The following is a 112,613-nucleotide window of genomic DNA, read 5'->3' as shown; positions in this document are numbered from 1 at the left end:
GCCGGCATTTCGGAGACCCGCATCATCATCACCGCCATGATGATCTCGGGCGCGCTCGCCGGCATGATGGCGCTCAATCCGGTGATGGGCGACCAGCACAATGTCGCGATCGACTTCGTTTCCGGCGCCGGCTTCGTCGGCATTGCCGTGGCGCTGATGGGGCGCCTGCATCCGGTCGGCATCGTGCTGGCGGCGATCCTGTTCGGCATGCTCTACCAGGGCGGCGCCGAACTCGCGTTCGAGATGCCTGCGATCAGCCGCGACATGATCGTCATCATCCAGGGGTTGGTGATCCTGTTCGCTGGCGCGCTGGAGCACATGTTCAGGCCATACATCCAGGCGCTGTTCGCCTCGTTCAGTCCGGGATCGGTCGAGATGGAAGCGGTCAAGGGAAAGGGTGCCTGAGATGGATGTCTTTATCGCCATCGTGCAGATACTCGACTCGACCATCCGCCTGTCGGTGCCGCTGCTGCTGGCCTGCCTCGCCGGCCTTTATTCCGAGCGTGCCGGCATCTTCGACATCGGGCTCGAGGGCAAGATGCTGGTCGGCGCTTTCGCCGGCGCCGCCGCCGCTTCCGTGTTCCATTCGGCCCTTCTCGGCCTCGGCATGGCCATCCTGATCTCGGTCGCCTTCGCGCTGGTGCACGGCTTCGCCTCGATTACACACCGCGGCAACCAGATCGTCTCCGGCGTGGCTATCAATTTCATCGCCGCCGGATCGACCATCATCCTCGGCCAGGCCTGGTTCCAGCAAGGCGGGCGCACGCCGGCACTTGGACCTGGCGAGCGGTTCGACGCGATCATCTGGCCCGGCGCCGAGGCGGTTCGCGGCGTGCCGATCATCGGCCCAATCTACGCGGAACTGATCTCCGGCCATTCGATTCTTGTCTATCTTGCCTTCCTGATGGTGCCGTTCACCTGGTGGGTGCTGTTTCGCACCCGTTTTGGCCTCAGGCTGCGCGCGGTCGGCGAAAACCCGGCCGCCGTCGACACCGCCGGCATATCGGTCGCCTGGCTGCGCTACCGCGCGCTGATCTGCACCGGCATCCTCACCGGCGTTGCCGGCGCCTATTTGTCGATGGTGCAGAATGGCGGCTTCGTGAAGGACATGACCGCCGGCAAGGGCTACATCGCGCTGGCCGCGCTGATCTTCGCCAAATGGAAGCCGGTCAACGCCATGTTCGCTTGCCTTTTGTTTGGCTTCCTCGACGCGGCGGCAATCCGCCTGCAGGGATCACCGCTGCCCTTGATCGGCAAGGTGCCGGTACAGTTCATGCAGGCCCTGCCCTATATCCTCACCGTCATCCTGCTTGCCGGCTTCATCGGCAAGGCGATCCCGCCGCGCGCCGGCGGCGTGCCCTATGTCAAGGAACGCTGAGACCGCACCAGCGGGAAATCGCAGCGGTCGAAATCGGCACCAGCTTTTTGAACAAGATCATGGGAGAGAAGTACTAAAATGTCGCATGATCTGTTCGAGGCGGCCAGGGCCGCCATGGCCAAAGCCTATGCGCCCTACTCGAAGTTTCCGGTGGGTGCTGCCTTGCGCACCGAGGACGGGCGTGTCTTCAGCGGCGCCAACATCGAGGTCGCCTCCTATCCCGAAGGCTGGTGCGCCGAGACCACCGCGCTTGGCCACTACATCATGGGCGGCGGCGGCAAGATCGTCGAAATCGCCGTCCTTGCCGAGCGCATGGCCAAATGCTCGCCTTGCGGCGGCTGCCGCCAGCGGCTGGCCGAATTTTGCCGGCCGGAAACCAAGCTCTACCTCTGCGACAATACCGGCGTCGCCGAGACCGTGACCATGGGCGACATGCTGCCCTACGGTTTTCGCGGCGATATTCTCAAGTGAAAGATCGGCTCCAATGAAGGGCAGGCTGGAATGATCGAAAAGGCCGTGGATCGTCTTATCGAAAGGCTGGACGGCTTGGCACCGACCACGGCGCTGGTGCTGGGTTCGGGCCTCGGCGGCTTGGTCGACCGGATCGAGAACCCGATCCGTGTCTCCTATGCCGACCTGCCCGGCTTCCCCAGAAGCGGCGTCAGCGGCCATGCCGGCGAAGTGGTGGCCGGGCTGTTTGCCGGCACGCCGGTGCTGATGCTGTCCGGCCGTGCTCACTATTACGAGCATGGCAATGCCGCGGCGATGCGACCGGTGCTGGAAGTGCTTGCCGGCATCGGCATCACCAAACTGATCCTCACCAACGCCGCCGGCTCGGTCGATCCCGAGATGCTGCCGGGCTCGATCATGCTGATATCGGACCACATCAACTTCTCCGGCACCAATCCTTTGATCGGCGAGCCGAGCGACCGCCGCTTCGTCGGTCTCACTGAAGCCTATGATGCCGGCATCCGCAAAGCGATTGAACAGGCCGCGAAGGCAACCGGCACGGCGCTGCACAAGGGCGTCTATATGTGGTTTTCCGGCCCGTGCTTCGAAACGCCGGCCGAGATCCGCATGGCGCGCATCATGGGCGCCAACGCCGTCGGCATGTCGACCGTGCCGGAGGTCATTCTCGCCCGCTTCCTTGGCCTGCGCGTCGCCGCCTGCTCGGTCATCACCAACCTGGCAGCCGGCATGACCGGAGCCGAGCTTTCGCACCAGGAGACCAAGGACATGGCGCCGGTCGGCGGGTCGCGGCTGGCGACGGTCCTGCAGCGTGTGTTCCGCGACGGACTGCTGGAGACCTGATGCTTCCGCAGGAAATCATCCGCCACAAGCGCGACGGCCAGAGGCTGCCGGCTCGTGAGATCGCTGCCTTCATCGACGGCGTGACGTCGGGCGCCGTCACCGATGGCCAGGTCGCGGCTTTTGCCATGGCGGTGTTCTTCAACGGCATGAGCCGCGACGAGGCCGTGGCGTCGACACTGGCCATGCGCGATTCCGGCGACGTGCTCGACTGGTCGGATCTGCCGGGTCCCGTCACCGACAAGCATTCGACGGGCGGCGTCGGCGACAATGTCTCGCTGATGCTGGCGCCGATCGTTGCCGCCTGCGGCGCCTATGTACCGATGATCTCGGGCCGTGGCCTCGGCCATACAGGCGGCACACTGGACAAGATGGATGCCATCCCCGGCTATGCCAGCCAGCCCGATATCGCGCTGTTTCGCAAGGCGGTGCTGGAAACGGGTTGCGCCATCATCGGCCAGACCGCCGATCTCGCGCCGGCGGACCGCCGGCTTTACGCCATCCGCGACGTCACCGGAACCGTGGAATCGGTGCCGCTGATCACCGCCTCGATCCTGTCGAAGAAGCTGGCCGCCGGCCTCGGCTCGCTGGTGCTCGACGTCAAGGTCGGCAACGGCGCCTTCATGGAGAAGTCGCGCGACGCGACAGCGCTCGCCAACAGTCTGGTCGAGGTCGCCAGCGGCGCGGGATTGAAGGTCTCGGCGTTGATCACCGGCATGAACGAACCGCTGGCGTCCGCCGCCGGCAATGCCGTCGAGGTGCGCAACGCCGTCGATTTCCTGACCGGCCGTTTTCGCGACCGGCGGCTGGAGGATGTGACGCTGGCGCTGGCGGCCGAAATGCTGCAGTCGGCGGGACTGGTATCATCCAACCAGGATGGCATGCGGCGCGCCACGGAGACGCTTGTCAGCGGCCGCGCCGCCGCCACCTTCGCGCGCATGGTTTCGGTGCTCGGCGGCCCCGCCGATTTCATCGAGAGACCGGAAAAATACCTGGCTGAGGCGGCAACCGAATTTGCGGTCAAGGCAACGACCGACGGCTTCGTCACCGGCATCGCCACCCGCGATATCGGCCTGGCGGTGGTTGGCCTGGGCGGCGGGCGCACGCGGCCGGACGACAAGATCGATCCGGCGGTCGGCATCACCAGGCTGCTGCCCATCGGCGCCGAGGTGGGGGCTGGCGAGCCGCTGGCGCTGGTGCATGCCCGCTCGCCATCCGATGCCGAGGCCGCCGCCGCAACCGTGCTTTCCGCCTACACCATTGGGGCTTCGAAACCACCGGCGGATAAAACCGTCATGCGGCGGATTCTGGCGCGCGGTTGACCGGGCCAAACCCTTCCTATTGGGCGAGCAGCAAGGTGCCGTTCTCGGCCTGGTATTTGCCAAGCCTGTTGAGGAAGCTCATGCCGATCAGGTTGGTGTGCAGCGCCTTGTCGTCGAGCACGATGGCCTGCACGTCATTGACGGTGATGCTGCCTATCTGCAGCCGATCGATCATCACCACGGCCGCCTTGATGGTGCCGTTGGCGGTGCTGACCTCACGGCTGAAATCGGACGGATTGAGCGACAGCCCGATCCTGCGCGCCGTCGAGGTATTGACCGCGACCAGTGTCGCGCCGGTGTCGATCATGCCATCGACCTGACGGCCGTTGAGCTTGAAGGTCGATGAAAAGTGTCCGCGCTCGTCCGCCGCGACGACGACCTTGCGGCCGGCCGGCTGCGGCGCCACCGGCTTGTCGGGCACCGATGCCAGGTTGATGTCCGGCTGGGCCTGAGCCTCGGCGTCGGGCTTGGCCGTAACCGCCGATCTCAGAAGGTTTTCGAAGACCTGCGGATTTGACTGGTAGACAACCGGGATCGACGCCGATGTGCCGGCAAAGACACTGAAGATGAGAAGTTTGCGCAGCATGGATCGGCCTTTGTGAGTACCGATCCTTTAGCGCCGGATGGTGTTTGCCGCTTTAACGGGCGCTAAAACCGCGCCGTTGCGTAAACATTTGGTAAATTATTTGGTCCCGTACATGCGGTCGCCGGCGTCGCCGAGGCCGGGCATGATATAGCCCTTCTCGTTGAGCTGGCGGTCGATGGACGCGGTGAAGACCGGAACGTCGGGATGCGCGGTGGTGAAGCGCTCGATGCCTTCGGGTGCCGCCAGCAGGCACAGGAAGCGGATGTTGGTGGCGCCGCGCTCTTTCAATTTGTCGATCGCCGCGATCGCCGAATTGGCTGTCGCCAGCATCGGATCGACGACGATCACCAGCCGGTCGGCCAGATCGCTCGGCGCCTTGAAGAAATACTCGACTGCTTCCAGCGTTTCGTGATCGCGGTAGAGGCCGACATGGGCGACGCGAGCCGCCGGCACCAGGTCGAGCAGGCCTTCCAGCAAGCCGTTGCCGGCGCGCAGCACCGAGGCGAAGACCAGCTTCTTGCCCTCGAGCGTCGGCGCTTCCATGGTCTCCATCGGCGTTTCGATCGTCGTCGTCGTCAGTTCGAGATTGCGGGTGACCTCGTAGCCGAGCAGCAGCGATATTTCGCGCAGCAACCGCCGGAAGCCGGCCGTGGAGGTCTCCTTCTTGCGCATGATGGTCAGCTTGTGCTGGACAAGCGGATGGTCGACGACGGTGACGCCCTTCATGATGTTCTCCTCATGCGTGTCGCCCTATGCGCGCAGGCGCGGCAGGCAGCTCGGACGACCCTAGCGGCTATGCGCCGGCCAAGGAACCGCCTGGGCTCGGTGGACCACAGATTTCGCAGAAATCAGCGCGCCGCCGCGTTCAGCCGGGCAAGAAGCGCGGACTTGGTCTTGCGATCGACGAAAGCGGCCTCGATCGCCGTTTTGGTGACGGCGGCCAGCGCCTTCTCGCTCATCGCGAAATGTTCGGCGGCGATGTCGTATTCGCGCTTCAGCGAGGTCCAGAAATAGGGCGGGTCGTCGGAGTTGAGCGTCACCTTGCAGCCGGCGGCCTTGAGCGCCGGAAACGGATGATCGGCAAAACTGTCGAACACTTTGAGCGCGATGTTGGAACCCGGGCAGCACTCCAAAACGACGCCTTCGTCCGCGATGCGCCGGACAAGATCCGGGTTTTCGATGGCGCGCACGCCATGGCCGATGCGCGAGGGACGGATGTGGTCGAGCGCTGCCTGGACAGTCTCCCAGCCGGTCAGTTCGCCGGCATGGACGGTGATGCCGAGCCCAGCCTCGCGGGCGATCTCGAAAGCCCTGACATAGTCCTCCATGTCGCCGATGCGCTCATCGCCGGCGACACCGAAGCCGGTGACCAGCGGATGCCCGCAGCGCGCCGCAAAGCGCGCCGCCCGCTCGATCGATTCCACGCCGACATGACGCACGCCGGTGACAATCATGCGGCCCTCTATGCCCGTCTTGGCCTTGGCGCGCAGCATGCCTTCGCCGAGCGCGTCGGTATAGGCCTTGGGCGACAGTCCGGCTTTCGCCGCATGGTCCGGCGAGGTGAACACCTCGGAATAGATGGCGCCGTCGCGGGCCAGGCTGGTCAGATAATGGTCGGCCAGCCGCGCATAATCCTCCTCGGTCCGAAACAGATCGGATGAGAAGTCATAGGCCGCGAGAAAGGACGTGAAATCATGCCAGACGAAGGAACCGTTCTGGATATAGGGCGAGGTATCCTTGCCGTATTTCTGCGCCTGGCGGATGACGAGTTCGGGCGCCGCTGCCCCTTCGATGTGGCAGTGCAGTTCCGCTTTCAAAGGCATTCAAACATCCCGTCGGTCAGTCCAGGTCCTTGAAAACCAGCACCTGGAAGCGCGGCTGAACACCGCGCCTTAAACAATAGCGCCCGCACCATCGATCGGCTATGGTCCCGCCGGTTTTATGACGGATCAAAAAAATGTCAGTTGAGAGAACCACGGCCGCGGGCGGCATGGAAACCTCCTATGGTTTCAAGCGTGTAGGGGAAGGCGAAAAGCAGTCCCTAGTCAACGATGTTTTCCACAAGGTCGCCAACCGCTACGACCTGATGAACGATCTGATGTCGGGCGGCCTGCACCGGCTATGGAAGGATGCCATGGTGACGTGGCTGAACCCTCCGAAAAGAGTGGGCTGGAAGGTGCTCGACGTGGCCGGCGGCACCGGCGACATCGCGTTTCGCATCGTCGACGCAAGCCATGGCAACGCACATGCCACCGTGCTCGACATCAATGGCTCGATGCTCGCTGTCGGCCGCGACAGGGCGCAGAAGAAAGGCTTGTCCGGCAACACCGACTTCGTCGAGGCAAATGCCGAGGAACTGCCTTTCGCCGACGCCACTTTCGACGCGTACACCATCGCTTTCGGCATTCGCAACGTGCCGCATATCGACGTCGCTCTGGGTGAAGCGTTCCGCGTGCTGAAGCCGGGCGGCCGTTTCCTGTGCCTGGAATTTTCCGAGGTCGAGATGCCGCTGCTCGACAAAGTCTATGAAGCCTGGTCGTTCAACGCCATTCCCAGGATCGGCAAGATGGTCACCGGCGACGGCGAGCCCTATTCCTATCTGGTCGAATCGATCGCGAAATTCCCCAACCAGGCAAACTTTGCTTCCATGATCACCCACGCGGGCTTCGACCGTGTTTCCTTCCGCAATTATTCCGGCGGCATCGCGGCATTGCATTCGGGCTGGAAGCTTTGAGGCTGCACCGCGTTTCCCATCCTCGATATGGCTCCTGCCTGTTCTTTGAACCGGCCGGATGGATGCAGCCATGAGCAGCGTCGGCGCTGGTTTCAGGCTGGTGCGGGCCGGCTGGGTGCTGGTGCGCGAGGGCGTCGTCGCCGCCTTGCCGGGCGAGGAACTCTCAGGCCTGCCGAAACTCGGCTGGCGACTGGCGCGCCTGTTCACCCGCCGCCGCGCACTGGCCTATGAGCGCAGCGACCGACTGGCCAAGGCGGTGGTCCGGCTCGGACCGTCCTACGTCAAGCTCGGCCAGTTCCTGGCGACAAGGCCCGACGTCGTCGGCAACGACATGGCGCTCGATCTCGCCATGCTGCAAGACAAGATGCACACCTTCCCGAAGGTCGAGGCGGTCACCGCCATCGAGGCTTCTCTCGGGCGCAAGATAGGCGATCTCTACACGCAATTCGGCGATCCGGTCGCCGCTGCCTCGATCGCCCAGGTTCATGCCGCTGAAACCGTCCAGGCTGGCGCCGCGACCAAGGTGGCGGTCAAGGTGATCCGACCGGGCGTGCGCCGCCGCTTCTTCCAGGATCTGGAAAGCTATTTTCTAGCCGCGCGCCTGCAGGAGAAATACATCCCGTCGTCGCGCCGGCTGCGGCCGGTGGAGGTGACTGAGACGCTGGCGCAGACCACCAGGATCGAGATGGATCTGCGCCTCGAGGCGGCGGCCCTCTCGGAACTCGGCGAAAGCACCAGGAATGATCCTGGTTTTCGCGTGCCATCCGTCGACTGGGAGCGCACCGGCCGCGACGTGCTGACCATGGAGTGGGTCGACGGCATCAAGATGAACGATATCGCGAGCCTTCAAGCGGCGGGCCACGATCTCAAGGCGATTGCCACCAACCTCATCCAGTCCTTCCTGCGCCATACGTTGCGCGACGGCTTCTTCCACGCCGACATGCATCCGGGAAACCTGTTCGTCGAGGCAAACGGCACCATCGTCGCCGTCGATCTCGGCATTGCCGGCCGGCTCGGCAAGAAGGAGCGCCGCTTCCTCGCCGAAATCCTCTACGGCTTCATCACGCGCGACTATCTGCGTGTCGCCGAGGTGCATTTCGAGGCCGGCTACGTTCCGCGCCAGCACAATGTCTCGGCTTTCGCGCAGGCGATCCGCGCCATCGGAGAGCCGATCCATGGCCAGCCGGCCGAGACGATTTCGATGGCCAAGCTTCTGACGCTGCTGTTCGAGGTCACCGAACTCTTCGACATGGCGACGCGGCCCGAACTGATCCTGCTGCAGAAGACCATGGTGGTGGTCGAGGGCGTGGCGCGCACGCTCGATCCGGCCTTCAACATGTGGAAGACGGCCGAGCCGGTGGTCGGCGGCTGGATATCAGGCAATCTCGGCCCGCGTGGCCTGATGGCCGATGCGCGCGACGGCGGCAAGGCGATGCTGGCGCTGCTTCGCCAGGTGCCTGAGCTTGCGGTCCGCACCGAGCGGCTGTCGCGCGAGATCGACCTGATGGCCGAGCACGGCCTGCGCTTCGACGAGACCACCGCCCACGCGATCGGCAAGGCCGAAGCGCGCTACAGCCGCTCCGGCCGTGTCGCGCTATGGGTGATCGCGCTGACGCTGGTCTATATCGCCTGGAAGATCTTTTAGGCTCGGCTATCGCCATAGCGCCATAGCTTGCGAGCATTTGATTGCATTGATATCATTGCAATCGATCAATCTCAGCAAAGTGCAATCATATGGCTAGCATCACGATCCGCAATCTCGACCATGAGGTCAAGGAACTGCTGCGCCGACTCGCGGCGGAAAATAGCCGTTCCATGGAAGAACAGGCGCGGGTGATGATCCGGGCCGCTGTCGACCGCCAGATCGTGCCTGAAAAGACCCTGCGCGAGCTGACCAGCGTGCACGGCACGGCGATTCCGGCTGCCGCCCCGGCAGGCAAGATGTCGCCGCGCGGCGCCCTTTCCGGCAAACGCATCCTGCTCATCATCGGCGGTGGCATCGCCGCCTACAAATCGCTCCATCTCATCCGCCGGCTGCGCGAGCGCGGTGCCAAGGTGCGCGTGGTCATGACACTGGCGGCGCAGGAATTCGTCACCACATTGTCGGTCGGCGCGCTCTCGGCCGATCATGTCTTCACCGAACTGTTCGACCGCAATGACGAGCACGATGTCGGCCACATCAGGCTGTCGCGCGAAGCCGACCTTTTGGTGGTCGCTCCCGCCACCGCCGACCTGATGGCCAAGCTCGCCAACGGCCATGCCAACGATCTTGCCTCGACAGTGCTCATCGCCACCGACAAGCCGGTGCTGATGGCGCCGGCCATGAACCCCAGGATGTGGTCACACGCCGCCACCCGCCGCAATCGCGCGACCCTGGGCAAGGATGGCGTCGGCTTCGTCGGCCCGGCCAAAGGCGAGATGGCCGAGAGCAACGAGGCCGGCGAAGGCCGCATGGCCGAACCGCTGGAGATCGTGGCCGCCGTCGAGGCGCTGCTCGATGTCGGCCCCAAGCCGCTGGCGGGGCGCAAGATCATCGTCACCTCCGGCCCGACGCACGAGCCGATCGACCCGGTGCGCTATATCGCCAACCGTTCGTCCGGCAAGCAGGGCCATGCGATCGCCGCCGCATTGGCAAGGCTTGGCGCCGACGTGCGCCTCGTCTCCGGTCCTGTCGGCATCGCCGATCCCGCCGGCGTGAAGACCATCCATGTCGAGCGTGCACAGGAAATGCGTGACGCGGTGGAACAGCTCCTGCCCGCCGACGCGGCGGTGTTCGTCGCCGCCGTCGCCGACTGGCGCACCGAAAATTCAGCCGATGAAAAGATCAAGAAGGTGGCTGGCGAAGGGCCACCGGTACTGCGCATGGTCGAGAACCCCGACATCCTTGCAGGGGTCGGCCATCACAAGCAGCGGCCCCGCCTTGTCGTCGGCTTCGCGGCCGAGACCCAGGATCTCCTGCGCAACGCCGAGGCCAAGCTCAGGAAGAAGGGCGCCGATTTCATCGTCGCCAACGATGTGTCGCAGGAAAGCGGCATCGGCGCTTCGGGCGTGATGGGCGGTGATCGCAACCGGGTGCGGATCGTGTCCGAGGCCGGTGTCGAGGAATGGCCCGAGATGACCAAGGACGAGGTGGCGGCACGGCTCGCCGCCCTCATCGCCGAGCGGCTGAAAACGATCGCCGTCAGAGCAATTCCAGGAAAAGTGTGAACGGTTTTCCCGGGAAAAGCGCGTAGCGCTTTCCCTTGGGAATTGCGTCAAAACAAAGAGTTAGAGCAGTTCACCGGTTCCGTTGACAGTGAACTGCTCCGTCAATTGGACAGGAGTTCCGCGGTTCGAGCCAGCGCCCCACCGAAACCGTTGAGTGGAATGGAGAAACTCACCGCCTGGCCGGTATCGGCGGCGAAGGCGTCGATCTTGAGCGTCGTGCCCGTCTTGAGCAGCGGCGTGGTGTTGGCATCGAACGCCACCGGCACCAGGCAGCCGACCGCCTGACACGTGTTGAATGACAGGCTGCCGTCGAGTTTCTGGTCGTCGATGGTCAGGCTGACGCCCTTGGCGAGCGCCAGTCCGAACGGCAAGGCGAGCGTACCCGTCGCGTCATCGCCGGTCTTGCTCGACAGTTCTATCGCCAGCAGGCGCTGGTTGTTTTGCTTGTTGAACTGTTGATGCGACAGGCTGCAGATCTTGTTCGTGCCCGATATCTGGCAGTTGACGGTCCAGTCGCCATGGGTTTCGGACAGTGCCGATGCCCCGCCGGGCAGTTGTGGCGCATCGGCTGCCGGCGGCGCCGCCACCTTGTCGCCCTTGGTTTGCGCCGCCGCTGCCGGCAGGCCGGCGATGCAGGCGGCACCCAGCATCGCCACGAAATACACGGACTTCCGCATCAAGATCTCTCCCGCCCAGCTCCGCCTCGAGCCAGCCTGGAAACCGACCTTGAGAGACGCGCTGACTGCATTCTGTTTGACCGTTTCCCCGAAAGCGCCGTTGTACCTGACGGACACGCCGACACCATTGACGCCATTCGTTTCGAGACCGGCGCCAACCCGATAGAGCGGCGAATCGATCGCTTCCGTCAAGTGCAATGCTGGGTTGCCGGGCAGATTCTCCGCCGCCGCGAAGGCAATCCAGGGCGATCCATGTGCCGGCCATGGCATCGCCGGATAAACACCCTATATGCAAGGGATGAACAGGATTTTTTGCAGGAACGAGCGAATGTCAGCGCGTCGAACACCGGCGGCCATTGCCGCGGCGCTATTGGCCGCTGTGGTCCTGGCGGGCTTTGGTCAATCTGCTTCCGCGCAGATCATCATTCCCTCGGCCAACGGCAATGCCCAGATCCAGCAGAACGACCTGCAGGCCTTGCAGAACCGGGTTCAGCGCCAGCAATTCCAGCAGCAGCAGCAGCAGTATCGTGCCCAGGACCGCGTGGTCGTCCAGCCGCCGCAGCCGGTCGTGCCGCGGGTCAAGCCGAGCTGTCAGACGCAGATAATTGGCAACACCGCCGTGAGCACCTGCCGCTGACAGGCGGCTACCTTCTTTTATTTAGCCGACTTACATGGTAGGGACCTTCAAGTGCCCCTGCGGCAGTTTGGGTTTTGCAAAGATGCCGCATCACGCTATGGGGCACTGCACCGACTGGATTTTTACGAATGGCAGCCACCAAGAAAAAGGCCGTGCGCAAAGCCAAGAAAGGCGAGAGAATCCGCCAGGTGGCGGCTATCCCCTTTCGGCTGAACGCGCACGGCGGCATCGAGGTGATGCTGGTCACATCGAGAACGACGAGACGCTTCATCGTGCCCAAGGGCTGGCCAATGAAAGGCAAGAGCGGGCGCAAGGCGGCCACCATCGAGGCGCAAGAGGAAGCCGGCGTGCTCGGCAGGACGCTGAAGCAGCCGGCGGGCCTCTATTCCTACTGGAAGCGGCTGGCCAACCGTTTTGTCCGCGTCGACGTCATCGTCTATCTGCTTGAAGTGACCGAAGAGCTTGCCGACTGGCAGGAAGCCAAGCGGCGGCAGCGGGCCTGGCTGGCGCCGGCCGACGCGGCGATGCTCATCGATGAGCCCGATCTCTCGACGCTGGTGAAGACCTTGAAGCTTCCCGAGCCCCTGCCGGTCGACGCTGCCTGAGGCAAGGCCATGGGCAAGCGCACCATCCCGAGGTCGTCGAAAGCGACGGCATCGCAGCCGCCCTGCCGACGATCGGCGTCGATGCCCAGGGCTATGGGATCGCCATGCCGCAGCCCTTCGATGCCTCGGCGGTGCGCTCGGCCCGAGAAGCACTCCAGCCACAGCCGACACCGCCGATCCTTGAGCCGATCAGGCGCGCAAGCTGCGCCGCAAGGCGGGCCAAGGTCTCCAATCCCGGTTTTAAGGCTGCCGCTCCAGCAGGACCATCGGGGCGTCGTGATAGCTTGTCCGAACCACTTCCCGGTAGCCGCACTTCGTCGCGACGTTCAATGAGGCGGTATTCTCCGGATCGATGATGCAGACGGTTTTCGTGCGCCCGAATGTCTCTTCACCCCATGAAAGCACGCGGCCGACGACCTCGGTGGCAAGGCCGGCGCCATGCACCGTCGGCGCCAGCGCCCAGCCAGCCTCCGGGATACCCTCTATCGATGGCTGGATATCGCGCTTCAGGTCATGAAAACCGGCCTCGCCGACGAAGCGGCCCGTCGCCTTCTCCTCGATGGCCCAGAAGCCGTAGCCGAGCAGCGACCATAGGCCGGCGTGGCGCAGGAAGCGGATCCAGCTTTCCTCGCGCGTGCGTGGCTTGCCGCCGATGAAGCGAGTGACGATCGGATCGGCCCACATGGCGACATAAGCATCGAAATCGCCGAGCCGATGCGCCCGCAGGATGGTTCGCTGCGTCTCGATGACCGGAACGCCGTGCGGATTGTTCATGATGATCTGCCTCGCTGGTCGTCAGCGCTTATCAAATCGCCGCTGCGGCGCAAGGGCCAGGGCGACACGCGCCATCGTCCAGGGCGCCGTGGCGCTACACAAGCTCGCTCTGGGAATTTTGTCCGGGAGTGTTATTTTCCCGGCAGGCGGATTCAAGCACCCTTCTGGTGCCGTCATCAAACCCAAGGGAATGAGCATGGACACCACTGACCTTGTGCTTGCCATCGTCCATCATCTGCTGGTGTTTTCCCTTGCGGGCATCATCGGCGCCGAGTTCGTGCTGATCCGCGGCGACCTCGCCGCCGTCACGCTCAAGCGGCTCGCCGGCATCGACCGCCACTATGGCATCATCGCCGTGCTGATCATCATCGTCGGCATCGGCCGTGTCTTCTGGGGCCTCAAGGGTTGGGAATTCTATGTCTACAACTGGATGTTCTGGGCCAAGATGGCGGCTTTTGGCGTTGTCGGCCTGCTGTCGATCATCCCGACCATCCGTTTTATCTCCTGGAACAGGCAGGCCAGCGCCAATCCAGCCTTCGCCGTGCCAGCAAGCGAACTGGCTTCGGTCAAGACCTATATCCGCGCCGAAGCCTTCGTCTTCCTGCTGATCCCGGTCTTCGCGGCGGCGATGGCGCGCGGCTACGGTTACTAACCAGCGGCAACCGTTTCGAGTGGAGCGATCGGCACCAGGGGCGCCGGAATGCTGGTCGTCTTCACCTCCGCCTTGCAGATGTCGGCGATGACGCAGGCCGGGCAATCCGGTTTGCGCGCCTTGCAGACATAGCGGCCATGCAGGATCAGCCAGTGATGCGCATGGCGCATATATTCGTCCGGGATGATCTTCAACAACCCATGCTCGACCTGCTCCGGCGTTTTGCCGGGCGCCAGCCCGAGCCGGTTGCCGATCCGGAAAATATGTGTGTCGACCGCCATCGTATGCTGGCCGAAGGCCATGTTGAGCACGACATTGGCGGTCTTGCGCCCGACCCCGGGCAGTTTGACCAACTCATCGCGGTCGTCAGGCACTGCGCCGCCATGGTCGCGGATCAGCGCTTCGGACAGCGCGATGACGTTCTTGGCCTTGTTGCGCCACAGACCGATGGTTCTGATGTGGTCGCCGACCTTGGCCTCACCCAGCGCCAGCATCTTCTGCGGCGTATCGGCGGCCTTGAACAGGGCTCGTGTCGCCTTGTTGACGCCGGCATCTGTCGCCTGCGCCGACAGCACCACCGCCACCAGCAGCGTGAAGGCGTTGATGTGTTCGAGTTCGCCCTTCGGCTCCGGCCGCTGGACGGAAAAGCGCCGGAATATCTCGTGCACTTCGGCCGGGCTGTAGCGCGACGAACCCCGTGCCGGACGTGGGCGTGGTTTGGCGTTCGAGCCGTCACGCCGGCCGGGAGCGAGTTCTTTTTTGGGCATGGAAGACTCTTTGGACTTGGGGCTCGCCATTCCCTTCCTATAATATCCAGTCATGAGCGACACAAACGCCTCATTCCAGGCCGACGAACCATTCTTCCAGGCACTGCTGACCCCACACCGGTCGCTGGGCAGGACGGGTTTCTTCGTGCTGATGGGAGCGCTGCTGTTCGGCTGGCTGGTGACGGGCGCGTTTTTCCTGTCGCGCGGCGCCTGGCCGGTGTTCGGCTTCTTTGGCCTCGACGTGGTTGCCGTCTACATCGCCTTTCGCGTCAATTATCGGGCTGCCCGCGCCCGCGAGGAGGTGTCGGTCTCCCGCACCAGCCTCGACATCCGCAAGACCGCCCCCTCCGGAAAATCGGAAGCGCATCGCTTCAATCCGTTCTGGGCAAGGTTTTCGGTCGCCCGCCACGCCGAGATCGGGATCACCAAAATGACGGTCGAGGGGCAAGGCCAGAACGTACCAATCGGCGGCTTTCTCGATCCCGAGTCACGCGAGAGTTTTGCGACGGCCTTTTCGCGGGCGCTGGCGACCGCCAAGACGCGCTAGTAGCTCTGCGCAGAGGATTTGACGGGTTGCGCGCGACCTGGTGCCCAGTCCTAATGTCGGTGGGTTCGGCTCCCCTGGATGGGCAGCTTTTTGTGAACCGATCAGTCAGCTTCCGGGCTGACGATGCGAGAAAGCGGACTTCCAATGTTGCAAAAAATCTGTCGCGCAAGTCTGGTTTCTTTAGGTTTTCGTCTGTTCATAGGCCATGAATAGATCGGTTACGAGAACGCCGTTGATCCGCATCCCAGTCAAATCGGCGTCTTTGATATCTGAATTTGCCAATGTGACATCGCGTATGGTCAATCGCGATAGATTTGCGTTCGTGATGGTGGTTCCGGACAGATTGACGTTGTTAAAGCGCGCGTCTGCAAGGCTGATATCGTCAAAAAGCGCTTCGCTTAAATTGGTGTCGGTGAATTTTGCCTTAGTCAAAACTGCGTAAAATCGTGCGTCTGCGAGGTTTACACCATCGAAATGAGCGCCCGACATATCGGCCCGCTCGTAATGCATTCCCTGCATCTGAGGGCCATCAAATGGGTTGTGTTCTTGATGATCGCTCATTGTTCCTCCGGTCAATCATGATTGGGCCTAAAGAATGCCAGATTGCACAGTCATTTGCGACCGTCGAATCTGAAATTGAAAAGAGCCCATGCCAGTTTGGCATCGCGAAATTCCCCAAAACATGCGACAGCTTTGGCCACCTTGGCGCCCGGAATGAGGAACGTCATTCATAACGACCAGCGGCAGAGAAGGGTCGAATGCGGCCCATCGTTCAACCCGGGGAACTACGGCAAACAACGTATTCAGAACCTGTAGCGCAAAAGCCTGCCGATCTTGCGCAATGCGGGAATGTGCTTCCAGAGGCGAACGAACAGCTTGGCGGGCCAGCCCATGCGGGCGGCGTGTTCGGGCTTGTAGGCTGGGATATCCTCGACGAACCGCAGCTTCGGAATCGCCAGTTCCAGCTCGTGCGGATCCTCGATCGCCCAATGGACCTCGGCGCCTGTCGCCCTGACCGCCGGATTGAGGCGAAGCAGCTTCAGGCCGAAACGGCTATAGGCGTCGAATATCAGCTCGCCGCCGGCAAGATGGGAGACAAGCCTCGAAAGCAGGCGTGGCCCTTCTTCGGCCGGGAGATAGGGCGTCAGCCCCTCCGCCACGACGATGGCTGCGCGGTTGCGCGGCATTTCAGCCAGCCAATCGGGATGGGTCAGCGACGAACCGACCAAATGGTAGCGATCGCGTGGCGGGTAAAGTTTGCGCCTGAGTTCGATGGCCTCGGGATAGTCGACGTCGAACCAGTCCACGCCTGATGGTGGATCGACCCGAAAGACACGCGTATCGAGCCCGCAACCCAGATGCAGCACGATGGCGCCGGGATTTCTGGCTAGAAAATCCTGCACGTGGACGTCCAGTGTCTTGGCCCGGATCGCCAGGCCGATGCCAAGATTGACGTCGACCTTGAGCCTGGCAAAATCATAGTCGATCTTGCCAACCGCCTCGTCGGCAAAATGGTCCTCCAGCAGCGAATTGGGCAGCCGGCTCTCCAGCGCCTTGCCGTAGAGCGTCATCAGCAAGGTTTCCCTTTCCCCGGTCAGATGCACTTTCTCGCCAGCCATCGGTGCCTCGTGGTTCGAAATTGGGTGTCTATCTGGGTATGCGCCGCAAGAAGGCAAGTTTCGGGTGGCGATCGGCGCCCCAAGGGGCGATATTCCGGCTCAAGGAGATGCTTCCATGAGCACACACACAGCAGTCCTCGAGAAGGACATCACGCCGCAAGGCAGCGACTACGAGATCGTGCGCCGCGCCATCGAGAAGATCAGCCTCGACTACCGTGACCAGCCATCGCTGGAAGAACTGGCCGAAGAGGTCGGCGAGACACCGACCGGCCTGCAAAAACTCTTCACCCGCTGGGCCGGCCTGTCGCCCAAGGCGTTCCTCCAGGCAGTGACGCTGGACCATGCGCGCAGATTGCTCGATTCCGGCATGCCGCTGCTTGAAACCTCATTCGAACTGGGCATGTCCGGCCCCGGCCGGCTGCATGACCTGTTCGTCACCCATGAGGCGATGTCGCCGGGCGACTACAAGACGCGCGGCGCGGGCCTCACCATCCGCTATGGCTACCACCCCTCGCCGTTCGGCACCGCACTGATCATGGCCACCGACCGCGGGCTTGCCGGCCTTGCCTTCAGCGATCCGGGCGAGGAGCGCACCGCCTTCGCCGACATGTCCAGCCGCTGGCCGAACGCCAACTATGTCGAGGACATGGCCGCGACCGGCCCCTATGCCGCGCGCATCTTCGACCCGACGCTGTGGCGTCCCGATCAGCCGCTGCATGTCGTCATGATTGGTACCGACTTCCAGGTTCGTGTCTGGGAGGCGCTGCTCAAGATCCCGATGGGCAAGGCTCGCACCTATTCCTCGATCGCCGCCAGCATAGGCGCGCCAAGCGCCAGCCGGGCGGTCGGCGCCGCCAACGGCGCCAATCCGCTCTCCTTCGTGGTTCCCTGCCACCGCGCCATCGGCAAGTCCGGCGACCTCACCGGCTATCACTGGGGCCTGACTCGCAAGCGCGCCATCCTTGGATGGGAGGCCGGGCAAGTGTCGACGTGAATGTCGATTTTTCTATTTTCACCGAAAAAATATATAAATGCCGTTCTGATTGAGTATTACTGCGATTGTTGTTCCGAATTTTCCTTTATGCAACCAGCAACAACCTATGGTTATTACGAATGTTATTTTCGTCTATTATTTAAGTTAACGCTAAATTAACCACGGTACCGCGATGATGACCTGTATTAACTCGGGCGAGCCGGCTTGATAGGAGGGTCTCGATGCTGTCGTTTCGCGCCGCCTTCGGCGCCGCTCTGCTGGTTGTCTGTTTTGACCGGGCCGCATTGGCCACAACGCAGAACGTCACTTTCAATGGCACGATCAACCCGACCTGCACGCTTGTCGTTGCCACCAATGGCACGATGATGGTCAGTCCCGATCTCCAGTCCCTCAGTTCCCACAACAGCGGCGGCTCGGCCGGAACGGTCACGCTGACGACAACCGGAGGCGTGTCGCTGAGCGTCGATCCCGTCACCACCACCACGGTGCCGTCCGCCGACACCACCTCGACCACCTGGACGCCGACCTACTTCGCCGCCGGCGCGCATTCCATCGCCGAGACCGGCTCGGCCACCAGCATCGGCACACCCGGCGCCGACCTCGTCTCGGTCCATCTCGCCGGCACCAAGGGCGGCAGCAACCGCTTCGCGAACGGAAACTATCAGGCAACGGTCACGCTGCGCTGCGAATAGCGTCATCGCGAAGGAGGGATCCTTGAAACAAGCTCGAATCCTGATGGCGCTGACTCTCGGCTTGCTGCCGATTGCCGCCGGCGCCCAGTCGATGTCGCCGATGCGCGGCGAGGTCAACAGCTTCACCGACGTCTTCGCGGTTCGCGTTTTCCCGGCCAATCCCTACGATCGGAAGATCAAGGTCGAAATCCATGTCTACGATCAGGATTTTGAGCCGGTGGACGCCAGGATATCTCCGCCTGCCTTTCAACTCGCTTCCCAGGCTTCCCGCCCTGTCCTTGTGGTCGTGCCCTTCGACGGCGCCGCCGAGCGTAAAGTGCGTATCTGTACCGAAAGCATCCCCTTCCCCAATCAACAGACGCAGATAAGGGCACAGATATGCGGAAAGTTTTTTGGGCGCCGCAAGTCCTGACAGCCGCGCTCGCGGCCGCGTCGGCGGGGATCAGTCCGGTGCTGGCCGAGGATGTCTACAACCTCAACCAGAACGAGAGCGGCTTCAACCTGCCCGGCGTCACCTTGCCCCAGGGCCAGGACGAGGTTCATGCCGCTGACGGCACCACCTGCCGCTCGGCGGTTTCGGGAAGCGGCGCCTATCTCGATCTCGGCGTCATCAGAGGCAACAGCCAGTCGAACAATGACGTCGCCACCTACGGCCGCGTGGTGATCCCGATCGGGCGCACGCCCAAGCGTGTCGATTGCAGCCGCCTCTACGAACTTGAGGTCGAGCGCCTGCAGCTGGAGCTGAAACTTCTCAAGATGGGCCTCGGTGCCGACGGCCAGACGGCGAGCGTCGCCGCAGCGCCCACGGCCGCGTCACCTGGGTGGGCCAATGAAGGCTGGAGCATCAGGACCGGAAATGGCGACGGCAGGAAAAAGAAGAAGAAATAACCGCGCGCTGCTGGCGATGGCCGCACTTGCCGGCCTTTGCCTTCCGGCGCAGGCCGCTATCATCGGCACTTGCACCATCATGGTCGGGGGATCGGGGACGATGACCGCCAATCCGGCCATCGGCATACTGAGTTCCAAGCAGGCAGGCGGATCGAGCGCGAGCGCGACCATCGTGGCAAGCTCCCTGCTGTGCTCCCTGTTCAACCTGCTGGACTGCTATTCCGTTTCGGCCCCAGCGCCTGCCGCATTCTCGTCCGCGCCGAGCGGCGGCGGCACCAACGTGACCTTTGCCTCGGTCTTCCGCCTGGATGGTGCCGGGGTCGACAACACCGGCAGCGTGGCGCAGAAGATCGTCAACGGAACGCACAGCATGCAGGTCGACCTCATCGCCACCAAATCGAGCGGAATCTTTCCTGCCGGCAGCTATCAGGGCACGGTCACCGTGCGCTGCGAATAGGCTCCGGCAGGACAAATCCGGCTGGACCACTCGCGTGGTCTGGCAAGCCGCGGCCTTACAGGCTAGCTTCCCGCGCGATTGGAGCGACGTGCGTCGGCAGGATGCGCAAGCGACGCTCCGGCGTCTTGAATTTGTACCGGCAGGAGGCCTTGCTTGATTATCGTTGTCGGCTCGATCAACCTCGATCTTATCGCCAATGTCGACCGATTGCCGAGCCCTGGCGAGACGGTGAGCGGCTCGAGTTTCGCCACCGCGCCAGGCGGCAAGGGCGCCAACCAGGCGCTGGCCGCCGCGCGCGCCGGTGGCCAAGTGCGCATGGTGGGCGCCGTTGGCAAGGACAGCTTCGCCGCGGAGGCGCTGGCACTGCTGCGCGACGGCAAGGTCGACCTGTCCGGCGTCGCCGAAACCTTTGCCTCGACGGGTACGGCGCTGATCATGGTCGGCGATGACGGCGAGAACATCATCGCCGTGGTGCCGGGGGCCAACGCTTCCGTCCTGCCCGGCGACCTCTCGAAGGCCTTTCTGAAAAAGGGCGATATCGTGCTTTTGCAGCACGAGATCCCGCTGGCGACCGTCGATGCAGCACTCGACCAGGCCAGGGCGGCCGGCGCCATCACCGTGCTCAACACGGCGCCCTTCCAGGGCGAAGCAGCGGCCTTCCTCGGCAAGGCCGACTACGCGATCGCCAACGAGACCGAGTTCGACCTCTATGGCGAAGCGTTGAAGCTGAGCGGCCGCGACCGGGCGGCACGCATGCGCGACTTCGCGGCGAAAACCGGCCGCACCATCGTCGTCACACTCGGCGGCGACGGCGTCATGGCGGCGACGCCAGCCGACTTCCTGACTGTTCCGGCCATGAAGATCGCGCCTGTCGACACGGTCGGCGCCGGCGACACGTTCTGCGGTTACTTCGCCGCCGGCCTGTCGTCCGGCCTTGCGCTTGACAAGGCGCTGGCGCGCGCCGGTGCGGCCGGCTCGCTGGCCTGCCTGAAGCCCGGCGCCCAGCCGGCGATCCCGCTGGCTGGGGATGTCGACCAGGCTTTGCAGGAAAAGCGCTGAGATGCTGCGCCCCAAAACCAAACACGCCGTGCCGCCGGCCGGTGACATCTGCCGCCTGTCGGCGATCGACCTGGCCGCCGCGATCCGGCACAAGAAACTTTCCGTGCGCGAGGTGGTGGCGGCCTTCCTCGACCGCATCGAGGCGGTCAATCCGCAGGTCAACGCCATCGTCTCCTTGCGCGACCGTGGCGATATCCTGCGCGAGGCCGATGCGGCCGATAGCCGCCGGCAGGGCGAAACAGGCCCGCTCTTCGGCCTGCCGATCGCCATCAAGGACCTCGCCTCGACCGCCGGCCTCAGAACCTCCTTCGGCTCGTCGATCTTCGCCGATTTCGTCCCCCAGGAAGACGATTTCTTCGTCGAGCGCATCCGCGACGCCGGTGCCATCATCATCGGCAAGACCAATGTCCCCGAATTCGGGCTCGGCTCGAACACCTACAACCCCGTATTCGGGCCGACACTGAACGCTTTCGATCCGGCGCTCACCGCCGGCGGATCGAGCGGCGGCGCGGCGGTGGCGCTGGCGCTCGACATGGTGCCCGTCGCCGACGGCAGCGATTTCGGCGGCTCGCTGCGCAATCCGGCGGCCTGGAACAATGTCTACGGCTTCCGCCCGTCGCAGGGGCTTGTCCCCGGCGGGCCGGACGTCGAGGTCTTCCACGCTCAGATGGGCGTCGACGGGCCGATGGGCCGCAATGTCGCCGACATGGCGCTGCTGCTCGACGTGCAGGCGGGTTACCATCCGCAAGCGCCCTTGTCCTATGAGAAGGAAGGCTCGTTCCTCGAGGAGCTTGGAACGCCGGTGAAAGGCGGCCGCATCGCCTGGTTCGGCGATCTCGGCGGCCATCTGCCGGTCGAACCGGGCATCCTCGACCTGTGCGAGGCGGCACTGGGCCGGTTCACGGAAGCATCCTTCCTGGCCGACCCCTTCAAGCCGGATTTCGATTTGGAGGCGCTGTGGCAGGCCTTCGTGACGCTGCGCCAGGCCAGCAGCGGCTGCGCGCTCAAAACCCACTATGACGATCCTTCCAGGCGTGGCCTGCTGAAGCCGGAAGCCACCTGGGAGGTGGAAAACGCAATGCGGCTGACGGCACCGCAGATCCGCGCGGCATCGGTCATCCGCACGTCCTGGCATCGGATGCTGCTGTCGATCTTCGACCGCTTCGACCTCATCGCGCTGCCGACCGCGCAGGTCTTTCCCTTCGACGTCGGCACCCATTGGCCGCGCGAGGTCGCCGGTCGGGCGATGGACAGCTATCATCGCTGGATGCAGGTTTCGGCCTTCGCCACGCTGGGCGGCTGCCCGGCGGTCAACGTGCCCATTGGCTTCGACGACAAGGGCCGGCCAATGGGCATGCAGCTGATCGGCCGGCCGCGCGCCGACCTCGCCGTGCTCAAGGCGGCGGCGGCCTATGAGGCGACACTGCCCTGGCAGGCCGGCGCCTGACCCGGGCGCATCGGCGTATCGCAACGCTTCGCGCGCCGGCTTGCATCGCCATCGCCGCCATGCATTGATTGCCGCCAGCCGCACCGCATCGGCGGCATTCCAAGGGAAAAATCCATGTCGCTGGAACTCTACGCCGCCTATGTCCTCGCCTGCATCGTCATCATCCTTGTGCCCGGTCCGACGGTCACGCTGATCATCGCCAACAGCATCCGCCACGGCTCCCGCGCCGGCCTTGCCAATGTCGCCGGCACGCAGGCCGGGCTTGCCATCATGATCGCCATCGTCGGCATCGGCCTCAACACGCTGATCGCGGGCATGGGCCACTGGTTCGAATGGGTCAGGCTGATCGGCGCCGCCTACCTGATCTGGATGGGCGTGCAGATGTTCCGCTCCAAGGGCACGCTGAATGCCGACGGAACGGCGCGAAAGCCGCGCGGCGGCTTCTTCCTGCAGGGCCTGCTGGTGGCGCTGAGCAATCCCAAGACGCTGGTGTTCTTCGGCGCTTTCTTCCCGCAGTTCATCGCCCCGCAAGGCAATTATTCGCTGCAGATCGCCGTCATGGGCCTCACCGCCATGATCTTCGCCGCCTTCTCGGATTCGTCCTATGCGCTCGCTGCCGGCCGCGCCGGGCGCCTGCTGTCGGCCAGCCGTATCAAGCTCATGTCGAGGATCAGCGGCAGCTTCCTGGTCGGCGGCGGCCTGTGGCTGGCGTTTTCACGGTCGAAGTGAAGCGGAACCTTGCCTCCTTCTCCCCCTGTGGGAGAAGGTGGATCGGCGCGCAGCGCCGAGACGGTTGAGGGGTGTTCCAGCGGAGTGAGACGTTGGAGTTCCCTGGAGCACCCCTCATCCGACCGAGCTTCGCTCGGCCACCGCCCTGGACGAGTCACGTGCCTCGCCCGCCCTTCGGGCCCCGCAGGGGGAGAAGGCAAAAGGACGGCCCCTAGAGCCGCCCCAGCCTCTCCACCAGCAGCGCGAAAAAGCCGTCATGGTCGATGTCGCGCATCACCATGGCGTTCTTTTTCCGATTGGTGACGCCCCACCAGTCGATGACGGTCATGCCCATGGTCAGCTCCGAAGCGGTTTCCACGCTGACGTTGCAGTTGCGGCCCTTGAACAGGTCGGGTTTCAACAAATAGGCGATGACGCAGGGATCGTGCAGCGGGCCACCGTCGGTGCCGTATTTCTCCTCGTCGAAGCGCTCGAAGAATTCCAGCATCTCGGCGGCGGCAATGCCGACCTTGGTGCCGAGTTTGCGGAAGGCCTGCGTGCGCTTGGCTGTGGTCAGCGCCTTGTGGGTGACGTCGAGCGGCATCATCACGATCGGAATGCCGGACTTGAACACCAGGTCGGCCGCCTGCGGATCGACATAGATGTTGAATTCGGCCGTCGGGGTGACGTTGCCGCCTTCGAAGAAGCCGCCGCCCATCAGCACGATTTCCTTGATGCGCGGCGCGATCCGCGGTTCGCGGATCAGCGCCAGCGCGATGTTGGTCAGCGGTCCGAGCGGGCAGAGCGTGATGGTGCCACTGTCTTCCTTCATCAGCGTCTCGACGATGAAGTCGACGGCATACTGCTCCTGCAGCTTCATCGTCGGTTCGGGCAATTGCGGCCCGTTGAGGCCGGTCTTGCCGTGCACTGCCTCGGCGGTGACCAGTTCGCGCGCCAGCGGACGGATGGCGCCGGCATAGACCTTCATGTCGGGTCGACCGGCCAGTTCGCAGATCTTGCGGGCATTCTTTTCGGTAAGCTTCAGCGGCACGTTGCCGGCGACGGCGGATATGCCGACGATCTCCAGTTCGGGGCTGCCAAGTGCCAGCAGAATGGCGACGGCATCGTCCTGGCCGGGGTCGGTGTCGATGATGATCTTGCGTGGTTGAGGCATTTCAATTCCTTGTCTGGCTGGCCGTGAGCTCACCGGGTCGATCACGCGCCCGTAGGACGCCGAAACGTCTGCAAACTGCCGAACCGCTCGACCGGGAACGATCCCGACCCCAACGCTTCTCCTTGCATCCGCGCGTCGTTTCAAGCGCCATGTCGATTATTCCTGTGAGTCGTCGATTATTCCTGTGAGTCCAAGGCCTGGTCTTTTTGGGCGGGTCTTTGACGGCTTGAACTTGGTCGTGGGGCGGACCATATCAAGGACAACGGGAAAAATGCCATCTGGGTTTTTCCACTTTATGTCGCTCTTGAGAGGACAGTGTAACATGAGCCGAATGACGCCTTTCTCCAGCCCGCTTCTCCTGGGTTTCGACGCCATGGAAAAGACGCTGGAACGTCTGGCGAAATCCGGCGACAGCTACCCTCCCTACAACATCGAACGGCTCAGCGGTGCCGACGGCAAGGCCGAAAGGCTGCGCATCACGCTCGCCGTCGCCGGTTTCGCCGAAAGCGATCTCGATGTGACAACGGAGGAAAACCAGTTGGTCGTGCGCGGCCGTCAGACCGACGACACCGAGCGCGAATTCCTCCATCGCGGCATTGCCGCGCGCCAGTTCCAGCGCTGCTTCGTGCTGGCCGACGGCATGCGGGTTATCGCGGCGGAACTGAAGAACGGCCTTTTGTCGATCGACCTCGATCGGCCGGAGTCCGAACGGCTGGTACGGAAAATAAACATATCGGTGAAAGACTGATCTTTACCGATGGCTCTCATGCGGGATGGCCTATGCCCCTGAAAAGGGCGGCGTCTTCGCGCCAAGGAGGCTTGAAATGACCAGAACTGAAAATATCACCATGACCAATGGCGAATTCGCCCATCTCGGCGAGGGCTCCGTCGCTTATCTGCGCAAGGTCTCGAGCGATGAACTGCTCGGCCGCTTCCCTAATATCGGTGAAATCGCGCCCGGCATGGAATTGTGGGCCCTGTTTGCCGCCAATGGCCAGCCGATCCTGCTTTCCGACGCGCGTGACCGCGCACTGGCCGGCGCCATGGAAAACGACCTGACCACCGTCGCCATTCATTAAGGCAATTCCAGGAAGAGTGTTTGGCGGTTTTCCCGGGAAAAACGCATGGCGTTTTCCCTTGGGAATTGCATAAGACAAAAATCGGCGGACTGGCCGGCTGAAACGAAAAGGGCCGCTCATCGCGGCCCTTGGATATCCGTTCAAAAAAGACATCAGGCGGCGTGCGAGGCCTGCGTATCCGACAAAAGCGCGTGGATCGCCGTGGCATCGCGCGTACCCCTGACCTTGGCCACGGTGTCGGCGTCGCGCAGCACCCGGGCAATGCGCGACAGCGCCTTCAGGTGATCGGCGCCCGCCCCTTCCGGCGCCAGCAGCAGAAACACCAGATCGACAGGCTGGTCGTCCAGCGATTCGAAATCGACCGGCGTCTCCAGCCGGGCGAAAACACCGGCAATGCGCTTCACGCCGGCCAGCTTGCCGTGCGGAATGGCGATGCCATTGCCGACGCCGGTCGAGCCCAGCCGCTCACGCTGCAGGATGGTGTCGAACACCTCCCGTTCCGGAATGCCCGAAATCGCCGCGGCACGCTCGGACAGCAACTGCAGAAGCTGCTTCTTGGAGTTGGCCTTCAACGCCGGCAAAATCGCCGGAACGCTGATAAGATCGCTCAGACCCATACTTGAAAATCCTTGTTCGCCTGCCGTCACCAGTCCCCACCCCTCGTGCGGCCGGCTTTTATCCCAGTGCGACCCTTGTCGTCACGCCCAGTGCGACCCTTGTCGTCACCCTTGTGAGACCTTGGTCGTGGACGGGTCGATCCAGCCGATATTTCCATCGGGCCGACGATAGACGATGTTGAGATGGTCGGTTCCAGCGTTACGGAAGACGAAGACCGGGCTGTCCTTGGTGTCGAGTTCGATCACCGCCGACGCCACCGACATTGTCTTCAGCGTCATGGTCGATTCGGCGACGATGGCCGGCGCGAAATTCTCCGGAATATCCTCGTCGTCATCAGCCAGCGGCGCCATCACCGTATAGGCGATGTTGGTCGGATCGCCATTGGCGGAGCCTGAATTGTGCGATTTCAGGCGACGCTTGTAGCGCCGAAGCCGGGTCTCCAACCGGTCCGCCGCCGTCTCGAAGGCAAGCGTCGGATCCTGGGCATCGCCGGTGGCCTGCAGCGAAGCGCCCGAATCCAGCCGGATCATGCAATCCGCCGAATAGCGCGAGCCCGATTTGATGACCGTGACGTGTCCCGCGAAGCCGCGATCGAAATATTTGCCGATTGCTTCGCCGACACGATCGTTGATGCGTGTGCGGAACGCATCGCCGATATCCATGTGTTTTCCCGATATGCGCAGATTCATCTGAAAACTGACCTTCCTTGCTCAGGCTTCAAACTGGCCAGAGTTTATACTCGTGGTCCGTGCGCACAAGCTTTGCGGCGTCACTCGCGCCGATTTAAATCCAAACTTTCCGGTTGATCACAAGCCGCCTTCTTGACCATCCCGAGGTCATTGTCGTGACGGACCATCCGCTAGCGGGCATCGAGCCCGTCTCATGCGGGCGGGCTTCTAGCCACTTCACCGCGGCTTGTCAATGAAGCTCGAAAGCTGTGGAAAATCGGGGGCGTCTGGAGCGGTTCGTCGTTTCGCGGAAACGCCGAACCGCTTCATCTCTTTGCCTTCACGCAATTCCCTCGGGAATTGCCTCTAGCGTCCGGCGCTGGCCAACGCTCGTTTCTCGCGCCGGCGCTGCACGGAGGATGGAATATTCATGCCTTCCCGGTATTTGGCGACCGTTCGCCGCGCAATATCGACGCCGCTTTCCCTGAGCATGTCGACGATCGCATCGTCCGACAGCACGTCGACGGGCTTCTCCTCGTCGATCAGCTGCTTGATGCGGTCACGCACGGCTTCCGAGGAATGCGCGTCGCCGCCGCCCGATGCCGCGATCGAAGCGGTGAAGAAATAGCGCAGCTCAAACACACCGCGCGGGGTCAGCATATATTTGTTCGCGGTGACCCGGCTCACGGTCGATTCGTGCATGCCGATGGCATCGGCCACCGTGCGCAGGTTGAGCGGCTTCAGGTGGCGCACGCCATGGACCAGGAAGGCATCTTGCTGGCGGACGATCTCCGAGGCCACTTTGAGGATCGTCTTTGCCCGCTGGTCGAGGCTGCGCGTCAGCCAGTTGGCGTTTTGCAGGCACTCGGCCAGGAAATCCTTTTCCGCCTGGTTCTTGGCGTGCGGAGAGACCTGGGCGAAATAGATATGATCGACCAGCACGCGCGGCAGCGTTTCGGCATTGAGTTCGACGGTCCAGCTGCCGTCATTGGCCGCGCGCACCTCGACATCGGCGACGATGGCGTCGCTGGCGCCGCCCGAAAACGCCATGCCCGGCCGCGGATCGAGAGCTCGGATCTCGGCCAGCATGTCGAGCAGGTCTTCTTCGTCGACGCCGCAGATCCGTTTCAGCGCGTGGAAATCGCGCCGCGCCAACAGTTCGAGATTGGCGACCAGGGCCTTCATCGCCGGATCGAGCCGGTCACGCATGGCAAGCTGCAGCGACAGGCATTCGGCAAGATCGCGCGCGAACAGCCCCACCGGCTCGAAGGTCTGGCACACGGCCAGCACCTTGCCCACGGCAGCGGCGTCGGCGCCCAGCCGCGTGGCGATTTCGGCGAGATCGGCCCTGACATAGCCGGTTTCGTCGAGGCCATCGGCGAGTTCCCTGGCGATCAGGCGTGCCGCGGGATCGATGAAGGCGAGTGCGATTTGCTCGCCGACATGGTCGCGCAGCGTGATGGCGCTCGCCGCCATGTCGCCGGCATCGAGCCCTTCGGACGAGGAGCCGCCGCTATTGCCCGAAGCCGATTTCCATTGCGCCGTCAGGTCAGGCCCGAGCCGCTCGCTGGTGCCCGGGTCGTCGGGAAACAGGTTTTCCAGGGACGTATCGAGCTTTTCCGAGATCGCCTCGGCGCTCCAGCCCGCCTCGTTCTCGAACCAGTCGCCTTCGGCGGCCGCTTGCGGCTCCGCCTCGGTTTTCTGCGCCAGGTCGCCCACGGCATCGTCCTGCGGCTCGGCGCGCTCCAGGAGGGGGTTGCGCTCGATCTCCTCGTCGATGAAATGTTCGAGTTCGACATGGGTGAACTGCAGCAGCCGAATCGACTGCATCAGCTGCGGTGTCATCACCAGCGACTGCGATTGTCGGAGCTGTAGTTTGGCCGCCAACGCCATGGTTCGGTTTCAAACGCCTCGTCTACGCATCCGGACATCCGGAAAAGAATTTTCGCGGCCGGCCATAGAAACTGGCCCGGCTTTTGCTTGTCAAGGCAAAGGCTAGCAAAACCCGCTTACCGGAGCGTTATCCCGGAGCAAAATCGCGGAAAAACGGGGCCGCAACGCGCCAAAAATCGTGTCAGGAAACAAATTTCACGCTCAGAGCGATTCCAGACAAAGTGTCAGACGGCCTTCCCTGGGAAAAGCACCCAACGCTTTCCCCAGGGAATTGCGTCACGACAAAAGGCTGAGCGGCTTAGCGTTTCCGTGAAGCGGTGAACCGCTTACAGCGTAAAACCCTCACCGAGGTAAAGTCGCCGCACGTCGGGGTTTGCCACCACTTCATCGGCGCGGCCATGGGTCAGCACCTGGCCGGCGTGGATGATGTAGGCGCGATCGATCAGGCCGAGCGTCTCACGCACATTGTGGTCGGTGATCAGCACGCCGATGCCGCGCGCCGTCAGGTGGCGCACCAGCTGCTGGATGTCGGCGACGGCGATCGGATCGATACCGGCAAAGGGCTCGTCGAGCAGCATGTAGGCCGGGCGCGTCGCCAGAGCGCGCGCGATTTCCAGGCGCCGCCGCTCGCCGCCCGACAGCGACATGGATGGCGCCTTGCGCAGGTGGCTGATGTGGAATTCCTCGAGCAGTTCGTCCAGGTTGCGCTCGCGCACCTTGCGGTCCTTCTCGACCACTTCCAGCACGGCGCGGATATTCTGCTCGACGTTGAGGCCACGGAAAATCGACGCTTCCTGGGGCAGGTAGCCGATGCCGAGGCGGGCGCGGCGGTACATCGGCATCGAGGTGACGTCGAAGCCGTCGATCTCGATCGTGCCTTCATCGACCGGCACCAGGCCGGTGACCATGTAGAAGCAGGTGGTCTTGCCGGCGCCGTTGGGGCCAAGCAGCCCCACAGCCTCGCCGGCACGCACGCCGAGCGTGACGCCACTGACGACCTTGCGGCCCTTGTAGCTCTTGGTCAGACCCTTGGCGATCAAGGTTCCCTTGAACTTCGCCTTGTCGACGGTGATCGTGGCCGGAGCCGAAAGCTTAGCTGCGGCTCGTCCCGGAAGACGTGCCGTCAGCGACGACAGGCTGGCCATCAGGGGTTCGTCGCTCCCGATTTCGGCGGCGGCGTGATCGACATGATGACACGACCGCCACAGGCGTCGACTTGGGCCAGGCCGCTCTTCATCTGCACGGTGAGCTTGCAGCCCTTGAGAACGTTGTCTCCTTGCGAGAGAACGACTTCCTTCCCCGACAGCACCAGCACTTGGGTCTTCATGTCGAAGGTTCCGTTGTCACCGGTGGCGACCTGGTCGTTCGACTTTATGTAGACCTTGCTGCTGACCTCGAGATGATCGATGTTGGCTGAGCCGGTCATGGCCGCCGCGCCGGCGGCTTCCGTGCCTTTGGCACCAGCGTTGGGATCCTTGACGTAGTAGACGGTCATCTTGCCGGCCTTCATCATGGTCGCCCCTTGCACGACGGTGACGTTGCCGGTGAAGATTGCGGTGCTGTCGGCCTGATGGACTTCCAGCTTGTCGCTCTCGATCTGGATCGGCTGGTCTCCGGACAGTTTGAGCCCGGACATCTGGCTGGCGGCACCGGACTGCGCCGACGACGGTGCCAGGCCCAGCAGGAGCAGCGCTGACGTTGCGGCCACCAGCCGTGTCGAACTATTGAGCCACATTCGCTTCTTCGCCCTTTGCCTCAGCCGCCTTCAGAGCGGCGGGATCGATGTTGACGCGCACTTTGTTCTCGAACACCAGGACCTTGCCATTGTCCTGGACCGACATCGAATCCGCCGTGATCTGCGACCCGCCACGGCTGACATCGACGGGATCATCCGTCTTCATAGTGCCTTTGCCCATGTCGAGGAAGACCGATTTGAACTTGGCTTGCAAGCCGTCTGTCGTGGTGATCGTGACATCGCTGTTCAGTTTCATCGTATTGCCGTCGCGATCGTAGGTACCGTGCGAGGCTTTGACCGCCGCGACATTGTCGGGCGCGATCGGCACCTTGGCGTCTATGCCCTCAAGCTCGATGATGCCTTGCGTGCTGACGTCCTGTATCGCCCGCAGGGCCGTCATCGAATAGGGCTGCTTCAGCTTGGTGAAACCGTTGAGCTTGGGATTGGCCATCACCAGCTTGCCATTCGAAAAGGCGGTACCTTCCGCCTGTACGGCGACGGAAACGGGTGCGGCGAGATAGGAATAGACCGGGAAGGCGACGGCGATCAGCGCCGCGGCCAAGGGCACGGCGAATTTGAGCACCCGCACGCGGCGCGAATGACGCTGGGCGCGGTCGAACGCATCGCCCCGCGTCTGGTCATCCGCCGGGGGCGCCAACTCCGCCTCGGGACTGGTCGGTTCAATCGGTCGCGCTAACATGACTGCTTTCTTCTAAAACCCCGCCCGCCGGGGAGCACCGCCTATAGGTGGGACGCCAGCGCTCTCAAGCAAGCACAAGCCCACGAAAACCGCAAAAATGTGACAGCTGTCGTTGTACAAACGAAAACGAGGTCAGCACAACAGCCGCTGCTTCATAGCAGAAATGGACGCCCTTGCGTCTTTTTTTCATGACTGGCGCGCCTCGGCTCACCTTGCGTGCGTTGCGCGGGCCATCCACAAAACCGACCGCATGGAAACGCCGTGCGCGGATTGCCGCGCCGTAAAAGGACGGAACTGCTTCCCGATAGGGACATCATGGTCTAAAAGCGTCTCTTCCCGCCGACTGTGAGGCTGACCATGGCACTAAGAGCCGACGACCTGATCGACCGCCGCCGTTTGCGGCGCAAGCTGACATTCTGGCGTGTCGCGGCCTTCGGCATCGTGGCCCTCGGGGTGATTGCGCTGTCGGCCTGGCTTTATGGCGACGATTTCGGCGGCGCGACGGTCGACCATATCGCCAAGGTCAGGATCGAAGGCACCATCACCGAGGATGACGAACTGATCAAGCGGCTGGAGACCATCCGCCAGTCGTCGAAGGTGAAGGGCGTGATCCTGGCGATCGATTCGCCCGGCGGCACCACCGTCGGTGGTGAATCGATCTACGAGGAGGTGCGCAAGCTGGCCGCCGACAAGCCTGTCGTGGCCGAGGTCGGCACGCTCGCCGCTTCGGCGGGCTACATGATCGCCAGTGCCGCCGATCACATCGTCGCCCGCAAGACCTCGATCGTCGGCTCGATCGGCGTGCTGATCCAGTATCCTGACGTCAGCGGCATGATGGACAAGCTCGGCGTCAAGCTGGAAGAGGTGAAATCCTCGCCGCTGAAGGCCTCGCCCTCGCCCTTCAAGCCGACCAATGACGACGAGCGCGCCATGGTCCGCAAGCTTATCCTCGACAGCTACGACTGGTTCGTCGGCATCGTTGCCGAGCGCCGCAAGATGAGCCATGAGCAAGCGCTGGCGCTGGCCGATGGTTCGATCTTCACTGGCCGCCAGGGCGTCGCCAACGGACTGATCGACGCTGTCGGCGGCGAGACCGTGGCGATCGACTGGCTGGCGACCAAAGGGGTCGATGCCAAACTCAAGGTGGTCGAGTGGAAGGAGACAGAACGGCGCGGCGGCTTCCTGTGGTCAAAATCCATGGTGAAAACGATCGGCAGCGCGCTCGGCCTGCCCGATTCCGGCGGCGACATCATCCATGAACTTGGCGCCGACCGCTTGTTTCTTGACGGTCTCGTTTCCGTCTGGCACCCTTGAGCGCCGTTTGGGACAGCCGAAAAAGCAAATAAAATCATCCTCATAATTTTGACCGCAGTACTTTCACGGGGACCCGTCTGATGATCAAGTCCGAACTTGTGCAGATTATTGCCACGCGCAATCCGCATCTTTTCCTGCGCGATGTCGAAAACATCGTCGGCGCGATCTTCGATGAGATCACCGACGCGCTTGCCGAAGGCAACCGGGTCGAGTTGCGCGGCTTCGGTGCGTTTTCTGTGAAAAACCGCCCTGCCCGCACCGGCCGCAATCCGCGCACCGGCGAATCCGTCGAGGTCGAGGAGAAGTGGGTGCCGTTCTTCAAGACCGGCAAGGAACTGCGCGAAAGGCTGAACGGCGGCAAGTAGGCGCCGCGTCAGCGCCAGCTTCCGACGGAAAACACAATGCTCAATCGTTTCATGCTCATCGTGGTCTTCGTGCCTCTCGCGATCATCCTGATCGCGCTCGCCGTCGCCAACCGCGAACTCGTCGCCTTCACGCTGGACCCGTTCAACCCAGGCAATCCAAAGCTGACGCTGAGCTTGCCACTGTTCATCTTCCTGTTCGCGGCTCTCGCCATCGGCATGATCGTCGGCAGCCTGGCAACCTGGGTCAAGCAGGGCCGTTACCGCAAGCTGGCGCGCCAGCGCGGCGTCGAGGCCGAGAACCTGCGCCAGGCGGTCAGCCGCGCGCCGGCGGCACCACAGGGGCCTGTCCAAGGGGCAGTATTGCCGAAGCCGACCGCTTGAACCGCTGGTCGCCGTCTTTCGTTCAACGGAGCTTTTCATGCTGACCATTTCGGCCGCCGAGGTCGACCGTGCGCTGACCTTTCCTGGACTGGTCGAGACATTGCGCACGGCGTTTCGCGAGGGCGCGGTGCAGCCGGTCAGGCATCATCATGCGGTCGAGCGGCCGGATGGCGCGGCCTCGACCTTGCTGCTGATGCCGGCATGGACCGATTTCAACGCCGCCGGCACCTCGGCCGGCGGTCACATCGGCGTCAAGATCGTCACCGTCTCGCCCGACAACAACGCCGTCGGCAAGCCCGCGGTGATGGGGCTCTATCTCCTGCTCGACGGCGCCACCGGCGAACCGGAAGCCTTGATCGACGGCCAGCGGCTAACCCAGTGGCGCACGGCCTGTGCATCGGCGCTGGCGGCGTCCTATCTCGCCCGCGACGATGCCGCGCGGCTGCTCGTGGTCGGCGCCGGGGCGCTGTCGCCCTTCCTCGCCAAGGCGCATTCGGCAGTGCGGCCGATCAAGACCATCCGCATCTGGAACCGCACGCCGGCCAACGCCGAGAAAGTCGCGGCCGAGCTGCGCGCCGAGGGCTTCGCGGCCAGCGCCGCGACCGATCTCGATGCCGAACTTGGGCAGGCCGACATTATCTCCTCGGCGACAATCACCACCACGCCGCTCATCAAGGGCGCACTGCTCAAGCCCGGAACCCATGTCGACCTGGTCGGCGGCTTCACGCCGGCGATGCGCGAGAGCGATGACGACACCATCGTGCGCGCCCGCGTCTATGTCGACACCCGCGCCGGCGCCACCAAGGAGGCCGGCGACATCGTCCAGCCGTTGGCCTCGGGCGTACTGAAGCCGGAAGCCATCGTCGCCGACTTGCACGAACTGGCGCGCGGCCAGAAGAAGGGCCGCGAAAGCGCCGGCGAAATCACGTTGTTCAAATCGGTCGGCGCCGCGCTCGAGGATCTTGCCGCCGGCATTGCCGTCTACGAGGCGCTCAAGAACTAGCTTGACGCCGGCACCGCCACTTCGGCACCCATTGCCCCGGCGATCAGCGCGAAATCGGCCGCGCTGATCGGGAACAGGCCAAAGCGCAGCTGATACCCCCAATTCGATTTGCCGACGGTGAAGTCCAGCCTGTCGAGCAACGGCTTGATCGGCGTTTCCTCGGCCCTTGCCCAGTCGACATCGCGGCGGAACGGCGTGAAGCCGCCGCCCATCTCGCCTTGATAGAGTTCGCCTTCCCGCACCGTGCCGATCGCCGTGAACGACTGCAGGCCATCTTTCTCGCCCAGGATAGTGGTCGGCGAATAATAGACGACGCCATCGCCGGGCTTGACGCGGCGCAGGGGTGCCGACTTGCCGTGGTTGACCTGCATGAAGCCGCCCTGGCGGCCGCGCCGGACATGTTGCGCCGACGCCACCGCAATCCAATGCGCGCTCATTTCTTTTCCCCGTCGGCCTGTTCCCCGTCGGACAGCCAGTAGACGCGCAGCCGATGATTGTCGGGATCGAGCGCGACGAATGTGCGGCCGAAATCCATGTCGGTCGGCGCCTGCAGGATCTTCAGGCCACGCCCGGACCAGTCGGCATGGGCGGCATCGACCGCCTCAGGCGTATCGAGCGCAAAGACGATCTCGGCGCCGCCACCGACCGCTTCGGCCGCCGGCTCCACCGTATGCCGCGACCAGAGGCCGAGCTTGAAGCCGTTGTCGAGCACGAACAGCACGAAGGTCGGCGCGCTTTCCACCGGCTCGCGTCCCAGCAGCGCACTATAGAAGGCGCCGCTCCGCAGCGGCTGGTCGACATAGAGGATAACGAAATTCGGGGTTGCCATATCTGTTCTCCAGGGCTGAGCGTTTCGATATGTGCCCTGTATAGGATGACATACTGTCAGATTCTGGCAGCAGCATTCATGGACCACGCGGCTGGTCGAGCGTCGCCCGCCATTCCTTGAGCAGCGCCTGCCGGCGGCGCGGGTAGCGCATGTCGGTTGCCTTCAGCTCGGCGATACGATCGGCGCGAAAATGGCGAAAATCCTGCCGCATTTCGCACCACGCCACCACTACCCGCACCTTGTCGAAGAAGCCGAGCGCAAACGGCCAGACCACGCGCTCGGAAGCGGCGCCACCCGCGTCGCGATAGAGGAAGCCGAGCTTGCGTTCGTTGCGGATGGCCTGCCGCACGACGCCGAGGTCGATGCCCTCGATAATCGCCGCGGGCGGCCCGACAAGCAGCGTCGAGGCATCGAGATCCTCGCGCAGATCATCCGGCAACACCGCGGCGATCTTGGCCAGCGCATTGGCGGCCGCGGCCGAGAGACGCCGGTCCGGCTGCTTTGCGACCCAGCGCGAGCCGAGCACGATGGCCTCGATCTCCTCGTCGCTGAACATCAGCGGCGGCAGCATGAAACCAGGCTTGAGCACATAGCCGACACCTGCCTCACCCTCAATCGGCGCGCCCTGCCCCTGCAGCGTTGCGATGTCGCGGTAGAGCGTGCGGATCGAAATCCCGAGTTCAGCGGCCAGCGCTTGACCGCTCACCGGCCGGCGGTGCCGGCGCAGGCACTGGATGAGGTCGAGAAGGCGTTCGGAGCGGGACATGATGCTACAATCCGGTACTGCCGGACGATAGGGCTCCCGCGCTTTCGACGGCAAGCGATTTGACCTGGAACACGTTCGGCATCCCCCCGTTATCCGAAGATGACGGAGATCCGCGGCTTCCTGTTGTTCTGGTGTGCCCTGACCGCCACCATCGCGGCGCTCAGCCTTGGACCGTCCTTCGCCCATGTCCTGGAATCGGTCCCTCGACTGACCAAATGGTCGCCATCCCTCTGGCGCGAAACCACCGTTTTCAACGGCCAATTCCTGCTGTTCGCGGTTATTGGCGCTCCCCTGGACGTGGCTGCGATTGCCTGTCCGGGGCTTCTGGCGTGGTTGCTGCGTGCCGATCGTCCGGCCTTCTGGTTCGTGCTGGCCGCCGCCGTGCTTTATGCCGTCTCCCTGGCGATGTGGTCCGTTCTGGTCAAACCGGCGAATGACGTTCTGGCCACATGGGTACCCGGACCGATCCCTGAGAACTTCGACGCCATCCGGCTGCGTTGGGAAACCGGCCATATGGTCGTCACCGGCATCAAGGCCGCCGGCTTCGTATCGCTGGTTGTCGGCTTGCTTTCGATCCGGCACGGCTGACCGGTTGGAGCCGTCGGCGATCGCCGTTTGTTGCGCACAGGGGTGAAGCTGTGGCAGAAGCGGGCCGAACCGCCGGAGATGCTGCTTCTTGAAGTCTTTTCGCGACAAACGCCGCGACGGCCGCCCGCACCAGCCGACGAAAAGTGGGGCCGCACAGCCGCGCCCGCCGGAGAATCGGCCGGCGGTCAAGGCAGACGCCAGGCCGCGCGAACAACACATCGTGAAACCGGACAACCAGCCCGAGCCGAAATCCGCGCCGCGCATCCTGGCCCGCCGCGATGGCGCCCTGCCCGCCGAGCAGCTTCCCGTGATCCTCGAAGTGGCGCCGAATGCCGATTATGCGCTGCTCGACAGCGGTACTGGCCAAAAACTCGAGCAGTACGGCCCCTACCGGATCGTGCGGCCGGAAGGCCAGGCGATCTGGCAAAAGGCCTTGCCGGCGAAGGACTGGGAGCGTGCCGACGCCGTCTTCACCGGCGATACCGACGAGGAAGGCATTGGCCGCTGGCGTTTTCCAAAGATGCCGCTCGGCGAGACCTGGCCGATGAAGCATGACGGCATCGATTATCTCGGCCGTTTCACCTCGTTTCGCCATGTCGGCGTCTTTCCCGAGCAGGCCTCGCACTGGGACCACATGGCAGGGCTGATCACGGCGGCCAAGCGTCCGGTCAAGGTGCTGAACCTGTTCGGCTACACGGGTCTTGCCTCGCTGGTGGCGGCCCGCGCCGGCGCCGAGGTCACCCATGTCGACGCCTCGAAGAAAGCCATCGGCTGGGCGCGTGAAAACCAGGAGATGGCCGGGCTTGGTGGCAAGCCGATCCGCTGGATCGTCGACGACGCGGTGAAGTTCGCCGAGCGCGAGGAACGCCGCGGCAGCCGCTACGACATCGTGCTCTTCGATCCGCCGGCCTATGGTCGCGGCCCCAGGGGCGAAGTCTGGCAATTGTTCGAGGATTTGCCGGCGCTGACCGATCTCTGCCGCTCGATCCTGACCCCAAAGCCGCTTGCCGTTGTGCTGACCGCCTATTCGATCCGAGCTTCCTTCTTCGCCATCCATGCCTTGATGCGCGATACGTTTGCCGGCATGGGCGGCAAGGTCGAGTCGGGCGAGTTGATCATCCGCGAAAAGTCCGCCGGCCGGGCACTTTCGACCTCACTGTTTTCGCGCTGGGTAGCGTGAATGCCCCGGAGTCCTGAATGAACGAACGGCACGCCGGCGCACCCGGGCAGGTTAAGGAAGTCACCAGCCTCGCCAATCCGCTGGTCAAGGATATCAAGGCGCTCGCCTTGAAGAAATTCCGGGACCAGCAGAACGCCTTCATGGCCGAAGGACTGAAGCTGGTCATCGATGCGCTCGATCTGGGCTGGCAGATCCGGACGCTTGTGTTCGCCAAGGCCGGACGCGGCAACCCCGCGGTGGGAAAGGTCGCGGCGCGCACGGTTGCCGCCGGCGGCACGGTGCTCGAAGTGTCGGAAAAGGTGCTCGTCGCCATCACCCGCCGCGACAATCCGCAAATGGTGGTCGGCGTCTTCTCGCAGAAATTCCTGGCCCTGAAAGATGTCCACGCCGACAATGGCGACGTCTGGGTGGCGCTCGACCGGGTGCGCGATCCCGGCAACCTCGGTACCGTCATCCGCACCGTCGACGCCGTCGGCGCCAAGGGTATCATCCTGGTCGGCGACACCACCGATCCGTTTTCCGTGGAGACGGTGCGCGCGACCATGGGTTCGATCTTCGCCGTACCCATCGCCAAGGCGACGACCGAGGCTTTCCTCGCCTGGCGCGGAGCCTTCTCAGGCCTCGTCGCCGGCACCCACCTGAAGGGCGCGGTCGACTACCGTTCGGTCGATTTTTCCCGCGGCCCGGTGCTCCTGATGATGGGCAACGAGCAGCAGGGCCTGCCTGAAAGCCTGGCGGCGAGTTGCGACAGGCTGCTCAGGATTCCCCAAGCGGGCCGCGCCGATTCGCTCAATCTGGCCGTCGCCACCGGCATCATGCTGTTCGAGATCCGGCGCGGCGCGCTGAAGCTCGAACCCGTTGCCGACCAGCAGTGAAGGTTGCCTGCCCGTGAGATCATGGTCCCCCTATGCACTGCTCGCCATCGTCGCCATAGCGCTCGACCAGTGGATAAAACACCTGGTCGAGACCGGCCTGCCCTTTCAGGAAAAGCTCGATCTCTTGCCGTTCCTGGCGTTGTTTCGCACCTACAACACCGGCATCGCCTTTTCGATGTTCTCCTCCCTCGGCGATACCGGCCTCGTGGTCATCGCCGTGTTGGTCGTCGCTTTCGTGCTCTACCTTGCTACGCACACGCCATCGGGCCATGTCATCGCCCGCACCGGCTTTGCCCTGATCATCGGCGGAGCGCTGGGCAATCTGATCGATCGCGCCGTCTACGGCCACGTCATCGATTACATCCTGTTTCACACTCCGGTCTGGTCCTTCGCCGTCTTCAACCTCGCCGACGCCTTCATTTCCGTGGGCGCGGCATTGGTCGTCTTCGACGAGCTCATCGGCTGGCGGCGCGAGCCCAAGCCTTCCAACGCCAAGCCTTCCAACGCCAAGCCTTCGAGCGCCGAGGCTTCGGACGCCAAGCCTTCCAAAGATTGACCGCGCGCGGCCATCGCCGCACAGTTCACACCGCCAAGCAAACTCGCGGAGAAGAAGATGCCCGAAACCTTCAAAGCCATCCTCGTTTCGCGCGACGCCGACAAGAAGCAGTCGGTAGCCGTGACAAATCTAACCGATGCCGACCTAATGGACGGCGACGTCACTGTCGCGGTGGAGGCAACGACGGTGAATTACAAGGACGGACTGGCCATTACGGGCAAGGCGCCGGTGATCCGCCGCTGGCCGCTGGTGCCGGGCATCGATCTCTCCGGCACCGTCGTCTCGTCTTCCCATTCCGGCTGGCGCAAGGGAGACAAGGTGATCTTGAACGGCTGGGGTGTCGGCGAAACGCATTTCGGCGCCTATGCGGTGCGCGCCCGTGTCAACGGCGACTGGCTGGTGCCGCTGCCGGAAGGCATGAGCCCGCATGATGCGATGGCGGTCGGCACCGCCGGCTATACCGCCATGCTCTGCGTCATGGCGCTGGAACGGCACGGCATCCTACCCGATCGCGGCCCGGTGGTGGTGACGGGCGCCGCCGGCGGCGTCGGTTCGGTCGCGGTCTCCATCCTGTCCAGCCTCGGCTATCATGTCATTGCCTCGACCGGCCGCAATGCCGAAAGCCCCTATCTGATCAATCTTGGCGCCGCCGAGGTGATCTCGCGCGACGAGCTCAACCAGCCCGCCAAGCCGCTGGCCAAGGAACGCTGGGCCGGCGGCATCGATGCGGTCGGCAGCCACACGTTGGCCAATGTGCTGTCGATGACCTCCTATGGTGGCGCTGTCGCCGCCTGCGGCCTGGCCGGCGGCATGGATCTGCCGTCGAGCGTGGCCCCCTTCATCCTGCGCGGCGTTTCCCTGCTCGGCATCGATTCAGTGATGGCGCCGAAGGCAGTGCGCCTCGAAGCCTGGCGGCGCATCGGCTCCGATCTCGACCTGCAGAAGCTCGCCGGCCTGTCCACGACTATCGGCTTCGACGGCATCATCGATGCCGCGCGCGACATCGTCGACGGCAAGATCCGTGGGCGCGTCGTCGTCGACATGTGACCTGCCTGGTAGGCCAGAATCGGCCAATCCGGTGGCAAATCCGCCGCTGTCGGGACAAAAACGCTTAACCGCTAAAATTCGAACGATCCGCCGCAATTTTCCATAATCTCTGTCTGGCAAGGGTTTCGCATGATCGCGGAATCCGGCAGCCAACAGGCGGATATTGGCAACGACGTCGACGCGCTTGCCGCGCCGGCGCCGGCGCGGCGGTTCATCGCCGCGCCACCGCTGGTGCCCGAGCAGCAATTGGCCGGGCGGGAAGGTCTGCCGCTTGTGACCTTCTTTGCCATCGTCGTGCTGGCCGGCCTCGCGCATCTGACCGGAGCCCCGATCTTCATCAGCCTCGCTCTGCTGGCAACCGGCCTCGCCGGCCTTGCCATGCATCTGCATGCCAGGCGCAGCGTACACCGCACCGCGGTCCTGCTCGACGAGACCAGCGCCCGCAGCCGCGCCGAGATCGAGACGCTGGCCGACCGCATGTGGGAAATGCAGGAAAGCGAAGAGCGCTTTCGCGGTCTCATCGACGCACTTGGCGACCTCGTCATCCATCGCGACCGCGATGGCTACATCGTCTATGCCAACAAAGTATTCGCCGACCTCGTCGAAACCGATCAGCGCGACCTTGCCGGCAAGACGCTGGCCGAACTCGGAATCGAGGTCGGCATCGTCCCCGATGCCGCCTTTTCCGACCATGAATGCCTGAGTTCCACCGATGTCGCCATCCGCACGCCGAGCGGCCCGCGCTGGTTCTCGTGGATCGAACTGTCGGTGCGCGACAAGGACAGCGGAGCGGCTTCGCATCGCGCGATCGCCCGCGACATCACCGCCCGCAAGCGCGCCGAATCCTCGCTGATCACCGCGCGCGAGCGGGCCGAATACGCAAGCCAGGCCAAATCGCGCTTCCTCGCCACCGTCAGCCATGAGATCCGCACGCCGATGAACGGCATCATGGGCATGGCCAGGCTGCTCGCCGACACCAGCCTGTCGCCGGAGCAGCAGACTTATGTCGGCGCCATCTCGACATCGGCCAGCGCCTTGCTCGCCCTGATCGAGGACCTGCTCGACTATTCCAAGATCGAGGCCGGCCGCTTCGACCCCGAGCCGCAGCCGATATCGGTGCGCGAGATCGCCGACAACATCATCGAACTCCTGGCCGCGCGCGCCTTCGCCAAGGATATCGGCCTCGGCTGCCACGTCGAACCGGATGTGCCGCAGATGATCACCGCCGATCCGGGCAGGGTCAGGCAGGTGCTGCTCAATCTCATCGGCAACGCTATCAAGTTCACCGACGGCGGCGGCGTGCTGGTCAGCGTCGCGCGCGCCCGCACCGCGACCACCGACCGCATCTGCTTCACCATCGCCGATACCGGTCCCGGCCTGCGCGACGAGGATATGGAGCGCATCTTCGAGGAGTTCGAGCAGGCCGACGGCACCTCGACGCGCACGCATGGCGGAGCCGGCCTGGGACTTGCCATCTCCAAGCGCCTGGTGGCTGCCATGGGCGGCACGATTTCGGTCTCCAGCCGGCTTGGTCAGGGATCGGAATTCGTCTTCGAGATCCCCGCCACAGCGGCCACCGAGGCGCCGCAGGGCCGGCTCGACGCGCTTGCCGGCAGGCGCGCTGTGATCCTGTCCAGGAACGCCGTCGAGGCCGATGCCATCGCCCGCACCATCCGCGCCAGTGGCGGCACGGCCGGGATCGCCACCACCGTGGCGCAGGCCGCGCCCTTCGCTCACGGCTGCGACGTGCTTCTGGTCGACGCGGCCATGGAAGAGAGCGATGGAAGGCTGCTCAAGCGGTTGCGCCAAAGCGGCTTCTCCGATTGCGAGGCCATCACGCTGATCGCACCGACCGACCGCGGCATGCTGGGCGAATTCCGCGCCAGCGGCTACACGACCTTCCTTGCCCGGCCGGTGCGCGGGGGAACACTTTTGCGTGTCCTCTTGAGCAGCCATGCGCCGGCACTTGCCCACCCGCAACCGGAAAAGCGTCGGGCACCGGCGCTGCGTGCATCGAGCGAGCGCCAGCAAGGCCTGTCCGTGCTGATCGCCGAGGACAACGACATCAATGCCATGCTGGCCCGCGCCACGCTGCTGAAGGCTGGGCATCGCGTCCAGGTGGTCGGCAATGGCAAGGCAGCGGTCGAGGCCGTCACCAGCGCCGGGCACAAGCACCGCTTCGACGTGGTGCTGATGGACCTGCATATGCCGGTCATGGATGGGCTGGACGCCATTGCCGCGATCCGCCGCCATGAGGAGGAGACATCCGCGCCGCCCGTGCCGATCATGGTGCTGTCGGCCGATAGCCAGGAAAAGACCCGCCATGCCGTGCTTGCTCACGGCGCCAGCGGTTTTGTCACCAAGCCGCTCGATCCCGACGCGCTGGTCAACGCCGTCGAGGGCCAGGTCGCCGCTTGAGCCGGTTTTTTCCGGTACGCGGCTGATCCATTTGCCCAAAAGTGGGCCTCCGCTTCGGAAAAACGACATGCATGAAAACAAGGCCTGGAGCGCGTTGCCTGAACCCGCGCGGGCGCGTCGCGCCTCGAGTCTCCTTACCGAACGTAGCCGGTTGACCGTTTTCGCCAGCCGACGAAGTATTGCCCGCGACGTCGTATCACGGTACTGTCACAATCCTGTTGCACCTACACCGTATCCCCGTGCCAAGAGGGATGGCTCGAAGGAGAATCACTCGTGCATACAGTTATGCCGGAATGTGACACTCGGCCGAACGCCAGCAGCGCCTTGCTTGCCGGACGTAATGTCGATTCCGTCATAAAGGGCGCAGCACTCGGCCGAATCGGCAATCTCGAAGTGCGGCTTGCTCGCAACGAGGCCGAGATCGCGGCCGCGCAGGAAGTGCGTTACCGGGTGTTTTACGACGAGCTTGGTGCCAGGAAAGATCTGTTCCAGGCGCAGGACCGCCGTGACGCCGACCGGTTCGATCCGCTCTGCGACCATCTGCTTGTCTTCGACAATTCAATTTCCGGCCCCGAGCATCGCCGCATCGTCGGCACCTATCGCCTGCTGCGGCAAGAAATCGCGGCTGCCGCCGGAGGCTTCTATTCCGAAGGCGAATTCGAGCTGACCAAGCTCATCGCCCGTCATCCTGGCCAACGTTTTCTCGAGCTCGGCCGTTCCTGCGTTTTGCCCGAATACCGGTCGAAGCGCACCATCGAGGCGCTCTGGCAAGGCATCTGGGCCTACATCAATCACTACGAAATCGGCGTGATGACCGGCTGTGCTTCCTTCCAGGGCACCGTGCCGGCGGCGCATGCCGAGGCGCTCACCTATCTCTCTCATCATTGCCGTACGAACTCGGCCTGGGACGTGCGCGCGGTGTCCGGGCGCTATTGTTCCATGGACCTGATGCCGATCGAGGCGGTCAATGCCAAGGCAGCGATCGCGGCGATGCCGCCTTTGGTCAAGGGCTATCTGCGCGTCGGTGCCCGCATCGGCGACGGCTGCGTCATCGACCGCGAGTTTTCGACGGTCGACGTCTTCGTGGTGATGCCGGTCAAGGAGATCGGTGCCCGCTACGTCAACTACTATGGCGGGGAAGCCCAGCGCTTCGCCGCGTGAGGCAGTAGGCAGTAGGCAAGACGTCACGAGTCACGCTCCTCTCACTACTCACTACTGACTAGTCCCTACTGCCTCTTTTACGGAATATCCTCAGGCCGCCGGCCGGGCCGGCTCTTGTAGGACGGAAATGCCCAGCCGAAACGAAGCGCACCGCCACGCACCGCGAGCGCCACGGCGAAACCGGCCAAGCCTGAGACAAGCTGCGGCAGTCCGGCGACGTCGCCCAGTGTGAAGATAGCGGCGCCCGCCAGGGCAGCCGTGACGTAGATCTCGGGCTTCAGCAGCACCGATGGCTCACCGGCCAGGAGATCGCGCAATATGCCGCCGAAGGTCGCGGTCAGCATGCCGGTGATGATGGAAACCACCGGCGAGCCGGTGATTGCCAGGCCCTTTGCCGCGCCCATCACCGAAAAGGCAGCCAGCCCGACGGCGTCGAGCCAGAGCAGCAGCCTATAGCGGGATTCGACGCGGTGCGCGGTGAAGAACACCAGGACCGCCACCACCGCGCAGATCAGCACATAGTCGCGGTTTCCCACCCAGAACACAGGCACATTGAGGATGAGGTCGCGAAACGTGCCGCCGCCGATGCCGGTGACGCTGGCCAGGAACAGGAAACCGATGACGTCGAGCTGCTTGCGCGACGCAGCCAACGCCCCCGTCGCCGCAAAAACGGCAATGCCGGCATAGTCGAGAAGGGCGATGGGGTGCATGGAAGGCCAGGCAGTAGGGGAGTAGGGGAGTATGTTTAGCACGAAGCCGCACCGTCGGTGGGACTCCCTTTTTCCCTACTCCCCTACTGCCTTACTCCCCTACTGCCTTAATCACGCATCCTTCTCCGCCTGCTCGTTGACCGGCCCCGGTTCGACCGGCGCCTCGGCGGCGACCTTCGGGCCGCCCTTGGCGACGCCGACCATGGCCGGCCGCAGCACGCGCTCGCCGATCGAATAGCCCGGCTGCACGACCTGAACCACCGTGTTGGCCGGGACATCGGGATTGGGCACTTCGAACATCGCCTGATGGAAATTGGGATCGAATTTCTCGCCTTCCGGAGTCAATTTCTTGACCCCGTGCCGTTCCAGCGCCGACAGCATGGCGCGCTCGGTGAGGTCGACGCCTTCGATCAGCGCCTTGAAGCCGGCATCGCCCGACGCCTTGGCCTCGGCCGGAATGGCGTCCAGCGCGCGGCGCAGATTGTCCGATACCGACAGCATGTCGCGGGCGAAATTCGCCACCGCATAGGTGCGTGCGTCGTGTACGTCGCGCGCGGTGCGGCGACGCAGGTTTTCCATCTCGGCCGCGACGCGCAGCGCGCGGTCCTTCAGCTCTTCATTTTCCTTGAGCAATCGCACAAGCGCTTCATAGTCGCCGTCGATGCCGCCTTCCGTGCGCTCGGCATTGGCCTCGGCCGCCTCGGCTTCGTTGGGCGCGCGTTCGTCTTTTGCCTGGTCGCTCATCGCCGTTTCCCGTCATCTCGAATGGTTTGGATTTTGTGCCCGATATCGAGGTTTGACGCTCAAAAATCAAGGGGCAAGCGACCGTGAAGGCCTTCGGCCGGCCCAAATGGCGCCAATGGCAATACTTCGATTTTAATTCAAACTTTACCGTACTTGCCGGCTTTGCTTGCCACAAGCGCGTGATGCGGGAACCATTCGCTTGCTGGAGGAGTTTCGGAGCCGACACAGGATTTTGAAATGATGACCCGCAACAAGGCTGAAAAGGAAAAACGGCTTGCCGCGGAGGTCAGGCGCCAGGTCGGCGCCAAGGCAATGACGCGCTTTCTGCGCACCCTGCCGGCCTTCCGCATCGACGCCGACATTCCCGACCGCTTCAGGGATTTACTTGACCGCCTCGATCGGGCAGCCGGCAGCCCCTCAGGCAGCAGCGGGCGCCGGTAGCGACACATCTGGCCCTATGCGACGCAGGGCTCCAGCCAGGATCCGCACACGAATTGGCTCGTCAAATATCCAGGGCCTTGCCCGTTCCGGCATCGAACAGGTTCAGCTTGGCGATGTCGGGGGCGACGAAGAGCGTCTCTCCGGGACGGGCGCTGATTCTGTCGCGAAACACGGCGACCGCCGGCTCACCGCCGATCGTCAGATGAACCTGGGTCTCCGAACCCATCGGCTCGACCACGCCAACCAATGCGGCAGTCCCCTTGCCCGGCGCACAGACGCTCAAATGCTCTGGCCGGAACCCGTATTGGACCGGCTTTCCGTCTGGCGCGCTGAAGGCTGAACCGACCGGCAACAATGTCCCGTCGGCTGTTCGCACCGCCGGTATGCCGTTGTCGCGTGCGACCACGCCGCTGATGATGTTCATCGACGGCGAACCGATGAAGGTCGCGACGAACATATTGACCGGGTGATCGTAGAGATCGAGCGGCGTGCCGATCTGCTCCACCCGTCCGTTGTTCAACACGACGATCTGGTCGGCCATCGTCATGGCTTCGACCTGGTCGTGCGTTACATAGACAGTGGTGGTGCGCAGGCGCTGGTGCAGCCCCTTGATCTCGGCGCGCATGGCCACGCGCAGTTTGGCGTCCAAGTTCGACAGCGGCTCGTCAAACAGGAAGACCTGCGGGTTGCGCACGATCGACCGCCCCATGGCGACACGCTGCCGCTGGCCGCCCGACAGCTGGCGCGGATAGCGATCAAGCAGCGGCGTCAGGCCCAGGATTTCCGCGGCCTTGGCCACCCGCTCGGCCTTTTCCGCCTTCGGCGCCTTGGCAAGCGTCATCGAGAACGCCATGTTTTCAGCGACCGTCATATGCGGATAGAGCGCATAATTCTGGAACACCATGGATATGTCGCGTTGCTTGGGCGGCAGGTCGTTGACCACTCTGTCACCGATGCTGATCGTGCCGCCCGAAATATCCTCCAGTCCGGCGATCATGCGCAGCAAAGTAGACTTGCCGCAGCCCGACGGACCGACGAGAACCACGAATTGACCGTCCGGAATCTTGACCGAGACGCCGTGCAGCACCTCGTGCCCGGCGTAGGATTTGAGGACGTTGGCGATTTCGACTGAAGCCATCGGGATTTTTCCTGGGATTGTGGTCGCGAGACGTTCAGGTCGCGCTCACATGTATGTTGTCGGTGGACAGCGCGCCTTCCGCGATCAGCAATCCGATGCCGCCGTTGGTGAGCGCCTGCGAACTCGTGTCGTCAGCCTCGAGCGCCACGCCGCCGAAAAGCGCCGTGATGCGGCTGCCCTTGACGGTCAGCGTCACCGGAATGGTCTTTTCGAAGACCAGTTCGAAATCGGTCTCCGCCAGAACGACCGTTTCGGCATCCCGTGTACGCACGATCTGCAGCTTGCCATCGCGCGTGGCGCGCACGGCGTAGTAGCGCCGCAAGCCCTGGACGCGCGCGCAGACACCGCCGTAATTGCCAAGGTGGATGACGATGTCGCTCGATACCTTGTAATCGGTCCACTGCCGCGTGCCGTGAATGACGATGCCCTCGTCGCGGCTCTGCGAAATGCGGAAACTCGGCGGAAAACGCTTGGAAAAGAAGCTGACGCCGTTGACCCAGGCCATGCGCCAGAAATCGCAATCGCCGGCCGGCCGATGCAAGTTCAGGTCCGGCGCCCCATCCCATCTGAGATAGTCGAGCAGCACACGACCGTCGGCGCGCCTGCCCTCGCTGGTGAGCATGATGCCGATCTCGGCGATCGGCTGGCCGTCCAGATCCGGCAGGCGCCATGAAAGCACGCGGTCCTCGCCGGCATTCAGGGCAATCGCATCGCTATCGATGTCGCGCAGGCGATCGTCGCCATCATAGGCGCGAATGCGCAGCCGCACCGACACCGCGCCCTTGTTGCGGCGATCGGCGACGACGCGCGCCTTGACCACCTGCCCGGGATAGACGAGCGGCGTGGCCATCAGGTCGTAGGTGCGCATCGACAGCACCTCCCGCGGCGAGAAGGTCGGTGTCGTCACGACGGCAGCCAGGCCGGGAGCCAGGGCTTCATAGCTTACGGTCAGGGCACGGCCATTCTCGAACTCGACATTGCCGACGCGAACGCCGCTGGCCAAGCCATGCCCCTCCACCGGCCGAAAACCCTGCTGGCTGCCGGAAAGCGAGAAGTGGAATTGGGCGCCGGCCTTCGGCGCGTCGAGCGGATTTCCACCGGCGAGCGCCATGCCGAGATTGGCGATATAGTAGGCTGTTCGCACCGCGTCGTTGATCGAGTTGCCGCCGTCGGCCGAGGAAATCAGCAGGCGGTCGGCGATCGGCCCGCGCCAGTCCGGTCCGGCCTCGATGCCGTCGAGGCCGAGCATCAGGGCAAGCAGGCAGCCGACATTGCCCGCATTGCAATCGGTGTCCCAGCCCGACGTGTTGACGATCATCTGCGCCTTTTGGAAATCGTCCGGCGCATAGAGCACGGCCATCACCATCAGCGCGTGGTTGGGCACGACATGGCAATTACCTGGATATTTGTCGTAGCCGTATTTGTCTTCGATCTTCTGGCGCGTGTCGTGCCAGTCGGGATGTGCCTTCACCCAGCCGCGGATGTCGGCGATGAGTTTGGCGATCAGGCTGTCGCGCGGGATGACCGACAGGCCGGTATCGATGAGATGGTCGATGTCGCTGGAGACAAAGGCTTCGGCCTCCATTGCCGCCCACAGCATCGCCGCATGGACGGATTCGCCGTCATGCGAGACCTTGCCGGCCTGTTCGGCAAGCTTTGCCGCCAGTTGCGGCTGCTCAGGCGCCACCATCGCCCAGCCGTCGATGAAGATCTGGGCGCCGATCTGCTCGGCGACGGTCGCACCATTGGTGGCGATGGAACCCGAATGCGGGGCCGGTATGCCCTTCTTGAGATTGAGCCATGCAGTATGCTCGGTCGAGTTGCCGCTGCCGCCCCACCACAGGATCGAACGCTCCTCGACGATATAGTTCAGCCATGCCTTGCCGATGGCCTCGGCGGGCAGATTGGGCGAGATGCCGTAATCCTCGAGCGCGCGGATGAACGTGAAGGTGCCGGCAACGTCGTCATCGGTCACCACCAGCGGCTGGTTCAGGCGCTCATGCACGTAATAGTCGATCGGGCCGAGCTCCTTCATGATCTTCTGGTAGGTCCAACCCTCGAACGGCCGGCCGAGATAGACACCCACCAGCTTGCCGAGCACACCGGCATAGACCCGTTCCAGATAGTCGTTTGGCAACTGCATGTTCTGCTCCAGATAATCCAAAAATTTCAGCCTTTGACCGAGCCGCCCGCCATGCCTTCGATGAACCGTTTCTGCATGGCGACGAACAGCACCACCACCGGCACCACGATGATCAGCGCGGCAGCCATGATCTCACCCCAGTCCGAGCTGTACTGCCCGCTGAGCAGGTAGAAGGCGATCACGGCGGTGACCTTGTCCGCCTTCTGCAGGAAGGTCGCCGCGATCAGGAATTCGTTCCAGGAGTTGAGCCCGATGATCAGTGCGACGGTCAGGATGCCGGGCGACACGATGGGCAGCATCACCCTGGAAAACACCTGCCAGGAGGTGGCGCCGTCGATCAGCGCGGCCTCCTCGAGTTCCTTCGGCACGGCGATGAAATACGTCCTCAGCAGCATCACCGCGAATGGACTGTAGAGGGCGGTGTAGATCAGCGCGACGCCGAACACGTTGTTGATCAGCCCGAGCTTGGCGAAGCCGAAATAGAGCGGGAAAATATAGAGCTGGATCGGCGCCGTGGTCGTCGCCAGCAGGTAGAACGTCCAGATCTTCCACGAAGCGATTTTCCTGCGCGCCAGCACATAGGCCGACAGCGAGGACGTCGAGCAGACGAGGATGATCGTCGTTCCCGAAAGCAGCAGCGAATTGACGAAGGTTTTCGAAAACTTGGCGTGGGTCCAGGCGTTGACGAAATTCTCCCAGCGGATGGGATTGGGCAGCGCCAGCGGGCTCTGCACGATCTGCGCCGCTGGCTTCAGCGAATTGAGCACCAGCAAGGCGATCGGAAACAGGGCGATGAAGGCACCGATACCCAGCACCACGTAGGAGATCGTCAGGGTGGCCCGGCTTTCGACCATTCTCATTGCTCGCCTTCCTGCGTCTGCAGGCGTACGTAGAAGAACGTGCCGACGAGGCCGAACAGGCTGATGACCAGCGCCGCCGCGGCTGCCTGGCCGACGTTGAGATCGTAGAAGGCGTGGCGGTAGGCCAGCGTCGACAGCACCTCGCTCGAAAAAGCCGGGCCGCCCTGGGTCAGGATGTAGACGAAATCAAAGGCGAGGAAGCTCCAGATCACCGTCATGATCATCATCAGCATGATGGTCGGCCGGATCGCTGGCAGCAGCACGTAGCGCATCATTTGCCCATAGCTCGCGCCCTCGATACGCGCCGCCTCGATGTGCTCCTGCGGCACCTGGCGCAGCGCCGCGAAGAAGATGACGCACAGAAATCCCCACCAGTGCCAAAGATCGACGGTCGCCACGCCCAACAGCGCTGTCGATGGCTGTGCCAGCGGATTGGCCACATGCAGGCCCATGCGTGCCAACATGCCGAACACGCCGGTGACCGGGCTGTAGATCATCCCCTGCCAGACGCGGGCCGTGATCACCGTGGCGATGACCACGGGCAGGAAGTAGACGACCTGGAAGAAATTGCTGCCGCGCCTGACGATCAGCAGCATCGAGGCCGCCAGCAGCCCCATGGCGATCGGCACGATGAGGAAGATGCAGGTCCAGATGATGTTGTTGGCCAGCGCCGACCAGAAGACGCCGTCGGCGAACAGCGCCCGGAAATTGTCCAGTCCCGAAAAGGTCGGCGTCGAAATGCCGTCCCAGCTGCAGAACGCCAGGACGACCGTCAGCAAGGCCGGGACGAGGACGATGACGAAATTGATGATCAGCGTCGGGACGAGATAGAGCCGGTGCATGGACGATTGCCCTGGGTTTTAGAGGGCGCCGGACGGGCGCCGCTCCTTTCGCTGCGTTCGGATGGTTCGCGGCGCTGCCGGTGCCCGCCGCGTCAAGCCCGCTTCAGGCCCGCTTCAGGCCCGCTTCGGAACTGCCGGCACCTTGCCGGCCGCCTTTTCCTGCTGGAAGGTCTCATCGAGTTTCTTGAGGTAGTCCTTCGAGCTGATCTTCTTCAGCCAGACCTCCTCCATGCCGCTGACCAGATAGGTGTCGGTGGCGGGCGGCAGGAAAGTCCATGTCGTGTAGCCGTACTGGCCGGCGCCGACGGCCGTCGACAGGTTCTTCATCACCTCGGTATAAAGCGGCAGCACCTTGTCGGAGAGTTTTACACCGGACAGGTCCTTCAACGGCAGATTCCACTCGCCCTGCCATACAGAGTTCATCTCGCTGTAGAACTTGTCGTTGAAAATATAGTCGAGCACCGCCGCCGCGCCGTCGGCATTTTCGGATTTCGCGTTGATCGAGAGCGTCGAGCCAATGCCGAGCGCATAGACCGGCGGGCCGCTCGTGCTTGGAAAGCCGACGAACGCCGCTTCGGCGTTGTTGGTCGGGAAATAGGTCGGGATGTTGGTGAAGCTCCAGGTGCCGCTCGGCGCCATGCCGGCCTGGCCGGTCGCCACCTGGGCGAATGCCTGCTCCAGCGTCAGCGAGAAGTAGTTCGGGCCGTAGTAGCCCTTCTGCCACCACTCATCGAGCTTATCGATGGCGGCCAGGATGGAGGCGTCTGTCCAGGGACTGGCACCGGTCAGCGCCTTGTAGACATTGTCGGGGCCGGCCACCGAATTGAGCACGATCGAGACATGGTGCTCGTTGGCCGGCCGCCAATCGGCATTGCCGCAGCCGAACGGGACCAGGCCCTTGCCCTTCATCTCGTCGGCGAGCGTCTCGAGTTCGGCGATGGTGGTGGGCGCCTTCCAGCCGTTCTTGTCGAACAGCGTCTTGTTGTAGAACAGGCCCAGCGTCTCATAGGTCTTGGCAAGCGCGTAGAGCTTGCCGTCATACTTGCCCAGTTCCATGAATAGCGGCAGCAGCCGGTCGTTCCAGCCGAGCTTTGCGGCGTAATCATCGAGCGGCAGCAACTGCCCCGCTTGCGCCATCGACGCCACATAGCTTGGACCGGCGGTGAAGACGACATCCGGGCCATTGCCCGAGAGCATGGCGATGCGCAACTGCTTGTCGAGGTCGGAGCCGCGGAAATCGATCGAGAGATCGTCCTGCGGATGCGCGGCATTGAATGGGTCGATCAAGATGGTCTTGAGATTGTCCTGGTTTTCCGGCGAGGCGGACTCGTACCAGAAACCGACGGGCTTCTTGTCGTCGGCAAAGGCCAGACGTGGGAGCAGCGGCAGGGCGGCGAGGCCGAGGCCGGTCTTGAGCAACGTACGGCGTTCCATGTTTTCTCCTCCGATGATTTTCGTTTCTTGTTTCAGGTTGAGCCACGTTCGATCAGGCTGAAGGGCATTTCGAGCGCGGTGCCCGCGCCGGGCTTGGAGCCGCGCAGCCTTTCCATCAGGATCTGCGCTGCCTTGACCCCGATATCGCCCTGGAACTGGGAGACGGTGGTCAAGGACGGCGTGACCAGCCGGGCGGCTGAAATGTCGTCGAAGCCGGCGACGGCGATATCGCCGGGGATGGCGATGCCGCGATCGCGCAGCGCCTGCATCACGCCAATGGCCATAAGGTCATTGGCGGCAAAGATCGCCGTCGGCGCATAGCCGCTGGCCAGCACCGCCTCCGCGGCCCGGGCACCGCCGGTTTCGCTGAACTCCTCGTCGATGACGACGTAGGGCGCGCCGCCTGCTTCGGTCAGCGCGGTGCGATAGCCCTCGACCCGAACGCCCTGAGGGCCACCCCGGCCGGCGACCATGGCGATGCGGTGATGGCCGCGACCGATGAGAAATTGTGTTACCGCAAGGGCGGCGGCGTAGCTGTCGATGAAAATATCGTCGATGGCGATATCGCCGCCGCGCTTCTTGCTCGATTCGATGCGCACCACAGGCACGCCCGCATCGACCAGTGGCTTGAAATCGCCGGCGCGCAGCGTGAAGAACACCCCTATCACGCCGTCGACGCGTCCCTGCCTGGACCAGTCGAGGAAATGCCGCTCCCGCTCGGCGGAGCCATCGGTGCTGACCGCGATCACGTCATAGTTGAGTTCTTCGGCCACCGACTGGATGCCTCGCATCAGCGCCGGATAGAAGGGATTGGTGATGTCGGGCACGATGCAGGCAATGGTCATGGTGCGGTTGGTCTTGAGCGCCTGCGCAAACCGGTTGGGCGTATAGCCGAGCTGCGCCGCCGCATTGGTGATCCGCTCCCAGGTCTCGGATGACAGCGCCGGAGAGCCGCCGCCACTCATCACCATCGAGACGCTGGCCTGCGAAACCCCGGCCAGCCGCGCGACATCCTTTTGAGTGGCTCGCTTCAAGAAAAGTTTCCTTATACGTATTAGTGATACGTATAAAAGGCATGCGAGCCGGAAAGTCAAGAGCATGCCCGTCGCGGCGTCATGGCATGGAATTGATCCATCGCGCGACAATTACGCACAGTAATTTCGCGTGATCTTTGTCTTGCGGCGGCGGAACGCGCCGCCTATGGTTCCTGATGAACATGATTTCCCCTGAGGCCGCGGCCAACAGCAAGCGCGCCTGGCTCAAAATTCTGGCGCGCTACAAGAAGCCCGACCGGCGGCGCAGCACACTCGAGCTCGCCATCACCCTCATTCCGTTCGTCACGCTCTGGGCGCTCTCTTCGGCTGCCTATGCCTATGGCCATTGGTGGGGACTGATCCTCATCCTTCCCGCGGCCGGGTTCCTGGTGCGGATCTTCATGATCCAGCACGATTGCGGCCACGGCTCCTTCTTCGCCAATCGCTACGCCGACGACTGGATCGGCCGGGCGCTCGGCATTCTGACCTTGACGCCCTATGACTGCTGGCGGCGCGCCCACGCCGTGCATCATGCCAGCGCCGGCAATCTCGACGAGCGTGGCATGGGAGACATCAGGACGCTGACCGTTGCCGAATATCGGCAATTGTCATGGCGAGGCCGCCTGGCCTATCGTCTCTATCGCCATCCCCTCGTGATGTTCGGCCTGGGGCCGATCTGGCTGTTCATCTTCGAGCAAAGGCTGCCTGTCGGCATGATGCGCGGCGGCCTGACGCCCTGGGTGTCGTCGATGACCACCAATCTCGGCATCGCGCTTGCCGCGGCCATCCTCATCTGGTTCGTTGGCCCCGGCGCCTTCCTAGTGGTCCATCTGCCGATCGTCATCCTCGCCGGTTCGGCTGGCATCTGGCTGTTCTACGTCCAGCATCAGTTCGAGGAGACGGAATGGGCAAAGGATTCCGAATGGGAATTCCAGCACGCCGCTTTGCACGGGTCATCCTACTACGACCTGCCGCGGGTGCTGAACTGGTTCACCGGCAACATCGGTGTCCACCACGTCCACCACCTCTCCGCCAAAGTGCCCGGATACAGGTTGCAGGAAGTGCTGCGCGACTATCCGGAGCTGCGTGGCATCGGCCGCGTCACGCTGATCGAGAGCCTGCGCTGCGTCAAACTGGCATTGTGGGATGAAAGCCGCCGCAAGCTGGTGTCGTTCCGCGAGGCACGGGCAGCGGTCTAGGCAATTCCAGGAAAAGTGTGACGGTTCCCCGGGGAAAAGGCGCGTAGCGTTTTCCCGTCGAAAACCGCCGCGCCTTAGGCGCGGCGGCTGGCAACGTCCGGGTCAGGCCGCCTGGCGTTCGTCGCGCATCAGGATCTCGCCATGGCGGATTTCCGTGCCCAGCACCTTCAGGCATTCGCGGATGAAGTTGGATAGGCCCGGCCAGCCCTTGGCTGACACGAGATTGCCGTCGACATGGGCGCCGGTCGGCGCGACGTCGATGTAGATGCCACCGGCCAGCGTCACCTCCGGCTCGCAATAGTGAAGTGCCGCGACTTCCCTGCCGCGCACCACGCCGTCGACGGCGATCAGGATCTGCACGCCGTGGCAGATGGTGAAGATCGGCTTGCCGGCCTCGTGGAAATGGCGCACCAGCGCCTGCACGCGCTTGTCGATGCGGATGTATTCCGGCCCGCGTCCGCCCGCCGCGTAGACGGCGTCGTATTTGGCCGGGTCCACTTCGGAAAACGTCTTGTTGAGGATATAGTCGTGGCCGAGCTTTTCCGTATAGGTCTGGTGGCCTTCGAAGTCGTGCAGCGAGGTCTTCAGGACGTCGCCCGCCTTCTTGTCCGGACAGACGACATGCACCGTGTGGCCGACGGCATGCATGGCCTGTTCAAAGACGAAAATCTCATACTCCTCGCTGAACTCGCCAACGAGCATCAATATCTTCTTGCCAGCCATTTCCGGTTCCTCCCTTGTAGCCATATTTATTTCGGATCACGAAATAATAGCCATATCCTAAGGGCAGGACGACGAAAGGGAAAGCACAAATCGCACAATTGGTATGACCAGTTGGCGTCGATAGCTGTGCCCCCGGTCAGTGAGCACTTCGCTGCAGAGGAAAACCGCGCCACTGGTTCGACCAGAGCTACAATCAGGCGGCCGTCTTGATCATGTCGGCGGCCTTTTCGGCGATCATGATGGTCGGCGCGTTGGTGTTGCCGCCGATCAGCGTCGGCATCACCGAAGCGTCGACGACACGCAAGGCCTGCATGCCGCGCACACGCAGTTGCGGATCGACAACCGCCATATCGTCGACGCCCATCCTGCAGGTGCCCACGGGGTGATAGACGGTGTCGGCGCGAGCGCGGATATGGGCCATCAAATCGGCATCGCTCGAAGCGCCGGCGGTGTAGATCTCCCTGGCGCGGTATTTGGCCAGCGCCGGCGCTTCCAGGATGCCGCGCATCGTCCTGACGCCCTTGAGGAGCAGATGGGCGTCGCGTTCGTCGGACAGGAAGCGCGGATCGATGCGCGGTGGCGCCAACGGGTCCGGCGTCGACAGCCCGACCTCGCCGCGCGAATGCGGCCGCAGCACGCAGACATGGCAGGAGAAGCCGTAGCCCATATGCAGCTTGCGGCCATGATCATCGACGATGGCGATGCAAAAATGGAGTTGCAGGTCAGGGCGGTCGATCGCTGGGTCGGATTTGAGGAAGGCGCCGCCCTCCGCATAGGGCGTGGCGATCATGCCGCCGCCATCCTTGCGCCAGCGTAGCATATGCCGCAGCAAGCCAGGCAGACCGCGCAGCCCGATGCCCATCATGTCGGCATCCCTCGATGTCCAGCCCATGATGAAATCCAGATGATCCTGCAGGTTCTTGCCGACGCCAGGCAATTCATGGACCATTGGAATTCCGTGGGCGGCAAGCTCGACGGCTGGGCCTACTCCAGAAAGCATCAACAGTTGCGGCGAGCCAAAGGCGCCGCCGCAGACGATGACCTCGCGCGTGGCTCGCGCAACGGCTTCGCTGTTGCCCTTGCGATAGCGCACGCCAGTGGCCCGCTTGCCGTCAAGGACAATGCCGGTGGCATGCGCTCCGGTGATGACGGTCAGATTTGGCCGGCCGATCGCCGGATGCAGATAGGCCGCCGCCGCCGAACAGCGTTCGCCATTGCGGTCTCCGCCCCAGAACTGCGTGACCTGATAGAGTCCTGCTCCTTCCTGTTCCGGTCCATGAAATCGTCATTGCGGCGGATCTGGTTTTCGCCGCAAGCCTCGACAAAGGCCCGGGAGAGCGCACGCGGCTCCTGCTGCTCGGCAACCCGCAGCGGCCCGTCATCGCCGTGCAGGGCATCGCTCCCGCGCTGGTTGCCTTCCGCGCGCCGAAAATATGGCAACACCTCGTCCCAGGACCAGCCGTCGCAGCCGAAATCGGCCCACTCGTCATAGTCGCTGCGATGGCCCCTGACATAGAGCATGGCATTGATGGCACTCGAGCCGCCAAGCGCCTTGCCGCGCGGCTGGTAGCCCTTGCGGCCGCCAAGACCCTGCTGCGGCACCGTCTCGAATGCCCAGTTGTGGATCTTCGGTCGGCCGGGCAACAGCGCGATGACGCCGGCCGGGGCGCGGATGAACAGGTTCCTGCCCTCGCCGCCGGCTTCGACCAGGCAGACCGTCTTCGATGGATCCTCGGAGAGACGCGCGGCAAGCGTGCAGCCGGCGGACCCGCCGCCGGCGATGACGTAGTCGAAAGTCATGATTCCCTCCTCGCACCCGGCGGATGTTTCCGTCCGGATAGCCCAGAGAAGGCCCGATCAGAGCTGATGTAAAGACGTCGGCGATTACCGCTGCGTCAGCTGTTGCGAAGGCGCCGCCAGGAATATTTCGGGCCCTTGGGTTCCTGCACCTCGGCCGGCTGGTAGTAGAGCCCCAGGCCGCCGGTGCGGCCCTCCTCCAGGCGCTTCAACAGCACAGGGTTGGAGATCTCGAACTCGTCGAAGCCGAGGCGCAGCATATGCGGCAGCTGGTCGACGAGGACCTGGCCGGTCGCGCGGACGGCGCCCTCGAAATCAAAGCGCTCGCGCAGCAATTCTCCCTTGGAGAAGGAGCGGCCATCACTGAAGGCAGGAAAGGCCAATGCCACCAGCGACAGCTGGTCGAGCAGGTCGGCTATCTTCTCGAGCTGATCGCCGGGCTGCAGCGCCACGCCGAGCCGCTCCCTGGCGGAGCGGCGCACCTCCGGATCGAGATCTAGGAATGCCTGCAGCGGCAGGATGAAGCGGCCATTGCCGGTGAGCGCGTCCGCACTCTCGGCATGCGTCCACTCATCCTCGCGAAAACCATCCGGGGTCCAGAGCCGGGTGACCGGTGTCGTCGGTTCAGTCATCAAAAATTCCTAAATTCGAACAGGCTCGGCATGTGATGAGATTCAGGTCAGGCTGCGCCGAAAATGGCGGCTTCCGAGAACCGGAGCGGAGCGTACTAGAAGTACGTGAGCACCGGCCTTCGCCGACCGTAGCCTTAATTACCACGGCCATTCAAGAGTGCTTCGGCCGGCGAAGGCCGGAAGCGCAGTAAGCTGGCATTTGCAGCCATTCTCACCTGAATACCAGCATATCCTACAGGGATGCGTCGGTCAGCGATACTTCCAGCCCCGACAGGTGAATGCCGCACTCGGTCTTGGCATGGCCGGCCCAGCGGCCGCTGCGCGCGTCCTCGCCCGGCTGCACCGGTTGCGTGCACGGGAAACAGCCGATCGACAGATAGCCATAGGCGACGAGCGGATTTTCGCGCAGCGCATGCGCACGCATGTAGTCCGCCTGGTCCGATGTCGTCCAGTGCGCCAGCGGATTGATGCGGATGCGCGGACCGACCGCCTCGAACACCGGCAGTGCGGCGCGCGTCGAGGCCTGGAAGCGCTTGCGCCCGGTGAACCAGGCACGGAACGGTGCAACGCCACGCGCCAGCGGCTCGACCTTGCGCACGTTGCAGCAGGCATCGGTATTGCTCTGGTGCAAATTGCCCGTCGGGTCGATCCGCTCGAGCGCCGCTTCCTCGGGTTTGATCACCCTTATGTTGGTCAGCCCGAAATCGGCGACGAGCGCGTCGCGGTAGCCGAGCGTCTCCTCGAAATGCTTGCCGGTGTCGAGGAAGATGACAGGCAGTGTACGGTCGATCTCCGAGATCATGTGCAGCAGCACGGCCGAATCCGCCCCGAAGGACGACACGGCCGCGATCTCGTCGTGAAACAGATCGCTCGCCGATCGTTCGATGATCTCGAGCGCGTTCAGGTGACCATAGAGCGCATCGAGCCCCGCCGCCTTGGCGGCGGCGCCGTCATCGACGTCGGCTATATGGTCAAGCGGCCTTGGCTTCGCCAGCATAGAGCGCCTCCTTGAACGGCGCGGGACCGACTCGGCGGTAGGCGTCGATGAATTTTTCCTGCGGGTTGAGCCGAAGGCCGAGATAGGTGTCGACGATCTGCTCGATGGCGTCGGTGATCTCTTCCGACGAGAAGCCGCGGCCGATGATCTCGCCGACCGACGTGTTTTCGTCGGCCGAGCCGCCCAGCGTCACCTGGTAGAGCTCGGAGCCCTTCTTCTCGACACCGAGGATGCCGATATGGCCGACATGGTGGTGGCCACAGGCGTTGATGCAGCCGGAAATCTTCAGCTTCAACTCGCCGATCTCGCGCTGCCGCTCCAGCGAGGCGAAGCGGCGCGAAATTTCCTGCGCGATCGGGATCGAGCGCGCCGTGGCCAGCGCGCAATAGTCGAGGCCCGGGCACGCGATGATGTCCGATATCAAATTGGAATTGGCCGTCGCCAACCCGATGTCGACCAGCGCGTCATACACGGCCTTGAGGTCGGCGCGCGCCACATGCGGCAGGATCAGGTTCTGCTCATGGCTGACGCGAAGCTCGTCGAAAGCGTATTTCTCGGCGATGTCGGCGACCGCTTCCATCTGGCTGTCCGAAGCGTCGCCCGGCACTTCGCCGATGCCCTTGAGCGAGATCGTCACCGCCGCATAGTCGGGATGGCGATGCGTCACCACGTTCTGGTCGAGCCATTCCGAGAAGCCCCTGGAATCGAGACGTGCCAGTTTGACCGTCTCGTCGCCGTCCGGCCGATCCGTCAGCGCCGGCGGCGCGAAATAAGCCTCGATGGCGCGGATGTCGGCATCCGGCAGCTTCAGCTCCGCGTCCTTCAGTTCTTGCCACTCGGCCTCGACCTGGCGGGTGATTTCCTCGACGCCGGTCTCGTGCACCAGGATCTTGATGCGTGCCTTGTACTTGTTGTCGCGGCGGCCATAGAGGTTGTAAACGCGCAGGATCGCCGTGCAGTAGGACAGAAGATCGGCTTCCGGCAGGAAGTCGCGGATCTTGCGGGCCACCATCGGCGTGCGGCCCTGGCCGCCGCCGATATAGACGGCAAAGCCCAGTTCGCCGGCGGCATTCTTCTTCAGGTGCAGGCCGATGTCATGCGTCTGGATGGCCGCGCGGTCGCGCTCGGCACCGGTCACCGCGATCTTGAACTTGCGCGGCAGGAACGAGAATTCCGGATGCACCGACGACCACTGGCGCAGGATTTCCGCATAAGGGCGCGGATCGGCGACCTCGTCGGCGGCGGCTCCGGCAAAATGGTCGGCGGTGACGTTGCGGATGCAATTGCCGCTGGTCTGGATGGCGTGCATCTCGACGCTTGCGAGATCCGCCAGGATCGCCGGGATGTCCGACAACGCCGGCCAGTTGAACTGGATGTTCTGGCGCGTGGTGAAATGGCCATAGCCCTTGTCGTATTTGCGGGCGATGTGGCCGAGCATGCGCAGCTGCTTGCCGTTCAGCGTGCCATAGGGCACCGCGATGCGCAGCATGTAGGCATGCAGCTGCAGGTAGACGCCGTTCATCAGCCGCAGCGGCCTGAACTGGTCCTCGGTGATCTCGCCGGACAGCCGGCGCTGGACCTGGTCGCTGAACTCGGCGACGCGGGCCTGGACAAAATCGTGATCGAACTCATCGTAACGGTACATGCTTCGTCTTTCAGGGCGCGTCCGCCCGCGTCTGGTGTCTGTTAGGCCGCCCACGTCGACTGCTTGGCGGCCTGCTTGCCGAGATCGTTGCGGATGGTCGGACCTGCGGCGCGGATCTTCTCGCGCAACCGCACCGGCTCGACCATGCCGCCGACGACTTCAGCGTCGATCAGGTTGACGTCGACCACCTCATTGTCGGCATAGGCCTTGGCGCCGATCGCCTCCAGGCGGTCTTCGTCCGCCTTGTCATGAGCAAGGTCGGCGTGGTCCACCGTCTCGGCCCAGCCGCCATCGGCGTACCACACGGCGATGCCGTCGCTCAGGCGGTTGGCGGTCAGTATCTTCATGACTGAACTTTCTCGGAGGTGGCCTTGGCCACGCCTTCATGCGTGTGTGCCGCAAGCGGCTCTGAACGTTCAAAATTGGCGCCGGCGACGGCGTCGCCGATAATGGTCATGACCGGCCCGGAGAGATCGGCGCGCGCTTCCAGCGACGGCAGGTCGGCCAGCGTGCCGTGGAAGCGGCGGCGGTTGGCGAGGCTGGCATTCTCTACCACGGCGACCGCCGTGTCCGGCGACAGGCCGGCCTCGATCAGCCGGCCGGCAACCTCGGCCGCAACCGAGCGGCCCATGTAGACGGCGACGGTGGCGCCGGAAATCGCGAGCTTGGCCCAGTCGGGCAATGAATTGCCCTTGAGGTCGTGGCCGGTGGTGAACACCATCGACGATGAAACCCCGCGTAAAGTGAGCGGCAGTTCGAAATCGGCGGCGGCGGCAAAGGCCGCGGTGACGCCGGGAACCACCTCATAGGCGATGCCGGCATCGCGCAATGCCGCCATCTCTTCGCCGGCCCGGCCGAACACCAGCGGATCGCCCGACTTGAGCCGCACGACGCGCTTGCCCTGGCGGCCGAGCTCGACCAGCAGCGCATTGATTTCGGCCTGGCTCTTGGTGTGGCAGCCTTTGCGCTTTCCCACCGGCAAGCGCTCGGCGTCGCGGCGGCCCATGGCAACGACCGCCTCCGGCACCAGTGCGTCATGGACGATGACGTCGGCCTCCATCAGCAGGCGATGCGCCCGCAGCGTCAGAAGATCCTCGGCACCGGGACCAGCGCCGACCAGGGCGATGTGGCCCGAGACCGGTGCGTTCGACAGCAACAGGTCGGTCGCGGCTTCATGCGCCTGCGAAAGCTCGCCCGCCTCGACGGCACGCGCTGGCGCACCGCCAAAGAAGTCGCTCCAGAAGCGGCGGCGGATATTGCCCTTGGGCAGTCTCTCGGCGGCGGCACGGAACGAAGCGGCAAGCGCCGCAAGCCTGCCGAGCGACGGCGACAGCATGCGGTCAATGCGGCTGCGCAATATCTGGGCGAGCACCGGGCCGGCACCCTCGGTGCCGATGGCGATGGCGACCGGCGCACGGTTGACCAGCGCCGGCGTGAAGAAATCGCAAAGTTCCGGCCGGTCGACGGCGTTGACTGGAATGCCCAGCGTGCGCGCGTCCCCGGCGACCCGGCGGTCCAGCGCCTCTTCGCCGCTGGCGGCAAACACCAAGACCGCGCCTTCGAGCTGCGCCACGTCGTAAGCCGCCGCGACATGGTTCGCGCCGGTCTGGGCGATGAAAGCCAACAGCTCCGGTTCGGCGTCTTGGGCGATGATGCGCAAAACCGCGCTCGACTGTCCGACCAGCCGCGCTTTGGCCAGCGCTTCCTCGCCGCCGCCGACAATGGCCACGGCTTCGCCCTCGACCCGCACGAAGACGGGGAAGGCATTGAGCTTGGGGGCGGTGTGCGGCATGAAAACGAGCAGGGTCCTGAACAGGCTGCAGTTTTACGCCCGGGCGCGTAAAACCAGAAGCAAAGCACTCGCGCATCCTGTGATGGCAGGCAATCGCTTTTTCGCAACTGCGAAGGGCAAGAGAAAAATATTCCACATCCGCGCAAAGAGCGGATTCAAGCAGCCACGGCAAAGCTTGATTTCAGGTCTTTTTAGCCATTGGCGCAGCATCTCGCAAAACAGTTTTTTCTAATTTCTACCAATTCAGTAGATTAAAGCAGCCTTCGGGCGCCTCTGCCTTTCGGCGTCCGTCGCGCCGGCCTCAAGGCCGATTCCAGAGGCTGGAACATTAACGGTTCGCCACGCGTTCCCCTCGTGCCGAAGTCGAACTGTTCGGGGCGCGCGGAAAGCCATGACGTCGAAGAAAGGAACCCGCCACATGATCAAGCTGAAGCACGGTATCTGGATCATGGTGGCTGATGGCGAAAAGGCACTTTTCCTCAGGAACGCCGGCGACAACAAATTTCCGGACCTCCAGGTCGTGCAGGAGATGGAGCAGGAAAATCCGCCCACGCGCGAGCAAGGCAGTGACAGTCCGGGTCGCTACAATGACGGTCCCTCGGTGCACCGCAGCGCGGTCGAGGACACGGACTGGCACCGCATCGGTAAGGAACGCTTCGCCGACGAGATCGTCGACCGGCTCTACAAGCTCGCGCATGGCGGCGAATTCAACGAGATCGTGCTCATCGCGCCGCCAATGGTGCTCGGATCCATGCGCAAGAAATTGCACAAGGAGGTCGAGGAAAAGGTTGTCGCCGAAATCCCCAAGACGTTGACCAACCACGCCATACCAGAGATCGAGGCCATGCTGCGGGCCGCCTGATCGGCAGCCTGCCGATCGTCTGCGCTCAAGCATCCGCGGTCAAGTATTTGTCTCCCCGCCGGCGATTTCGCCGCTTTGCGGGTTGCATCGCCGACATCCCATCCACCATATTGCAAAACAGGCGACGGCTTTGGGCGGCGCACTTCCGACATCGCTAGCTTGAAAGGCGCTCCATAGACAATGCCGCATGACACGCCCCTTATCGCCACCATCGTCGCCGGTCTGGGGCTGGCTTTCGTCTTCGGGGCTCTCGCCAATCGTTTCCGCATTCCGCCGCTGGTCGGTTATCTCATAGCCGGCGTGCTGGTCGGGCCGAACACGCCCGGCTTCGTCGCCGATGCCGGCGTCGCCAATGAATTGGCCGAGATCGGCGTCATCCTGCTGATGTTCGGCGTCGGCCTGCATTTCTCGCTCAAGGACCTCTTGTCGGTCCGCGCCATCGCCGTGCCCGGCGCCATCGTCCAGATCGGCTTTGCCACCGCGCTCGGCGCCGGCCTTTCCTGGATGCTCGGCTGGTCGATGGGCGCGGGGGTTGTGTTCGGCCTGGCGCTGTCGGTCGCCTCGACCGTGGTGCTGCTGCGCGCGCTTCAGGAGCGCCGGCTGATCGAGACCGAGCGCGGCCGCATCGCCGTCGGCTGGCTGATCGTCGAGGATCTGGCCATGGTGCTGGCGCTGGTGCTTTTGCCGGCCCTCGCCGGCGCGCTTGGCGGCCAGGAACAGGCGGATGTGCACGCAAGCGGGCTGCTGTCGTTGCCGCCGAGCTACGGCATCTGGGGCGTCGTCGGCATCACGCTGGCCAAGGTCGCCGCCTTCGTCGTCGTCATGCTCGTGGTGGGCCGCCGGGTCATTCCCTGGATCCTGCACTATGTCGCCCACACCGGATCGCGCGAGTTGTTCCGCCTCTCGGTGCTGGCCATTGCGCTCGGCGTCGCTTTCGGCGCCGCCAAGCTGTTCGGCGTCTCGCTGGCACTGGGCGCCTTCTTCGCCGGCATGATCATGAGCGAGTCCGAGCTCAGCCATCGCGCGGCGGAAGAATCGCTGCCACTGCGCGATGCTTTCTCGGTGCTGTTCTTCGTCTCGGTCGGCATGCTGTTCGACCCGTTCAGCCTGGTCAGCAACGGCCTGCCGATCCTGGCGACGCTCGCCATCATCGTCATCGGCAAGTCGCTGGCGGCGTTCGTCATCGTCGTCGCCTTCGGCTATCCCCTGGCCACCGCCTTGATGATTTCGGCAAGCCTTGCCCAGATCGGCGAATTCTCCTTCATCCTGGCGGAACTCGGCGTCGGTTTGAAACTTCTGCCGGAACAGGGCCGCGACCTGATCCTGGCCGGCGCGATCCTGTCGATCGTGCTGAACCCGCTGATGTTCCTTGTCGTCGACTGGATGAAGCCGTGGCTGGAGGCGCGTGCCGCCAGGACCGCGGTACCGGCCGACGCAAAGCCGGTTGGTCCGGCGACGGAGCCGGGCCAGGTCGCCTCGGTTGCCTCGACCTCCAAAAATGAAGACGGTCCGCCGCCGAAGACGGCGCTCACCGGCCACGCCATCCTGATCGGCTATGGCCGTGTCGGCGGCCTCGTCGGCGCCGCGTTGAGAGACGCTGGACTGCCCTTCCTCGTCATCGAGGACGCCGACAAGACGCTGGCGAAGCTGAAGGCGGACGGCGTCGAGACCGTCGCAGGCAATGCGGCCAACGCCGAAGTCTTCGCCGCCGCCAATCCGGAAGGCGCCAGGCAGCTGATCCTGGCCATTCCCAATGCGTTCGAGGCCGGTCAGGTCGTGCTGCGTGCCCGCGCCGCCAATCCCGGCATCAACGTCGTCGCCCGCGCCCATTCCGACGCCGAAGTCGAGCATCTCAAGGGGCTCGGCGCCGACACGGTGATCATGGGCGAGCGCGAGATCGCGCGCGGGATCGTCGAAGAGGTGCTCGGCCGCAAGCCGGAGGCGGCTGAACCGTCTGCTGCCTAAAGCCGATCCTGGTTACGCCACGAAGGCAGAGCCGCCATTTTGCGCGATGCCGCCGAGATATTTTGCCGGCGGCTTCCCGAGCGCCTTCTTGAACATGGTGATGAAGGCGGTGACGGAACCGTAGCCCAGATCGCCAGAGACCTGCTGCACGCTGGCACCGGAGGCCAATTCCCGAATTGCCACGATCAAATGCAATTGCTGGCGCCAGCGGCCGAAGCTCAGCCCTGTTTCCTTGACCACCAAGCGCGCGAGACTGCTCTCGCTGAGCGCAACGCGGTTGGCCCATTGTGCGAGAGTGCTGCGGTCGGCCGGATCTTCCGCCAACGCTTCGGCGATTCTCTTCAAGCGCGGCTCGGACGAGATCGGCAGGTGCAGTTGCTGGACAGGCATGCGCGGCAATTCGGTGAGCAGCGTCCTGGTCAGCAGCTCATCCCGCGCCGGATCGTCCTGGACACCATCGGAAAGCTCGATGATCAGTTCGCGCAGCAGCGGCGAGATCGACAGCGTGCAGCACCGATCCGGCAGGTCGGCGGCTCCCGGCTCGATGTAGACGAAGAAGATCCGGGCGTTGGCCGTGGCGACATTGCTGTGTTCCATGTCGCCCGGAATCCAGACCCCGCAATGCGGCGGCACCATCCATAGGCCGCTTGGGACGCGGCATGTGACGCCGCCCCCGAGCGTGAAGACGAGCTGGCCTTTGCGGTGCCGATGGGCGGGCACCTCTGCCTTGGTCTCGGGAACGTCGACGCGCACGGCAATCGCCGGAACGGAAGGATCGTCCACATCGAAATCGAGCCAGGGGTAGCGGAGAGGCTGTCTCATGATTGACTGTTTTTAGAGATCACCTGGTTTGATATCTAAATTACTCAAACGGGAAAATCGATAGGATGCGCTTGTGAATGAGCATCCTTGGGGCGTCTTCGGTTGCCCCAGGAGCTGTTCGTTCCGCCAAGCGGCAATGAGGTATGGACCATGCTCGCCCTAGCCATTTCTTCCGATAGCGTGGCCGGGCTGACGCTCGCCGAAGTCGACGAACCCCAGCCTCTCCCGAATGAAGCGCTGATCTCGGTCCGAACAACCTCGTTGAACCGCGGTGAACTGCGCCTGCTCACCATACGTCCGAACGGCTGGATACCCGGCCAGGACATCGCCGGGATTGTCGAACGGGCTGCCGCCGATGGCTCCGGGCCAGCCGTGGGCGCCCGGGTTGCGGCTTTGGTCGACCAGGCCGGCTGGGCCGAACGTGTCGCCGTTTCAACCGACCGTCTTGCGGTCATCCCCGACGCGGTTAGCTTTGCCTCCGCCGCCACGCTTCCGGTCGCGGGCACCACGGCGCTTCGGACCTTGCGCCATGGCGGCGACCTGGCCGGCCTAAAGGTCCTGATCACAGGTGCAAGCGGCGCTGTCGGCCGTTTCCAGATCCAGATCGCCCGCGAGCAAGGCGCTTCCGTGACCGCGATTGCCGCGGCCCGGCATGCCGAGGATCTCCGCGGCCTCGGAGCTGGGCAGATTATCGAGTCGATAGAGCAGGCCGAGGGGCTGTTTTCACTGATCACCGAGTCGGTCGGCGGCGAAAGCCTGGCACACGCGATCGAACGCGTTGCACCCGGCGGCACCATCGTCATGTTCGGTTCGAGCAGTGGCGAACTCACGCCGGTCGGGTTCCGCCAGTTCGTTCCCGGCCACGAGGGGGCGAGGCTGCAGACCTTCGCCTACTACACGTCTGGTCCTGACATTGGCGCGGACATCGCCTCGCTGCTCACCCTGGCCGCGGCCGGCCGGCTGGAGACCCGCGTCGCCATGACCGTGCCGTGGACGGACATCGCCCAGGCCCTGGACGCACTGCGACAGCGTAGCTTCAGCGGCAAGGCGGTTCTCACCATCACCGGATGAGGCGATCCTAGCCTGAAGCCTCACACGTGCTGGCCGCCATTGATGTGGATTTCCGAGCCGGTCACGTAGGACGCCTGCTGCGAACACAGGAAGAAGATGATGTCGGCGACCTCGGCCGTGGTGCCGAGGCGCCTCAGCGGAATGGTCTCGACGATCTTGCCCGTGCCCGGCGACAGGATCGCCGTGTCGATCTCGCCCGGCGCGATGGCGTTGACGCGGATGCCGTGCGGGCCGAAATCATGCGCCATTTCGCGCGTCAGCGAGCCGAGTGCCGCCTTCGATGTCGCATAGGCGGTGCCAGCGAAAGGATGCACGCGCGTGCCGGCGATCGAGGTGACGTTGACGATCGATCCCTTGGCCGCCGCCAGTTCCTTGAACAGGCCGCGCGCCAGCATGATCGGCGCGAAGAAATTGACCTGGAACACGTCACGCCAGACATGCATCGGCGTGTCGATCGAGTTCATGCGGCTGTTGCCGTCGCTGAGCTTCGGCGAAATACCGGCATTGTTGACCAGCGCGTTGAGCTGGCCGCCATGTGCTTCCAGCCGGTGGCGGATTTCCGAGACGGCGATGCCGACGTCTTCCTGGTCGGCGAGATCGACCTTGATGTGGTCCTCGGGACCTGCCGGCCATGGGCAATCCTCGGCAAAGGCCTGGCGCGAACAGGTGATGACGCGCCAGCCCTCGCGCGAAAAGCGCTTGACCGTGGCATGGCCGATGCCCCGGCTGGCGCCGGTCAGCACGATGGTTTTTCGGGTGTCGAGTTCAGCCATGTCGGGTCTCCTGGCTGGAGATGTAGCCGAACGTCAGCGAGGTGGCGAGAGGCCGAAATGTCACCATTCGCCAGAAAGCCGGAACCGGGAAGCCGCCGCCTCGTTGGTTCGACAATGCAAGCCAATCGACGAGATAGAGCCATGACACAGACAGCACCTCTCGACATCGCCACTGCCTTCACCACGGCGTGGACCAGCCATGACCTCGAAAAGGCCGCATCCTATGTCGCCGAGGACGTCGTTTTCGATGGGCCGATGCAGCAGTCGACCGGCAAAGAACCCTATCTGAAGGGCCTGGCGAAGCTCTCGCAGGACGTGACCGGCGTGCGCATGATTGCCGCCTTTGGCGACGATCGCCAGGCTTTGCTCATGTACGACCTGATGACGAAGTCGTCCGGAGCGCTGTCCTGCGCCAAACATCTTACCGTCAGCGACGGCAAGATCCATAGCGACAAGTTGACCTTTGACAGCAAGAAGCTTGGCAGCGCCAAGCCAAAGGCAAACGGCGGTTAACTCACCCCCCGCCAAGGATGTCGAGGATCGAGGTCTGCCGCTTCTTCAACGGGCCACCGACGCTGCCTGGCGGCACGGGATGTCCGACCGAGGCCGTGGTGCCATCATCCGCCGGCATGCTGAAGCCATCGGCATCGACCGTCTGGGCCGGCCGCGCCGCGCGGATCGGAGCGGCCGCTTGTGCGGCCGGCGCCTGCTGGCCAACCGACGCGGACGGAACCGGCGCCGGCTGGTTGTTGCCGGCCGACGGTATCTCGTCGGGTACGATCGTGTCGGGCGGCGTCGATTTCCAGGTGCCGGGCAGCGGCCTCACCGGCACCCCCTCATGCGCGGCGACCATGAACTCGTGCCATGCCTGCGCCGGAAGCGCACCGCCGGTGACCTTCTTCATCGGGCTGCCATCATCATTGCCGAACCACACACCTGTGGTGAGGTTGGCGGTGTAGCCGACGAACCAGGCGTCGCGCGAATTCTGGCTGGTGCCGGTCTTGCCGGCCGACGGCCAGGCAAAGGCTGCCTTCTTCGCGGTGCCGATCTCGACGGTGCCGGTCATCATCGAATTCATCATGCCGACGATCTCGGGCTTGACGACACGCGGCGCGCTGCCGCCACCGCTGTTGTACAGCACCTTGCCGTCGGCGGTTGTGATGCGGCGGATGAAGTGGATGTCCGGCTTGTAGCCGCCATTGGCGAAAGGCACATAAGCTGAGGTCAGTTCCAGCGGCGTCACTTCCGACGTGCCGAGCGCGATCGAGGTATTGGACTGCAGATCGGATTGCACGCCCATGCGGTGCGCCGCCTCGACCACCGCGTTCGGCCCCACTTCCATGGTCAATTGCGCGGCGACCGAGTTCAGCGATTTCGCCAAGGCGGTCGCCAGCGTCACCTTGCCGAAATACTTGCCGCCGTAATTGTCGGGCGTCCAGTTGCCGATCTTGATTGGCGCATCGTTGCGTACGCTGTCGGGCGTGCGGCCGGCTTCGAGCGCCGCCATATAGACGAACGGCTTGAACGCCGAGCCCGGCTGGCGGCGTGCCTCGGAGGCGCGGTCGAACTGGCTGGTCGAGTAGTCGTAGCCGCCGACCATGGCGCGCACCGCGCCGGAATCGTCGATCGACACCAGCGCGCCCTGGGTGACGTTGAGCTTCTTGCCGCTGTCGTCGATCAGCCTGCGGATCGACTGTTCGGCCAGCTTCTGCAGGTTCAGGTCGACAGTGCTATCGATGACGATGTCGCCGCGCACGTCGCCGATCAGGTCGGGCAGTTCTTCCATGATGGTGTCGGCAACGTAGTTTTCCGACCCGGTCCAATAGGACGGCGAGCGCGTCGCCGGCGCGCTCAGCGCGGTCTTGAGCTCCTTCTCGCTGATCTTGCCCTCCTCGCGCATGGCGGCGAGCACGAGCTGCGACCGCTCCTCGGCAGCCTTCGGATCGCGCGCCGGCGACAGCCGCGACGGGGCTTTCAGCAAGCCGGCAAGCAGCGCTGCTTCCGACAGGGTGACGTCGCGCGCGCTCTTGCCGAAATAGCGCCGGGAAGCCGCTTCGACGCCATAGGCGCCGGAGCCGAAATAGACCCGGTTGAGGTACATTTCGAGGATCTGGTCCTTGGTGTGCTTGTGCTCCAGCCACAGCGCCAGCAACACCTCCTGCACCTTGCGCTCCAGCGTGCGGTCGGGCGTCAGGAACAGGTTTTTGGCCAATTGCTGGGTCAGCGTCGAACCGCCTTGCGAGAAATGCCCGCCGATCACGTTGGTCACCATGGCGCGCGACAGGCCGATCGGGTCGATGCCGAAATGCGAATAGAAACGGCGGTCCTCGATGGCGATCACCGCCTCGGGAATATAGGGCGACATTTCGTGCAAGCCGACCGCCTCGCCGCCGCTCATGCCGCGATTGGCGAGCAACTGGCCGTCGGCCGAGACGATCTTGATGTTGGGGGCGCGGTCCGGGATCGACCAGGTGGTGGCCGCCGGCATCTTGGCGCCGTAGTAGACGACAACGCCCGCCACCGCGATTCCGCCCCAGATGGCGAGCACGAAGCACCAATAGAACAGCCGGCCAAGCCCGCCGAACAGGCCGCGCCGGCTTCTGCCACGCCCACCGCGCGACGATTTCGCCTTCGACGATTTGCGCTTTGCGGAGGCTTTGCGGTTGCTCGGCACGACGCGATCCTCTTCGCTCACCGAAAGACCCGGCTGGGATCGCGCCTGTGGCGGTCCCTCGAAACTCGGTTCGATACGGTTGTCCCTGCGGTTCGCCATGCGCTGCGCTGTCTGTCCCCGGTGCCTATGGCGCTCCGGTTGAAGAGTAGATGCGGCGATTTAAGGGCGGGTTAAAGCAGGGTTTATGCACCCTTTTGAAATTCCTTACGATTTTCTAAATTCGTCACTGCCCGTCACCGCTATGAGAGAGAAAAAGGCCAGTGCCTGCTCCTCGCAGGTCACCGCCACGACGCTGTTCGACCGGTCGATGTCGAGGCCTTTCGGGCCGCCTTCTTCGATGCTGGCCCTGCCGCGCTGAAAAATTTCCTCGTCGAGCACGGCGACCGAACGCGACGGGCGGCGATGCCCGGTCCAATCGCCATTGCTGGCATAGACATGCACCGCCGCGCTGCCCGCGTCGGCGACGAGGATGTGCCGGTCGTCATCGGTAAAGCGCAGGCCATGCGGAAAGCCGGCGTCCTGCAGGATGCCGATGGGCTCGGTGTCGAGCCCAAGCGATGGGGACATCTGGTAAAGCTTGACGTCCCTTGTGCCGTGGCTGCTGACGGCAATCCACCGGCCGTCATGGTTGAGCGCGATGCCGTCGGGAATGTCCAGCCCATTCCTGAGCAATGGCCGGTTCCTGATCGTCCGGTAGCCCAACCAGCGGACTGCCACATGCCGGGTGACCAGATGCGTGTAATTGTTGCAGACCAGCAGGCTGATGCGGCCGCCGGACTGACGCCGGACGACAACCGAGCCTGGTGTGTTGAGTTTGCAAAAGGGCTTGCCGTTGATCCGGCGAACGGCCGTGATTTCCCGATGCTGCCCCGCCATGCTTTCCACCGGCAGTTCGAACACCGCAAGCTTCCCGTCGCGGTTGGCCACGACCAGGGTCCGGTCATCGATGAAGTCCAGCCCATGCACCTCGCCGATGCTCTCCGATCTCAGCTCCATGAAATCATGGATCGTGACATCGGGACCACCCGGCCCCATCCCGACATCGACACGCAGGACCAGGCACCGCTTGCGCGCGAAGCCCGCGATCGCCAGCAGCCGATTGTCCGGCGAAAAGCGCAGGTCCTCGGTTCTTCCGATCGCTGAAAGGGCCGCCCGCACCGCTTCACTGGCCTTGAAGCCGATCTGGGGTGTCATGATGTGCTTTTCGTCCAGATCGAACGCGGGAAATACTCGGTTTGCGCCCGCCGGCGAATCTCCAACCGGTTTGATGTCATGCTAGAGACCCGCTGCCTTTGCCAGATAGCCCTTGAATTTCAGGCCGCCAGCCATGCTCTTTGCGCCTATCGGTCAAGGCTGTCCGCCATCTGCACATCGAGCAAAATGAAGACCCCCATTTTCAGATCGGCTCGAACGTCACATCCGGCTGGTCGGGACCGCCGGCTTGCCGCAGCAAGGCAACCAGGTGTTCGCGCCTGTCGACCGGCTGTTTTCGCCAGTTCGATGCATTCGTTATATGCAGCCAGCCGTCGACAGACATGAAAAAGTCCTCATGCCGATCATCCCCCTCGCCGAAGCGGAGCAAGGTGTCCTCCGTAAACCTGATCGACGCCGGATCCATCGACCGGTAAAGCACCGGCCAGTTGCCGCCGCCTGAATCCATGTGAAACTTGTAGCTCGGGGCGAAATCCAGCGGTCGCCGCAGCAGGCTCCCGTCGAAGAAGCAGAAGGCGGGCCACAGGAACCAGCCGCCCGGCGTCGGCGTATCGCGCCGCACGCTACCGTAGGCGCTCTTGCCCTTGAGCCGGTCGCGGATGGAGAATGCTTGCGTGGGAAAGATATCATGGTCGATGAAACCGAAGAGCTTCGGGCCGAAACCGGTCACGAAGTTCCGCACGATCCAGTTCAGGGCCTGGCCGTGCGATCTGGAGACGACAAGCCTGTTCTTCGGCAAGGCGACATAGGGGACCTGCTGGCGACGGCAGAGGTCGCGGATCGCCTCCCTTGCCTCGTCCTTCTTGCTGTTGTCGAAGACGATGTAGCTCTCATGTTCGGCCAGGTATCGGCGCACGAGATGGATCTGCCACTCGATCACATCAGGCCGGTTGAAGGCCACGGTGGCGACGATCGCGTTGCGGAATGCCTGTTGTCGCCCCTGCAATTCGCTGACCGGCGCGGCCGTCCGCAGGAAGCGAAATGTCCGCCAGTGGTAGCGTAGCAGCGCTTCGCGCCTTGGCGGCCTGTTCAGCCGCTCCCATTCCGCCACGCTAATCCTGGGCTGATCGTCGCCCTCCGGCGCGTTGGAAGCCCCCATGTCGCGCTCCTGCATCCGCCAAATCAACGGCGGGTTCAGTTCTGCTGGATCGAAATGCCCTTGTCGTCGATCTTGAGTTCAACGCCTTTCGGCTTGGTCTGCTCGCGGTAGACATAGACGCCGAGCGCGATGACCACGACGGCGAGCGCGCCAATGATGAGATAGAGCGTATTCTGTTTCATGCCGCGCTCTTTCCGATGTCGAGCCTCAGGCTCGTTTCAGCACCTTCACCAGCACCAGCAGGATAATGGCGCCGATCGTGGCGTGGATGATGGAAGCGATGACGCCGCCGCCGATGGAAAAACCGATCCGAGGGAAAAGCCAGCCGGCGATGAAAGCGCCGACGATGCCGACGATGATGTTGCCGATCAGGCCGAAGCCGAAACCCGAGACGATGAGACCGGCAAGCCAACCGGCGATGGCACCAATGATGATGAAAACGAGAAGGCTTTCGACACCCATAGCGATTTTCCTCCAAGCAAGAGGGCGAACGCGGAGCGGAAGCTCCGAATCGGCCTCGATATCAACGGCTTCAGGCTATGCGAAAGCAGCCGGCCTCGCCAGCGGCGCGCTCACTGGAGCATGATCCTGAAAAGTGGAACCGGTTTTCGAAAAAGATCATGCTCCAACAAAGGGATAGAGCAATTCCAGGAAAGCTGTGAGCCGGTTTTCCCGGGAAAAGCGCGTAGCGCTTTCCCTGGGGATCGCGTCAAAATCTAGTCGTCATCGTCGCTAACGGCGGGCCGCCAGCTGGTCGGCTCGACCTTCTTTTGCGTGTGGCTGTCGGTGTAGACCCACCAGCCGTCGTCCCGATATTGCGCGATGGATTCGTTGACGACGCCGTCGCTGTCTTTCCACATGACGGTGACCTTGGAGCCGTCGGTCGGCGCGGTCGCTATGGGCTTTCGGTCGGCCATGTTATCCCCTTCGAACCGACAAACTGAGCCGAAAAAACGCGACGGCTTGCAGGTGGTTCCGAACGCCCCGGCAACGCAGTTGCGCGAGGCCTGTCAGCTGTGAGCGAAGATATCCTCTTCGCCCCAGCCCATCAGGTCAAGCTTGGCCCGCGTCGGCAGGAAGCGGAAACAGGCATCGGCCTCCTTGGTCCGCCCATCGCGTGCCAGCCGCCCGGAGAGCACATCGCGTAGCCGGTGCAGATAGAGCACATCGGAAGCGGCATATTCGAGCTGTTCGGGCGACAGTATTTCGGCCGCCCAGTCCGACGATTGCTGCGCCTTGGACAGGCCGACGCCGAGAAGCTCGAAGCAGATGTCCTTCAGCCCGTGACGGTCGGTATAGGTACGGGTCAGCCGCGAGGCGATCTTGGTGCAGAACACCGGCTCGGGCATCACCCCGAACGCATTGTAGAGCACGGCAAGATCGAAGCGCCCGTAATGGAACAGCTTGGTTATGCCGCGGTTCCTGAGCAGGCTGACGAGGTTCGGCGCCTTCTTCTGCCCTGGTGCGATCTGGATAACGTCGGCGCTGCCGTCGCCGGGCGAGATCTGCACCACGCACAGCCGGTCGCGATGCGGGTTGAGGCCCAGCGTTTCCGTGTCGATGGCCACCGCCCCGACATTGTAATGCGTGAGGTCAGGCAGATCATGCTTGTGGAAACGGATATCGGCCATTGTCTTCTCCGGTCGCGGCGTTACCCGTCCTCGCCGCGATCCGGTTAAAAATCAACAAGAAATCTCGTTTTCCGCCGCTCAGCGCGTCAGTGCATCGAGAATGCGCGCCCAGGAACGCTGTCCCTTGTGGAAGGATGAGAGCTCATATTTCTCGTTGGGCGAATGGATGCGGTCGTCGTCGAGGCCGAAGCCGACCAGCAGCGATTCCATGCCGAGATAGGTCTGGAAGTCGCCGACCACGGGAATGGAGCCGCCGCTGCCGGTCGTCACCGCAGGCTTCGGCCACTCATCGGACAGTGCATTCTTGGCCTTGGCCAGGAAAGGCGAGTCGTAGGAAAGCTGGATTGCCGGGGAGCCGCCATGCGGGTGGAACTCGACCGAACAGTCGGCCGGAATGCGCTCGCTGACGAATTTCTGGAAGGCTGCGCGGATCTTCTTGGGATCCTGCTTGTGGACGAGGCGGAACGACACCTTCGCCGATGCCTCCGCCGCGATCACCGTCTTGAACCCCTTTCCGGTATAGCCGCCGATGATGCCGTTGAACTCGGCGGTCGGCCGCGCCCAGGTCAGTTCCAGCACCGAACGGCCTTTTTCCCCCGACGGGATCGACAGGCCGACAGGCCCGAGGAAGGTCTCGGCCGTCTCGCCAAGCGTCTCCCATGATTTCAGCACCTGCGACGGCGTTTCCTCGACGCCGTCATAGAAACCGGGGATGGTGATATGGCCGTCCTTGTCATGAATGTCGGCCAGCACCTTGGTGAGGATGCGGATCGGGTTGGCGGCGGCCCCGCCATAGAGGCCGGAATGCAGGTCGCGGTCGGCGGCCTTGACCGTGATCTCCTCGCCGACCAGTCCGCGCAGTCCCACGCAGATCGACGGCGTGTCGCGGTCCCACATGCCGGTATCGCAGACCAGCGCGAAGTCGGCCTTGAGCTCCCCGGCATTGGCTTCGAGGAACGGCTTCAGCGACGGTGAGCCGGACTCCTCCTCGCCCTCGAACAGGATGGTGATGTTGCATGGCAGGTTGCCATGCACCTGCTTCCAGGCGCGGCACGCCTCGACGAAGGTCATCAGCTGGCCCTTGTCGTCGGCCGAGCCACGCCCGGTGATCACCTTGTGGCCAGGCCCGACCTCCTTGATGGCAGGCGAGAACGGATCGTTTTCCCACAGTTCGATCGGGTCGACCGGCTGTACGTCGTAGTGGCCATAGAACAGCACATGCGGCGCACCGGCCGGCCCGTCATGATGCGCGACGACCATCGGATGTCCGGGCGTGTCACGCACGCTGGCGTCGAAGCCGATCAGCTTCAGTTCCGCCACCAGCCATTCCGCCGCTTTGCGGCAGTCTGCGGCATAGGCCGGATCGGTGGAGATCGACTTGATCCTCAGCAGGCCGAACAGCCGTTCGAGGCTCTGGTCGAGATTCTTGTCGAGGCGGTCGAGGACGGGGGAAATTGCGGACATTTGCTAAGCCTTTCGATTCAGTGCCGGAACCGTAAAGGCAGAGCGGCAAAACGAAAAGCCCGGGACGATTGGACCACGGCCGCGCAGCTATGTCGCAAGGCAAAAAAATGCCGCCGTGGTGGAGGGGAACCACGGCGGCCTTTACTCGAAACGATGCGGCAGCCCGGAGAGGGGGGATAGGCTGCCGCAAGTGTCCGGGATAGGCGGGGGACGGGCCTTGCTCCGGACTTCGGCGAAAACTGCCGATGACATCTATTTGGGTCTGTGAACGTGGCGATTCAAGGGCACGAGTATTACACTTTTGTAACGTGGCCGTGATCAGGCCGCCTCGACCTGGTTCTGTCAGGGTCTTGCCGGAACCGATATCTGGCGATGTCTTTGGCATGGACCAAGCCGTCGCGCCGCGCTATCCCTGCCGGCATGAAAAAAGGCGATCATCTCTTCCTTGTCGACGGCTCCGGCTACATCTTCCGGGCCTATCACGCGCTGCCGCCGCTGACACGCAAGTCCGACGGCCTGCCGGTCGGCGCCGTTTCCGGTTTCTGCAACATGCTGTGGAAGCTGATGCAGGATGCCCGCAACACCGATGTAGGCATTGTGCCGACGCATTTCGCGGTCATCTTCGACTATTCCTCGAAAACCTTCCGCAACGACCTCTATCCCGAATACAAGGCCAACCGTTCGGCGCCGCCCGAGGATCTGATCCCGCAATTCGGCCTGATCCGCCAGGCGACCCGGGCGTTCAACCTGCCTTGCATCGAGATGGAAGGCTTCGAGGCCGACGATCTCATCGCCACCTATTGCCGGCTGGCCTGCGAGGCCGGCGGCGACACCACCATCATCTCCTCCGACAAGGACCTGATGCAGCTGGTCGGCGACACGGTCGCCATGTACGATCCGATGAAGGACCGCCAGATCGGCATCCCCGAGGTGATCGAGAAATGGGGCGTCCCGCCGGAAAAGATGGTCGATCTGCAGGCGTTGACCGGCGACTCCGTGGATAACGTTCCCGGCGTGCCCGGCATCGGCCCGAAGACGGCGGCGCAACTGCTGGAGCAGTTCGGCGACCTCGACGGGCTGCTGGCCCGCGCCGGCGAGATCAAGCAGGACAAGAGGCGCGAATCGATCATCGCCAACACCGACAAGGCGCGCATCTCGCGCCAGCTGGTGACGCTGAAGAACGACGTGCCGGTGGCCGAGGGGCTGGACGACTTCGTCCTGCACGCACCGGACGGCCCGAAGCTGATCGGCTTCCTCAAGACCATGGAATTCACCTCGCTGACCCGTCGTGTGGCGGAAGCGACCAGCACCGAGGCCGGCGATGTCCCTGCCGTCGCGGTCACCGTCGAACGCGCTGACAGCGCGCATGGGCCGGATGTCGGCGCCGGAGCCCCCGTCATGGCCCGAAACGGGGCCGAGCCGAGCCAGGCCAACGGAACGACCCAAACACCAAAGCAGGGCGACACGCCTTCCCTGCTCGCGGCGCTGCGGCTGGAGCGGGCGGCCACCCGCAAGATCGACATATCGGCCTACCAATGCATTCGCGATATCGCGACCTTGAAAGCATGGGTGGCCGAAGCGCGCGAGGCTGGTATCGCCGCTTTCGACGTCAGGGCGACAGCGGCCGATCCGATGCAGGCCGAACTGATCGGCATGGCAATGGCGACCGCGCCCGGTCGCGCCGCCTACATTCCCTTTGCCCACAAGAGCGGCAACGGTGACCTGCTCGGCGGCGGTACGCTCGAAAACCAGATTCCTCTTCGCGAGGCGCTGGCGGTGCTGAAACCACTGCTGGAGGACAAATCGGTCCTCAAGATCGCGCAGAACCTGAAATACGATCTCGTCATCATGAGCCGCTATGGCATCGATGTCGCGCCGTTCGACGACACCATGCTGATCTCCTATGTGCTCGATGCCGGTACCCCGCATGGCCACGGCATGGACGCGCTTGCCGACAAATGGCTTGGCCATACCCCTCTCCAGCTCAAGGACGTGATCGGCTCCGGCAAGAACTCGGTCGGTTTCGATCAGGTCGACATCGACAAGGCAACCGCCCACGCCGCCGAGGACGCCGACGTGACGCTCAGGCTCTGGCTGGTGCTGAAGCCCCGGCTTGCCGCCACCGGCTTGGTATCGGTCTACGAGCGGCTGGAACGACCGCTGGTGTCGGTGCTGGCGCGCATGGAACAGCGCGGCATTTCGGTCGACCGGCAGATCTTGTCCAGGCTGTCGGGCGAACTGGCGCAAGGTGCCGCCCGGCTGGAGGAGGAAATCTACCAGCTCGTCGGCGAGCGCATCAACATCGGCTCGCCCAAGCAGCTCGGCGACATCCTGTTTGGCCGCATGGGCCTTCCCGGTGGCTCCAAGACCAAGACCGGCCAGTGGTCGACCTCGGCGCAACTTCTGGAAGACCTTGCCGCCGAGGGTCACGAACTGCCGCGCAAGATCGTCGACTGGCGTCAGCTGACCAAGCTGAAATCGACCTATACCGATGCGCTGCCCGGCTTCATCCATCCCGAGACCAAACGCGTCCACACCTCCTACGCGCTTGCCGCGACCACCACGGGCCGCCTGTCATCCTCCGACCCGAACCTGCAGAACATTCCCGTACGCACCGCCGAGGGGCGCAAGATCAGGACCGCCTTCATCGCCGACAAGGGCAACCGGCTGGTCTCGGCCGACTACAGCCAGATCGAACTGCGCGTGCTCGCCCATGTCGCCGAGATCCCGCAACTGCGGCAGGCCTTCGCCGACGGCGCCGACATCCACGCAATCACCGCCTCGGAAATGTTCAACGTGCCCGTGGAGGGCATGCCTTCGGAAGTTCGCCGCCGGGCCAAGGCGATCAATTTTGGCATCATCTACGGCATCTCCGCCTTCGGCCTCGCCAACCAACTGTCGATCCCGCGCGAGGAGGCAAGCAACTACATCAAGAAATACTTCGAGCGTTTCCCCGGCATCCGCGACTATATCGAGGAGACCAAGGCCTACGCCCGCGAGCACGGCTTCGTCGAAACGATCTTCGGCCGCCGCATCCACTATCCCGATATCAGATCGTCCAACCCCTCGATCCGCGCGTTCAACGAGCGCGCCTCGATCAACGCCCGCCTGCAAGGCACCGCCGCCGACATCATCCGCCGCGCCATGGTGCGCATGGACGAGGCGCTGGAGAAGGCAAAGCTGTCCGCCCGCATGCTTCTTCAAGTGCATGACGAACTGATCTTCGAAACCGTCGACGCGGAAGTCGAGGCGACCATTCCCATCGTGCGCCATGTCATGGAAAACGCTGCGATGCCGGCGGTATCGATGTCGGTCCCGCTGCACGTCGACGCGCGAGCGGCCAACAACTGGGACGAGGCGCATTAGGGCCAAAGCAAGGTGTTGAGATTCAGGTCAAGCCGCCATTTGCAGGTCGGCCTCACCTGAATATCAATACACCTTAGGCCGCTTCAGCCCGGCACTTGGCGCACGTCCCACGAAATTCGATCACCGCCTTCTTGGCGGCGAAGCCGGTCGAGTTGACCCATTCGTTCAGCCGGTGATCGACGTCGTGATCGGACATTTCGGTCACCTGCCCGCATGCGTCGCAGATGGCGAAGGCCGTCATCGAATGGCTGTGGTCGTGCGGTTCGGCGCAGGCAACGAAGGAGTTGATGCTTTCCAGCCGGTGCACGAAGCCGGATTTCACCAGCGTGTCGAGCGCGCGGTAGACCTGTAGCGGGGCGCGGAAGCCCCGCTCACGCAGCTGATCGAGCAAGGTATAGGCGCTGAGCGGCCCACTGGCGGTCTCGAGCTTCTCGAGCACGCACAGCTGGTTTTTCGTCAGCACATCCCTTGCCGCCATGGTTCCGTTCCAACTTGTCCTGCGCCGTTTGCAGGCTGCTTGTTCGAACACACAGCCTGATCCCATTCAGATAGCGACGAACCGCGGTCTTTGCTACTCTTCTGTTGCTGTCCTGGCCGATCGATGACCTGCCGGCACATTTGGGGATGGCGGAGGGATGGCGGGATCTATGGCGAAGCGACATTCAAAATACTGACAAGATCCTCGGCGAGGGTGGCCTCGCTTGGGAAATTCGATCGGGCTTGGGGAAGCAATATGATCAAATTGACACGCCGGACGCTGCTTGTCGGCACGTCGGCGCTGATGGCGGTCGGTACGGTGCCGTTCCGGGCGCTAGCCGCATCGCGCACCTATCATGCGCTGCTGGTGGCATGCACTGAATATCCTGCCCTGCCCCAGAGGAACTGGCTGATCGGGCCGAAGAACGATGCCGGCCTTGTTCACGAATATCTTCTCAAGAACGTGCCCGATCCGGTGCGGTTCGCGCCCGAAAACGTCACGCTGCTCGCCAAGGACGTGCCCGGCGCCAAGGGCTTGCCGACCCATGCGGCGATCAAGGCTGCACTCGCCGATCTTGCCGAGAAAGTGCAGCGCGACGATTTCGTCTATCTGCATCTGTCCGGTCACGGCGCCCAGCAGCCTGCGAGAGTCAAGGGCGACGAGACCGATGGGCTCGATGAGATCTTCCTGCCTGTCGACATCGACAAGTGGATCAATCGCGATGCCGGCGTGCCCAACGCGCTGGTCGACAATGAGATCGGCGACGCGCTGGACGCCATCCGCGACAAGGGCGCCTTCGTCTGGGCGGTGTTCGACTGCTGCCATTCCGGCACTGCGACACGCGCCGTCGAAGTCGATGACGAACTGGAGCGCAAGGTCGAGTTCGCCGATCTGGTCGGCGGCGACGAAGCAGCCCGGGCGGCAGCCGTCAAGACCTATGAGGACACGGTCGCAAGCGCCTCGCGCGGCCTCGACGAAAATGGCGCGCGCAAGCCCGCCTTCAACCTGACGCCGACCGGCGGCGAACCGATCGCCAAGGGCAAGCTGGTCGCCTTCTACGCCGCACAGACGGTGGAGACGACGCCGGAGATGCCGCTGCCCAAGGGCACCGCGGATGCACCGCGCTTCGGCCTGTTCACCTTCACCATCCTGTCGAAACTGGCCGAGAACCCCAACATCACCTATCGCCAGCTTGGCCAGGCCGTGCTGCAGCAATATTCGGCCGACAGCCGCACCCGGCCGACGCCGCTGTTCGAGGGCGAACTCGACGCGCGCGTCTTCGGCACCGACAAGACGGACGCAGTCATGCAATGGCCTGTAGCCGTCAAGGACGGTGAGGCGACGATCGGCGCCGGCCTGCTGCACCGCCTGACCCCCGGCAGCAAGCTCGCCATCCTGCCCTCGGCGCTGTCGTCGCTGTCGGATGCCGTCGGCTATCTCGAAGTGCAGTCGGCAAAGAACCTGGAAAGCCGCGTCAAGCCAGTCGAGTTCGACAAGAAGCCGGCGCTGAAGCTGGCCGACATTCCAGCCAACGCCTATGCGCGGGTGGCGGAGATCGCCGTCGACTACAGGCTCACTGTCGCGCGGCCAGCCGCGATCAAGGGACTTGAGAAGGAAACCGCTCTCGTCAATTCGGTTCTCGACGAGTTGGCCACGGCCAAGGAAACCGGCTTCAACATCGAGCTGGTCGATCCGGGCAAGAGCGCCGAGCTGCGTTTCGCAGTGATGCGCGAGAACGCCGTTGCCGGTGCCGCCAAGGACGCGACCGACAAGCCGGCGCTGTGGTTCCTGCCGGCGTCGGGCGACGTGACCCTGAAGGACGGCAGCAAGCCGCCGCTGATCATGATCCACCCGGACGATCGCCAGAAACTGGTCGACGCGACCACCAGGAATTTGCGCACCATCTTCCGGGCCACCGGACTTTCGCGACTGGCGGCGGCCTCCGACTACAAGCCCGAGGATGTCGACGTCCAGTTCCAGGTCAAGCGCCGCGACAGGGAGGGGCTCGAGCCGTTGCAGGCTTCGGTGGTTCCCCGCGTCTCACCGGGCGACGAGGTGCATGTGCTGGCCAGGAATAGCTCGGACCAGCTGGTCGACATCAACGTGCTTTACGTCGGCAGCGACTATTCGATCACCCACATCGTTGCCGAGAGCCTCGCGCCGCAGGCCACGCTGGAGGAAGGATTGCTGGCCTTCACCGACACCAGTTTCGGCATGGAGCGGATGATCGCGGTGCTGACCGAGGCGCCACCGGAGAGCGAGAAGGAGGATCTGAGCTTCCTGGCGCAGGACGGCGTCGCGTCGATGACGCGCGGCCTTGGCGCCGCCAGCTTCTCCGACATGCTCGCCGATATCGGCATGGCGCCGCCGACCCGCTCCGTGATGCGGCTTGCCGACAAGAGCGGCCCGAAAGGCGCGGTGATGATCTTTCCGATGGAGACGGTGCCGCGCGCCTGAAACTCCGGCACCAGGGCCGCGCGGCCCTGGCGCTGACTCTCTTGCGAGCCTGCCCTTGCGCGCTTGGGGCGATATGAGAACATTCCCGGCCGCAGCCAAAGGGTGAGCGGCTGATCAAACAGATAGGATCGGTCTTGAGGAACAGTGTTTTTTCCTGGCGTGGAGCGGTTGCCGGACTTGCCGGTGGCCTGTTCATGATCGCCAATGCCTCGGCGCAGGACACTTGCGGCCTCTGTGCCAAGCAGGTGGTCATCAATTCGGAACTGGCAACTTGCTTCCTCGATCAATACGACCAGTTCGCCAAAACCAGCAGTGACGCGGTCGTGGTCGATCTCTCGAGTTGCGCCTCGCGCGGCGTGGTCGAAGCGTTGCCCTCGCCGAGCAAGGCACCGGCGGAGCCGGACGTGCAGTTCATGGTTTCGCGCCCGCAGCTGGCATGCCTGAAAAAGCAGCTTGAAGCGCCGGGCGTGGTGCTCGATCCCTCCGCCACCATCGAATTGGACAACTGCAAATGAAAAAGCCGGGGGGCACGACAAAGCAGACACAGGTGGTTGCGACCACCAAGGCGACGGCGGCGACGCAGACGCTTCCTGAAACCACCGAAGGTTTCCCCTGGCCGAGCAGCCATGAGATCAAGAAGGAGAGCAATCCGTTCACCGACCGCGACTGGCGCATGCTGGTTTACGCCTGGTCGGGAATGCTGGTGCGCTTTGCCATCATCTTCACTTTGGCGTTCTCGGTCTACCAGTTCCTGGCCAACCAGGAGCAGAAGCGCGTCGAACAGACCATGTCGCTGGTCGAGCTCTGGGAGACCAAGGACTACCAGCAGGCGCAGCGTGCGCTGAAGGATCGTCTCGCCGCCCTCAATGCCAAATACGACAATCTGCTCAGTGCCAATCCCTCGCCGACCGAGGAACAGGTGTTCCGGCAGCGTATCGGTATCGAGGCGATGAGCGCTTCGGGGGGTGACATGCCGCTTGCCGATTTCAACGAGAATTTCGACCGCATCGTCTATTTCCTCAACCGCCTGTCCTTCTGCGTCGACGGCGACCTGTGTTCGCGCAAAGTGACCGATGCCTATTTCCACGACTATGCCGTCTCGTTCTGGAGTTACTTTGCCGGCTATGTCGACAAGCAGCGCAAGGCGGGTTCACCGACTTTCGCCACGGCCATCGAAGCCTATGTGCGCAATGGGCAGCCCGCTGCCGAAGCCAAATGACGATGGGAAAAGCGGGTTCTAACCTTACGCGCGCCTGCCGCTGGCTGGCCGTGGCTGGAGCCCTGGTTTCCGCCTCGATCGCCCGCGCCGAGGACGTCCCCGATTTCCACCTCGACCTCGACACCGGCGGGCACAGCGCCCAAGTCACCGACCTTGCCTTCACGCCCGACGGCGAAGACATCGTCTCGGCGTCCGACGACAAGACCATCCGCATCTGGGACTGGCAGAGCGGCGTGACGCTGCGCACCATTCGCGGCTATCTCGGCAATGGCAGCGACGGCAAGATCTTCGCGGTCGCGGTTTCGCCGGATGGCAAGACGATCGCCGCCGGCGGCTATTTCGGCGTCGGCCTCGGCGACAAGCCGCCCTATGGCGACGTCAGGCTGTTCGACTTTGCCACCGGCAAGATGAAGGCCGTGCTCAAGGCCGCCGACTACGCGACCTATGACCTCGCCTTCTCCCCCGACGGCAAGACCCTTGCTGCCGGTGGTGGCGACGGCATGGTCTATCTCTGGGGGCTCGACGACGCGACCGGCTGGACGTTGGACAAGAAGCTCGACGCCGATTCCTGGCACATCGACAAGCTGGCCTTCGCCGCCGGGGGAACCCGCCTGGCTGCGGCCACCACCGACAATGGCATCCGGCTCTGGGATGTCGCCAAGGGCGAGGAGATCGCCTTGCCGGCCGAGGCGGAACAATTGAGAGACGTCAGCGTCCAGGCGCTGGCCGCCTCGCCGGACGGCAGCCTGTTTGCCACCGGCAGCAAGGACGGACAGGTCCAGCTCTGGCGCGCGGCCGACGGCACGCTGGCGCGCACCATTCCGAAGCAGGATTTCCTGATCGGTTCGCTGACCTTCGCCAAGGGTTCGCGGCTGGTTGCCTCCTGCGGCTATCGCTGCGCCGATAAGCATCGTTCCACCGTCTGGAACATCGACACCGGTGAAAAGCTGCTCGACTACTCCGGTCATGACGGCACCGTCTATGCCAGCGCCGCCAACGCAGATGGCTCGCTGGTGGCGACCGCCGGCGGCACGCGCAACGCCATCCAGGTCTGGGATCCGGCCACTGGCGAACACAAGGCATTGCTGCAGGGCTTGGGCGAGCCGGTGACATCAGTCGGCATTGATGCGGCGAACGGCGTCATCGCCTGGGGCAACGCCAACCCCTGCCCCGATCGCGTGGCCTGCCCGGAAAAGCAGGGCACGTTGAGCAACACGCTGATATTGCCCACAACCGAACGGTTTTTCGATGGCCCGCAGCCGCTGACGGAACCGGGCTCGTTTGCCCGCGCCGTGCTGGCCGACGAACAGTGGTCGCTACGTGCCGCCACGGGTGGCAAGGACGCGCTGGAAAATGCGGTGCTGGAGATCGTCCATGACGGCAAGGCTGTGCGCTCGATCGAAAACGATGCAACCGACGGCTTTGTCCATTCCGCCTTTACCCTGATCGATGACGGGCTTGGCCTGATCACTGGCGGCAATGACGGCACGCTGCTGGAATACAAGGCCGCGACCGCCAGGGTCTCCGGCGAGTTCACCGGCCACACCGGCGAAATCAATGCCATGGTCGCTTCGCAGAAGGCCGGCCTGCTGGTCACCGGCAGCGCCGACCAGACGCTCAGGCTGTGGAACCTGAAGACCCACGAACTGATCGTGTCGATGTTCTTTGCCGGCTCGCAATGGATCGCCTGGATGCCGCAGGGCTATTACTACTCCTCCGACGAGGGCGACAAGCTGATCGGCTGGCAGGTCAACCAGGGCCGCGACCACGAAGGCCGTTTCATCCGCGCCGGCCAGTTGAAGAAATACCTCTGGAGCCCTGAAATGGTGCGCCGCGCCATCATCCTGCGCAGCGCCAGACAGGCGGTCGAGGAGATGCGGCCGGGCGTCGATAACGAGCTGCAAAAGCTTTTGCAGCGCAAGCCGCCGGAATTCGGCATCCGCCTCGCGGAAGACCAGAGCAAGGTCCGCGACGGTTATGTCGCTGTCGAGATCACCGGCGCCAGGGAAGCCGGAACCAATGTCGCCGGCTTCTCGATCCTATCGAACAGCCGCAACGTCGGTGACCTCGCCGCACGCTCGGTGGACGGCAACAGCACCATGGTCGAGGTACCGGTCGAGGAGGGAAAAAACACTATCCGCATCACCGGCACCAACGAATATGGCTATCTGACCGAGCGCAGCGTCACCGCGCTGGCGAGGAAGACCGAGAAGGCCGAGCCCAAGGGCAAGCTCTATGTCGCGGTGATCGGCGTCGACAAATATCCGTTCCTGACCGACGCCTGCTCCGGCCACGCCTGCGACCTGCGCTACCCCGTCGATGACGCCACCGAATTCCTCGAGGTCATTGCGCAGAAATCGGCGCCGCTGTTCTCGTCCATGGAGACGCTGGTTTTGGTCAACCGCGAAGCGCTCGACGAAGCCCCCGACAACGCCAAGCAGGCCTACGCGGTCGCCAGCGCCGACAACATCATGGAGCCCGATTCGGACACGATCGGCGACCAGCTCGCCGATTTCCTCGACCGGCCTGGCGAGCACGACACCACCATCATCTTCGTTGCCGGCCACGGCATCAATATCGACGAGGACTATTATTTCATCCCGACCGACGGCCGCAAACAGGATGCCGAGCGCTGGAAGCGCTCCTCGCTTGTCGACTGGTCCGACATCCAGAAATCGGTCGAACGGGCCAAGGGCATGCGCTTCATGCTGCTCGACACCTGCCACGCCGCCAACGCCTTCAACCCGCGCCTGGAAAAGGACGCGCAGGATGCGCGCATCGTCGTGTTCTCAGCCACCGCCGCCAACAACACCGCCGCCGAACTGCCCGAACTCGGCCATGGCGTCTTCACCTATTCGATCCTCGAAGGCCTGCGCGGCAAGGCGAGGACGTCGGACGGTGGCGTCACGCTGTTCGGCCTCGCCGATTTCATTTCGCGCGAGGTGGTGCGGCTGACCGCGTCGAAGCAGAAGCCGTTCTACTATGTCGGCGGCGTGGAGAACATCGTGTTGGTGGAGCCATGAGGCCGATCTTCCTAATCGTGCTCCTAACCCTGCTCCCCCTCCCCACCTTCGCCGCCCCAGTCGTCTGCCCGCCCGGCACCGAAAAGTTTCCGCCCTTCTACGACGACGCCACTTTGTTCAAAAATGCCGTCGCCAACGTCGCCAATGTCCAGCCATCCAATCAGCGGCTGACCGGCATCACGGTGCCGCATCATCTGCTCGCCGCCGATCTGGTGGCGCTCGGTTTCAGGGCAGCCTCCGGCTTCCGCTACAAACGCATCGTCATCCTGTCGCCGGACCACTTCCACAAGACGCACAAGCTCTACGCCACCTCCGTGCGCGGCTTCGACACCGTGCTTGGCTCGGTTGCAGCCGACGCTGACGCGGTGCGCCGGCTGGAGGCAAACAGCGACATGGTCGAGGAATCCTGCCTGTTCGACAAGGAACATGGCGTGCGGGCTATGCTGCCTTTCCTGCACCATTATTTCCCCGAGGCGAGCATCGTTCCGATAGCGATGTCGGTGAAGGCGAAGCGTGGCGATTGGGACCGGCTGGCGGAGGCGCTCAAAGCCATCGTCGACCAGGACACGCTGATCGTCGAATCCACCGACTTTTCGCATTACCTGCCGCAGCACGACTCCAGGCGTTTCGACCAGCAGTCCCTGAACATGCTGGCCGCCGACTCGCTCGACGGCATAGCGGCGCTACGCCAACCCGATCACGCCGATTCCGTCGGTGCGCTCTACATCCAGACCAGGCTGCAGCGCGAATTGTTCGGCGCCCAGCCGCTGGTTATCGCCAACGAGAATTCGCAGGAGCACACGCCGGATTATGTCGAGCGGACCACCAGCTACGTGGTGGCGCTGTTCGGCGCGTTCGGCCCCGGCTTCAACAACCCGGCACGGCCAAAGGACAGGATCTACTATCTCGCCGGCGACGTGAATTTCGGCCGCGCCATGAAGAAGATTTTGGTCCGCGACGGCATCGCCGCTCGAATAGTCGACAGCATCCTTTCGCTGACTGGATCGCGGCCGCTGATTGTCAATCTCGAAGGCGTCATCCTGCCCAACGTGCCGGAAGCAATCGACGACATGACGCTGGCGATGCCGGAGGGCCTCGCCGTCGACATGCTGAAGCGGCTCAATGTCGCCGGTGTCAGCCTCGCCAACAACCATGCCTACGATCTCGGCCCGTCAGGCTATGCCGAGACGCTGCGCGCCCTGGACGAAGCCGGCATCCCTCATGTCGGCCAGGGCGAAACGCTGGCGCTCGCCGATCTCGATCTTGTCGGCCTGACCGACATCGACACCAACGGCTCGAAGAACACCGACCTGCTCACCCCTGCCCTGCTCGACCGGCTGCTGCATGAGAATGCAAAGCGGCCGGTGGTCGCCTTCGTCCACTGGGGCCGTGAGTACAAGACCGAGCCGTCGCCGCGCGAAGACATGCTGGCCGACGAGATGCGCCTGCGCGGCGTGTCGGCCATCGTCGGCGGCCATCCGCATGTGTCGAGCGAGGCGATCGTGCCGCTGGCCGGCGGCGATGTCGCGGAGGTTTATTCGCTCGGCAATTTCCTGTTCGACCAGAGCGCCGAACGCTCATCGGGATCGATGCTGGAACTGCGCGTCTTCGCCCAGGGCACGATCTTCACCAGGCTCATTCCGCTGCCGAATTATTTCGAGATGGGCAGGAAATAGCACCTGCCCGATCAGGCTATGTTGAGATTCAGGTCAGGCCGGCCCCACCTGAATATCGACATACCTTAGCCGCAGCCGACCATATCGCGCGGCAGATAGCACGCCGCCGGCTCGGTCTTGGTCTCGAACAGCGACCGCTTCGGCTTGAAATAGAAGAAGGTCACCGGCTTGCTCTCGCGCACGCTGCCATCGGCGAAATGCGCCGCGATGCTGAAGCTGTGGATCGACGACATCGACGACCACATCTTCAGCCGCGCCGTGTAAGCGCTGATACTCTTGTTGCCACGCACCGGCATGGCGATCGTGTAGTCATGCTTGCCGATCGGAAACTCGATGTTCTGGTAGCGCATCGCCTCCGGCGTGCCGCCGCCGCCATCGCCACATTCGGCCATCGATTCCGGGGTCTCGAAAACCGCCATGGTCACGGAGGTGCGGAACGGCTCGCTCTGCTGGTGGACGTGACCTTCGTCATCCACCCAGGAATAATCGAACTTGCCGATAGCATTCAGCGTCATCGCCTGTTGCATGTTGCCGAGATAGTCGGCGACCTCGCCGAACTTGATCTTGTTGGTCAGTTGGCTGCGGCAGACATTGAGACTGTCGACCGAAGGACAGGGGAAACGTCCGGTCTCGAGGCTCGCCGTATCGACGCCAGCCTCGGCGAGCACACTCTTGACCGACACGTCGACACCTTCGCCGAAACCGCCGATGTCCTTGGTGAACATGCGGCTTGGCTGGCCGGTTGGGTCGCCATCCTCGTTCACCGCTGTGAACTGGATCGACATCTTCATGTCCTTGGCATCGCCCCAGCCGTTGTTGATAATCGAGAAATCCGGCCGGAAGCCGACGCAGCCGAAATGCTCCGATATCGACAGCATCGGCTTGCGGTAGGCATCGCTCGACGCGACCTTCATTTCCAGGCTGTCGAGCTTGACTTTGGATTTGCCTGTCGTCTTGAGGTCGACCTCGGCGAAAGCCGGCGCATCGTCCCAGTCCTTGCTGCCAAAGACATTGCTGGTCGTGATCTGCCCGCTGCCGTTCCAGCTGTCATTGTCCTCATCTGCCTGCGGATAGATCGCAATGTCCTCGTCGCGTACCAAGTGCTGGTACTGCATGTCGGACTGCTGGGTCATGCGCTGATCGACCACGACGCCGATCTCGACCTTGTCGGCGTCACCCCCACCGGCCTGCGCCTTGATGAGGCCGCCCACCCTGGCGTCGGCCAGAACGTCGGGGCGCGACCCGCCGACCTCCTTGCCCATCACCCATTGCGACGCGTAGACCGTGCCACTGGCGAGCCGGGTCCGGCCCCTGCCGTTTTTCAGTCCGTCGACAAATGAACCGGCAAAAATCTCCCCGGTCGTTGACGACAATTGGCCCTCGCCATTCGCAATGCCGTCGACGAACCGGCCCTCGTAGCGGTTGCCATCGGCGTCGATATGAATGCCCTTGCCGTTGAGTTCCCCGGCGAGCCAATGCCCTTCGAAAACCTCGCCCGAGCGCAGTTCGAGCCGGCCTTGCCCGTCGGGCCGGCCGTTCCTGACATCCCCGAGATAGCTGGAATAGATGGTCTTGGGATCGTAGCTCGCCGAGCCTCGCACCCGCCAAACCAGCCTGCCCTTGCCATTGACGGTGCCGTCTCCGGCGATCGTCCGGTCTGGAGATTGGCCTGCAGCCGGTTCCCAGACGAAATCGAGATTTTTCTCCGGATGGAAATCCCAAACGCGCACTGCCCTGCGCAACACGGAACGGGTGTCGGCCTGATAGAGGATTTGTACCCGCTCCGCCCAGGCGCCGCCGGCGGGCGCGGCGGCCGGATCGGCGAAAGCCGGTGAAAGCATAAGCGCGCCCAGCATCGATGCGGCCGCGACCCCGAACACTGCCCTTGCCCGCGCCATCCCTTGAGCCCCCTGGACGCCCCGACCTCTTGGCCGATCAAAGCGTAGCCGGCGACCCGGCCTCGTGCAAGGGAAGCCGCATCGACCCAGGAAAAAGGCGGCGAGATCGACCCGCCGCCTTTTCCCGTGCCGTGAATGCGCAGCGATTATTTATACAGGCTGTTGATCCACTGGATGTTGGCGGCGTTCAGACGCACGGCGGTGTTCGCGTCGGGACTTTCGGCCACGTTGACGCCGGTGATGATGCGCTGCTTGGAGCTGTTGTCATAGGCATAGACCGAGCTGCCGCTCGACCCCGGGAACGTATCGCAGTCATACTGGAAATATTCCGGACCGATGTTTTCGGCATGCACTTCGCAGCTTGCCTTCCACATCGTGCCCATCGGCTTGTCGCCGGGATAGCCGACGAGGTTGGCGGTGAAGTCGCCGAGATCGTCATAATTGGCGTAGCCGAGCCAGCCCAAATTGGTGCCGACATCCTGCTTCAGCGTGACGATGCCGAGATCCCACGGGATGACCGAACCATAGTAACCCTGGTAATTGTCGATGAAGCCCTGCAGCACATAGGCGCTTTCATAGGCGAAGGCGCCGAACGGCGCGTCGTCTGCCGTGCTGCCGTTGAGGCCCGGCACGAACAGATAGTCCGCCAGCCAGTCCTTGTCCTCATGGCTGTAGAGGCAGTGCGCCGCGGTGAGAACGGTGCGCGGACCGATCAGCGTTGCCGAGCAGCTGCCGAAGCCGGTCTTCGACTTGGCTTCGAGATAGCCGATCGCCGAGAAGGGATAGGTCTTGGTGTTCTTGACCTGCACCCGATCGTCGGCGCCGAAAACCTGTCGCCCGGCTTCGCCTTCGCCAAGGTCCGGATCCTCGGTCTTGCGCTGGGCCCCGTCCGCGCCATCGGCCGGCGCGTTCAGTTGCTTGATGATAAGCTCCCGCAGCGCCTCGCTGGGTTCGATCTTGATCTCCTTGCCATCGGCGGAACGCCCGACGATGCCATAGGATTTGACAGCCGTTGCCTCGTCGGCGAGCGGCGCGGCGCGGTTGTCTTCGTCGGTCAGCTTGGGCGGCGCGATCGGCTTTGCCCGCCCGGGCGTGAAGTCGCCCGAAGTCACGTCCCGCATGCTTTCGCCGTTGCCGGCACTGGCTGAGCCGGGGTCGGCGGCGAAAGCGGGGACCGCCCACATTGCAGTGGAAAGCAATGCGGACGCAATCATAGCGTTTGTCAGTTTTGTCATGGTGAGACTCTCCCAAAAGTCAGCAAGGACTGGATCAAAATACAGAAATATTGTCGAGATCGTGGTGGCGTCGAAAAATGAGCAAGCCTATCGACGCGCAGGCCGGACCGTTATTTGCCATGGTCAATCAAAAGCCCCCGCCAAAATGACCCTACCCGATATACTGCCTAAAATAATCCTAGATTGGCAATGATAAATCGCTTCCACGTAGCCCGTGGGGGGCTATAGGATTTTGTGCGGGTTCTGCTCGCGGGCACGGTTAGCAAAAGTGGGATTCGGTTTTGTGACCGATCGCGCGCCGATTGAATGCGGCAAGTGATCGGGTGTCCGAACCGGCACCGCCTCCTTGCACGATGCCCGGCGCCGGTCCGCGCGGGAAATTGTCTTAGGAGGGGTTCAGGTGCACATCACAAATCGGTTCGGGTCAATCGTTGCCGCTTCGCTGCTTGGCGTCGCCGCTGCCGTCACATTCATCAACACCGGCCAGGCGGGTGAAGGCAACGCAAGACCCGAAGCGGCTGTCTCGCCGATGAAGCGCGTGACCGATGCCAGGGCAAAGGCCGCGGCGGAGAATCCGGACGGCGCCGACCGGGTCTATGGCGGCAACCAGGCCGAGAAGGGTGCCTATCCATTCCAGGTCGCGTTGCTCACCACCGAGAGGCTGGACGAGAACCCGGCCTCTCAGGCCAACGCACAATTCTGCGGCGGCAGCCTGATCGCGCCGCAATGGGTGCTGACGGCGGCACACTGTCTCAACGACAACGGCCAGCCGATCTCGCCAGACTCCGTCACCGTGCTGACCGGCGCCACCGAGCTCAGCGAAGGCACGCGCCACAAGGTGGCTGAAGTCATCGTCAACGAGGGCTACAGCGAGCAGACGCTCGACAACGACCTCGGCCTGCTCCGGCTTGCCGAGCCGGCCGATGCGCCGGCCATCAAGGTCACCCATGATGCGACCCCCGAGGCCGGCAAGACCACGGTCACCGGCTGGGGCAAGATGCAGGACGGTACATTTCCGACCACGCTGATGGTCGCCGACCTCGACTTGCAACCCAACAGCGCCTGCAACACCGGCATCAAGGCCATCTATGCGCATGACCTGAAGGCTGCACTTGGCGATCTGTCCCATCGCATGCGCTATTCGGAAAAGGGCATCGACGCCGCCGCGAACGCGATCGCCGCCGATATGACGGATCCACTGACCGGCAACATGATCTGCGCCGGCACGACCAGCGGCGTGCGTGACGCCTGCAATGGCGACAGCGGCGGCCCGCTGTTCATGGCCGGCGCCGACGGCCCGGTCCAGGTTGGCGTCGTCAGCTGGGGTGAAGGCCCGGCGGACGGAAGCGCGGCCTGCGGCCATAAGGATGCCTACGGCATCTACACGCGGCTGGCCAACTACACCGGCTGGATCGAAGCCAAGATGAAGACCTCGGTTCCGGCGCCGGAAAAGCCCAAGGCGGGACTAGGCACGGCCCAGAAGCCGAAAGCACCCTGACGCAGCGATAGCGCGCATAAAATGGCGGAGAGGCTCCCGCCATTTTGTTTGCCGGCTTGATGCGCGCGCCTTACTTCCTCGGCGGTCCCTATTTCCTCGGCGGTCCTTTGCGCTCGGCGGAGGCCGCCCACAAATTGATGTCGGACTCACGCGCATAAGTATCGATCTCGGCCAATTCGGCATCGCTGAAGTCGAGCACCTTGAGCGCCCCGACACAGTCCTCGACCTGTTCCGGCCGGCTGGCGCCGATCAACGCCGACGTCACCTTGCCCCTGCGCAGCACCCAGGCGAGCGCCATCTGCGCCAACGTCTGGCCGCGTTTACCGGCGATCGCGTTGAGCGCCTTGATGTTGGCGATGGTGCGGTCGTTGATGAAGGCTGTCTTCAGCGACTTGCCCTGGGAAGCGCGGCTGCCCTCGGGAATGCCGCCAAGATATTTATCGGTCAGCATGCCTTGCGCGAGCGGCGAGAACACGATGGAGCCGACGCCGAGCCCATCGAGCGTGTCGAGGAGACCGTCATCCTCGACCCAGCGATTGAGCATCGAATAGCTCGGCTGGTGGATGATGCATGGCGTGCCGAGCTGCCGCAATATGTCGGCGGCTTCGCGGGTGCGCTGCGAGTTGTAGGACGAGATGCCGGCATAGAGTGCCTTGCCCGAACGCACCGCATGGTCGAGTGCACCCATGGTTTCTTCCAGCGGCGTGTCGGGGTCGAAGCGGTGCGAGTAGAAGATGTCGACATACTCGAGCCCCATCCGCTTCAGGCTCTGGTCGAGGCTGGCCAGCATGTATTTGCGCCCGCCCCATTCGCCGTAGGGACCAGCCCACATTTCATAACCGGCCTTGGTCGAGATGATCAGCTCGTCGCGGTATCCGGCGAAATCGGTGCGCAGGATTTCGCCGAAAGCGGTCTCGGCCGAGCCGGGCGGCGGGCCATAATTGTTGGCGAGGTCGAAATGGGTGATGCCGAGATCGAAAGCCTTGCGGGCGATCGCCTGCTTGGTCCTGTGCGGCGTGTCATTGCCGAAATTGTGCCACAGCCCGAGTGAGATCGCCGGCAGTTTGAGGCCGGACCGTCCGCAACGGTTGTAGATCATTTTCTCATAGCGGTTTTCGGCAGGGATGTAGGGCATGACAGGAATCCTCGAATTTGAACGGAGGGAGCACGGTCATCGTTGCCTGATAACAGTGCCCGCGCCCCCTCCTTACGCTCTCCCCGGCCGAACGGGGAGAGGGGGTAAATCAAAATTATCGATAATCCTGCGCCTACTTTGTCTTCGCCAGCAATTCCTTGGCTGCCTTGACACCAAGAGCGGCCGGCCGCTCACAAGTGGTCTGCATGGCGACGAATTTGCCGGTCTCGCCGGAGCGCAATATGCCGGTCATGACATCGACGGCATGCAGCGCCAGCTCCATCGAACAGCGGTGCGGCCGCCCTTCGGCGATTGCCAGCGCCATGTCGGCGAGGCCGGCGGTACGGTAATTGGCCATCAGGCCCTGACCGTGCATTTCGTTCGGGATGCCAAGCGGATGCTTCCACTTCGGCAGCTTCTTGACCGGCTTGCCTTCGGCGGTAAAGCGCACCTCGCCACCGAAGAAGTTCGGATCCGGTACGAACACGGTCCCCGCTTCGCCATAGAGTTCCATCGGCGCGTGGCCGTGAGCCCAGACGTCCCAGCTGGTGTTCAGCGTCACCACGGCGCCATTCTCGAACTCCAGCAGGCCATGGATGGTGGTCGGCGTGTTGACCGGGATTTTTTCGCCCGCGCGCGGCTTTGAGCTGATCGTCCGTTCCTTGGCCGGGGTTATCGCGAAGGCCGCCACCTGCTTCACCGGTCCGATCAACTGGATCAGATTGGTGATATAGTACGGCCCGATATCGAGCACCGGCCCCGCACCCGGCTGGAAGAAGAAGTCCGGATTGGGGTGCCAATGCTCCATGCCATGGCCCATGACGTGGCAGGTGCCGCTGGTGATCTTGCCAAGGTTTCCCCCGTCGATCAGTTCACGCACCAACTGGTGCGCGCCGCCGAGGAAGGTGTCGGGCGCCGAGCCGATGCGCAGCCCCTTCTTTTCCGCCCGCGCCTTGAGGTCCAGGCCCTCTTTAAGCGACAGCACGAACGGCTTTTCCGAATAGACGTGCTTGCCGGCATCGAGCACCTGTTTCGACACCTCATAATGCACAGCCGGTATCGTCAGGTTGACGACAATGTCGATATCATCCGCCTTGAGCAGGTTCTCGACGGTCTCGGCGCGCAGCTTGAACTCCTTCGCCCGCGCCTTGGCCACATCCATGTTTATGTCGGCGCAGGCGCGCATCTCGATGCCGCGAAACAGCGGCGCCAGCGAAAAATACGCCTTCGAGATGTTGCCGCAGCCAATGACGCCAATACCCAATTTCTTTGCCATTGTGATTGTTCCTAGTAGGTCTTGACGGTTGCGATCGAGCGGCGGGCAAAGCGCTCGATATCGTTGGGATTGTCCTGTTCCATGACGAAGTATTTTGCCGCGCTCTTGGCCCGCAGCACCTTGATGAGGCCAGCCCAGTCGATCGTGCCGTGGCCGACATCCGACCAGCCATCCTCGTCCAGCCCCTCGCCTGGCTTGGCGATGTCCTTCACATGCACGGCGACGATGCGCTTGCCGTGCTTTTCGATCCAGGGCAACGGATCGGCGCCGCCGCGCACCACCCAGGCAAGGTCCATCTCCCAGCCGACATCAGGGGCGGAAGACAGGATGTGATCCTGCGGCACCGAGCCGTCGGCCAGTGCCTTGAACTCGAAATCATGGTTGTGCCAGGCGAAGCCGTAGCCGGCCTTCGATGCCACCTCGCCGACCTTGGCCAGGCGCTCGCCGAAGCCGCGCCAGCCGGCGCTGTCGGACGGCCTGTCCTCGGCCATCAGATAGGGGCAGATCAAGAGCTTGATGCCGAGCGCATCGGCGATCTTGCGCACGCCGCCGAAGTCGTTCTCCAGCGCATCGATGGAAAAATGCCCGGTCGGCATGGCAAGTCCGTTCTTGTCGAGTTCGGCGCGGAAGGCCTTAGGATCGTCATAGACGCCGCCAAAGCCTTCGACCTGTGTATAGCCGAGCTTGCCGAGTGTCTTGAGCACGCCTTCCCAGGGCTGGAAATTGCGGGCGCTGTAAAGTTGGAATGACCAGTTCATCGTCTTTGTCCGTTTTGCTTGGGGATGGTTATTCGGGCGTTAGATGCGGCTGCCGGTTTCGGCGTGGAATAGCGAGGCTCGCATCGGGTCGAAGCCCACCGTCACCGCCTCGTCGTTCTTGGGCGTGCGTTCCGAGGTGACCCGGACGCTGAATTTCTGCTCGGCAAGCTTCAGCCACACCAGCGTGTCGGAGCCCATCGGCTCGACCACCTCGACATTGGCCGCTGTCGAGAACGGCCAGCCCGTGCCGCTGTTCAGGCTGACATGCTCAGGCCTGATGCCGAACACGGCTGGACCGGCTTCCGGTTGCCCGTCGAACTGATAGGTGCCGAGTGGAATATTGAGATCTTCGGCCACAAAGAACCAGCCGTCACCGCGCTTCTCCAGCCGCCCCTCGACGAAGTTCATCGCCGGCGAACCGAGGAAGCCCGCGACAAAGCGATTGACCGGGCGGTTGTAGATGGTCTGCGGCGCGTCGAGCTGCTGGATGACGCCGCCCTTCATCACCGCGATCCGGTCGGCCAGGGTCATCGCCTCGATCTGGTCGTGGGTGACGTAGATCATGGTGTTCTGCAGCCTGCGATGCAAAAGCTTGATCTCGACGCGCAGTTCCGAGCGCAGTTTGGCATCGAGATTGGAAAGCGGCTCGTCGAACAGGAAGACGTCGACATCGCGCACCAGCGCCCGCCCGATCGCCACCCGCTGGCGTTGGCCGCCGGAAAGCGCCGAGGGCTTGCGCTGCAGCAGCGGTTCGATCTGCAGGATCTCAGCGGCGCGCGCGATGCGTTTGACGATCTCGCCCCTGGGCAGGCCCGCGACACGCAGGCCAAAGGACAGGTTCTTCTCCACCGTCATTTGCGGGTAGAGCGCGTAGGACTGGAACACCATGCCGATGCCACGGTCCTTGGGCTCTTCCCAGGTGACGTTCTTGCCCTTGATAAAGATGCGGCCCTTCGAGATGTCGAGCAGCCCGGCAATGCAATTGAGCAAGGTCGACTTGCCGCATCCGGAGGGGCCCAGCAGCACGATGAACTCGCCATCGGCGATATCGAGATTGAGCGTCTGCAGAACCGACACCGCGCCGTAGTTCAGCGACAGGTTCTGGATCGATACGCTGGGATTTTCAATTTCTGCCATCATCACCCTTTCACCGCGCCGGCGGCAATGCCACGCACGAAAAGCCTGCCGGAAATGAAGTAGATGACGAGCGGGACCAGCCCGGTCAGGATCGTAGCCGCCATATTGACGTTGTATTCCTTCACGCCCTGCACCGAGTTGACGATGTTGTTGAGCTGCACCGTCATCGGATAGGTGTCGGGGCGGGTGTAGACGACGCCGAACAGGAAGTCGTTCCAGATGCCGGTCACCTGCAGGATGACGGCGACGACGAAGATCGGCAGCGACATCGGCACCATGATGCGCAGGTAGATGCCCCAGAAGCCGGCACCATCGACACGCGCCGCCCGGAACAGTTCCTCCGGCATGGAGGTGAAATAGTTGCGGAACAGAAGCGTCAGGATCGGCATGCCGAAAATGGAATGGACGATGACCAGGCCGCTGAGGCTGCCATAGAGCCCGATCTCGCGCAGGATGATGACGATCGGATAGATCATCACCTGATAGGGAATGAACGCACCGACGATGAGGATGATGAAGAACGTGTCGGCGCCCTTGAAGCGCCAGTTGGCCAGCGCATACCCGTTTACGGAGGCTATCGCGATCGACAGGATCACCGAGGGCACGGTGATGCGAACCGAGTTCCAGAAGCCGCGCGAAAGTCCGTCGCAATTGAGTCCGGTGCAAGCCGTCGACCACGCCTTGACCCAGGGCTCGAAGGTGATCTCGAGCGGCGGCGAGAAGATGTTGCCAAGGCGGATTTCCGGCATGCCCTTGAGCGAGGTAACGATCATCACGTAGAGCGGCAAGAGGTAGTAGAGCGCCACCAGGATGAGCGTGCCATAGAGGAAGATGTTGCGGCGCGAGAACATGTGACGCGGCTTCGGCCCATTGGGTTCCGAGGCATCGGCTCGAATGGTGCCGGGCGGTGCGGACAGGGAAATGGCAGGATCAGACACGCTTCCTGCCTCCGAATTCGAGATAGGCCCACGGCACGATGACGATCATCACCGAGAGCAGCATCATGGTCGAGGCGGCAAAACCCTGGCCGAGGTTCTGGGCGAAGAACATATAGTCGTAGACATACTTTGCCGGCACTTCCGACGCGATGCCAGGCCCGCCGCTGGTCTGGGCGACGACCAGGTCGTAGACCTTGACGATGCCCGATGCGATGATGACGAGGGTGGTGATGAAGACCGGTCGCATCATCGGGATGATGATGAACAGATAGGTCTTCCACATCGGTATCCCGTCGACCCGTGCCGCCTTCCAGATGCCCTCGTCGATGCCGCGCAGGCCGGCCAGCATCAGGCACATGATCAGCCCGGTGCCTTGCCACAACGCGGCGATCGATATGCCGTAGATGACGATGCTGGAATTGTAGAGCGGATCGAAATTGAAGCTCGTCCAGCCAAGGCCTCGTATCACTGCCTGAATACCGAAATCCGGATTGAGCAGCCATTGCCATACAAGACCGGTGACGATGAAGGAGAGCGCGAAGGGATAGAGGAAGATCGTGCGGAACGTGTCCTCGAAGCGGATCTTCTGGTCGAGCAGAGCGGCCAAAATGAAGCCGATCACCAGCGAAAACACCAGCGAGATCACGCCATAGATCAGAAGGTTCTCGATCGAAATCAGCCAGCGCGGAGTCGCCCACAACCGGTGATACTGGTCGAGGCCGACAAAATTCAGCCGCGGCAACAGCTTCGAATTGGTGAAGGAATAGAGCACCGTCCACGCTGTGCCGCCAACGAACACCACCAGCGCGGTGAGGATCATCGGGATCGAGGCGACCTTCGCATTCAGGTTGCGAAACAGTCGAATGGGGCGTTCGCTCTTGCTCATCGGTACAGCCATGCTGGATCGGGTAAGGGCGGCGGGCTCCCGGCCTGGTTTTGCACCAGGCCGGGAGGAAGGGAATTTGCCTGCGATATCAGTCCGCCGTCGCGATGATGTCGGCGAAGCGCTTCTGTGCCTCCTCGAGCGTCATCTCAGGCTTGGCGAAGAACTCGGAGAACAGGTCCTCCTTCTGCTTCTGACTGTCTTGCGAAAGCAGTTGGTCTGTCCACGGGATGACGGCGCCCTTGGCCAGGATGGCGAGGCCCTTCTTCATGCAGTCGTTGGCCGCGTTGAGGTCGACGTCGCCCCGCACCGGCAGGGAGCCTTTCTTGAGATTGAAGGCGACCTGGGTCTTGGGATCCAGCAAGGTCTCGGCCAGCACTTCCTGCGCCTTGGACTTGTCGGCATCCTTGAGCAGCGGGAAGTAGAAGGCATCGCCACCGGTAGCGATGACCTCATTCAGGCCGAGGCCGGGAAGGCAGGTATAGTCCTTGCCGGCGGTCTTACCGGCCACCTGGAATTCACCTTGCGCCCAGTCGCCCATGATCTGGCCGCCGGCCTTGCCGGTGATGACCATGTTGGTGGCCTGGTTCCAGTCCTGCACATTGGTATTCTTGGCCATCTTGCGCGCATCGTCGGCCGCCTTGAACACCTTGGCGACCTCGGGGCCGGCGGCGAACTTGGCGTCCTTGTCCTTGTAGACCTTGAGGAAGGTGTCGGTGCCGCCGACCGCGGCAAGCAACACGTCGAAAGCGCCGGACGATTGCCAGGCCTGCCCGCCGACCGCGAGCGGCACGATGCCTGCCTTCTCCAGCGCCGGAGCGGCGGCGACATATTCATTCCAGTTCTTCGGTACCGGCACGCCGGCCTTCTCGAACGCCGCGTTCGAGAGCCACAGCCACTGCCAGGAGTGGATGTTGACCGGCACGCAATAGATCTTGCCGTCGATGGTGCAGCTGTCGAGCAGGCTCTTCGGCCGCACGACCTCGGTCCATTTGCCCTTGGTGGCGACATCGGTGAGATCGCGCATCAGGCCGGCCTGCACCAACTCTTCCGCTTGCCGGCCGTGATTGAACTGGGTGGCGCCCATCGGATCGCCGCCGGTGATGCGGCTGATCATGATCGGCCGCGCCGTGCCCCCGGAGCCGGCAATGGCGCCATCGACCCAATGGTTGCCGGTGGCGTCGAAAGCCTTGGCGAGTTCCGCGACCGCCGCCGCCTCGCCGCCGGAGGTCCACCAATGAGTGACTTCCAGGTCTGTCGCGGCGGCTTGGCCGGCGAACTGCAGAGCGGCCGTTGCCGCTAACGCGGCGGTCAAAAGTTCGTATCGCATTTCGGTTCCTCCCAGAATCTGAAACGTTACAGATTTTCGATACGGCAATTGCGCGGATGGCGCAACCCCTTGAGCAAACGGGCTCCGACATTTTTTCGAGCCGTGAACAAATTCGGTCGAAAGCCCGTGTCTATGTGCACCGCAGCATAGGCCGCTGCGGCGCAAAAACACCAAACAGTGCATTAAAGCCGGCAAAAATCCGTGATCAAGGCATTTTCCTCTGGAATCCCAATGGGTTTCGCAAAAGGCGCCATCACGTGGCGGACACGCTCAAGCGTGGTGCATTGGCATTCTGTAACGTTTCAGTATATTGAGCCAATTCTGGCTGGAGTGCATATCGTATTGCAATGACGGCGATTGCCGACCCAGCCTGCGGCTGCTATGCGCCTGACGGGCGGGACGAATGGACAGACGGCGTACGGACAAGAATGACGAGGCGTCGGCGCAAGGGCGGCCGACGTTGAAGACGCTTGCCTTCATGACCGGGCTCGGCGTCACCACCGTCTCGCGCGCCTTGAAGGATGCTCCGGAGATCGGCGCCGAGACCAGACGCCGCGTCCAGTTGGTCGCCAAGCAGATCGGCTACCGACCGAACCGCGCCGGTGTGCGACTGCGCACCGGCAAGACCAATGTCATCAGCCTCGTGCTCAACACAGAGCAGGAGATCATGAGTTTTGTCTCCGACATCATATACGGCGTCTCTGAGGTCATTGCCGACACGCCCTATCACCTGATCGTCACGCCTTATTCGCGCTCTCAGGATCCGCTCGACCCCATACGCTATCTGGTCGAGACCGGTTCCGCCGACGGCGTCATCATTTCACGCACGCAGCCGAACGACGCCAGGGCGCGCTACATGCTGGAACATGGCATTCCCTTTGCCACGCATGGACGCACCGAGATGGGGCTGGTTCATCCCTATCATGATTTCGACAACTACGCCTTCGCGGTGGAGGCCGTGCGGCGCCTGGCCGGTGTCGGCCGCCGCAGGCTCGCTTTGCTTGCCCCCCCGGTCGGGCTGACCTATCACAGCCACACCGTCAACGGCTTTGCCGACGCACTGAGCGAGGTCGGCGCCAGTGAGATCCCGTTCAGCACCGTGTCGATCGATCATTCAATCGAGCAGATCAGGACGAGGACCGCCCAGTTGATGCGCCGCGACATCAGGCCGGACGGCTTCGTCAGCAGCGCCGCCGCCGCGACGCTCGCGCTCGTCGCCGGCATCGAGGATGCCGGCCTCAAGCTTGGCCGTGACGTCGACATCGTTTCCAAGCAGTCGTCGGACCTTTTGCATCTGTTCCGGCCGGAACTGCTGATCGTCAACGAGAACTTCCGGCTGGCGGGCTCCGAGCTCGCCCGCTCGGTGCTCGGCTGGATCGGCGGCGCCGCGCCCGGCTCGCTGCAGTCGCTCAGCGTGCCAGGTGAAGTCCTGGCCTACAGACGTTCGGGCGACTAACCCGCCGCGCCGCTGCCCCACGGGCCGTGGAATGCGCCCTGTTCGCCGATGCGTTCGAAGCCATGCGCGCCGAAGAAATCACGCTGCGCCTGGATCAGATTCGAGGTGCCGCGGCCCTGGCGGTAGCTGTCGAAATAAGCAAGCGCCGAAGCAAGCGCCGGCACCGGTGAGCCGGCCTCGGAAGCCCTGGCCACGGCGCGCCGCAGCGACGGGTGCGCCTCCTGCATCATGGTGATGAAGGCCGGCGCCATCAAAAGGTTGGTCGAAGCGCCGCCGCTGCCGAAAGCCTCGGCCATCGTATCCAGCATCTGCGAGCGGATGATGCAGCCGGCCCGCCAGATCTTGGCGATGGTCGGCATCGGCAGGTTCCAGTTGAACTCCTTCGAGGCGCCGCTCATCACAGCGAAGCCTTGCGCGTAGGCGGATATCTTGCCGGCGAACAGCGCCAGTTCGAGGTCTTTCAGCAGCGCATCCTTGTCCCCGGAAATCTTCGTCACGCCGATGTTGCCGTAGGCCTTTTGCGCCGCCTGCCGCTCGTCCTTGATCGACGACAGAACGCGCGCCGCCACCGCCGCCTCGATCGCGGTCGCCGGAATGCCGAGCTGCTGCGCCTCGATGACCGACCATTTGCCGGTGCCCTTCTGGCCGGCGCGGTCGAGGATAATGTCGACCACCGGCTTGCCGGTCTTCGGATCGTCGGCGGCCAGCACCTTGGCGGTGATCTCGATCAGGTAAGAATTGAGCCGGCCCTTGTTCCAGGTTTCAAACACTGTGCCGATGTCCTTCGGCCCCATGCCCAGGCCGTCGCGCAGGATGCCGTAGATCTCGGCGATCATCTGCATGTCGGCATATTCGATGCCATTGTGAATGGTCTTGACGAAATGCCCGGCGCCGTCGGTGCCGAGCCAGGCGGCACACGGCTCGTCCTTGAACTTGGCGGAGATCGCCGTCAGCACCTTCTCGACACGCTTCCAGGAGTCTTCGGTGCCGCCGACCATGATAGACGGCCCGTGGCGCGCGCCCTCCTCGCCGCCCGACACACCCATGCCGATGAAGGTCAGGCCCGAGCCCGAAAGCTCGGAGAAGCGCCGCATCGTATCACGGAAATTGGCGTTGCCCGCATCGATGACGATGTCGTTGGCCGACAGCACGCCGCGCAGGGCTTCGATTTGTTCGTCGACCGGCTTGCCGGCCAGCACCATGATGATGATCGGGCGCGGCGGCCGGATCGCGGCGGCGAGCTCTTCCAGGCTGTAGCAGGGAACAACCATATCCCTGAGCGCGCCGGCATTCTCGACGAAAGCGTCGGTGCGCGCCTTTGTGCGATTGAAGACGGCGATGCGGTGACCGTGCTCGGCGATGTTGAGCGCCAGGTTGGACCCCATCGTGCCAAGGCCGATCAGGCCGATTTCGGCTTTTTCCATCGTTTCTTCCCTGCTTTCGGATTTTGTTGAGACCGCGTTTTGCGAACGATGATTGACGGGCCTTGCGGGTCGCGTCAACCGCCTCGCCGAATTGTGTTGCGCCGAACTCCGGTCGGGGTGCTCGGCCCTACGGCCTGATATCCACCGGCGCTTCGATCTTCACCATGTCGAAATCCGAGACCAGGATGTCGAGGTGCACCGTCCAGCGGCCGGGAACCGGAATGACCAGGTTGTCGACCCGCCAGCTGCCGTCGCCGGGCTTGGTCGCCGCTCGCTTCAGCGGCTCGATGCCGGAATCGGGTTTCGACAGGACCAGCGTCACCTCCTTGGCGTCGAGCGGTCCGAAATCGCCGCTCATGATGATCATCGAGGCGGCAACCGGTCCGGCATGGCCGGGGGTGATGCTGAGATCGGCCATCGCCTGCAGCGCGTGAATGTGAACCGAGACCGGCTGCGCCGCCGCGATCGCGAGCGCCCTCGGCGGCGGTGTGAAGCGCCAGCCCGCGGCAACGCCGAAGATCGCCAGCACGATCAGCATTTCGACGCCGATCGAACGGGTGAGCCGGCGCTGCACCTCCGTCGATCCCGCCTCGGCCGAGGCGGTGAGCCTCCAACGGTTGACGGCGGCCAGCGTGAACAGAAAGACCAGCAGGGCGAACTTGACCAGCAGCAGCCGACCATAGGCGGTGTCGACCAGCGCAACGGGCATCTGCACCTGGATGACGGCCAATACGACGCCGGCCATGGCAAGTGCCGCTACCACCGGCATGATCAGGCGCGAAAACCGCCGCAGGAAGGGCGCCGCATGTGCGGACGACCCCTTCAGCGCCAGGCCGAGCGGCACAAGGGCGCCGGCCCAGAAGGCAATGCCGACGCCGTGCAGGAACACCAGCGGCCGCGTCAGCCATTGCGGTTCGGCCGCACTGGCATGGCCGCTGGCGGCAAGCGCAACGCCGACACCGGCGAGGCCCGCAAGGGCGAATGGCCTGGCGACCACGCGCGGTCCGGCCAGCGAAAGCAGGCCAAGCCCCAGTGCGATCAGGGCGATCAGCACCGTCCAGCCGAAGCTGGTGCCAAGCCCGGTTCGCCAGATGACCGGCTGCGCCAGGTGGGAGAGCGGCGCCCCGAGCGCATCGAGACCCTGAAAGCCAAGCGAAAGCGGCGCCGCCACCAGTCCGCACAGGACCGCGGCCGTGACGAAGCGCTGACCGGCTCGTGCTTCACCGGCCAGCCAGGCAAGCGCGAAGGCTCCGCCAACACCGAGGAAAAGGCCTGTGTAGAGGAAGATTTTGCCGATCCAGATCGCCGACCGCAGCGGCCAGTCGACCGCTTCCGACACGACCGGCGGCTCGCTTGGCGCGCCGACCGAAAACAGCAGCGAGCCGCCGACCGGATGGCCGTCGGCGGAAATGACACGCCAGCTCAGCACATGCGTGCCGGATTTGAGTGCCTGCGGATTGTCGATCTCGACAGTCTGGTCGCTGAGGCGGAAATCGGTCAACGGAACCGGCGTGCCGTCGGGCTTCACCAAGGTCAGCACCAGCGGCGAAACCGGCTCGCTGAAGGTCAGCGAGAACCGTGTCGGAGCTTGTGCCAGCACGGCGCCATCGGCCGGATCGGTCTTGATCAGCGCTGCGTGGGCAAAAGCCTGACTTGTCGAGGCCATGACAATAAGTGCCATGACCACGGCGAGCAGCCCGCCGGCGGTCCAGCCGACGCGCTTGCCGGTCATTATGGCCCTTTGAAGTGGAAATATCGCGCTCATGTCACCGCCATCGAACGAACCGGCGGCGCACTTTGCAAACAGAGTGCGCCGCCAGGAGATCATTTCTTCGGCAACAGCTTGATGCCGGGCGCCGGATTCTCCAGCGCGTCTTCATTCTGCCCCGCCGCCGGGATCTCGATCCAGCGGGCGGCGGCGCCGTCGCATTCCTGCACCACGGGGAAGTAGAGTTTCTGGCCGACTGCAAGGTCCGCCGTCAGCGTCGCGCGGAAGACGAACTCGTCGTAGAATTCATCCGGCAGGCTGCCGCCGCTCCAGTCGACTTCCTTGACCCCATCGGTCACCGCCTGTCCGTAGAGCTGGTAGGACTTTTCGTATTTGCCCTTCTTGGTCTGCAGCGTCCAGCCCGGCTTCGGCATCGGCTTCACAGCGATCACCCCTTCCGGAATCTGCACGCGCACGGCGGTCGTCGCCTTGCCCTCGCAACCATGCGGTACGCGCAGGACTGCCTTGTAGGTCGAGCCGACGGCCGCTTCCTGGGTTTCGAGCGTAATGTGCGCGAAGGCGGCATTCGTCCCCAGCACCAGAAGTGCGCCGGCCGCCAAAAGATACTTGTTCATGATGGTCCCTCTGATCTCAAATTGTAGAACTGACAAGATCAATTGGCGTGGTCGTCCATGCCGCCGCCCATGCCCTCGACCGCGAACTCGACGCTGACGACGCCGGCCTTCTCGAAAGTCAGCGTGGCGGAGAATTTTTCACCCTGCTTGGGCTGCCGCTTCAGGCCGATGAACATCAGGTGATAGCCGCCGGGCGCCAGCGCCACCTTGCCGCCGGCCGGAATCTCCAGGCCGCCGGCAACCGGCCGCATGGTCATGACGCCATCCTTGACGCCCATTTCATGCAGCTCGGCCTTTTCAGAGATGTCGGAGGAGATCGACAGCAGCCGGTCTGGTGCGCTGCCGTTGTTGGTGACTGTGAAATAGCCGCCGGCCACCTTGGCGCCGGCTGGCGTGGCGCGCGACCAGGGATGCCCGATCTCAAGGTCGCCGACCTTGAACTCGTGCGCCAGGACGGCCTGGGCGCCCAGGAGCACAAGCCCGAAGGCCAGTGCGGCAATGCCGAAGTTTTCCCGCAAGCGCGAGACGATGCGGCCGAACATGGTGTCCGCCGCGATGTGGAGGGAATGAGACATGGTTGCTCCATGAATTGACAATCGCGCCGTTGCCGGCCGCGAACAGTTTGATCTTTGGATGGGTGCGCCCGCGAAAGGTTCCACCGGGCGAACAAGCTCAGGCCGCCGGCGGCGGCGCGCGCGGGTTCGACGGCGAGCGCTCGCGCGCAAAGTCGAGATGAATGCTTGCCGGAAAGACGAAGGCGACCGCTTCGAAGGCCAGGCCTGCCAACCCCAGGCCGGTGTCGGGCGGCGGCGCATGAACGGACGAAAACATGCTGCAGCCAAGCGTGCAGCAGGCCGGCAAATGAGATGGGTGCTGGTCCTCACCAGGGAGCTGGGTGGCGCCATCGTGGGTACAGATGACATTGCCGAAGGCATCGAGCCGCGCGGCGTTCGGCCCGATGCCGAAGGCGAATGCGCCGAGCGTCGACTGGAGCAGCAGCAGATAGGCCGCGACAAGCGCGACCGGCATGCTCCACCGTCTCCCCTTCTTGTTCAAACGACTTGCCTGTTCAAACCATCTGGAGAGATACCTATCACGCCCACAGAACGTCGAAAATCGCCAAATCCAGACTGCGGCAACACGGCACGATCAGGATTTTTGCAGCCGGCTTTCGGGGATCGACGTCAGCAATGTCTGGCGCGCCGACTTCAGGTGCTTGCGGCAGGCGGCGTCGACCTTGCCGAGGTCGCGCGACTTGAGCGCCTCGATATAGGCAAGATGCTCGCCGACCGCGACTTCATTGCGCTCGCGTTCCTGCGCCTTGTTCCATTGGTAGTGGTAGTGGAAGATCATGGCGATGACATCGTAGAAATCGACGATGAAGCGGTTGTGCGAGGCGCGATGGATGAGCCGGTGGAAACGCTCGTCCAGCTCCGAGAACTCGTTGAAGCGCGTCGCGATCTCGCTTGCCAGGAGACGATGCTCCTCTTCCAGTCGATCGAGATCGGCCCAGACCGGGCTGTCCTGCGGCAGCGCCGCGAAGGCCGCGGCCGAGCGCATTTCGAACATCTCGCGGATTTCGGTCAGTTCGAGTGCAAAGGCGCGTGTAAAGCCCTTCAGCACCCAATGGCTGTTGCGGCGCTTCTCGATCAGGCCGAAGCGGGAGAAGCGGATCAGGAACTCGCGCACACTGGTGGTGCCGACGCCGATCTCGCGCGCCAGTTCGAGCTCGTTGATCTGCATGCCGGCCTCGGCGCCGCTGGCGAGCAGCCGCCGCATGAAGGACCGCTCGATGATCTCGGCCAGCGTGTCGGTCTCTTCCTCGGGGAAGAAATCATCGGGACGCGGATCGCGCAGCACCGTCTTGGCACGCTTGTTCCAGGCGATCAGCCCGGTTTCTTCCATGCGCGTCAGGATGCTGCGCACGGTCGTGCGGCTGACGCCGAGCAGCGCGCCCAACTCAGGCTCCGACGGCAGGCTGCGCGTCTCGTCGAGCAGCCGGAGACACCTGTTGTAGGCATCCTTGTAGACGTTATTGCTCTTCGACATCCCCTGACCCAATCATGCCGGCGCTTGCGGCTGCCGGCTTGAAGCGCAATATGACGTTCACATGACCCTGAAAAGCGGAATCGCTTTCGCCAGGGGCTCGCCCACCGGTTGCAGCACCACTCATCCAAGGCAGAGCCGCCGCGAAAAAACAATTGACGCAAAACTGTTTTTTCCCGATAAAAGACATTAACTCTTAACATGCGCGTGTCAATCCGCCCGCGCATCCCAGGATCACCCAGGAAACGCTCGTGAACGCCTCAAACACCATTCTTCTGTCCCCCGCCGACAATGTCGCGGTTGCCAATGGCCGCATCGAGATGGGCACCGTGCTGCCAGGCGGCGCGCTTGCCAGCTCCGTCATCGAACCCGGCCACAAGGTCGCGATCAAGCCAATTCCCGCCGGTTCGGCGGTGGTCAAATATGCCCAGGCGATCGGTCGCGCCACGCAGGATATCGCGCCCGGCGAGCACGTCCATTCGCACAATCTGGTTTTCGAGGCCGGCCGCTTGCCGGTGGTGCCGCCGAGCGAGGCCGAACACGCGACCGAAGCCGATCGCGCCCGCACCTTCATGGGCTATCGGCGCGCCGACGGCCGTGCCGGCACGCGCAACTTCATCGGCATCATCGCCAGCGTCAATTGCTCGGCCACCGTCTGCCATTCCATCGCCGACACCGCCAACCGCACCTTGCTGCCGAAATATCCCGGCATCGACGGCTTCGTGCCCATCGTCCACGGCCAGGGCTGCGGCATGAGCGGCACCGGCGACGGCATGATGGTGCTGCACCGCACGCTTGCCGGCTATGCCCGACATCCCAATTTCGGCGGCGTGCTGATGGTTGGCCTCGGCTGCGAGGTCAACCAGCTCACCCTCTACGGCCAGAAGGGTGCGGCCGCGGGAAAGCGCCATTTCAACATCCAGGACGCCGGCGGGTCGCGCAAATCGGTCGAAAAGGCGATGGGCGTGCTGGCCGAGATCGCCGAGGAGGTCGGCCAACTGAAGCGTGAGCCGATCCCGGTCAGCGAGATCGTCGTCGGCCTACAATGCGGCGGCTCCGACGGCATGTCGGGCATCACCGCCAATCCGGCACTGGGTGCGGCCGTCGACATATTGGCCGGCGTCGGCGGGATCGGCATCCTGTCCGAGACCACGGAAATCTATGGCGCCGAGCATCTGCTCGCCTATCGCGCCGCGACCCCCGAGATCGCCAAGAAGCTCGACGGCTATGTGAAGTGGTGGGAAGACCACGTCGCCAAGCATGGCGCCTCCATCGACAACAACCCCTCGCCCGGCAACAAGCGCGGCGGCCTCACCACCATCCTGGAAAAGTCGCTGGGCGCGGTCGCCAAGGGCGGCCAGACGCCGCTCAACGGTGTCTTCGGCTATGCCGAGAAGGTCACCGGCAACGGACTGGTGTTCATGGACACGCCCGGTTACGATCCGGTCTCGGCCACCGGCCAGGTCGCGGGTGGCGCCAATGTCATCGTCTTCACCACTGGCCGCGGTTCCTGCTTCGGCTGCAGGCCGACACCATCGATCAAGGTCGCCACCAACTCGACCATGTATCACCAGATGGAAGAGGACATGGACGTCAATTGCGGCGTCATCGCTTCGGGAGAAAAGACTATCGCCGGCATGGGCCGCGAAATCTTCGAACTGATCGTCGAGACGGCTTCGGGCCGCAAGACGAAGAGCGAGGATTTTGGCTATGGCGACAACGAATTCGTGCCCTGGCATCTCGGCGCGACGCTCTAACGTCGACTGAATATCTGGTAGACTTGCCGGGCCGGACAACGGCCGGCAACGGGGAGGTTGTGCATGGAAAAACGCCGCATCGGCCAGACAGCGCTGGAGGTCACCGAAATCAGCTTCGGCGGCGCCGCGATCGGCGGCCTTTACCGCGCCTGTTCGCGCGAGGCGGCGATGGAGACGCTGCAAGGCGCCTGGGAGGCGGGCTTGCGCTATTTCGACACCGCACCCTTCTATGGTTTCGGCCTGTCGGAACGGCGCTTCGGCGATTTCCTGCGCTATAAGCCGCGCGATTCCTACGTGCTGTCCACCAAGGTCGGCCGCCTGTTCCGCCCGGTGCCCGAGGACCAGGTTCCCGACCATTCCTATGTCGATCCGCTGCCCTTCGCGCTCGACTACGACTATTCCTATGACGGCATCATGCGGTCGGTCGACTTCAGCTATGCCCGGCTTGGCCTGAACAAGATCGACATCCTCTATGTGCATGACATCGGCACCTACACGCACGGCGTCGAGAAGACCAAACTGCACTTTCGCCAGTTGATGGACGGTGGCCTCAAGGCGCTCGAGGAGCTGAAGCGGTCGGGTACGATTTCCGCCTACGGGCTCGGCGTCAACGAGGTCCAGATCTGCCTCGACGTGATGCGCCGGGCGCCGCTCGACTGCATCCTGCTCGCCAGCCGCTATTCGCTGCTCGATCGCAGCGCGGAAGCCGAACTGCTGCCCTTGTGCCGGGCGCAGCAGACATCCCTTGTCATCGGCGGCGTGTTCAACTCCGGCATATTGGCGACCGGACCCGTACAAGGCGCGCATTTCGACTACCGGCCCGCCAACCGCGATATGCTCGACCGTGTCGACGCCATGGAGAAGATTGCCAGCGAAGGCGGCTACCCGCTGGCCGCCGCCGCATTCCAGTTTCCCCTGCACGAGCCGGCGGTCGCTACCGTGCTGACCGGCACCGCCAAGCTGGCGAACCTGATACGAAACCTCGAACTGCTCGACATCGACGCGCCGGGGACGGAATACGCCAAATATCGTCCCTACACGGTGGTCCAGGATCTGACGTGAAGCCGGTATGCCGTCAATGGCAGGCCCCGGCTTCACAAATCCGCGACCTCGTAGGAAGAATGAATATTCCATATTGACTGACACATGGAATTAATATTCCATGTGTTTCCAGAATGGAACGGGAGCTTCTGACTGCGTTGGGGAGGAGCGGCGTATGAATGTGTCTTCGCCCGAGATCGGGCGCGAAACACCGCTTGCATCCGCCGGATCGATGCACTATCAAAATAGCGTAAATGTTTTTTATTGATAAAGTTCTGTTTGGGCCACGCCTATCCGAACGGAGCTTCCGTAACGTTCACCGGGCGACTTAGGGAGGATCCTATGAAATTCGTGACCAGCATTCTCAACCGCCGCGCCGTCATGGCACTGGCCGCGGCGTCCATGCTCGCCGGCGTCATGCATTCGGCGCCGGTTTCGGCGGCGGACGTGACCATTCCGATCATCGTCAAGGACACCACGTCCTTCTACTGGCAGATCGTGCTTGCCGGCGCCCGCAAGGCCGGCAAGGATCTCGGCGTCAACGTGCCGGAACTCGGCGCCCAGGCTGAAACCGACGTCAACGGCCAGATCTCGATCCTCGAGAACGCCGTCGCCGGCAGCCCGGCCGCGGTCGTCATCGCGCCGACCGAAGCCAAGGCGCTCGGCAAGCCGATCGACGAGGCGGCGAGCAAGGTCAAGATCATCGGCATCGACTCCAGCGCCGACTCCAAGGCCTTCACCTCGTTCCTGACCACCGACAACGTCCAGGGCGGCCGCGTCGCAGCGGACGGTCTTGCGGCGGCCATCGGCGCGGCCAATGGCGGCAAGGTCGAAGGCAAGGTTGCCTTGATCACCGCACTGCCCGGCGCCGGCTCGCTCGAGCAGCGCGCCCAGGGCTTCAAGGAACAGCTCAAGGCCAAGTATCCCGGTCTTGAACTGGTTGCCGACAAATATGCCGACGGCCAGGCCACGACCGGTCTCAACATCGCGACGGACCTGATCACCGCCAATCCAGACCTGAAGGGCATCTTCGCGTCCAACCTGATCATGGCGCAGGGCGTCGGCCAGGCGATCGCCGAGAATAACCTTGCCGGGAAGGTTGGGCTGATCGGCTTCGACAGCGACGAGAAGCTGATCAAGTTCTTGAACGACGGCGTCATTTCCGGCCTCGTTGTCCAGGATCCGTACCGGATGGGCTATGATGGCATCAAGACCGCGCTCGCCGCCTCGAAGGGCGAAAAGGTCGAGGCCAATGTCGACACCGGCGCCAACCTCGTCACCAAGGCCAACATGAAGGATCCCAAGATCGACGCGCTGCTCAATCCGAAGCTCTAGCATCGGTACAGCCGCACAGTTTCCGGGGCCTCGTGCCCCGGAAACAAAAGCCATATCGGTTGGAAATCCGTCAGCCTGGGCTAGGCTGCCTCAGCGGGCGTTCAAGAGCCTCGCGGCGTGCCAAATCGTGAGGCCGGTCTGGGAAGCCAGTCTGGGAGGCCCATTTGGGAGGCCCATTTTGGGAGGATTGTCATGACATCGACGGCGCAAGACCTGCACCCGGCCCCCGTTCTGGAGCCCGGCAGGACGATCCTGGAACTACAGGGGCTGGAGAAGAAATATCCTGGCACCCATGCGTTGAAGCCGGTGACCCTCGCCTTCAAGGCGGGTGAGATCCATGCCATCGTCGGCGAGAACGGTGCCGGCAAGTCCACGCTGATCAAGCTTCTGACCGGCGTCATGCCGCGCACCTCGGGCGAGGTCATCTGGGAAGGCAAACCGGCAGCACTCGCGACCCCCCATGAGGCGATGGCGCTCGGCATCAATGCCGTCCACCAGGAAGTCGTGCTCTGCCGCCACCTGACCGTTGCCGCCAACATGTTCCTCGGCGAGGAGAATTCGCGCTTCGGCATCCTGCAGCAGCGCGCCATGGTCAAGGAAGCACAGAAGATCATCGACGATCTCGGCTTCGACCTGCCGGCGCATGTCGTGCTCGGCGACCTCACCATCGGCCAGCAGCAGTTGATCGCCGCCGCCCGTGCCACTGTGCGCGGCACCAAATTCCTCATCTTCGACGAGCCGACCGCCTACCTGACCCGCAAGGAGGCCGACCAGCTCTTCACCCTGATCCGCAGGCTGAAATCCGAAGGCGTGACCATCATCTACATCAGCCACCGCATGGAGGAAGTGTTCGAACTCGCCGATCGCGTCTCCGTGCTGCGCGATGGCACGCTGGTCGGCACCAGGAACATCGCCGAGACCAACGACGCCGAACTGGTCAAGCTGATGATCAACCGCTCGATCGAGCAGATCTACCATAAGGAGCATTTCACCCCGGGTGCCGCGATCGTCGAGGCACGCAACCTGTCCGGCAAGGGGTTTGAAAATATCTCGATGACGGTTCGCGCCGGCGAGATCGTCGGACTCTACGGCCTGATCGGCGCCGGCCGCAGCGAATTCGTCACCACCCTCTACGGCCGCCATCGCAAATCGGCCGGCCATATCCTGTGGGAAGGCAAGGACGTTCTGGTCAATTCCGAGCACGACGCGATCAGGCTCGGCATGGCGCTAGCGCCTGAAAGCCGCCGCGACCAGGGCCTCTGCCTCAATCTGCCGGTCGGCTTCAATCTCAACCTGCCGATCTACAAGCGCATCTCGAACAATCTGCTGATCTCCGGCGTGCAGGAAAAAACCCAGGCCGACCGCCAGATCGCCGATCTCAGGATCAAGACGCCGACGCGCAATGCACTGGCCTCCAGCCTGTCGGGCGGCAACCAGCAGAAGATCGTTATCGGCAAATGGCTGGCGCATGGCGCCAAGCTGTTCATCTTCGACGAGCCGACGGTCGGCGTCGATGTCGGCACCAAGGCCGAGATCTACCGGCTGTTCAGCGCGCTCTTGTCGAAAGGTGCCGGCATCATCCTGATCTCCTCCTATCTGCCGGAGGTCTATGAGCTTGCCGACACGCTGCATGTGTTCCGCCGCGGCAAATTGGTGGCGACACACGGGTTCCGCACCGCCGATCACGAGGAAATTCTCACTCAGGCGCTCGCCGAGAAACAAGAAAAGCTGGGAGGACAGATATGAGCACCGAGGCGATTCCTGCTGAAAAACCGAAGCGCAACTACAACGC

111 protein-coding genes and 1 pseudogene (2 of these 112 only partly in view) are annotated in these 112,613 nt (G+C 63.4%); 53 read left to right on the top strand and 59 right to left on the bottom strand.

Going from position 1 to position 112,613, the window contains the following annotated elements; translation table 11 throughout:
• The 5 genes from MESOP_RS09135 to deoA form a co-directional block, all read left to right on the top strand.
• Positions 1-405, top strand: partial view of an ABC transporter permease gene (locus MESOP_RS09135; RefSeq protein ID WP_013893043.1) — the 3' portion only. The gene continues 735 nt to the left of window position 1, outside the view; the window shows 405 of its 1,140 coding nt (coding positions 736-1,140); the start codon falls outside the window, past its left edge; the stop codon is at positions 403-405.
• A gap of 1 nt (position 406) precedes the next feature.
• Positions 407-1,378: an ABC transporter permease gene (locus MESOP_RS09130; RefSeq protein WP_013893042.1), complete on the top strand. Its 972-nt coding sequence runs from the start codon at positions 407-409 to the stop codon at positions 1,376-1,378.
• 78 nt (positions 1,379-1,456) lie between these two features.
• Complete coding sequence (cdd, locus tag MESOP_RS09125; RefSeq protein ID WP_013893041.1) at positions 1,457-1,849, top strand: cytidine deaminase; 393 nt, start codon at positions 1,457-1,459, stop codon at positions 1,847-1,849.
• Between the two features lie 30 nt (positions 1,850-1,879).
• Positions 1,880-2,689 carry a purine-nucleoside phosphorylase gene (locus MESOP_RS09120; protein WP_013893040.1) on the top strand — a complete coding sequence of 270 codons (810 nt, stop codon included), beginning with the start codon at positions 1,880-1,882 and terminating at the stop codon, positions 2,687-2,689.
• The gene (deoA, locus tag MESOP_RS09115; protein WP_013893039.1) at positions 2,689-4,008 is read left to right on the top strand and encodes a thymidine phosphorylase; all 1,320 of its coding nucleotides are present in this window, start codon (positions 2,689-2,691) and stop codon (positions 4,006-4,008) included. Before MESOP_RS09120 ends, deoA begins: the two co-directional genes overlap by 1 nt.
• A gap of 16 nt (positions 4,009-4,024) precedes the next feature.
• On the opposite strand, the gene MESOP_RS09110 is transcribed toward deoA, so the two are convergent.
• From MESOP_RS09110 to MESOP_RS09100, 3 genes are all read right to left on the bottom strand, one after another.
• On the bottom strand, positions 4,025-4,594 hold the full coding sequence (locus MESOP_RS09110) for a TIGR02281 family clan AA aspartic protease (protein ID WP_013893038.1): 570 nt from the start codon (positions 4,592-4,594) through the stop codon (positions 4,025-4,027).
• Between the two features lie 96 nt (positions 4,595-4,690).
• A complete protein-coding gene (gene upp / locus MESOP_RS09105) occupies positions 4,691-5,320 on the bottom strand; it encodes a uracil phosphoribosyltransferase (protein ID WP_013893037.1) in 630 nt (209 codons plus the stop codon).
• 122 nt (positions 5,321-5,442) lie between these two features.
• Positions 5,443-6,417 carry an adenosine deaminase gene (locus tag MESOP_RS09100; RefSeq protein ID WP_013893036.1) on the bottom strand — a complete coding sequence of 325 codons (975 nt, stop codon included), beginning with the start codon at positions 6,415-6,417 and terminating at the stop codon, positions 5,443-5,445.
• Between the two features lie 134 nt (positions 6,418-6,551).
• On the opposite strand from MESOP_RS09100, the gene ubiE reads away from it, so the two are divergent.
• From ubiE to coaBC, 3 genes are all read left to right on the top strand, one after another.
• Positions 6,552-7,328: a bifunctional demethylmenaquinone methyltransferase/2-methoxy-6-polyprenyl-1,4-benzoquinol methylase UbiE gene (gene ubiE, locus MESOP_RS09095; protein ID WP_013893035.1), complete on the top strand. Its 777-nt coding sequence runs from the start codon at positions 6,552-6,554 to the stop codon at positions 7,326-7,328.
• Between the two features lie 70 nt (positions 7,329-7,398).
• Positions 7,399-8,973: a 2-polyprenylphenol 6-hydroxylase gene (gene ubiB / locus MESOP_RS09090; protein ID WP_013893034.1), complete on the top strand. Its 1,575-nt coding sequence runs from the start codon at positions 7,399-7,401 to the stop codon at positions 8,971-8,973.
• Positions 8,974-9,062: 89 nt separating this feature from the next.
• Entirely contained in the window at positions 9,063-10,535 is a 1,473-nt protein-coding gene (gene coaBC / locus MESOP_RS09085; RefSeq protein WP_013893033.1) for a bifunctional phosphopantothenoylcysteine decarboxylase/phosphopantothenate--cysteine ligase CoaBC, read from the top strand.
• A 101-nt stretch (positions 10,536-10,636) separates the two neighbouring features.
• On the opposite strand, the gene MESOP_RS09080 is transcribed toward coaBC, so the two are convergent.
• A complete protein-coding gene (locus tag MESOP_RS09080) occupies positions 10,637-11,212 on the bottom strand; it encodes an invasion associated locus B family protein (RefSeq protein ID WP_041164583.1) in 576 nt (191 codons plus the stop codon).
• Between the two features lie 328 nt (positions 11,213-11,540).
• Between MESOP_RS09080 and MESOP_RS09075 the strand changes: the two genes are divergently transcribed.
• Positions 11,541-11,849 (top strand): hypothetical protein, encoded by a 309-nt coding sequence (locus MESOP_RS09075; protein WP_013893031.1) that lies wholly within the window; start codon positions 11,541-11,543, stop codon positions 11,847-11,849.
• 128 nt (positions 11,850-11,977) lie between these two features.
• Entirely contained in the window at positions 11,978-12,454 is a 477-nt protein-coding gene (locus tag MESOP_RS09070) for an NUDIX hydrolase (RefSeq protein ID WP_013893030.1), read from the top strand.
• 240 nt (positions 12,455-12,694) lie between these two features.
• On the opposite strand, the gene MESOP_RS09065 is transcribed toward MESOP_RS09070, so the two are convergent.
• Positions 12,695-13,228 carry a GNAT family N-acetyltransferase gene (locus tag MESOP_RS09065; RefSeq protein WP_013893029.1) on the bottom strand — a complete coding sequence of 178 codons (534 nt, stop codon included), beginning with the start codon at positions 13,226-13,228 and terminating at the stop codon, positions 12,695-12,697.
• Positions 13,229-13,424: 196 nt separating this feature from the next.
• Here MESOP_RS09065 and MESOP_RS09060 point away from each other — a divergent pair, with 196 nt between their 5' ends.
• Complete coding sequence (locus MESOP_RS09060; RefSeq protein ID WP_013893028.1) at positions 13,425-13,880, top strand: DUF2214 family protein; 456 nt, start codon at positions 13,425-13,427, stop codon at positions 13,878-13,880.
• On the opposite strand, the gene nth is transcribed toward MESOP_RS09060, so the two are convergent.
• A complete protein-coding gene (nth, locus tag MESOP_RS09055) occupies positions 13,877-14,677 on the bottom strand; it encodes an endonuclease III (protein WP_013893027.1) in 801 nt (266 codons plus the stop codon). The two genes, MESOP_RS09060 and nth, sit on opposite strands and share 4 nt — an antisense overlap.
• Before the next feature lie 22 nt (positions 14,678-14,699).
• Here nth and MESOP_RS09050 point away from each other — a divergent pair, with 22 nt between their 5' ends.
• Positions 14,700-15,194: a DUF2244 domain-containing protein gene (locus MESOP_RS09050; RefSeq protein ID WP_013893026.1), complete on the top strand. Its 495-nt coding sequence runs from the start codon at positions 14,700-14,702 to the stop codon at positions 15,192-15,194.
• Between the two features lie 180 nt (positions 15,195-15,374).
• Here MESOP_RS09050 and MESOP_RS09045 read toward each other — a convergent pair whose 3' ends face one another.
• A complete protein-coding gene (locus MESOP_RS09045; RefSeq protein WP_013893025.1) occupies positions 15,375-15,755 on the bottom strand; it encodes a pentapeptide repeat-containing protein in 381 nt (126 codons plus the stop codon).
• 242 nt (positions 15,756-15,997) lie between these two features.
• Entirely contained in the window at positions 15,998-16,813 is an 816-nt protein-coding gene (locus MESOP_RS09040) for a class I SAM-dependent methyltransferase (RefSeq protein ID WP_013893024.1), read from the bottom strand.
• A 115-nt stretch (positions 16,814-16,928) separates the two neighbouring features.
• On the opposite strand from MESOP_RS09040, the gene MESOP_RS09035 reads away from it, so the two are divergent.
• The 8 genes from MESOP_RS09035 to MESOP_RS09000 all read left to right on the top strand — a co-directional run bounded on the left by MESOP_RS09035 (position 16,929) and on the right by MESOP_RS09000 (position 23,079).
• A complete protein-coding gene (locus MESOP_RS09035) occupies positions 16,929-17,807 on the top strand; it encodes a methylated-DNA--[protein]-cysteine S-methyltransferase (RefSeq protein WP_013893023.1) in 879 nt (292 codons plus the stop codon).
• Positions 17,808-18,028: 221 nt separating this feature from the next.
• Positions 18,029-18,499, top strand: a complete 471-nt coding sequence (locus MESOP_RS09030) for a hypothetical protein (RefSeq protein WP_013893022.1) — start codon at positions 18,029-18,031, stop codon at positions 18,497-18,499.
• 22 nt (positions 18,500-18,521) lie between these two features.
• Positions 18,522-18,911, top strand: coding sequence for a hypothetical protein (locus MESOP_RS09025; RefSeq protein WP_013893021.1), 390 nt, complete (start codon positions 18,522-18,524; stop codon positions 18,909-18,911).
• Entirely contained in the window at positions 18,878-19,387 is a 510-nt protein-coding gene (locus MESOP_RS09020; protein WP_013893020.1) for a hypothetical protein, read from the top strand. The genes MESOP_RS09025 and MESOP_RS09020 overlap by 34 nt, the downstream gene beginning before the upstream one ends.
• Entirely contained in the window at positions 19,356-19,844 is a 489-nt protein-coding gene (locus MESOP_RS09015; RefSeq protein WP_013893019.1) for a hypothetical protein, read from the top strand. The genes MESOP_RS09020 and MESOP_RS09015 overlap by 32 nt, the downstream gene beginning before the upstream one ends.
• A gap of 153 nt (positions 19,845-19,997) precedes the next feature.
• Positions 19,998-20,903 (top strand): ribokinase, encoded by a 906-nt coding sequence (locus tag MESOP_RS09010; RefSeq protein WP_013893018.1) that lies wholly within the window; start codon positions 19,998-20,000, stop codon positions 20,901-20,903.
• A gap of 1 nt (position 20,904) precedes the next feature.
• Positions 20,905-22,350, top strand: coding sequence for an amidase (locus MESOP_RS09005; protein ID WP_013893017.1), 1,446 nt, complete (start codon positions 20,905-20,907; stop codon positions 22,348-22,350).
• Between the two features lie 114 nt (positions 22,351-22,464).
• Positions 22,465-23,079 carry a LysE family translocator gene (locus MESOP_RS09000; protein ID WP_013893016.1) on the top strand — a complete coding sequence of 205 codons (615 nt, stop codon included), beginning with the start codon at positions 22,465-22,467 and terminating at the stop codon, positions 23,077-23,079.
• 211 nt (positions 23,080-23,290) lie between these two features.
• Here MESOP_RS09000 and MESOP_RS08995 read toward each other — a convergent pair whose 3' ends face one another.
• The gene (locus MESOP_RS08995) at positions 23,291-24,232 is read right to left on the bottom strand and encodes a nucleoside hydrolase (protein ID WP_013893015.1); all 942 of its coding nucleotides are present in this window, start codon (positions 24,230-24,232) and stop codon (positions 23,291-23,293) included.
• A gap of 322 nt (positions 24,233-24,554) precedes the next feature.
• On the opposite strand from MESOP_RS08995, the gene MESOP_RS08990 reads away from it, so the two are divergent.
• Positions 24,555-24,980 (top strand): Hsp20 family protein, encoded by a 426-nt coding sequence (locus tag MESOP_RS08990; RefSeq protein ID WP_013893014.1) that lies wholly within the window; start codon positions 24,555-24,557, stop codon positions 24,978-24,980.
• Between the two features lie 76 nt (positions 24,981-25,056).
• The gene (locus MESOP_RS08985) at positions 25,057-25,311 is read left to right on the top strand and encodes a BQ00720 family protein (protein ID WP_013893013.1); all 255 of its coding nucleotides are present in this window, start codon (positions 25,057-25,059) and stop codon (positions 25,309-25,311) included.
• 152 nt (positions 25,312-25,463) lie between these two features.
• Here the strand turns inward: MESOP_RS08985 and ptsN are convergent, their stop codons facing one another.
• The 6 genes from ptsN to lptC form a co-directional block, all read right to left on the bottom strand.
• Positions 25,464-25,928 carry a PTS IIA-like nitrogen regulatory protein PtsN gene (ptsN, locus tag MESOP_RS08980; protein WP_013893012.1) on the bottom strand — a complete coding sequence of 155 codons (465 nt, stop codon included), beginning with the start codon at positions 25,926-25,928 and terminating at the stop codon, positions 25,464-25,466.
• A 105-nt stretch (positions 25,929-26,033) separates the two neighbouring features.
• The gene (hpf, locus tag MESOP_RS08975; RefSeq protein WP_013893011.1) at positions 26,034-26,618 is read right to left on the bottom strand and encodes a ribosome hibernation-promoting factor, HPF/YfiA family; all 585 of its coding nucleotides are present in this window, start codon (positions 26,616-26,618) and stop codon (positions 26,034-26,036) included.
• A 345-nt stretch (positions 26,619-26,963) separates the two neighbouring features.
• The gene (gene rpoN / locus MESOP_RS08970; RefSeq protein WP_013893010.1) at positions 26,964-28,490 is read right to left on the bottom strand and encodes an RNA polymerase factor sigma-54; all 1,527 of its coding nucleotides are present in this window, start codon (positions 28,488-28,490) and stop codon (positions 26,964-26,966) included.
• Positions 28,491-28,816: 326 nt separating this feature from the next.
• Complete coding sequence (gene lptB, locus MESOP_RS08965) at positions 28,817-29,635, bottom strand: LPS export ABC transporter ATP-binding protein (protein ID WP_013893009.1); 819 nt, start codon at positions 29,633-29,635, stop codon at positions 28,817-28,819.
• Positions 29,635-30,225: an LptA/OstA family protein gene (locus MESOP_RS08960; RefSeq protein ID WP_013893008.1), complete on the bottom strand. Its 591-nt coding sequence runs from the start codon at positions 30,223-30,225 to the stop codon at positions 29,635-29,637. The genes lptB and MESOP_RS08960 overlap by 1 nt, the downstream gene beginning before the upstream one ends.
• Positions 30,212-30,925 carry an LPS export ABC transporter periplasmic protein LptC gene (lptC, locus tag MESOP_RS08955; RefSeq protein ID WP_013893007.1) on the bottom strand — a complete coding sequence of 238 codons (714 nt, stop codon included), beginning with the start codon at positions 30,923-30,925 and terminating at the stop codon, positions 30,212-30,214. The genes MESOP_RS08960 and lptC overlap by 14 nt, the downstream gene beginning before the upstream one ends.
• 357 nt (positions 30,926-31,282) lie before the next feature.
• Between lptC and sppA the strand changes: the two genes are divergently transcribed.
• The 4 genes from sppA to lhpI all read left to right on the top strand — a co-directional run bounded on the left by sppA (position 31,283) and on the right by lhpI (position 33,988).
• Positions 31,283-32,239: a signal peptide peptidase SppA gene (gene sppA / locus MESOP_RS08950; RefSeq protein WP_013893006.1), complete on the top strand. Its 957-nt coding sequence runs from the start codon at positions 31,283-31,285 to the stop codon at positions 32,237-32,239.
• 80 nt (positions 32,240-32,319) lie between these two features.
• Positions 32,320-32,604 (top strand): integration host factor subunit beta, encoded by a 285-nt coding sequence (locus MESOP_RS08945; RefSeq protein WP_006200394.1) that lies wholly within the window; start codon positions 32,320-32,322, stop codon positions 32,602-32,604.
• 36 nt (positions 32,605-32,640) lie between these two features.
• Entirely contained in the window at positions 32,641-32,985 is a 345-nt protein-coding gene (locus MESOP_RS08940; protein ID WP_013893005.1) for a DUF1049 domain-containing protein, read from the top strand.
• A gap of 37 nt (positions 32,986-33,022) precedes the next feature.
• The gene (lhpI, locus tag MESOP_RS08935) at positions 33,023-33,988 is read left to right on the top strand and encodes a bifunctional Delta(1)-pyrroline-2-carboxylate/Delta(1)-piperideine-2-carboxylate reductase (protein ID WP_013893004.1); all 966 of its coding nucleotides are present in this window, start codon (positions 33,023-33,025) and stop codon (positions 33,986-33,988) included.
• Here lhpI and MESOP_RS08930 read toward each other — a convergent pair.
• The 3 genes from MESOP_RS08930 to MESOP_RS08920 all read right to left on the bottom strand — a co-directional run bounded on the left by MESOP_RS08930 (position 33,985) and on the right by MESOP_RS08920 (position 35,583).
• The gene (locus MESOP_RS08930) at positions 33,985-34,425 is read right to left on the bottom strand and encodes an EVE domain-containing protein (protein ID WP_013893003.1); all 441 of its coding nucleotides are present in this window, start codon (positions 34,423-34,425) and stop codon (positions 33,985-33,987) included. The genes lhpI and MESOP_RS08930 overlap by 4 nt on opposite strands.
• Positions 34,422-34,817, bottom strand: coding sequence for a VOC family protein (locus MESOP_RS08925; protein ID WP_013893002.1), 396 nt, complete (start codon positions 34,815-34,817; stop codon positions 34,422-34,424). The genes MESOP_RS08930 and MESOP_RS08925 overlap by 4 nt, the downstream gene beginning before the upstream one ends.
• A 76-nt stretch (positions 34,818-34,893) precedes the next feature.
• On the bottom strand, positions 34,894-35,583 hold the full coding sequence (locus tag MESOP_RS08920; protein WP_013893001.1) for a helix-turn-helix transcriptional regulator: 690 nt from the start codon (positions 35,581-35,583) through the stop codon (positions 34,894-34,896).
• A gap of 99 nt (positions 35,584-35,682) precedes the next feature.
• On the opposite strand from MESOP_RS08920, the gene MESOP_RS08915 reads away from it, so the two are divergent.
• The 7 genes from MESOP_RS08915 (at position 35,683) to olsB (ending at position 43,408) form a co-directional block, all read left to right on the top strand.
• Positions 35,683-36,171 (top strand): DUF1772 domain-containing protein, encoded by a 489-nt coding sequence (locus tag MESOP_RS08915; protein WP_013893000.1) that lies wholly within the window; start codon positions 35,683-35,685, stop codon positions 36,169-36,171.
• 88 nt (positions 36,172-36,259) lie between these two features.
• Positions 36,260-37,351, top strand: a complete 1,092-nt coding sequence (locus MESOP_RS08910) for an RsmD family RNA methyltransferase (RefSeq protein ID WP_013892999.1) — start codon at positions 36,260-36,262, stop codon at positions 37,349-37,351.
• 17 nt (positions 37,352-37,368) lie between these two features.
• Positions 37,369-38,226, top strand: a complete 858-nt coding sequence (locus tag MESOP_RS08905) for a TrmH family RNA methyltransferase (RefSeq protein WP_013892998.1) — start codon at positions 37,369-37,371, stop codon at positions 38,224-38,226.
• A 13-nt stretch (positions 38,227-38,239) separates the two neighbouring features.
• A complete protein-coding gene (gene lspA / locus MESOP_RS08900) occupies positions 38,240-38,782 on the top strand; it encodes a signal peptidase II (RefSeq protein WP_013892997.1) in 543 nt (180 codons plus the stop codon).
• A 57-nt stretch (positions 38,783-38,839) separates the two neighbouring features.
• Positions 38,840-39,829, top strand: coding sequence for an acrylyl-CoA reductase (NADPH) (gene acuI, locus MESOP_RS08895; RefSeq protein ID WP_013892996.1), 990 nt, complete (start codon positions 38,840-38,842; stop codon positions 39,827-39,829).
• A 129-nt stretch (positions 39,830-39,958) separates the two neighbouring features.
• Complete coding sequence (locus tag MESOP_RS08890) at positions 39,959-42,247, top strand: hybrid sensor histidine kinase/response regulator (protein WP_013892995.1); 2,289 nt, start codon at positions 39,959-39,961, stop codon at positions 42,245-42,247.
• A gap of 285 nt (positions 42,248-42,532) precedes the next feature.
• Positions 42,533-43,408 (top strand): l-ornithine N(alpha)-acyltransferase, encoded by an 876-nt coding sequence (gene olsB / locus MESOP_RS08885; protein WP_041164038.1) that lies wholly within the window; start codon positions 42,533-42,535, stop codon positions 43,406-43,408.
• 77 nt (positions 43,409-43,485) lie between these two features.
• Here olsB and MESOP_RS08880 read toward each other — a convergent pair whose 3' ends face one another.
• The gene (locus tag MESOP_RS08880; RefSeq protein ID WP_013892993.1) at positions 43,486-44,118 is read right to left on the bottom strand and encodes a trimeric intracellular cation channel family protein; all 633 of its coding nucleotides are present in this window, start codon (positions 44,116-44,118) and stop codon (positions 43,486-43,488) included.
• Positions 44,119-44,229: 111 nt separating this feature from the next.
• A complete protein-coding gene (gene grpE / locus MESOP_RS08875; protein WP_013892992.1) occupies positions 44,230-44,862 on the bottom strand; it encodes a nucleotide exchange factor GrpE in 633 nt (210 codons plus the stop codon).
• A gap of 237 nt (positions 44,863-45,099) precedes the next feature.
• Here grpE and MESOP_RS08870 point away from each other — a divergent pair, with 237 nt between their 5' ends.
• Positions 45,100-45,303, top strand: coding sequence for a NepR family anti-sigma factor (locus MESOP_RS08870; RefSeq protein WP_013892991.1), 204 nt, complete (start codon positions 45,100-45,102; stop codon positions 45,301-45,303).
• A 61-nt stretch (positions 45,304-45,364) separates the two neighbouring features.
• Here MESOP_RS08870 and MESOP_RS08865 read toward each other — a convergent pair whose 3' ends face one another.
• The 6 genes from MESOP_RS08865 to MESOP_RS08840 form a co-directional block, all read right to left on the bottom strand.
• Positions 45,365-46,441 carry an ABC transporter ATP-binding protein gene (locus MESOP_RS08865; RefSeq protein WP_013892990.1) on the bottom strand — a complete coding sequence of 359 codons (1,077 nt, stop codon included), beginning with the start codon at positions 46,439-46,441 and terminating at the stop codon, positions 45,365-45,367.
• Positions 46,442-46,475: 34 nt separating this feature from the next.
• A complete protein-coding gene (locus MESOP_RS08860; RefSeq protein WP_013892989.1) occupies positions 46,476-48,584 on the bottom strand; it encodes an ADP-ribosylglycohydrolase family protein in 2,109 nt (702 codons plus the stop codon).
• A gap of 26 nt (positions 48,585-48,610) precedes the next feature.
• Entirely contained in the window at positions 48,611-49,444 is an 834-nt protein-coding gene (locus tag MESOP_RS08855) for a carbohydrate ABC transporter permease (RefSeq protein WP_013892988.1), read from the bottom strand.
• Positions 49,441-50,286, bottom strand: a complete 846-nt coding sequence (locus tag MESOP_RS08850; protein ID WP_013892987.1) for a carbohydrate ABC transporter permease — start codon at positions 50,284-50,286, stop codon at positions 49,441-49,443. The genes MESOP_RS08855 and MESOP_RS08850 overlap by 4 nt, the downstream gene beginning before the upstream one ends.
• Before the next feature lie 114 nt (positions 50,287-50,400).
• On the bottom strand, positions 50,401-51,720 hold the full coding sequence (locus tag MESOP_RS08845) for an ABC transporter substrate-binding protein (protein WP_013892986.1): 1,320 nt from the start codon (positions 51,718-51,720) through the stop codon (positions 50,401-50,403).
• A gap of 32 nt (positions 51,721-51,752) precedes the next feature.
• Entirely contained in the window at positions 51,753-52,754 is a 1,002-nt protein-coding gene (locus tag MESOP_RS08840; RefSeq protein ID WP_013892985.1) for a LacI family DNA-binding transcriptional regulator, read from the bottom strand.
• A 176-nt stretch (positions 52,755-52,930) separates the two neighbouring features.
• Between MESOP_RS08840 and MESOP_RS08835 the strand changes: the two genes are divergently transcribed.
• The gene (locus MESOP_RS08835) at positions 52,931-53,953 is read left to right on the top strand and encodes a fatty acid desaturase (protein WP_013892984.1); all 1,023 of its coding nucleotides are present in this window, start codon (positions 52,931-52,933) and stop codon (positions 53,951-53,953) included.
• A gap of 102 nt (positions 53,954-54,055) precedes the next feature.
• Here the strand turns inward: MESOP_RS08835 and MESOP_RS08830 are convergent, their stop codons facing one another.
• The 7 genes and pseudogenes from MESOP_RS08830 to cysG form a co-directional block, all read right to left on the bottom strand.
• Entirely contained in the window at positions 54,056-54,676 is a 621-nt protein-coding gene (locus MESOP_RS08830; protein ID WP_013892983.1) for a DJ-1/PfpI family protein, read from the bottom strand.
• 193 nt (positions 54,677-54,869) lie between these two features.
• Positions 54,870-56,476: pseudogene (locus tag MESOP_RS36535) on the bottom strand (GMC family oxidoreductase).
• 95 nt (positions 56,477-56,571) lie between these two features.
• Positions 56,572-57,105: a DUF934 domain-containing protein gene (locus tag MESOP_RS08820; protein ID WP_013892982.1), complete on the bottom strand. Its 534-nt coding sequence runs from the start codon at positions 57,103-57,105 to the stop codon at positions 56,572-56,574.
• Positions 57,106-57,337: 232 nt separating this feature from the next.
• Positions 57,338-58,102 (bottom strand): phosphoadenylyl-sulfate reductase, encoded by a 765-nt coding sequence (locus MESOP_RS08815; protein ID WP_013892981.1) that lies wholly within the window; start codon positions 58,100-58,102, stop codon positions 57,338-57,340.
• Positions 58,077-59,747 (bottom strand): nitrite/sulfite reductase, encoded by a 1,671-nt coding sequence (locus MESOP_RS08810; RefSeq protein ID WP_013892980.1) that lies wholly within the window; start codon positions 59,745-59,747, stop codon positions 58,077-58,079. The genes MESOP_RS08815 and MESOP_RS08810 overlap by 26 nt, the downstream gene beginning before the upstream one ends.
• A 41-nt stretch (positions 59,748-59,788) precedes the next feature.
• Complete coding sequence (locus tag MESOP_RS08805; RefSeq protein ID WP_013892979.1) at positions 59,789-60,094, bottom strand: DUF2849 domain-containing protein; 306 nt, start codon at positions 60,092-60,094, stop codon at positions 59,789-59,791.
• On the bottom strand, positions 60,091-61,539 hold the full coding sequence (gene cysG / locus MESOP_RS08800; protein WP_013892978.1) for a siroheme synthase CysG: 1,449 nt from the start codon (positions 61,537-61,539) through the stop codon (positions 60,091-60,093). Before cysG ends, MESOP_RS08805 begins: the two co-directional genes overlap by 4 nt.
• Here cysG and MESOP_RS34940 point away from each other — a divergent pair.
• The 3 genes from MESOP_RS34940 to MESOP_RS08790 all read left to right on the top strand — a co-directional run bounded on the left by MESOP_RS34940 (position 61,538) and on the right by MESOP_RS08790 (position 64,366).
• A complete protein-coding gene (locus MESOP_RS34940; protein ID WP_150111180.1) occupies positions 61,538-61,771 on the top strand; it encodes a hypothetical protein in 234 nt (77 codons plus the stop codon). The two genes, cysG and MESOP_RS34940, sit on opposite strands and share 2 nt — an antisense overlap.
• A 186-nt stretch (positions 61,772-61,957) precedes the next feature.
• A complete protein-coding gene (locus tag MESOP_RS08795) occupies positions 61,958-62,401 on the top strand; it encodes a baeRF12 domain-containing protein (RefSeq protein ID WP_013892977.1) in 444 nt (147 codons plus the stop codon).
• A 180-nt stretch (positions 62,402-62,581) separates the two neighbouring features.
• Positions 62,582-64,366: a cation:proton antiporter domain-containing protein gene (locus MESOP_RS08790; RefSeq protein ID WP_013892976.1), complete on the top strand. Its 1,785-nt coding sequence runs from the start codon at positions 62,582-62,584 to the stop codon at positions 64,364-64,366.
• 12 nt (positions 64,367-64,378) lie between these two features.
• Here the strand turns inward: MESOP_RS08790 and MESOP_RS08785 are convergent, their stop codons facing one another.
• The gene (locus tag MESOP_RS08785) at positions 64,379-65,188 is read right to left on the bottom strand and encodes an AraC family transcriptional regulator (RefSeq protein WP_013892975.1); all 810 of its coding nucleotides are present in this window, start codon (positions 65,186-65,188) and stop codon (positions 64,379-64,381) included.
• A 150-nt stretch (positions 65,189-65,338) separates the two neighbouring features.
• Between MESOP_RS08785 and MESOP_RS08780 the strand changes: the two genes are divergently transcribed.
• Positions 65,339-66,259: a zinc-binding dehydrogenase gene (locus MESOP_RS08780; protein WP_013892974.1), complete on the top strand. Its 921-nt coding sequence runs from the start codon at positions 65,339-65,341 to the stop codon at positions 66,257-66,259.
• 20 nt (positions 66,260-66,279) lie between these two features.
• On the opposite strand, the gene MESOP_RS08775 is transcribed toward MESOP_RS08780, so the two are convergent.
• Positions 66,280-67,032 (bottom strand): SDR family NAD(P)-dependent oxidoreductase, encoded by a 753-nt coding sequence (locus tag MESOP_RS08775; protein WP_013892973.1) that lies wholly within the window; start codon positions 67,030-67,032, stop codon positions 66,280-66,282.
• 141 nt (positions 67,033-67,173) lie between these two features.
• On the opposite strand from MESOP_RS08775, the gene MESOP_RS08770 reads away from it, so the two are divergent.
• A complete protein-coding gene (locus MESOP_RS08770; RefSeq protein ID WP_013892972.1) occupies positions 67,174-67,545 on the top strand; it encodes a nuclear transport factor 2 family protein in 372 nt (123 codons plus the stop codon).
• 1 nt (position 67,546) lies between these two features.
• Here the strand turns inward: MESOP_RS08770 and MESOP_RS08765 are convergent, their stop codons facing one another.
• The 8 genes from MESOP_RS08765 to MESOP_RS08730 all read right to left on the bottom strand — a co-directional run bounded on the left by MESOP_RS08765 (position 67,547) and on the right by MESOP_RS08730 (position 75,112).
• Complete coding sequence (locus tag MESOP_RS08765) at positions 67,547-69,805, bottom strand: transglycosylase domain-containing protein (RefSeq protein ID WP_013892971.1); 2,259 nt, start codon at positions 69,803-69,805, stop codon at positions 67,547-67,549.
• A 105-nt stretch (positions 69,806-69,910) separates the two neighbouring features.
• Entirely contained in the window at positions 69,911-70,900 is a 990-nt protein-coding gene (locus MESOP_RS08760; RefSeq protein ID WP_013892970.1) for an SMP-30/gluconolactonase/LRE family protein, read from the bottom strand.
• Between the two features lie 202 nt (positions 70,901-71,102).
• A complete protein-coding gene (locus MESOP_RS08755; RefSeq protein ID WP_013892969.1) occupies positions 71,103-72,017 on the bottom strand; it encodes a hypothetical protein in 915 nt (304 codons plus the stop codon).
• A 35-nt stretch (positions 72,018-72,052) separates the two neighbouring features.
• Positions 72,053-72,199, bottom strand: coding sequence for a hypothetical protein (locus MESOP_RS33475; protein WP_013892968.1), 147 nt, complete (start codon positions 72,197-72,199; stop codon positions 72,053-72,055).
• Between the two features lie 25 nt (positions 72,200-72,224).
• A complete protein-coding gene (locus MESOP_RS08745; RefSeq protein ID WP_013892967.1) occupies positions 72,225-72,479 on the bottom strand; it encodes a GlsB/YeaQ/YmgE family stress response membrane protein in 255 nt (84 codons plus the stop codon).
• A 254-nt stretch (positions 72,480-72,733) separates the two neighbouring features.
• On the bottom strand, positions 72,734-72,934 hold the full coding sequence (locus tag MESOP_RS08740; RefSeq protein WP_013892966.1) for a hypothetical protein: 201 nt from the start codon (positions 72,932-72,934) through the stop codon (positions 72,734-72,736).
• Between the two features lie 93 nt (positions 72,935-73,027).
• On the bottom strand, positions 73,028-73,648 hold the full coding sequence (locus MESOP_RS08735; RefSeq protein ID WP_013892965.1) for a ribonuclease D: 621 nt from the start codon (positions 73,646-73,648) through the stop codon (positions 73,028-73,030).
• A 78-nt stretch (positions 73,649-73,726) separates the two neighbouring features.
• A complete protein-coding gene (locus MESOP_RS08730) occupies positions 73,727-75,112 on the bottom strand; it encodes a M20/M25/M40 family metallo-hydrolase (RefSeq protein ID WP_013892964.1) in 1,386 nt (461 codons plus the stop codon).
• Positions 75,113-75,532: 420 nt separating this feature from the next.
• On the opposite strand from MESOP_RS08730, the gene polA reads away from it, so the two are divergent.
• Positions 75,533-78,478, top strand: coding sequence for a DNA polymerase I (polA, locus tag MESOP_RS08725; protein WP_041164579.1), 2,946 nt, complete (start codon positions 75,533-75,535; stop codon positions 78,476-78,478).
• 73 nt (positions 78,479-78,551) lie between these two features.
• Here polA and MESOP_RS08720 read toward each other — a convergent pair whose 3' ends face one another.
• Positions 78,552-78,956 carry a Fur family transcriptional regulator gene (locus MESOP_RS08720; RefSeq protein ID WP_013892962.1) on the bottom strand — a complete coding sequence of 135 codons (405 nt, stop codon included), beginning with the start codon at positions 78,954-78,956 and terminating at the stop codon, positions 78,552-78,554.
• A 255-nt stretch (positions 78,957-79,211) separates the two neighbouring features.
• Between MESOP_RS08720 and MESOP_RS08715 the strand changes: the two genes are divergently transcribed.
• The 5 genes from MESOP_RS08715 (at position 79,212) to amrB (ending at position 87,331) form a co-directional block, all read left to right on the top strand.
• Positions 79,212-81,413, top strand: coding sequence for a caspase family protein (locus MESOP_RS08715; protein ID WP_013892961.1), 2,202 nt, complete (start codon positions 79,212-79,214; stop codon positions 81,411-81,413).
• 194 nt (positions 81,414-81,607) lie between these two features.
• Positions 81,608-81,928 (top strand): hypothetical protein, encoded by a 321-nt coding sequence (locus tag MESOP_RS08710; RefSeq protein ID WP_013892960.1) that lies wholly within the window; start codon positions 81,608-81,610, stop codon positions 81,926-81,928.
• Entirely contained in the window at positions 81,925-82,632 is a 708-nt protein-coding gene (locus MESOP_RS08705; RefSeq protein ID WP_013892959.1) for a DUF4760 domain-containing protein, read from the top strand. The genes MESOP_RS08710 and MESOP_RS08705 overlap by 4 nt, the downstream gene beginning before the upstream one ends.
• Positions 82,629-85,655: a caspase family protein gene (locus MESOP_RS08700; protein ID WP_013892958.1), complete on the top strand. Its 3,027-nt coding sequence runs from the start codon at positions 82,629-82,631 to the stop codon at positions 85,653-85,655. Before MESOP_RS08705 ends, MESOP_RS08700 begins: the two co-directional genes overlap by 4 nt.
• A complete protein-coding gene (amrB, locus tag MESOP_RS08695) occupies positions 85,652-87,331 on the top strand; it encodes an AmmeMemoRadiSam system protein B (protein ID WP_013892957.1) in 1,680 nt (559 codons plus the stop codon). Before MESOP_RS08700 ends, amrB begins: the two co-directional genes overlap by 4 nt.
• A gap of 65 nt (positions 87,332-87,396) precedes the next feature.
• Here the strand turns inward: amrB and MESOP_RS08690 are convergent, their stop codons facing one another.
• Positions 87,397-89,229: an MORN repeat-containing protein gene (locus tag MESOP_RS08690; RefSeq protein WP_013892956.1), complete on the bottom strand. Its 1,833-nt coding sequence runs from the start codon at positions 89,227-89,229 to the stop codon at positions 87,397-87,399.
• Between the two features lie 146 nt (positions 89,230-89,375).
• Entirely contained in the window at positions 89,376-90,464 is a 1,089-nt protein-coding gene (locus MESOP_RS08685) for a trypsin-like serine peptidase (RefSeq protein ID WP_013892955.1), read from the bottom strand.
• 400 nt (positions 90,465-90,864) lie between these two features.
• On the opposite strand from MESOP_RS08685, the gene MESOP_RS08680 reads away from it, so the two are divergent.
• Positions 90,865-91,962 (top strand): S1 family serine peptidase, encoded by a 1,098-nt coding sequence (locus MESOP_RS08680; RefSeq protein WP_013892954.1) that lies wholly within the window; start codon positions 90,865-90,867, stop codon positions 91,960-91,962.
• A gap of 88 nt (positions 91,963-92,050) precedes the next feature.
• On the opposite strand, the gene mgrA is transcribed toward MESOP_RS08680, so the two are convergent.
• The 7 genes from mgrA to MESOP_RS08645 all read right to left on the bottom strand — a co-directional run bounded on the left by mgrA (position 92,051) and on the right by MESOP_RS08645 (position 99,419).
• Positions 92,051-93,097, bottom strand: coding sequence for an L-glyceraldehyde 3-phosphate reductase (gene mgrA / locus MESOP_RS08675; RefSeq protein WP_013892953.1), 1,047 nt, complete (start codon positions 93,095-93,097; stop codon positions 92,051-92,053).
• Between the two features lie 133 nt (positions 93,098-93,230).
• Positions 93,231-94,373: a Gfo/Idh/MocA family protein gene (locus MESOP_RS08670; protein ID WP_013892952.1), complete on the bottom strand. Its 1,143-nt coding sequence runs from the start codon at positions 94,371-94,373 to the stop codon at positions 93,231-93,233.
• Positions 94,374-94,384: 11 nt separating this feature from the next.
• Positions 94,385-95,131: a sugar phosphate isomerase/epimerase family protein gene (locus MESOP_RS08665; RefSeq protein ID WP_013892951.1), complete on the bottom strand. Its 747-nt coding sequence runs from the start codon at positions 95,129-95,131 to the stop codon at positions 94,385-94,387.
• A gap of 39 nt (positions 95,132-95,170) precedes the next feature.
• Positions 95,171-96,268: an ABC transporter ATP-binding protein gene (locus MESOP_RS08660; protein ID WP_013892950.1), complete on the bottom strand. Its 1,098-nt coding sequence runs from the start codon at positions 96,266-96,268 to the stop codon at positions 95,171-95,173.
• A 2-nt stretch (positions 96,269-96,270) separates the two neighbouring features.
• On the bottom strand, positions 96,271-97,191 hold the full coding sequence (locus MESOP_RS08655; protein WP_049802444.1) for a carbohydrate ABC transporter permease: 921 nt from the start codon (positions 97,189-97,191) through the stop codon (positions 96,271-96,273).
• Between the two features lie 7 nt (positions 97,192-97,198).
• Complete coding sequence (locus tag MESOP_RS08650) at positions 97,199-98,092, bottom strand: carbohydrate ABC transporter permease (protein ID WP_013892948.1); 894 nt, start codon at positions 98,090-98,092, stop codon at positions 97,199-97,201.
• Positions 98,093-98,180: 88 nt separating this feature from the next.
• Positions 98,181-99,419 carry an ABC transporter substrate-binding protein gene (locus MESOP_RS08645; RefSeq protein ID WP_013892947.1) on the bottom strand — a complete coding sequence of 413 codons (1,239 nt, stop codon included), beginning with the start codon at positions 99,417-99,419 and terminating at the stop codon, positions 98,181-98,183.
• A gap of 403 nt (positions 99,420-99,822) precedes the next feature.
• Between MESOP_RS08645 and MESOP_RS08640 the strand changes: the two genes are divergently transcribed.
• On the top strand, positions 99,823-100,875 hold the full coding sequence (locus MESOP_RS08640) for a LacI family transcriptional regulator (protein WP_013892946.1): 1,053 nt from the start codon (positions 99,823-99,825) through the stop codon (positions 100,873-100,875).
• On the opposite strand, the gene gndA is transcribed toward MESOP_RS08640, so the two are convergent.
• The 6 genes from gndA to MESOP_RS08610 all read right to left on the bottom strand — a co-directional run bounded on the left by gndA (position 100,872) and on the right by MESOP_RS08610 (position 106,691).
• Entirely contained in the window at positions 100,872-102,299 is a 1,428-nt protein-coding gene (gene gndA / locus MESOP_RS08635; protein WP_013892945.1) for an NADP-dependent phosphogluconate dehydrogenase, read from the bottom strand. The genes MESOP_RS08640 and gndA overlap by 4 nt on opposite strands.
• Before the next feature lie 127 nt (positions 102,300-102,426).
• Positions 102,427-104,031, bottom strand: coding sequence for a copper resistance CopC/CopD family protein (locus tag MESOP_RS08630; protein ID WP_013892944.1), 1,605 nt, complete (start codon positions 104,029-104,031; stop codon positions 102,427-102,429).
• 92 nt (positions 104,032-104,123) lie between these two features.
• Entirely contained in the window at positions 104,124-104,642 is a 519-nt protein-coding gene (locus tag MESOP_RS08625) for a YcnI family copper-binding membrane protein (protein ID WP_013892943.1), read from the bottom strand.
• 38 nt (positions 104,643-104,680) lie between these two features.
• Positions 104,681-105,217: a copper chaperone PCu(A)C gene (locus MESOP_RS08620; RefSeq protein WP_013892942.1), complete on the bottom strand. Its 537-nt coding sequence runs from the start codon at positions 105,215-105,217 to the stop codon at positions 104,681-104,683.
• Positions 105,218-105,314: 97 nt separating this feature from the next.
• Complete coding sequence (locus tag MESOP_RS08615) at positions 105,315-105,671, bottom strand: DUF2946 family protein (RefSeq protein ID WP_013892941.1); 357 nt, start codon at positions 105,669-105,671, stop codon at positions 105,315-105,317.
• A 120-nt stretch (positions 105,672-105,791) separates the two neighbouring features.
• Entirely contained in the window at positions 105,792-106,691 is a 900-nt protein-coding gene (locus tag MESOP_RS08610) for a GntR family transcriptional regulator (protein ID WP_013892940.1), read from the bottom strand.
• Between the two features lie 248 nt (positions 106,692-106,939).
• Between MESOP_RS08610 and MESOP_RS08605 the strand changes: the two genes are divergently transcribed.
• The 5 genes from MESOP_RS08605 to MESOP_RS08585 all read left to right on the top strand — a co-directional run.
• On the top strand, positions 106,940-108,445 hold the full coding sequence (locus tag MESOP_RS08605) for a UxaA family hydrolase (RefSeq protein WP_013892939.1): 1,506 nt from the start codon (positions 106,940-106,942) through the stop codon (positions 108,443-108,445).
• A gap of 63 nt (positions 108,446-108,508) precedes the next feature.
• Positions 108,509-109,507, top strand: a complete 999-nt coding sequence (locus MESOP_RS08600) for an aldo/keto reductase (protein WP_013892938.1) — start codon at positions 108,509-108,511, stop codon at positions 109,505-109,507.
• Between the two features lie 321 nt (positions 109,508-109,828).
• Entirely contained in the window at positions 109,829-110,821 is a 993-nt protein-coding gene (locus MESOP_RS08595) for an ABC transporter substrate-binding protein (protein ID WP_013892937.1), read from the top strand.
• A gap of 192 nt (positions 110,822-111,013) precedes the next feature.
• The gene (locus MESOP_RS08590) at positions 111,014-112,567 is read left to right on the top strand and encodes a sugar ABC transporter ATP-binding protein (RefSeq protein ID WP_013892936.1); all 1,554 of its coding nucleotides are present in this window, start codon (positions 111,014-111,016) and stop codon (positions 112,565-112,567) included.
• Positions 112,564-112,613, top strand: the 5' end (the start) of a protein-coding gene (locus MESOP_RS08585) for an ABC transporter permease (RefSeq protein ID WP_013892935.1). The gene runs 919 nt beyond the window's last position; only the first 50 of its 969 coding nucleotides appear in the window; it begins with the start codon at positions 112,564-112,566; its stop codon lies beyond the right edge, outside the window. Before MESOP_RS08590 ends, MESOP_RS08585 begins: the two co-directional genes overlap by 4 nt.

The sequence above is a fragment of the Mesorhizobium opportunistum WSM2075 genome, from assembly GCF_000176035.2.
In the GTDB taxonomy this organism is placed as follows: domain Bacteria; phylum Pseudomonadota; class Alphaproteobacteria; order Rhizobiales; family Rhizobiaceae; genus Mesorhizobium; species Mesorhizobium opportunistum.
This window is presented reverse-complemented; position numbering and strand designations above follow the sequence as displayed.

Coding starts and splice junctions, on each gene's coding strand:
- MESOP_RS09130 (WP_013893042.1), top strand. CDS start 407: ATGGATGTCTTTATCGCCATCGTGCAGATACTCGACTCGACCATCCGC.
- cdd (WP_013893041.1), top strand. CDS start 1,457: ATGTCGCATGATCTGTTCGAGGCGGCCAGGGCCGCCATGGCCAAAGCC.
- MESOP_RS09120 (WP_013893040.1), top strand. CDS start 1,880: ATGATCGAAAAGGCCGTGGATCGTCTTATCGAAAGGCTGGACGGCTTG.
- deoA (WP_013893039.1), top strand. CDS start 2,689: ATGCTTCCGCAGGAAATCATCCGCCACAAGCGCGACGGCCAGAGGCTG.
- MESOP_RS09110 (WP_013893038.1), bottom strand. CDS start 4,594: ATGCTGCGCAAACTTCTCATCTTCAGTGTCTTTGCCGGCACATCGGCG.
- upp (WP_013893037.1), bottom strand. CDS start 5,320: ATGAAGGGCGTCACCGTCGTCGACCATCCGCTTGTCCAGCACAAGCTG.
- MESOP_RS09100 (WP_013893036.1), bottom strand. CDS start 6,417: ATGCCTTTGAAAGCGGAACTGCACTGCCACATCGAAGGGGCAGCGGCG.
- ubiE (WP_013893035.1), top strand. CDS start 6,552: ATGTCAGTTGAGAGAACCACGGCCGCGGGCGGCATGGAAACCTCCTAT.
- ubiB (WP_013893034.1), top strand. CDS start 7,399: ATGAGCAGCGTCGGCGCTGGTTTCAGGCTGGTGCGGGCCGGCTGGGTG.
- coaBC (WP_013893033.1), top strand. CDS start 9,063: ATGGCTAGCATCACGATCCGCAATCTCGACCATGAGGTCAAGGAACTG.
- MESOP_RS09080 (WP_041164583.1), bottom strand. CDS start 11,212: ATGCGGAAGTCCGTGTATTTCGTGGCGATGCTGGGTGCCGCCTGCATC.
- MESOP_RS09075 (WP_013893031.1), top strand. CDS start 11,541: ATGTCAGCGCGTCGAACACCGGCGGCCATTGCCGCGGCGCTATTGGCC.
- MESOP_RS09070 (WP_013893030.1), top strand. CDS start 11,978: ATGGCAGCCACCAAGAAAAAGGCCGTGCGCAAAGCCAAGAAAGGCGAG.
- MESOP_RS09065 (WP_013893029.1), bottom strand. CDS start 13,228: ATGAACAATCCGCACGGCGTTCCGGTCATCGAGACGCAGCGAACCATC.
- MESOP_RS09060 (WP_013893028.1), top strand. CDS start 13,425: ATGGACACCACTGACCTTGTGCTTGCCATCGTCCATCATCTGCTGGTG.
- nth (WP_013893027.1), bottom strand. CDS start 14,677: ATGGCGAGCCCCAAGTCCAAAGAGTCTTCCATGCCCAAAAAAGAACTC.
- MESOP_RS09050 (WP_013893026.1), top strand. CDS start 14,700: ATGAGCGACACAAACGCCTCATTCCAGGCCGACGAACCATTCTTCCAG.
- MESOP_RS09045 (WP_013893025.1), bottom strand. CDS start 15,755: ATGAGCGATCATCAAGAACACAACCCATTTGATGGCCCTCAGATGCAG.
- MESOP_RS09040 (WP_013893024.1), bottom strand. CDS start 16,813: ATGGCTGGCGAGAAAGTGCATCTGACCGGGGAAAGGGAAACCTTGCTG.
- MESOP_RS09035 (WP_013893023.1), top strand. CDS start 16,929: ATGAGCACACACACAGCAGTCCTCGAGAAGGACATCACGCCGCAAGGC.
- MESOP_RS09030 (WP_013893022.1), top strand. CDS start 18,029: ATGCTGTCGTTTCGCGCCGCCTTCGGCGCCGCTCTGCTGGTTGTCTGT.
- MESOP_RS09020 (WP_013893020.1), top strand. CDS start 18,878: ATGCGGAAAGTTTTTTGGGCGCCGCAAGTCCTGACAGCCGCGCTCGCG.
- MESOP_RS09015 (WP_013893019.1), top strand. CDS start 19,356: ATGGCGACGGCAGGAAAAAGAAGAAGAAATAACCGCGCGCTGCTGGCG.
- MESOP_RS09005 (WP_013893017.1), top strand. CDS start 20,905: ATGCTGCGCCCCAAAACCAAACACGCCGTGCCGCCGGCCGGTGACATC.
- MESOP_RS09000 (WP_013893016.1), top strand. CDS start 22,465: ATGTCGCTGGAACTCTACGCCGCCTATGTCCTCGCCTGCATCGTCATC.
- MESOP_RS08995 (WP_013893015.1), bottom strand. CDS start 24,232: ATGCCTCAACCACGCAAGATCATCATCGACACCGACCCCGGCCAGGAC.
- MESOP_RS08990 (WP_013893014.1), top strand. CDS start 24,555: ATGAGCCGAATGACGCCTTTCTCCAGCCCGCTTCTCCTGGGTTTCGAC.
- MESOP_RS08985 (WP_013893013.1), top strand. CDS start 25,057: ATGACCAGAACTGAAAATATCACCATGACCAATGGCGAATTCGCCCAT.
- ptsN (WP_013893012.1), bottom strand. CDS start 25,928: ATGGGTCTGAGCGATCTTATCAGCGTTCCGGCGATTTTGCCGGCGTTG.
- hpf (WP_013893011.1), bottom strand. CDS start 26,618: ATGAATCTGCGCATATCGGGAAAACACATGGATATCGGCGATGCGTTC.
- rpoN (WP_013893010.1), bottom strand. CDS start 28,490: ATGGCGTTGGCGGCCAAACTACAGCTCCGACAATCGCAGTCGCTGGTG.
- lptB (WP_013893009.1), bottom strand. CDS start 29,635: ATGGCCAGCCTGTCGTCGCTGACGGCACGTCTTCCGGGACGAGCCGCA.
- MESOP_RS08960 (WP_013893008.1), bottom strand. CDS start 30,225: ATGTGGCTCAATAGTTCGACACGGCTGGTGGCCGCAACGTCAGCGCTG.
- lptC (WP_013893007.1), bottom strand. CDS start 30,925: ATGTTAGCGCGACCGATTGAACCGACCAGTCCCGAGGCGGAGTTGGCG.
- sppA (WP_013893006.1), top strand. CDS start 31,283: ATGGCACTAAGAGCCGACGACCTGATCGACCGCCGCCGTTTGCGGCGC.
- MESOP_RS08945 (WP_006200394.1), top strand. CDS start 32,320: ATGATCAAGTCCGAACTTGTGCAGATTATTGCCACGCGCAATCCGCAT.
- MESOP_RS08940 (WP_013893005.1), top strand. CDS start 32,641: ATGCTCAATCGTTTCATGCTCATCGTGGTCTTCGTGCCTCTCGCGATC.
- lhpI (WP_013893004.1), top strand. CDS start 33,023: ATGCTGACCATTTCGGCCGCCGAGGTCGACCGTGCGCTGACCTTTCCT.
- MESOP_RS08930 (WP_013893003.1), bottom strand. CDS start 34,425: ATGAGCGCGCATTGGATTGCGGTGGCGTCGGCGCAACATGTCCGGCGC.
- MESOP_RS08925 (WP_013893002.1), bottom strand. CDS start 34,817: ATGGCAACCCCGAATTTCGTTATCCTCTATGTCGACCAGCCGCTGCGG.
- MESOP_RS08920 (WP_013893001.1), bottom strand. CDS start 35,583: ATGTCCCGCTCCGAACGCCTTCTCGACCTCATCCAGTGCCTGCGCCGG.
- MESOP_RS08915 (WP_013893000.1), top strand. CDS start 35,683: ATGACGGAGATCCGCGGCTTCCTGTTGTTCTGGTGTGCCCTGACCGCC.
- MESOP_RS08905 (WP_013892998.1), top strand. CDS start 37,369: ATGAACGAACGGCACGCCGGCGCACCCGGGCAGGTTAAGGAAGTCACC.
- acuI (WP_013892996.1), top strand. CDS start 38,840: ATGCCCGAAACCTTCAAAGCCATCCTCGTTTCGCGCGACGCCGACAAG.
- MESOP_RS08890 (WP_013892995.1), top strand. CDS start 39,959: ATGATCGCGGAATCCGGCAGCCAACAGGCGGATATTGGCAACGACGTC.
- olsB (WP_041164038.1), top strand. CDS start 42,533: ATGCCGGAATGTGACACTCGGCCGAACGCCAGCAGCGCCTTGCTTGCC.
- MESOP_RS08880 (WP_013892993.1), bottom strand. CDS start 44,118: ATGCACCCCATCGCCCTTCTCGACTATGCCGGCATTGCCGTTTTTGCG.
- grpE (WP_013892992.1), bottom strand. CDS start 44,862: ATGAGCGACCAGGCAAAAGACGAACGCGCGCCCAACGAAGCCGAGGCG.
- MESOP_RS08870 (WP_013892991.1), top strand. CDS start 45,100: ATGATGACCCGCAACAAGGCTGAAAAGGAAAAACGGCTTGCCGCGGAG.
- MESOP_RS08865 (WP_013892990.1), bottom strand. CDS start 46,441: ATGGCTTCAGTCGAAATCGCCAACGTCCTCAAATCCTACGCCGGGCAC.
- MESOP_RS08860 (WP_013892989.1), bottom strand. CDS start 48,584: ATGCAGTTGCCAAACGACTATCTGGAACGGGTCTATGCCGGTGTGCTC.
- MESOP_RS08855 (WP_013892988.1), bottom strand. CDS start 49,444: ATGAGAATGGTCGAAAGCCGGGCCACCCTGACGATCTCCTACGTGGTG.
- MESOP_RS08850 (WP_013892987.1), bottom strand. CDS start 50,286: ATGCACCGGCTCTATCTCGTCCCGACGCTGATCATCAATTTCGTCATC.
- MESOP_RS08845 (WP_013892986.1), bottom strand. CDS start 51,720: ATGGAACGCCGTACGTTGCTCAAGACCGGCCTCGGCCTCGCCGCCCTG.
- MESOP_RS08835 (WP_013892984.1), top strand. CDS start 52,931: ATGAACATGATTTCCCCTGAGGCCGCGGCCAACAGCAAGCGCGCCTGG.
- MESOP_RS08830 (WP_013892983.1), bottom strand. CDS start 54,676: ATGGCTGGCAAGAAGATATTGATGCTCGTTGGCGAGTTCAGCGAGGAG.
- MESOP_RS08820 (WP_013892982.1), bottom strand. CDS start 57,105: ATGACTGAACCGACGACACCGGTCACCCGGCTCTGGACCCCGGATGGT.
- MESOP_RS08815 (WP_013892981.1), bottom strand. CDS start 58,102: ATGCTGGCGAAGCCAAGGCCGCTTGACCATATAGCCGACGTCGATGAC.
- MESOP_RS08810 (WP_013892980.1), bottom strand. CDS start 59,747: ATGTACCGTTACGATGAGTTCGATCACGATTTTGTCCAGGCCCGCGTC.
- MESOP_RS08805 (WP_013892979.1), bottom strand. CDS start 60,094: ATGAAGATACTGACCGCCAACCGCCTGAGCGACGGCATCGCCGTGTGG.
- MESOP_RS34940 (WP_150111180.1), top strand. CDS start 61,538: ATGAAAACGAGCAGGGTCCTGAACAGGCTGCAGTTTTACGCCCGGGCG.
- cysG (WP_013892978.1), bottom strand. CDS start 61,539: ATGCCGCACACCGCCCCCAAGCTCAATGCCTTCCCCGTCTTCGTGCGG.
- MESOP_RS08795 (WP_013892977.1), top strand. CDS start 61,958: ATGATCAAGCTGAAGCACGGTATCTGGATCATGGTGGCTGATGGCGAA.
- MESOP_RS08790 (WP_013892976.1), top strand. CDS start 62,582: ATGCCGCATGACACGCCCCTTATCGCCACCATCGTCGCCGGTCTGGGG.
- MESOP_RS08785 (WP_013892975.1), bottom strand. CDS start 65,188: ATGAGACAGCCTCTCCGCTACCCCTGGCTCGATTTCGATGTGGACGAT.
- MESOP_RS08780 (WP_013892974.1), top strand. CDS start 65,339: ATGCTCGCCCTAGCCATTTCTTCCGATAGCGTGGCCGGGCTGACGCTC.
- MESOP_RS08775 (WP_013892973.1), bottom strand. CDS start 67,032: ATGGCTGAACTCGACACCCGAAAAACCATCGTGCTGACCGGCGCCAGC.
- MESOP_RS08770 (WP_013892972.1), top strand. CDS start 67,174: ATGACACAGACAGCACCTCTCGACATCGCCACTGCCTTCACCACGGCG.
- MESOP_RS08765 (WP_013892971.1), bottom strand. CDS start 69,805: ATGGCGAACCGCAGGGACAACCGTATCGAACCGAGTTTCGAGGGACCG.
- MESOP_RS08760 (WP_013892970.1), bottom strand. CDS start 70,900: ATGACACCCCAGATCGGCTTCAAGGCCAGTGAAGCGGTGCGGGCGGCC.
- MESOP_RS08755 (WP_013892969.1), bottom strand. CDS start 72,017: ATGGGGGCTTCCAACGCGCCGGAGGGCGACGATCAGCCCAGGATTAGC.
- MESOP_RS33475 (WP_013892968.1), bottom strand. CDS start 72,199: ATGAAACAGAATACGCTCTATCTCATCATTGGCGCGCTCGCCGTCGTG.
- MESOP_RS08745 (WP_013892967.1), bottom strand. CDS start 72,479: ATGGGTGTCGAAAGCCTTCTCGTTTTCATCATCATTGGTGCCATCGCC.
- MESOP_RS08740 (WP_013892966.1), bottom strand. CDS start 72,934: ATGGCCGACCGAAAGCCCATAGCGACCGCGCCGACCGACGGCTCCAAG.
- MESOP_RS08735 (WP_013892965.1), bottom strand. CDS start 73,648: ATGGCCGATATCCGTTTCCACAAGCATGATCTGCCTGACCTCACGCAT.
- MESOP_RS08730 (WP_013892964.1), bottom strand. CDS start 75,112: ATGTCCGCAATTTCCCCCGTCCTCGACCGCCTCGACAAGAATCTCGAC.
- polA (WP_041164579.1), top strand. CDS start 75,533: ATGAAAAAAGGCGATCATCTCTTCCTTGTCGACGGCTCCGGCTACATC.
- MESOP_RS08720 (WP_013892962.1), bottom strand. CDS start 78,956: ATGGCGGCAAGGGATGTGCTGACGAAAAACCAGCTGTGCGTGCTCGAG.
- MESOP_RS08715 (WP_013892961.1), top strand. CDS start 79,212: ATGATCAAATTGACACGCCGGACGCTGCTTGTCGGCACGTCGGCGCTG.
- MESOP_RS08710 (WP_013892960.1), top strand. CDS start 81,608: ATGATCGCCAATGCCTCGGCGCAGGACACTTGCGGCCTCTGTGCCAAG.
- MESOP_RS08705 (WP_013892959.1), top strand. CDS start 81,925: ATGAAAAAGCCGGGGGGCACGACAAAGCAGACACAGGTGGTTGCGACC.
- MESOP_RS08700 (WP_013892958.1), top strand. CDS start 82,629: ATGACGATGGGAAAAGCGGGTTCTAACCTTACGCGCGCCTGCCGCTGG.
- amrB (WP_013892957.1), top strand. CDS start 85,652: ATGAGGCCGATCTTCCTAATCGTGCTCCTAACCCTGCTCCCCCTCCCC.
- MESOP_RS08690 (WP_013892956.1), bottom strand. CDS start 89,229: ATGGCGCGGGCAAGGGCAGTGTTCGGGGTCGCGGCCGCATCGATGCTG.
- MESOP_RS08685 (WP_013892955.1), bottom strand. CDS start 90,464: ATGACAAAACTGACAAACGCTATGATTGCGTCCGCATTGCTTTCCACT.
- mgrA (WP_013892953.1), bottom strand. CDS start 93,097: ATGCCCTACATCCCTGCCGAAAACCGCTATGAGAAAATGATCTACAAC.
- MESOP_RS08670 (WP_013892952.1), bottom strand. CDS start 94,373: ATGGCAAAGAAATTGGGTATTGGCGTCATTGGCTGCGGCAACATCTCG.
- MESOP_RS08665 (WP_013892951.1), bottom strand. CDS start 95,131: ATGAACTGGTCATTCCAACTTTACAGCGCCCGCAATTTCCAGCCCTGG.
- MESOP_RS08660 (WP_013892950.1), bottom strand. CDS start 96,268: ATGGCAGAAATTGAAAATCCCAGCGTATCGATCCAGAACCTGTCGCTG.
- MESOP_RS08650 (WP_013892948.1), bottom strand. CDS start 98,092: ATGAGCAAGAGCGAACGCCCCATTCGACTGTTTCGCAACCTGAATGCG.
- MESOP_RS08645 (WP_013892947.1), bottom strand. CDS start 99,419: ATGCGATACGAACTTTTGACCGCCGCGTTAGCGGCAACGGCCGCTCTG.
- MESOP_RS08640 (WP_013892946.1), top strand. CDS start 99,823: ATGGACAGACGGCGTACGGACAAGAATGACGAGGCGTCGGCGCAAGGG.
- gndA (WP_013892945.1), bottom strand. CDS start 102,299: ATGGAAAAAGCCGAAATCGGCCTGATCGGCCTTGGCACGATGGGGTCC.
- MESOP_RS08630 (WP_013892944.1), bottom strand. CDS start 104,031: ATGACCGGCAAGCGCGTCGGCTGGACCGCCGGCGGGCTGCTCGCCGTG.
- MESOP_RS08625 (WP_013892943.1), bottom strand. CDS start 104,642: ATGAACAAGTATCTTTTGGCGGCCGGCGCACTTCTGGTGCTGGGGACG.
- MESOP_RS08620 (WP_013892942.1), bottom strand. CDS start 105,217: ATGTCTCATTCCCTCCACATCGCGGCGGACACCATGTTCGGCCGCATC.
- MESOP_RS08615 (WP_013892941.1), bottom strand. CDS start 105,671: ATGCCGGTCGCGCTTGTCGCGGCCTATCTGCTGCTGCTCCAGTCGACG.
- MESOP_RS08610 (WP_013892940.1), bottom strand. CDS start 106,691: ATGTCGAAGAGCAATAACGTCTACAAGGATGCCTACAACAGGTGTCTC.
- MESOP_RS08600 (WP_013892938.1), top strand. CDS start 108,509: ATGGAAAAACGCCGCATCGGCCAGACAGCGCTGGAGGTCACCGAAATC.
- MESOP_RS08595 (WP_013892937.1), top strand. CDS start 109,829: ATGAAATTCGTGACCAGCATTCTCAACCGCCGCGCCGTCATGGCACTG.
- MESOP_RS08590 (WP_013892936.1), top strand. CDS start 111,014: ATGACATCGACGGCGCAAGACCTGCACCCGGCCCCCGTTCTGGAGCCC.